Raw genomic sequence first — 113151 nt, forward strand, 5'->3', positions numbered from 1 at the left:
CAGGTGTTGCCCGTTGAGCGGCATACCATGCGGTGATGGCTTCTATCGCGTGGCGTGCTTCTAAAATGTCGTAACGGTAATTGGGGTCATCTTCCACCAGCGTTTTCAACGGCTGGACGATTCGTTGTTCTGACCACGCCTGAACTTCGTGGCGCACAAAAGTACCGCCACCGCGGCGACTAATTAGAATGCCTTCGCTAATCAGCTTTTGAATTGCTTCGCGAATTGATGACCGCGATACCCCCATTTCAGCCGCAAGCTGGCGTTCGGCGGGCAACCGCATGCCCGCCTCCAGTTTACGCTCACTAATTAATACTTTAACGCGCTCGACCAGGTGGTCGGCCAGGCGCGGTTGAGTGGTCATCAGGGAATCATCCAGGTTAAAACATAAGCCTGAAGTGTGGTGATGACACCGACCATACAGGTGAAAATCAGGCTGTGTTTGACGGTAAAACGGAACAAGTCCGATTCCCTACCCACCAGGCCAACAGCGGCACAGGCGATAGCGATAGACTGCGGCGAAATCATTTTGCCAGTGACGCCACCGGTAGTGTTGGCGGCAACCAGCAGCAAGTCAGACACACCAATTTGTTGCGCGGTCGTGGCTTGTAGCGCAGCGAACAAGGCGTTTGATGACGTATCGGAGCCGGTCAGGAACACACCTAACCAGCCAAGGAATGGTGAGAAGAAGGTAAAGGCATGGCCGGTGTGCGCCAGTGCGAGTGCGAGCGTTGCCGAAAGGCCTGAGTAGTTGGAGATAAACGCAAAGGCTAACACCATGCCGATGGAGTAAATCGGAAGCGCCAGTTCTTTAAGTGTTTCACCGAATGTCTCAATCGCTGCTTTTGGCTTCATGCGCAGGTAAACCATGGAAATGAGTGCCGCAACCAGAATCGCGGTGCCCGTTGCGGAGAACCAGTCAAATTTGTATACCGCTGCATAGGCCATGCTTTGTGCCACAACCGGTGGCATTTTGACGACCATTTTGTCGAGGAACGGCACGGAGATATTGAATACCCAGTCAGCCATTGCGCCGCCCGGCGCAAACAGTGCTTTGAACGGGGGAATACTCCACAAGGTGACGGTTGCCGTCAGAAAGATAAATGGCATCCAGGCGCGAATCACCTGGCCTGCGGTATAGTTTTTGCGGACGAGTGTCTGGTCAGTCACCGACGCGCCAATATCGCCAAAACGGAAAATGTGAACTGGCTTCCAGACGCGCAGAAACGTGGTCAAACACACCAGTGAAACCAGTGAGGAGATAATATCCGGCAGTTCTGGCCCCAGGAAATTTGAGCTAAGGTATTGCGCGATAGCAAACGAACCGCCCGCGACGATAACCGCAGGCCATGTCTCTTTAATGCCTCGCCACCCATCCATAATTGCCATGATCCAGAACAGCACAATCATGGTCAGGAACGGTAACTGGCGGCCGACCATCTGGCCGATTTCAAAGCTGTCGAGCCCGGTGACCTGGCCTGCGACGATAATAGGAATTCCCATTGCTCCAAACGCCACCGGAGCGGTGTTCACAATCAGGCAAAGACCTGCGGCATACAGCGGGTTAAAGCCGAGGCCAACCAGCAATGCGGCGGTAATCGCCACCGGAGCACCAAAACCTGCGGCCCCTTCAAGGAATGCACCGAAGCAGAAGCCAACAATCAGCATTTGCAGGCGTTGGTCAGGAGTAATGGAAAGAATCGACGAGCGGATAATGTCGAATTGCCCCGTTTTCACCGAGATTTTATAGACGAAAACGGCGGCGATAATAATCCAGGCAATCGGCCACAGCCCGTAGAAGAAACCGTACACCACAGACGATAACGCGCGGTCAAACGGCATACGGTAGAAAAATAATGCGACTAACAAGGCCAGGCCGACGGTAACTGTGGCGGCGGTGTAACCCTTCATACGCAGTTTAATCAATGCGAAGAAGAAGAAAATAATCGGAATAGCGGCGATGAGGCTCGATAGCCAGATGTTACCTGCGGGGTCGTAGACTTGTTGCCAGGCTTGCATGAAGGGACTCTCCAGAACGTGATGTGTTTATTATTATTATTCGCTTGATTGGTAGGACCAATATTGCGATGTAGGGTAAGTTTACGTAAAGGTTAATCTCTTGTTAATTTATGGCAATGTTACTGTTGCATTTTTTTGCCGTTATGCCCAAAGAGGTCACATTTTTGGTGGGATTGGTAGGACCAATATTGGCGGCGATAAACAGTAACAGGCTGACGCCCATTACCGGCAGGCAGTAGCCGAAAAGCAACGCGATTATCACCACACCTGCACGCCGCGCACCAGGCAGTACCAGCCATGCCTCACACAGGGTTTGTGCGGGGTTGCTCGCAGAAACCGCCGGACGTTTTAACCACCGCATGCGATAACCGAAAATCACCATCGCGCACAGACCCAAACCAAACGCTGCCAATAACAACTGGTTTGCCAGCCCGAAAAGTACGCCCATGTGGGCATCAATTCCCCAACGAGTGAGCTTGGCCACTAACGGGAAATCAGCAAACCGGGTGCGGTCAATCACCCGGAAAGTCGTAGGATTGACGGCTGCGGTATCGACGTGTGTCGGCCAGGCGCGGTCGATTTCAGTCACCGTCCAGGTTTTATCTGCCGGGCAAGAAAGGCGAATCTCTATTTTGTTTGATTCAATACCAGCTGCGCGTAGCGGCAAGTACGTTATCCCAGATATTGTCATCTGTTTGCGGCATCACCATGCCAGGCATCATGGCGTGGTGTTCTGCGTGTGGGTCGTGGTGCGGCTGCACGGTTTGTGCGACTAATGCAGTATTTACCTGTGGTGTCATCCAGCCCAGAGCGCCTCGTATCTTGTCGATATTTCCGCCTGCCCATTGCGACCAGGTGAGTCCGGTGGCATTACGCTATTCAATAAACAGATCACACCAACCATGAGCCATACAATCTACTTCTTAACGTCAATCCCCAACCGCTCTAACTCTTTCCGTCCAAGCGTCTTCAACCAGTTCCCAAGACTCATCCCCGCCGCTTTCGCTGCAACTTCAAACTGTGCTTTCAGCTCAGGTGCGATCCGGATCTGAAATGTTGGAGAAAGCCCGGTTCCCTTAGGGTTTTTGTCATATTTGAGCGTTGACATGCAGCAGCGCACTCCTCAGTATAATATCCGTATCGTACGTACACTTCGACGATATTTATTCTTGAGCAACGCCCCGGCAGTGGTGCAACACATACCGAGGCGTTTAACCAAAACGTTAAAGGAGTTAACGCAATGGCTGTTTCCGATAGTACCACAACCACCCGCCCTGAAATCATCTGTCCGGTGCCAGAATGTGAGCCATCTTTCGACACGCTTCTGAAAATGCCCCTCGGCACGGCGATGGATCTCTTCCAGATCCTCGACTGCTGCCAGAACCTTGTCGATGCGCTTATTGATACCAGTGATAACCAAAGTCGCATGGCGCTTTGCGGCAGATTGTATGCTGCGCTGATGGTTTTAGAGGTGCTGCTGAAGGCGCCGCTGCCGGGATATCTGATTGAGCGCTTAACGGTAGAAAAGGCGGAAGAAGAGGGCTGTCACCGCCCGCTCCCGACAGACTCTGAAACCCTGAGGGGATATTGCGCGGCATTAATCCTGCTGTTATTACAGCGTCAGCAGATGCCAGAGCAGGAAGAACAGATCGCCGGTTTGCTGTATGAGCTGATCGGCGTCCTGAATGAGGATTTAAAAGCGCCACGATTTGTCAGGACCGCCGACGGAATAACCATGATCAGCCGCGTTATAAAAGCTGAGGTTCATTAACTGAGAGCTGGGCGGATAAGTTTGCTTTATCCGCCTTAAATATATTCCGTCAACTGCGTAATGGGTCGCACTACGGACCTATTCAGGCGGTCAGCATCGCTTCCAGCTGTTCCTGTGCATCCAGCCACGCCATTTCACATTCTTCCAGGGCGGATTTCGCTTCGGCCTGCTGCTGCAGTGCCGCCGTCAGCTCCGTTTTGCGGCTCTGATCGTAAAGCGCGGTGTCCGCGAGACGGGTTTCCGCATCGGCAAGCGTGGCGTTGAGTTTTTCCATCTGCTTTTCCAGTTTGTCGATCTGTTTACGCAGCGGCTGCGTTTGCGTACGCAGTTCAGCTTCACGACGTTTCTGATCTTTTCTGGCCTGCGCGCTGTTGCCGCTCTCCTGTTTAGGTTCGGCTGTGGCGCTGGTCTGCTTCTGCTGATCGCTCAGCCACTGCTGATAATCTTCCAGATCGCCATCAAAAGCCTCAACTTTGCCGTCATGCACCAGATAAAGATCGTCGGTTGTGGATCGCAGCAGGTGACGATCGTGCGAGACCACCACTAAGGCACCCTCGAAATCGATCAGCGCTTCCGTCAGCGCCTGACGCATATCCAGATCCAGATGGTTGGTCGGCTCATCAAGCAGCAGCAGGTTAGGGCGCTGCCAGACGATTAACGCCAGCACCAGCCGCGCTTTTTCACCACCGGAGAAACGTTCGGTCTGCTCCGTCACTTTGTCGCCCTGGAAACCAAAACCGCCCAGATAGTCACGCAGCTGCTGCTCAAGAACCTTCGGCGCCAGGCGCACGAGGTGCTGCAACGGCGATTCATCTGCCCGCAGGAACTCCAGCTGATGCTGAGCGAAGTAACCCAGCTTGATCCCTTTTGCCAGGCCAATGTCACCTTTAAGCGGCGCCAGTTCGCCCGCCAGCAGCTTGATCAGCGTCGATTTCCCGGCGCCGTTACGGCCCAGCAGGCCGATGCGGGAACCAGGAACCAGATTAAGCTTGATGGAATCCAGAATGGTGCGCTCGCCGTAGCCTGCGCTGACCTTCTCCATATTCAGCAGCGGATTGGGCAGGCTTTCCGGCGCGCGGAAACTGAAGGTGAAGGGGTTGTCGACGTGGGCCGGGGCAATCAGCTCCATACGCTCAAGCATCTTGATTCTGCTTTGCGCCTGCTTGGCCTTGCTGGCCTTGGCCTTAAAGCGATCGATAAAGCTTTGCAGGTGAGCCACTTTCTGCTGCTGATTTTCAAACATCGACTGCTGCTGCGACAGCTTGGTGGCACGCTGAATTTCAAACGAGCTGTAGTTGCCGGTGTACTCGAAAATCGTCTGCTGTTCGATGTGCAGAATTTTGTCGACGACCGGATCAAGAAAGTCCCGGTCGTGAGAAATCAGAATCAGTGTGCCCTGATAGCTTTTCAGCCAGCGCTCAAGCCAGATAACGGCATCAAGATCCAGGTGGTTAGTCGGCTCATCCAGCAGCAGCAGATCAGAACGGCAAATCAGCGCCTGCGCCAGGTTAAGGCGCATCCGCCAGCCGCCGGAGAAATCGCTGACCGGCCGCTGAAGCTGATCCTGGGTAAAGCCCAGGCCGTTAAGCAGGCTTGCTGCGCGGGACTGCATGGTCCAGGCCTGAATCGCATCCAGCTTGCCGTGAAGGGTGGCGATGGCGTTGCCGTCATCGGCCTCGTTGGCCCGCGCCAGATCGGATTCGAGCTGGCGGAACTCGCGATCGCCGTCGATCACATAATCGATAGCTGGTTTGCTCAGGGCTGGCGTTTCCTGATTCACCCAGGCGAGCGACCAGTTACTGGGATAGGTGAAGCTGCCGGCATCGGCGCTTATCTCGTTCTTAAGCAGCGACAGCAGCGTGGATTTGCCGCAGCCGTTTTTCCCCACCAGCCCCACTTTCTGACCGGGATTGATCGTGGCCGTGGCGTTATCCAGCAGTACGCGGACACCGCGTCGAATTTGTAATGAGGAGAAGACAATCATAAGCGCCGTTGTATAAGAATATGTTAAATTAAACGTCAATTTTGTTTTCGGGATCCAGGATTCCGTTACGTCGGGCATGGTAGCGGAAATTCCCCGCTGTGACGACGATTTGGAGGGGATGATGTTGCAGCCACCCAAAGTTTTGCTGCTTTACGCTCATCCGGAATCACAAGACTCGATTGCCAATCGCGTTTTGCTACAGCCGGCTTGGGAACTGCCTCACGTAACGGTGCACGACCTTTACGCGCACTACCCGGATTTTTTTATCGATATTCACCACGAACAACGGCTGCTTCGTGAGCATGACATCATCATTTTCCAGCATCCGCTTTATACCTATAGCTGCCCGGCACTCCTGAAAGAGTGGCTGGACCGTGTGCTGTCGCGCGGTTTTGCCAGCGGGCCCGGCGGCAATATGCTGGAAGGTAAATACTGGCGTAGCGTTATCACCACCGGCGAGCCGGAGGCGGCGTACCATCAGGAAGGGCTGAACCGCTATCCGATGTCTGACATTATGCGTCCGTTTGAGCTGACCGCGCAGATGTGCAGAATGCACTGGCTGACGCCAATGATCATCTACTGGGCGCGACGCCAGACAGCAGACGAAATGAAAAAAATTGCACGCGCCTATGGCGACTGGCTCGCGTCGCCGTTGCCTAACGGAGGCCTCTGAATGGAAGGACAAACCCTCCTGACTGCGGGCGTGGTCTATCTTTTTGCCGCCGTGATTGCGGTGCCTATTGCTGCGAGGCTGGGTATCGGGGCTGTCCTTGGCTATTTGCTGGCCGGGATTGCCATTGGACCCTGGGGACTCGGATTCATCAGTGATGTGGATGAAATCCTGCACTTTTCCGAGCTGGGGGTCGTTTTCCTGATGTTTATTATCGGGCTGGAGTTAAAACCGTCCAAACTCTGGGCGCTGCGGCGTTCAATTTTTGGCGTCGGGGCAGCCCAGGTGATCTTCAGTGCCGGCATTCTGGGCATGCTGCTCTGGCTGACGGACTTCTCCTGGCAGGCGGCCACTATTGGCGGTATCGGGCTGGCGATGTCCTCTACCGCGATGGCGCTACAGCTGATGCGCGATAAAGGGATGAACCGTAACGAGTCAGGCCAACTGGGCTTTTCCGTTCTGCTATTTCAGGATCTCGCCGTTATTCCAGCGCTTGCGCTGGTTCCCCTGCTGGCAGGTAGCGACAGTGGCCATACCGACTGGATGAAGATCGGTATGAAAGTACTGGCCTTCGCCGGTATGTTGATCGGTGGCCGTTATCTCCTGCGTCCGATCTTCCGGTTTATTGCCGCTTCTGGTGTGCGGGAAGTTTTCACCGCCGCGGCGCTACTGCTGGTGCTGGGCTCGGCCCTGTTTATGGATGCGTTAGGACTGTCGATGGCGCTGGGGACCTTTATCGCCGGTATCCTGCTGGCGGAGAGTGAATATCGCCATGAGCTTGAAATAGCAATCGATCCGTTTAAAGGACTGCTGCTCGGTCTGTTTTTTATTTCGGTCGGTATGGCGCTGAATCTGGGCGTACTTTATACCCACATTCTGGCTATCCTCATTGGCGTTGTAACGCTGGTGGCGGTGAAGGCGGGTGTGCTCTATCTGCTTTCCCGTATTTACGGGCTGCGCAGTTCAGAGCGTCTACAATTTTCTGGCGTACTGAGCCAGGGCGGCGAGTTTGCGTTTGTGCTGTTTTCGGCAGCCTCATCAGCACGGCTGTTCAGCGGCGATCAGATGCCGCTGCTGCTGGTTACGGTCACGCTGTCGATGATGACCACGCCGCTGCTGATGCAGGGCATCGATAAAATCCTCGAACGCCGGTTTAATGAGGTTGACGACAGCGCGGAAAAACCGTTTGTGGCTGACGATAAACCGCAGGTGATTGTGGTGGGGTTTGGCCGCTTTGGTCAGGTCGTGGCGCGCTTGCTGATGGCGAATGAGAAAAGGATAACCGTCCTTGAACGGGATATCAGTGCGGTAAGCCTGATGCGCAAATATGGTTACAAAGTATACTATGGAGATGCCAAAGAGCTTGAGCTGCTGCGGGCAGCGGGCGCGGAGACGGCGCAGTCCATTGTTATAACCTGTAACGGCCCGGAAGATTCAATGGAGATTGTGCAACTGTGCCAGCATCACTTTCCCCATTTGCAAATCCTGGCACGGGCACGAGGGCGCGTTGAGGCGCATGAACTGCTTCAGGCTGGCGTAACACAGTTCTCGCGTGAGACTTTCTCCAGCGCGCTGGAGCTGGGACGTAAAAGCTTAATTTCGGTCGGTATGCATCCGCACCAGGCTTTCAGAGCGCAGCAGCATTTTCGCCGGCTGGATATGCGGATGCTGCGCGAGCTGATGCCAAACCATGCAGACAGCCAGCAGATTTCACGCGTGAAAGAAGCGCGTCGTGAGCTGGAGGAGATCTTCCATGCAGAAATGCAGCACGAAAAACGCCAGTTTGACGGCTGGGACGGATTTGAATAGGAGCCCGTATGCGTAAACGTTTTATTGCCGGTGCCACCTGCCCGAAGTGTCAGGCTAAAGATACCCTGGCGCTCTGGCAGGAAAATAATGTCGATGTGGTAGAATGCGTTAAATGCGGTCACCAGATGCGCGAAGCGGATAAACAGGTTCGTGAGCAGGTTCGCACAAATGAGCAAGTGATAGGAATTTTTCATCCCGAGTAGCGTTATGGCTCAGCTTTTTTTAAGCTGTAACCTGCAGCGGTATTGAAATTCGTTACAATAGGCGCAATCAAGAGTCTTACAGATTGGCGAAAGGCCAATAACACAGGGCTTAAAGCTCTCAACGGTTAGGAGTAATCATGAAAGTAGCAAAAGACCTGGTGGTCAGCCTGGCATACCAGGTACGTACAGAAGACGGTGTGTTGGTTGACGAGTCGCCGGTGAGCGCACCGTTAGACTATCTGCACGGTCATGGTTCCCTGATTTCCGGACTGGAAAAGGCGCTGGAAAACCATGAGGCGGGTGATAAGTTTGAAGTGCATATCGCCGCAAACGAAGCCTATGGTCAGTACGATGACAATCTGATTCAGCGCGTTCCGAAAGACGTCTTCATGGGCGTTGATGAGCTGCAGGTCGGTATGCGCTTCCTGGCGGAAACCGATCAGGGTCCCGTGCCGGTTGAAATCACCGAAGTAGAAGATGAGCATGTTGTGGTTGATGGCAACCATATGCTGGCGGGCCAGGATCTGAACTTCAACGTGGAAGTCGTCGCTATCCGTGCCGCAACGGAAGAAGAACTGGCGCATGGTCACGTTCACGGTGAGCACGATCATCATCATGACCACGATCACGACCATGATCACGGTAAAGGTGGTTGCGGTAACGGCGGCTGCGGCTGTCACTAAGCGTTTAGCGCTAAACTAAACAAGAGGGCGGGTTTTACCCGCCTTTTTTATTGGCTTCGCGCCGGCAATACCTCGCCACGTAACCCTTTCCCGCTTATCACCACAGCGCTGGCTTTAGTACTGCCGGGCCCTGGGGTGATACCTCACTAACTAAATTCCGGCGCAAAAACCTAGCTAATTTATCGTGGAACGCAGCTCCAGCCTGATGCAGTGCATGGCGCACCCTCCGGGCTGGCAGGTTAAACCTTGTCTGCATGTTTTTCTGGCTACCGGCGTATCAGTAGTGCGGTGGCGGGGTTTCTTCTGATTGTGAGGCGATCATTGAAGGTGCTGCTGACTTCAGCTTATCGGTCAGCAGACGCATCTGTTCACGCAGGCGCGCCATTTCAAGCTGATGTTGAATCACCGTCTGGTTAAGCTCCTCGATAGTGTGATCCTGAAAAGCCAGCCTGCTTTCCAGTATATCCAGCCGCTCTTCAAACAATGATTGTTGCATACGTTTTCCCCTTGTTACTTCACGGGCCGCTATTATGGCCGAATTGTCTGATTCTAACGGCAACAGGGTAGCTGAGACAGGGTTTTAACCTTATTTTCATCAGGTACAGTTGAAAAAGCCGCTTATCGCCTGCATCTCGGTTGTGAAACTTTCTTTCAGGTATGAGGTCGGAAGTTAACTTAGTTTTCATTGCGAGATTGTGTAGATTTCTCGCGCACAGTTATAGTACTGGTTCAGGTCAGTACACGATTCCCGAGGTGAGAGGCTTCGGTTTTGGAGAAATGGATGAAATCACTGTTTAAAGTCACACTGTTAGCCACCACCATGGCCGTAGCGCTAAACGCGCCGATGACGATGGCTGCCGAAACGACGGCGGCTCAACAGGCACCGAAGAACAGCGCGTTCCAGAATGATAACCAGCAGTCTGCTTATGCGCTGGGTGCATCTCTGGGCCGTTACATGGAAAACTCGCTGAAAGAACAGGAAAAACTGGGTATTGCGCTGGACAAACAGCAGCTGATCTCCGGCGTTCAGGATGCTTTCGCCGGGAAAAGTAAGCTTTCCGATCAGGAAATCGAGCAGACTCTGCAATCGTTTGAAACCCGCGTGAAGAGTGCGGCTCAGGCGAAAATGGAGAAAGACGCAAAAGAGAATACCGAAAAGGGTGACGCTTTTGCCGCCAAGTTTGCGAAAGAAAAAGGTGTGAAGAAAACCGAATCTGGCCTGCTTTATCAGGTTGAGAAAGAGGGAAGCGGCGCAGCGCCGAAAGACAGCGATACGGTAGTGGTGAACTACAAAGGTACGCTGATTGACGGCACGGAGTTTGATAACTCTTATACGCGTGGCGAGCCGCTCTCTTTCCGTCTGGATGGCGTGATTCCGGGCTGGACTGAAGGCCTGAAGCATGTGAAGAAAGGCGGTAAAATCAAGCTGGTGATCCCACCACAGCTGGCCTATGGTAAAAATGGCGTTCCGGGCATTCCGGCCAACTCAACGCTGGTGTTTGATGTGGAGCTGCTTGATATCAAAGCCGCCCCTAAAGCAGATGAAAACGCGGAGAAAGCCGCGCAGCCTTCTGCTGAAACCAAGACCCAGTAATACTCTGCGCCGCCGCCCTTATGCGGCGGCGCAACACCGCTTTATTCCCTTCGATTTCCTGCTTTTTCTGCGCGCTCCGGCATTTCATGACAAAGGTCAGGACAGGCGTTTCTGATATTTGGTAAACTCTCCGCTACGTAATTTTTTCAGAACGAGTCTGCCCTGGCGCCTAGCGACAGGCTCTTGTAAAGGGTGGTGTCTTAATGTCTGGTTCAATTTTTACCGGTGATGTCGCCGATCTGGCGTTGCTGGAGCAGCGGCCCTTTGAGCAAATCGATTACGATATCCTTAAATCCTATGAGGCTGTTGTTGATGGGCTGGCCATGCTGATTGGCTCCCATTGCGAAATCGTACTGCACTCGCTGGAGGATCTGAACTGCTCGGCAGTCAGAATTGCCAACGGGGAACATACCGGGCGTAAAATCGGCTCTCCCATCACCGATCTTGCGCTACGTATGCTGCACGATATGAGCGGGGCGGACAGTAACGTTTCAAGGGCGTATTTTACCCGGGCAAAAAGCGGCGTACTGATGAAGTCGGTGACGATCGCTATCCGCAACGGCAAGCAGCGGGTGATAGGGCTGCTATGTATTAATATGAATCTGGATGTGCCTTTCTCACAAATTATGTCCACTTTTATGCCGCCTGAAATTCAGGAAGTGGCCTCTTCCGTTAACTTCGCCTCCTCTGTTGAGGATTTGGTGATGCAGACGCTTGAGTTCACGATTGAAGAGGTGAGTGCGGATCGGAATGTCTCCAACAATGCCAAGAATCGCCAAATCGTGCTGAATCTTTATGAGAAAGGCATTTTCGATATCAAAGATGCGATTAACCAGGTCGCTGAGCGCCTGAACATCTCTAAACACACCGTCTACCTTTACATTCGACAGTTTAAAAACGGTGATTTTCAGGGGCAGGATCGCTGATGCGTTTTACCCTTTTGGTGACGGGGCCCGCTTACGGTACACAGCAAGCAAGCAGCGCTTATCAGTTCGCCACGGCGCTGCTTGCAGAAGGTCATAAACTGGAGAGCGTGTTTTTTTATCGCGAAGGCGTACTGAACGCCAGCCAGCTAAATTCTCCCGCCAACGATGAATTCGATCTTACCGCCGCCTGGCAGACACTGCAGAAAAAGTGGGGCGTTGCCCTGAACATTTGCGTGGCGGCAGCGCTTCGCCGCGGCGTGACGGATGAGCAGGAGGCCAGAAATCAGGGGTTGCCGACAGCCAACCTCGCTGAGGGCTTTCAGCTTACGGGACTGGGTGCTCTGGCGGAAGCGGCGCTGGGCTGTGAAAGACTGGTGCAGTTCTGATGAATCGTATCGCTTTTCTGTTTACTCAGGCACCGCATGGTAGCAGTGCCGGCCGCGAAGGATTGGATGCGGTATTAGCAACATCGGCCCTGAGCGATGAGATCGCCCTGTTTTTTGTCAGCGATGGCGTATTACAGCTCACAAGTGGACAGATGCCAGAAAAAATTCTTGCGAGAGATTATATCGCGACTTTTGGTGTGCTGCCGCTGTATGACATTGAGCGCTGTTATGTGTGCGCCGCTTCGCTTGCCGAGCGTGGAATATCACCCGATGCGGAAAGAGTGCTGGCTACAGAGGTGCTGGATCCAGAAGCATTGCGGACAGAGTTAGCACATTACGATCGGATTATCTCGTTCTGAGGCGACTATGCTACATATCCTGACTCATTCCCCTTTTAAATGTGATTTCAATGCGTTGCTAAGGCTGCTGGCGGGCGGGGATGACGTATTGCTTATCCAGGATGGCGTGCTGGCAGCGCTTGAAGAAAGCCGTGCCCTTGAGTCTTTGCTGCTCGCCCCCATATCTGTCTATGTCTTACAGGATGACGTCAGCGCGCGTGGCCTTTCTGCTCACATTTCAACCAGAGCGGTCGCCGTAAGCTATACTGATTTCGTCGGGCTGACAGTAAAACACCCCCAACAAATGACCTGGTAAGAAAGGATATCCTGGTTATTTCTTGACACCTTTTCTACTCAGCCCTAAAATTCCGCGTCCTCGTTATACCACGAGGCGATTTATCACGTGTTTACGAAGCAAAGCAAATCCCAGGAGCTATTTAATGGCAACAGTTAATCAGCTGGTTCGCAAACCACGCGTACGTAAAGTTGCAAAAAGCAACGTACCTGCGCTGGAAGCCTGCCCGCAGAAACGTGGTGTATGTACTCGTGTATATACTACTACCCCTAAAAAACCGAACTCAGCACTGCGTAAAGTGTGCCGTGTTCGCTTAACTAACGGTTTTGAAGTTACCTCCTACATCGGCGGTGAAGGTCATAACCTGCAGGAACACTCCGTGATCCTGATCCGTGGCGGTCGTGTAAAAGACTTGCCAGGTGTGCGTTACCACACCGTTCGTGGCGCGCTGGACTGCTCAGGTGTTAAAGACCGTAAGCAGGCTCGCTCCAAGTACGGCGTGAAGAAGCCAAAGGCTTAATGGTTCTCCGTTAAGTAAGGCCAAACGTTTTATCTTAAATGTCATAATAAACTCGTAGAGTTTTGGACAATCCTGAATTAACAACGGAGTATTTCCATGCCACGTCGTCGCGTAATTGGCCAGCGTAAAATCCTGCCAGATCCTAAGTTCGGATCAGAGCTGCTGGCTAAATTTGTAAACATCCTGATGGTAGATGGTAAAAAATCTACTGCTGAATCAATCGTCTATACCGCGCTTGAGACCCTGGCTCAGCGTTCAGGTAAAAACGAGCTGGAAGCCTTTGAAGTCGCCCTGGACAACGTCCGCCCAACCGTCGAAGTTAAGTCTCGTCGCGTTGGTGGTTCTACTTATCAGGTTCCAGTTGAAGTCCGCCCGGTTCGTCGTAATGCTCTGGCAATGCGTTGGATCGTTGAAGCTGCTCGTAAACGCGGTGATAAATCTATGGCTCTGCGCCTGGCGAACGAACTTTCTGACGCTGCTGACAACAAAGGTACAGCAGTTAAGAAACGTGAAGACGTTCACCGTATGGCCGAAGCCAACAAGGCGTTCGCTCACTACCGCTGGTAACAGCTCAGTAGTTGTTATTAACCCAGCGGGCGTTCCAATAAGCCCGCTGGGCTTTACTAACTTAGAACGTCCGAGAATCAGAGGAATCAAATGGCTCGTACAACACCCATTACACGCTACCGTAACATTGGTATCAGTGCACACATCGACGCCGGTAAAACCACGACTACCGAACGTATCCTGTTCTACACCGGTGTAAACCACAAAATCGGTGAAGTCCATGATGGCGCAGCCACCATGGACTGGATGGCGCAGGAGCAGGAACGTGGTATTACCATTACCTCCGCAGCGACTACCGCGTTCTGGTCAGGTATGGCTAAGCAGTTCGAGCCGCACCGCGTAAACATCATTGACACCCCTGGACACGTTGACTTCACGATTGAAGTAGAACGCTCCATGCGTGTTCTCGACGGCGCAGTAATGGTTTACTGTGCAGTTGGTGGTGTTCAGCCACAGTCTGAGACCGTATGGCGTCAGGCTAACAAATATAAAGTTCCACGCATCGCGTTCGTTAACAAAATGGACCGCATGGGTGCTAACTTCCTGAAAGTTGTCGGCCAGATTGAATCACGTCTGGGTGCAACTCCGGTCCCTCTGCAGCTGGCTATCGGCGCGGAAGAGCACTTCACCGGCGTTGTTGACCTGGTCAAGATGAAAGCGATCAACTGGAACGACGCTGACGCAGGCGTGACCTTCGATTACGAAGAGATCCCAGCTGATATGCAGGAGCTGGCCGAAGAATGGCGCCAGAAACTGATCGAAGCTGCAGCCGAAGGCTCTGACGAGCTGATGGAGAAGTTCTTTGGTGGCGAAGAGCTGACTGAAGAAGAGATCAAAACTTCTCTGCGTAAGCGCGTACTGAACAACGAAATCATCCTGGTTACCTGTGGTTCTGCATTTAAGAACAAAGGTGTTCAGGCGATGCTGGATGCGGTTATCGAATATCTGCCGTCCCCAACTGACGTTACCGCGATCAACGGTCTGCTGGATGATGGTAAAGATACCCCAGCTGTTCGTCACTCAGATGATGACGAGCCGTTTGCTGCGCTGGCGTTTAAAATCGCTACTGACCCGTTTGTTGGTAACCTGACGTTCTTCCGCGTCTATTCCGGCGTAGTTAACTCGGGTGACACCGTATACAATCCGGTTAAATCTGCTCGTGAGCGTCTGGGCCGTATCGTACAGATGCACGCCAACAAACGTGAAGAGATCAAAGAAGTTCGTGCAGGTGACATCGCTGCTGCTATCGGTCTGAAAGACGTAACTACGGGTGACACCCTGTGTGATCCGGATAACGTCATCATTCTGGAGCGTATGGAATTCCCTGAGCCGGTAATCTCCATCGCGGTTGAACCAAAAACCAAAGCTGACCAGGAAAAAATGGGTCTGGCTCTGGGCCGTCTGGCTAAAGAAGACCCGTCATTCCGCGTATGGACTGACGAAGAAACTAACCAGACGATTATCGCCGGTATGGGTGAGCTGCACCTCGACATCATCGTTGACCGCATGAAGCGTGAATTCAACGTTGAAGCGAACGTGGGCAAACCTCAGGTTGCTTACCGCGAAGCGATTCGTGCGAAAGTAACTGATATCGAAGGTAAGCACGCCAAGCAGTCTGGTGGTCGTGGACAGTACGGTCATGTTGTTATCGACATGTACCCACTGGAGCCGGGCGTTAACCCTAAAGGTTACGAGTTCGTCAACGACATCAAGGGCGGTGTGATTCCAACTGAATACATCCCTGCGGTTGACAAAGGTATCCAGGAGCAGCTGAAATCAGGTCCTCTGGCCGGTTATCCGGTAGTTGATCTGGGCGTTCGCCTGCACTTCGGTTCTTACCATGACGTTGACTCCTCGGAGCTGGCGTTTAAACTGGCTGCTTCTATCGCGTTCAAAGACGGATTTAAGAAAGCATCACCAGTTCTGCTTGAGCCGATCATGAAGGTTGAAGTGGAAACGCCTGAAGAGAACACTGGTGACGTTATCGGTGACCTTAGCCGTCGTCGTGGTATGCTCAAAGGACAGGAATCTAACGCTACTGGCGTTCAGATTCACGCTGAAGTTCCGCTGTCTGAAATGTTCGGATATGCAACTCAGCTGCGTTCTCTGACTAAAGGCCGTGCTTCATACTCCATGGAATTCCTGAAGTATGATGATGCGCCGAACAACGTCGCTCAGGCCGTTATTGAAGCTCGTAGCAAATAAGCTACAGTTTTAAAATATTGATCCTATGCTCTCACCAAAGGGTGAGAGCATTAAAGTAAGGAATATTGTCGTGGCTAAAGAAAAATTTGAACGTAACAAACCGCACGTCAACGTTGGTACTATCGGCCACGTTGACCACGGTAAAACTACCCTGACTGCTGCTATCACTTCCGTTCTGGCTAAAACCTACGGTGGTTCTGCTCGTGCATTCGATCAGATCGATAACGCGCCTGAAGAAAAAGCTCGTGGTATCACCATCAACACTTCTCACGTTGAATATGACACCCCGACCCGCCACTATGCGCACGTTGACTGCCCAGGCCACGCCGACTATGTGAAAAACATGATCACCGGTGCTGCCCAGATGGACGGCGCTATCCTGGTTGTTGCTGCGACTGACGGCCCTATGCCTCAGACCCGTGAGCACATCCTGCTGGGCCGCCAGGTAGGCGTTCCTTACATCATCGTGTTCCTGAACAAGTGCGACATGGTTGATGATGAAGAGCTGCTGGAACTGGTTGAGATGGAAGTACGTGACCTGCTGTCACAGTACGACTTCCCGGGCGACGATACCCCAATCGTTCACGGTTCTGCGCTGAAAGCGCTGGAAGGCGACGCAGAGTGGGAAGCAAAAATCATCGAACTGGCTGGCTTCCTGGATTCTTACATCCCAGAACCAGAGCGTGCGATCGACAAGCCGTTCCTGCTGCCAATCGAAGATGTGTTCTCCATCTCCGGTCGTGGTACCGTTGTTACCGGTCGTGTTGAGCGCGGTATCATCAAAGTTGGTGAAGAAGTTGAAATCGTTGGTATCAAAGATACTGCGAAATCTACCTGTACCGGCGTTGAGATGTTCCGTAAGCTGCTGGACGAAGGTCGTGCGGGCGAGAACTGCGGCGTTCTGCTGCGTGGTATCAAGCGTGAAGAGATCCAGCGTGGCCAGGTTCTGGCTAAGCCGGGTTCAATCAAGCCACACACTCAGTTCGAGTCTGAGGTTTACATCCTGTCCAAAGACGAAGGCGGCCGTCATACTCCGTTCTTCAAAGGCTACCGTCCACAGTTCTACTTCCGTACAACTGACGTGACCGGTACCATCGAACTGCCAGAAGGCGTTGAGATGGTAATGCCAGGCGACAACATCAAAATGGTTGTTACCCTGATCCACCCAATCGCAATGGATGACGGCCTGCGTTTCGCCATCCGTGAAGGTGGTCGTACCGTTGGTGCGGGCGTTGTTGCTAAAGTAATCGCATAAGTCGATAGCTTGTAATGACGATGTGAACATCGTCATAGCCTGAAAAAGAGCACTTAGGTGCTCTTTTTTTATGCCTGTAATGCACAACTAATCCGCTTATCACAATTGAAATAAAAACGATTCGCATTTACAATATGATCAGAATTTGTACTGGAGCGGTAACTATGTACGTCTGTTTGTGTAATGCGATAAGCGATAAAACCCTTCGTGAAGTTGTACGTCGATATCAACCTAAATCCATTCAGCATTTGCGCCAACTGGTGCCAATAGGCAAGCAGTGCGGCAAATGTATCCGCGCTTCACGTGAAATCATGGAAGAAGAGTTGCAACACGCGCCGCTGTATAAAGAGATCGCCTGATAATGTCCCTGGTTTTAACCAGACTTTTTTGACTTCCCCGATTCCGCATCTACGCTCTAATTATCTGGAAGCGGAGGATCAAAAATGAAGGGCGATGCCAAAGTTATAACTCATCTTAATAAACTGTTAGGAAATGAACTGGTTGCAATAAACCAGTATTTTCTCCATGCGCGTATGTTCAAAAACTGGGGGCTGATTCGTCTCAATGATATTGAATACCATGAATCCATTGATGAAATGAAACATGCGGACAAATATATTGAGCGGATCCTGTTTCTGGAAGGCATTCCAAATCTGCAAGATCTGGGAAGGCTCAGGATTGGTGAAGATGTCGAAGAGATATTGAGGTCAGATTTAGCGCTTGAGCTGGAAGGTGCGCGGGATCTGCGAGAGGCGATAGCCTATGCGGACAAAGTGCACGACTATGTCAGCCGCGACATGATGATAACTATCCTTGAGGATGAAGAGCATCATATCGACTTCCTGGAAACTGAACTGGAACTCATTACCAAAGTGGGTACACAGAACTATTTCCAGTCGCAAATAAAAGTGAATGAATAAAACAGAGTAAAACCGATGTCGTTGAGCAAAATAACGCCGCTGAACAATAACTTCAGCGGCGTTTTTCATTTTTAACCGACGCTGATGACATTACTGTACCGCCGGCTCTGCCGAACCCAGGACATAAAGAGGTTGCGTTGTGCGCTGATGTACGTATAATGCGCGGGCCTGTCAGAAATGACGGCCCGGCTCAATCTGAGCCGCAGGAGAGCGAGAGCTCACCTGACAATACTCCCAATCGGGGAGTTATGTGCAGACGATTACACTCCCCCATCAATCGTAATGGGTGCGGGTAGTAATTTTTTTCGTTTATAAATAATTGGAGCTCTGGTCTCATGCAGAACCAAAGAATCCGTATCCGTCTTAAAGCGTTTGATCATCGTCTTATCGATCAATCAACTGCGGAAATCGTTGAGACCGCCAAGCGCACTGGTGCGCAGGTTCGTGGTCCAATCCCGCTGCCGACCCGCAAAGAGCGCTTTACCGTTCTGATCTCCCCGCACGTTAACAAAGACGCGCGCGATCAGTATGAAATTCGCACTCACAAGCGTCTGGTTGACATCGTTGAGCCAACTGAAAAAACGGTTGATGCTCTGATGCGTCTGGATCTGGCTGCAGGTGTTGACGTGCAGATCAGCCTGGGTTAATCAGGTCATTGAGCGATTGAGAGGTTGAAACAATGATTGGTTTAGTCGGTAAGAAAGTGGGCATGACGCGTATCTTCACTGAAGATGGCGTATCTATCCCAGTAACCGTGATTGAAATTGAAGCAAACCGCGTGACTCAGGTTAAGAGCCTGGAAAACGACGGCTACACTGCTATCCAGGTAACGGCCGGTGCTAAAAAAGCAAACCGCGTCACCAAGCCTGAAGCAGGCCATTTTGCTAAAGCTGGCGTAGAAGCTGGCCGTGGTCTTTGGGAATTCCGTACTGAAGAAGGTACCGAGTTCACTGTAGGCCAGAGCATCAACGTTGATATTTTCGCTGAAGTGAAAAAAGTTGACGTTACTGGGACATCTAAAGGTAAAGGTTTTGCCGGTACTGTTAAGCGCTGGAACTTCCGTACTCAGGATGCTACCCACGGTAACTCCTTGTCTCACCGCGTTCCGGGTTCAATCGGTCAGAACCAGACTCCGGGCAAAGTGTTTAAAGGCAAGAAAATGGCAGGCCAGCTGGGTAATGAGCGCGTTACTGTTCAGAGCCTGGACGTAGTACGTGTTGACGCTGAGCGCAACCTGCTGCTGGTTAAAGGTGCGGTTCCCGGTGCTACCGGTAGCGACCTGATCGTTAAACCAGCTGTGAAGGCGTAAGGGGATAGCAATGGAATTAGTATTGAAAGACGCGCAAAGCGCGCTGACTGTTTCCGAAACTACCTTCGGTCGTGATTTCAACGAAGCGCTGGTACATCAGGTTGTTGTTGCTTATGCAGCAGGTGCCCGTCAAGGTACCCGTGCTCAGAAGACCCGCGCTGAAGTTACTGGTTCCGGCAAAAAGCCGTGGCGCCAGAAAGGTACCGGCCGTGCGCGTGCAGGTTCTGTAAAGAGCCCAATCTGGCGTTCCGGTGGTGTGACCTTTGCTGCGAAGCCTCAGGACCACAGTCAAAAAGTAAACAAAAAGATGTACCGCGGCGCGCTGAAAAGCATCCTGTCCGAACTGGTACGTCAAGATCGTCTGATCGTTGTCGAGCAGTTCTCTATTGAAGCACCTAAAACTAAGTTGCTGGTAGAGAAGCTGAAAGACATGGCTCTGGAAGATGTGCTGATCATCACTGGCGAACTGGAAGAGAACCTGTTCCTGGCCGCGCGCAACCTGTACAAGGTTGACGTACGTGATGCAGCAGGCATTGACCCAGTTAGCCTGATCGCCTTCGACAAAGTCGTTATGACTGCTGACGCAGTTAAGCAAGTTGAGGAGATGCTGGCATGATCCGTGAAGAACGTCTGCTGAAAGTACTGCGCGCGCCGCACGTATCTGAAAAAGCATCTGCTGCGATGGAAAAAACCAACACCATCGTTCTCAAAGTTGCTAAAGACGCGACCAAAGCAGAAATCAAAGCCGCTGTACAGAAGCTTTTCGAAGTGGAAGTTGAGGTTGTTAACACCCTGGTTGTTAAAGGGAAAGTTAAACGTCACGGACAGCGTATTGGTCGTCGTAACGACTGGAAAAAAGCTTACGTCACCCTGAAAGAAGGCCAGAATCTGGACTTCGTCGGCGGCGCTGAGTAAGTCGGAGGAGAAGAACAATGGCAGTTGTTAAATGTAAACCGACATCTCCGGGTCGTCGCCACGTAGTTAAAGTGGTAAACCCTGAGCTGCATAAGGGCAAACCTTTTGCCCCGCTGGTAGAAAAAAACAGCAAATCCGGTGGCCGTAACAACAATGGTCGCATCACTACCCGTCATATCGGTGGTGGTCACAAGCAGGCTTACCGTATTGTTGACTTCAAACGCAACAAAGATGGTATCCCAGCGACCGTTGAACGTCTTGAGTACGATCCGAACCGCTCCGCGAACATCGCGCTGGTTCTGTACAAAGACGGCGAGCGCCGTTACATCCTGGCCCCTAAAGGCCTGAAAGCTGGCGATCAGATTCAGTCTGGCGTTGATGCTGCGATCAAAGCGGGTAACACCCTGCCAATGCGTAACATCCCAGTGGGTTCCACCGTTCATAACGTAGAAATGAAACCAGGCAAAGGCGGTCAGATTGCTCGCTCAGCCGGTGCTTACGTGCAGATCGTTGCTCGTGAAGGTTCTTACGTTACCCTGCGTCTGCGTTCAGGTGAAATGCGTAAAGTCGAATCTGACTGCCGCGCTACCCTGGGTGAAGTCGGTAACGCTGAGCATATGCTTCGCGTTCTGGGTAAAGCCGGTGCAGCTCGTTGGCGCGGTGTTCGTCCTACCGTTCGCGGTACTGCGATGAACCCAGTCGATCACCCGCACGGTGGTGGTGAAGGTCGTAACTTTGGTAAGCACCCGGTATCCCCGTGGGGCGTTCAGACCAAAGGTAAGAAGACCCGTAGCAACAAGCGTACTGATAAATTTATCGTACGTCGCCGTAGCAAATAATTTTAGAGGATAAGCCATGCCACGTTCTCTCAAGAAAGGTCCTTTTATTGACCTGCACTTGCTGAAGAAGGTAGAGAAAGCGGTGGAAAGCGGAGACAAGAAGCCTTTGCGCACCTGGTCCCGTCGTTCAACGATCTTCCCTAACATGATCGGTTTGACCATCGCTGTCCATAATGGTCGTCAGCACGTTCCTGTCTTTGTTTCCGACGAAATGGTCGGTCACAAACTGGGTGAATTTGCACCGACTCGTACTTATCGCGGTCACACTGCTGATAAGAAAGCCAAGAAACGCTAACAGGAGGAAGAGATGGAAACTATCGCTAAACATCGCCACGCTCGTTCTTCTGCGCAGAAGGTTCGCCTGGTAGCTGATCTTGTACGCGGTAAGAAAGTGTCGCAGGCTCTGGACATTTTGACCTACACCAATAAGAAAGCGGCTGTACTGGTCAAAAAAGTTCTGGAATCTGCCATTGCTAACGCCGAACACAACGATGGCGCTGACATTGATGATCTGAAAGTCACGAAGATCTTCGTAGACGAAGGCCCAAGCATGAAGCGCATTATGCCTCGTGCAAAAGGTCGTGCAGATCGCATCCTGAAGCGCACCAGCCACATTACTGTGGTTGTGTCCGATCGCTGAGACTCTGGAGACTAGCAATGGGTCAGAAAGTACATCCTAATGGTATTCGCCTGGGTATTGTTAAACCCTGGAACTCTACCTGGTTCGCCAATACCAAAGAATTCGCTGACAACCTGGACAGCGACTTTAAAGTACGTCAGTTCCTGACTAAAGAACTGGCTAAAGCGTCTGTATCTCGTATCGTTATCGAGCGTCCAGCGAAGAGCATCCGTGTGACTATTCACACCGCTCGTCCTGGCATCGTGATCGGTAAGAAAGGCGAAGACGTAGAAAAACTGCGCAAGGTCGTAGCGGATATCGCTGGCGTTCCTGCACAGATCAATATTGCCGAAGTCCGTAAACCGGAACTGGACGCGAAATTGGTTGCTGACAGCATCACTTCACAGCTGGAGCGTCGTGTGATGTTCCGTCGTGCGATGAAGCGTGCTGTACAGAACGCAATGCGTCTGGGCGCCAAAGGGATTAAAGTTGAAGTTAGTGGCCGTCTGGGCGGTGCTGAAATCGCGCGTACCGAATGGTACCGTGAAGGCCGCGTGCCGTTGCACACCCTGCGTGCTGACATTGACTACAACACCTCTGAAGCGCACACCACTTATGGTGTCATCGGCGTTAAGGTATGGATCTTCAAAGGTGAGATCCTGGGTGGTATGGCTGCTGTTGAACAACCGGAACCGGCTGCTCAACCTAAAAAGCAGCAGCGTAAAGGCCGTAAGTAAGGAGAGTCGCTGATGTTACAACCAAAGCGTACAAAATTCCGTAAAGTGCACAAAGGCCGCAACCGTGGTCTGGCGCAGGGTACGGATGTTAGCTTCGGTACTTTCGGTCTGAAAGCTGTTGGCCGTGGTCGTCTGACTGCTCGTCAGATCGAAGCAGCACGTCGTGCTATGACCCGTGCAGTTAAGCGTCAAGGTAAAATTTGGATCCGTGTATTCCCGGACAAACCAATTACCGAGAAGCCGCTGGAAGTGCGTATGGGTAAAGGTAAAGGTAACGTAGAGTATTGGGTTGCCTTGATCCAGCCTGGTAAAGTCCTGTATGAAATGGACGGTGTTCCGGAAGAGCTGGCCCGTGAAGCATTCAAGCTGGCAGCAGCAAAACTGCCTATCAAAACCACCTTTGTAACTAAGACGGTGATGTAATGAAAGCAACAGAGCTGCGTGAAAAAAGCGTTGAAGAGCTGAACACTGAGCTGCTTAACCTGCTGCGTGAGCAGTTCAACCTGCGCATGCAGGCGGCATCCGGCCAGCTGCAACAGACTCATCTGTTGAAGAATGTGCGTCGTGATGTTGCACGCGTTAAGACTTTACTGACTGAGAAGGCGGGTGCGTAATGACCGATAAAATCCGTACTCTGCAAGGTCGTGTGACTAGCGACAAAATGGAGAAATCCATTGTTGTCGCTATCGAACGTTTTGTGAAACACCCTATCTACGGTAAGTTCATTAAGCGTACGACTAAACTGCACGTACATGACGAGAACAATGAATGTGGGATCGGCGACAAGGTTGAAATCCGTGAATGCCGTCCACTGTCCAAGACTAAGTCCTGGACCCTGGTTCGCGTTGTAGAGAAAGCTGTTCTGTAATAAGAACTCTTTCTTTTGAAAACCCCCGCTTGTCGGGGGTTTTTCTTTTCTGCCGTATCAACACTTACCCTAATCCCTAATCCCTAATCCCTAATCCCTAATCCCTAATCCCTAATCCCTAATCCCTAATCCCTAAAGTCGTTCAATTCTGAGCTGCACTTTTTATTAATTTTCACATGCTCTTGTAATGAGTGGCCCTGTTTTGTGATGGCGGTCTCTCTTTAAACCTGTCTGAAGTTTAAAATCTTCGGTGTTCAGAAACTGAACGGAGACAGGCAGGGCGCAATGACGTGACCCTGTTGTGCAAAAGAACATGGAAAGTAATTATGTCAAAGGATAACCCCGATCATACCCGCCGGATGCTACTGACATTGCCGCTACTGGCAGCGTCGTCGCACATTCTGGCCGCAGGTAATAGCATCCTGCCGACCATAGATAACGCCGGCAAGAGAACTGCATTTGAACCCGACCGGACACTGCTGCTAAAAAATGCGGATATGGTTGTCACAATGGATGCGAACAGGAGGGAGATCTCTCAGGGTAGCATTCTTATCAAAGGCAACACCATTGTTGCAGTGGGAAAAGCTGGGGAACTTCCTCAAACGGCTGATGAGATAATAAATCTGAAAGGCCATATCGCTATCCCGGGTTTAATCAACACGCATCATCATATGTACCAGAGTCTGACCCGGGTCATTCCGCCCGCCCAGGATGGCGAGTTATTCAAATGGATAACAAGCTTATATCCTGTCTGGGAAAAACTTACCCCAGAGATGATCCGCATTTCTACCCAGATGTCGATGGCTGAACTTATCCTTTCAGGATGTACAACCTCCAGCGACCATTTATATGTTTATCCAAATGGATGCCGACTGGATGACAGTATCGAAGCTGCTGCCGTAATGGGAATGCGGTTCCATCCCAGCCGCGGCAGTATGAGTTTAGGTAAGTCTCAGGGGGGGCTGCCACCAGATTCTGTAGTAGAAAAAGAGAGCGATATTCTGCGGGACACTCAGCGGGTTATTGAGCGCTATCATGACGACAGCCGTGGTTCAATGCTTCGCCTCGTCGTGGCACCTTGTTCACCTTTTTCGGTCACTCAGACCTTGATGAAAGAGTCAGCCAAACTGGCGAGGCATTATAAAGTCTCGATGCATACTCATCTGGCGGAAAATGAAAGCGACATTCGCTATAGCCGGGAAAAATTTAACTGCACACCGGCGCAATATGTGGAGGCGCTGGGCTGGGTTGGGCACGACGTCTGGCATGCCCACTGTGTAAAACTTGATGATTATGGCATTAAACTTTTTGCGCGCACCGGAACGGGAGTCGCCCACTGTCCATGCTCTAATATGCGCTTAGCTTCAGGGATAGCGCCCGTACGTAAGATGGTGGATGCCGGAGTGCATGTTGCGCTGGGTGTGGATGGTTCAGCGTCAAATGATACTTCAAATGTGATCAATGAAGTACGTCAGGCGATGCTGCTACAGCGTGTAGGTTTTGGACCGGATGCGATGACGGCCCGCCAGGCGCTTGAAATCGCTACGCTGGGTGGCGCGAAAGTGCTCAACCGGGACGATGTTGGCTCACTGACGCCTGGCATGATGGCGGACATCGCGGTCTTTGATCTTAGTAAACCCGGTATGGCGGGCGCTGTCCACGATCCTGTGGCCGCACTGGTATTCTGTAACCCAGGGCAGGTCGCTTATAGTGTCATCAATGGTCGCGTGCTTGTCAGGGAAGGGCAGATGAGTGAAGTAGATTTGCCTGTGATTATGGAGACCCATAACAAACTGGCGACCACGCTTTATTCTTGAGTAAGCAGCGGTTGATGAAGCTCTGATGCTGCCCGTTTGGCTGTTTTTTACCCTGCTTATGCCCCGGGAGCAGCGATAAGCTGAAGAAGTGTGCAGAATACCGTTTGCTACCGGGGGAACAATTCCTTAGAATGTCGCGTTCCTCATTTCAGAGGACCAAATATCGACTCGATATGAGTCGTTTATTTTTTCTACCCTTATGCGAGAAGCGGTGTTATAATGCTGCGCCCTCAATTATGGGGCTTTTAATCGACCTGAATCAGGTCCCGAAGTAGTAGTTGACATTAGCGGAGCACTAAAATGATCCAAGAACAGACTATGCTGAACGTCGCCGACAACTCCGGTGCACGTCGCGTAATGTGTATCAAGGTTCTGGGTGGCTCGCACCGTCGCTACGCAGGCGTAGGCGATATCATCAAAATTACCATCAAGGAAGCAATTCCTCGCGGTAAGGTTAAGAAAGGTGATGTGCTGAAAGCGGTAGTGGTGCGCACCAGGAAGGGTGTTCGTCGCCCGGACGGTTCTGTCATTCGCTTCGATGGTAATGCATGCGTTATTTTAAACAATAACAGCGAGCAGCCTATCGGAACGCGTATTTTTGGGCCGGTAACTCGTGAACTTCGTACTGAAAAGTTCATGAAAATTATCTCTCTGGCACCAGAAGTACTCTAAGGAGCGAAAAATGGCAGCTAAAATCCGTCGCGATGACGAAGTTATCGTGCTGACCGGCAAAGATAAAGGTAAGCGCGGTAAAGTTAAAAATGTCCTGTCTTCTGGCAAGGTCATTGTTGAAGGTATCAACCTGGTTAAGAAACATCAGAAGCCGGTTCCGGCCCTGAACCAACCAGGCGGCATCGTTGAAAAAGAAGCTGCTATTCAGGTTTCTAACGTTGCGCTTTACAACTCTGCCACCGGCAAGGCTGACCGTGTAGGCTTTAGGTTCGAAGACGGCAAAAAAGTCCGTTTCTTCAAATCTAACAGCGAAACTATCAAGTAATTTGGAGTAGTACGATGGCGAAACTGCATGATTACTACAAAGACGAAGTAGTTAAAAAACTCATGACTGAGTTTAACTACAATTCTGTCATGCAAGTCCCTCGGGTCGAGAAGATCACCCTGAACATGGGTGTTGGTGAAGCGATCGCTGATAAGAAACTGCTGGATAACGCAGCAGCTGACTTAGCAGCAATCTCCGGCCAAAAGCCGTTTATCACCAAAGCACGCAAATCTGTTGCAGGCTTCAAAATCCGTCAGGGCTATCCGATCGGCTGTAAAGTGACTCTGCGTGGCGAACGCATGTGGGAGTTCTTTGAGCGTCTGATCTCTATTGCTGTTCCACGTATCCGTGACTTCCGTGGCTTGTCCGCTAAGTCTTTTGACGGTCGTGGTAACTACAGCATGGGCGTTCGTGAGCAGATCATCTTCCCAGAAATCGACTATGACAAAGTCGATCGCGTTCGTGGTTTGGATATTACCATTACCACTACTGCGAAATCTGACGATGAAGGCCGTGCTCTGCTGGCTGCCTTTGACTTCCCGTTCCGCAAGTAAGGTAGGGTTACTTCATGGCTAAGCAATCGATGAAGGCACGCGAAGTAGTTCGCGTAAAACTGGCTGATAAATACCGCGCTAAACGCGAGGAATTGAAAGCTATCATCTCTAGTGTGAACGCATCTGACGAAGAACGTTGGAATGCTGTTCTGAAGTTGCAGACTCTGCCGCGTGATTCCAGCCCGTCCCGTCAGCGTAACCGCTGCCGCCAGACTGGTCGTCCACATGGTTATGTGGGCAAGTTCGGGTTGAGCCGTATCAAGCTGCGTGAAGCCGCCATGCGCGGTGAAGTGCCAGGCTTGAAAAAGGCTAGCTGGTAATTACCAATTGAATCACGGGAGTAAAGACAGATGAGCATGCAAGATCCGATCGCGGATATGCTGACCCGTATCCGTAACGGTCAAACCGCGAACAAAGTTGCGGTCACCATGCCTTCCTCCAAGCTGAAAGTGGCAATTGCCAACGTGCTGAAGGAAGAAGGATATATTGAAGAATTTAAAGTCGAAGGCGATACCAAGCCAGAACTGGAACTGACTCTTAAGTATTTCCAGGGCAAGGCTGTGGTAGAAAGCATTCAGCGTGTTAGCCGTCCAGGTCTGCGTATTTATAAGCGCAAAGACGAACTGCCAAAAGTTATGGCAGGACTGGGTATCGCTGTTGTTTCTACCTCTAAAGGTGTTATGACCGATCGTGCAGCGCGCCAGGCTGGTCTTGGTGGCGAAATTATCTGCTACGTAGCTTAACGGAGGAAAGAATGTCTCGTGTTGCTAAAGCACCTGTCGTCATTCCTGCCGGCGTAGAGGTAAAACTCAACGGTCAGGTTATTTCGATTAAAGGTAAAAACGGCGAGCTGACTCGTACCATTAACGATGCTGTAGAAGTTAAGCATGCTGACAACGCACTGACTTTCGCTCCGCGCGAAGGTTTTGTTGACGCTTGGGCACAGGCTGGTACTTCACGCGCATTGCTGAACGGTATGGTTATCGGTGTTACCGAAGGCTTCACTAAGAAGCTGCAGCTGGTTGGTGTAGGTTATCGTGCAGCCGTAAAAGGCAATGTGGTGAATTTAGCCCTGGGCTTTTCTCACCCTGTTGACCACGCGCTGCCTGCGGGTGTGACTGCTGAATGTCCGACTCAGACTGAAATCGTGCTGAAAAGCGCTGATAAGCAGCTGGTTGGTCAGGTAGCAGCCGATCTGCGCGCCTACCGTCGTCCTGAGCCTTATAAAGGCAAGGGTGTTCGTTACGCCGACGAAGTCGTGCGTACCAAAGAGGCTAAGAAGAAGTAAGGTAACACTATGGATAAGAAATCTGCTCGTATCCGTCGTGCGACCCGCGCACGCCGCAAGCTCAAAGAGCTGGGTGCAACTCGCCTGGTGGTACATCGTACCCCGCGTCATATTTACGCACAGGTAATTGCATCTAACGGTTCTGAAGTCCTGGTTGCTGCTTCTACAGTAGAAAAAGCAATCAGTGAGCAACTGAAGTACACCGGAAACAAAGACGCCGCCGCCGCTGTTGGTAAAGCAGTTGCTGAGCGCGCAATCGAAAAAGGCATCACTGGTGTTTCTTTCGACCGCTCTGGTTTCCAATATCATGGTCGTGTCCAGGCACTGGCAGATGCTGCCCGTGAAGCTGGCCTACAGTTCTAAGGTAGAGGTGTAAGATGGCACACATCGAAAAACAAGCTGGCGAACTGCAGGAAAAGCTGATCGCGGTAAATCGCGTATCGAAAACCGTTAAAGGTGGTCGTATTTTCTCCTTCACTGCACTGACAGTGGTAGGCGACGGTAACGGTCGCATCGGTTTTGGTTACGGTAAAGCGCGTGAAGTTCCAGCAGCGATCCAGAAAGCGATGGAAAAAGCTCGTCGCAATATGATTAACGTCGCGCTGAACAACGGCACCCTGCAGCACCCTGTTAAAGGTGTGCACACAGGTTCTCGTGTGTTCATGCAGCCGGCTTCTGAAGGTACCGGTATCATTGCCGGCGGTGCAATGCGCGCCGTTCTGGAAGTCGCTGGGGTTCATAACGTTCTGGCTAAAGCCTACGGTTCCACCAACCCGATTAACGTGGTTCGTGCAACTCTGGATGGTCTGGCAAACATGAGTTCCCCAGAAATGGTCGCTGCCAAGCGTGGTAAATCCGTTGAAGACATTCTGGGATAATTGACCATGGCTAAGACTATTAAAATTACTCAAACCCGCAGTGCGATCGGTCGTTTGCCGAAACACAAGGCAACGCTGCTTGGCCTGGGTCTGCGTCGTATTAACCACACCGTAGAGCGTGAAGACACGCCAGCTGTACGCGGTATGGTTAACGCGATTTCCTATATGGTTAAAGTGGAGGAGTAACAGATGCGTTTAAATACTCTGTCTCCGGCCGAAGGGTCTAAACACGCACCTAAGCGTCTGGGTCGTGGTATTGGTTCTGGCCTCGGTAAAACCGGTGGTCGTGGTCACAAAGGTCAGAACTCTCGTTCTGGCGGTGGCGTACGTCGCGGTTTCGAAGGTGGTCAGATGCCTCTGTACCGTCGTCTGCCGAAGTTCGGCTTCACCTCTCGCAAAGCAATGGTTACGGCAGAAGTTCGTCTGTCTGACCTGGCGAAAGTTGAAGGCGGCATCGTCGACCTGAACACGCTGAAAGCGGCCAACATTGTCGGTATTCAGATTGAATTTGCTAAGATTATCCTGTCTGGCGAAGTCTCTGCACCGGTAACGGTTCGCGGTCTGCGTGTCACTAAAGGCGCTCGTGCTGCAATCGAAGCTGCTGGCGGTAAAATTGAGGAATAAGTAGCAGATGGCTAAGCAACCGGGATTAGATTTTCAAAGTGCCAAGGGTGGTTTTGGCGAACTCAAGCGCAGACTGCTGTTTGTGATTGGTGCGCTGATTGTTTTCCGCATTGGCTCTTTTATTCCAATCCCTGGTATCGATGCCACTGTACTTGCCAAACTGCTTGAGCAACAGCGGGGCACCATCATTGAAATGTTTAACATGTTCTCTGGTGGTGCACTGAGTCGTGCTTCTATCTTTGCTCTGGGTATTATGCCGTATATTTCGGCCTCTATTATTATCCAGCTGCTGACGGTGGTTCATCCCGCCCTGGCAGAAATCAAGAAAGAAGGGGAGGCTGGCCGTCGTAAGATTAGCCAGTACACCCGTTACGGCACATTGGTTCTGGGTATTTTTCAGTCTATCGGTATTGCTACCGGTTTACCGAATATGCCAGGGATGCAGGGACTGGTTATTAACCCTGGCTTTGCATTCTACTTTACCGCTGTTGTTAGCCTGGTGACCGGGACAATGTTCCTGATGTGGCTGGGTGAACAGATCACTGAGCGAGGTATCGGCAACGGTATCTCAATCATAATCTTCGCTGGTATTGTTGCGGGTTTACCGCCGGCCATTGGCCATACCATCGAGCAAGCGCGGCAAGGCGACCTGCACTTCCTCCTGTTGCTGTTGGTTGCAGTTCTCGTATTTGCAGTGACCTTCTTCGTTGTTTTCGTTGAGCGTGGTCAACGCCGCATTGTGGTGAACTATGCGAAACGTCAGCAAGGCCGTCGTGTCTATGCTGCACAGAGCACACATTTACCGCTGAAAGTGAATATGGCAGGGGTTATCCCTGCAATCTTTGCCTCCAGCATCATTCTGTTCCCAGCGACCATCGCGTCATGGTTCGGGGGCGGTACCGGTTGGAACTGGCTGACAACTATTTCAATGTATTTGCAGCCCGGACAACCGCTTTATGTGCTACTCTATGCGACTGCAATCATCTTCTTCTGTTTCTTTTACACTGCGCTGGTTTTTAATCCGCGTGAAACAGCAGATAACCTGAAGAAGTCTGGTGCATTTGTACCAGGAATTCGTCCGGGAGAACAGACGGCGAAGTACATCGATAAAGTAATGACACGCCTGACCTTGGTTGGTGCGCTCTACATTACTTTCATCTGCCTGATCCCGGAGTTCATGCGTGATGCGATGAAAGTTCCATTCTACTTTGGCGGCACGTCGCTGCTGATTGTAGTCGTTGTCATCATGGACTTTATGGCTCAAGTGCAAACTCTGATGATGTCCAGTCAATATGAGTCTGCATTGAAGAAAGCAAACCTGAAAGGCTACGGCCGTTAATCAGGCGCTTGAGAAGTTACGGAGAGTAAAAATGAAAGTTCGTGCTTCCGTCAAGAAATTATGTCGTAACTGCAAAATCGTCCGTCGTGATGGTGTCGTACGTGTGATTTGCAGCGCCGAGCCTAAGCATAAACAGCGCCAAGGCTGATTATTCGCATATTTTTCTTGCAAAGTCGGGTTGAGCTGGCTAGATTAGCCAGCCAATCTTTTGTATGTCTATGCGTTTCCCATTTGAGTATCCTGAAAACGGGCTTTTCGGCATGGGACGCATATTTAATTAGTAGGAGTGCATAGTGGCCCGTATAGCAGGCATTAACATTCCTGATCATAAACATACTGTCATCGCCTTAACCGCGATCTTCGGTATCGGCAAAACCCGTTCCCAGGCTATCTGCGCTGCAACCGGTATTGCTGAAAATGTTAAGATCAGTGAGCTGTCTGAAGAGCAAATCGACATTCTGCGTGACGAAGTTGCAAAGTTTGTTGTTGAAGGCGATCTGCGTCGTGAAGTTACCCTGAGCATTAAGCGTCTTATGGACCTTGGTTGCTATCGTGGTTTACGTCATCGTCGTGGTCTACCGGTTCGCGGTCAGCGTACCAAGACCAACGCACGTACCCGCAAGGGTCCGCGTAAACCGATCAAGAAATAATCGGGGTGATTGAATAATGGCAAAGGCACCAGTTCGTGCACGTAAGCGTGTAAGAAAGCAAGTCTCTGATGGCGTGGCTCATGTCCATGCGTCTTTTAACAACACCATCGTGACTATTACCGATCGTCAGGGTAATGCGTTGGGTTGGGCAACAGCCGGTGGTTCCGGTTTCCGTGGTTCTCGTAAGTCTACGCCATTCGCTGCGCAGGTTGCTGCAGAGCGTTGCGCAGAGGCCGTGAAAGATTACGGTATTAAGAACCTGGAAGTTATGGTTAAGGGTCCAGGTCCAGGCCGCGAATCTACGATTCGTGCTCTGAACGCTGCTGGTTTTCGCATCACGAATATTACTGATGTGACTCCGATCCCTCACAACGGTTGTCGTCCGCCGAAAAAACGTCGCGTATAACGCCCGTTTTTTAGGAATGTTGGAGAAAGAAAATGGCAAGATATTTGGGTCCTAAGCTCAAGCTGAGCCGTCGCGAAGGTACAGACCTCTTCCTGAAGTCTGGCGTTCGCGCGATTGATACCAAGTGTAAGATTGAACAAGCTCCTGGTCAGCACGGTGCGCGTAAACCGCGTCTGTCTGATTACGGTGTGCAGTTACGTGAAAAGCAGAAAGTACGTCGTATGTACGGTGTGCTGGAGCGTCAGTTCCGTAACTATTACAAAGAAGCAGCACGTCTGAAAGGCAATACCGGTGAAAACCTGTTAGCTCTGCTGGAAGGTCGTCTGGATAACGTAGTTTATCGTATGGGCTTTGGTGCCACTCGTGCAGAAGCACGTCAGCTGGTTAGCCACAAATCTATCATGGTAAACGGCCGCGTTGTCAGCATCGCTTCTTATCAGGTAACTCCGAATGACGTTGTTAGCATCCGTGAGAAAGCCAAAAAGCAGTCTCGCGTGAAAGCCGCTCTGGAGCTGGCTGAACAGCGTGAAAAGCCAACCTGGCTGGAAGTTGATGCGACTAAGATGGAAGGTGTGTTCAAACGTATTCCTGAACGTACCGATCTGTCTGCGGACATTAACGAACACCTGATCGTCGAGCTTTACTCCAAGTAAAGCTTAGTACCAAAGAGAGGACACAATGCAGGGTTCTGTGACAGAGTTTCTAAAACCGCGCCTGGTAGATATCGAGCAAGTGAGTTCGACGCACGCCAAGGTGACCCTTGAGCCTTTAGAGCGTGGCTTTGGCCATACTCTTGGTAACGCACTGCGCCGTATTCTGCTTTCATCGATGCCGGGTTGCGCGGTGACCGAGGTTGAAATTGATGGTGTACTACATGAGTACAGCACCAAAGAGGGCGTACAGGAAGATATCCTGGAAATCCTGCTCAACCTGAAAGGGCTGGCGGTAAGAGTTCAGGGGAAAGATGAAGTTATTCTTACTCTGAATAAATCTGGCATTGGCCCTGTGACTGCAGCCGATATCACCCATGATGGTGATGTCGAAATCGTCAAGCCGCAGCACGTTATCTGCCATCTGACTGATGAAAACGCGTCTATTAGCATGCGTATCAAAATTCAGCGTGGTCGGGGTTATGTGCCGGCATCTGCCCGAATTCATTCGGAAGAAGATGAGCGCCCAATCGGTCGTCTGTTAGTCGACGCCTGCTACAGCCCTGTAGAGCGTATTGCCTACAATGTTGAAGCAGCGCGTGTTGAACAGCGTACTGATTTGGACAAGCTGGTCATCGAAATGGAAACCAACGGCACTATCGATCCTGAAGAAGCGATCCGCCGTGCGGCAACCATCCTGGCAGAACAACTTGAAGCTTTCGTTGACTTACGTGATGTTCGTCAGCCGGAAGTGAAAGAAGAGAAACCAGAATTCGATCCGATCCTGCTGCGCCCTGTTGACGATCTGGAATTGACTGTCCGCTCTGCTAACTGCCTTAAGGCAGAAGCTATCCACTACATCGGTGATCTGGTACAGCGTACTGAGGTTGAGCTGCTTAAAACGCCTAACCTTGGTAAAAAATCTCTTACCGAGATTAAAGATGTGCTGGCGTCACGTGGTCTGTCTCTGGGCATGCGCCTGGAAAACTGGCCACCAGCTAGCATTGCTGATGAATAACCCGATCACAGGTTAAGGTTTCACTGAGAAGGATAAGGTCATGCGCCATCGTAAGAGTGGTCGTCAACTGAACCGCAACAGCAGCCATCGTCAGGCTATGTTCCGCAACATGGCTGGCTCTTTGGTTCGTCACGAGATTATCAAGACGACCCTGCCAAAAGCGAAAGAGCTGCGTCGTGTAGTTGAGCCGCTGATTACTCTTGCCAAGACCGACAGCGTAGCTAATCGTCGTCTGGCATTCGCCCGTACTCGTGATAACGAGATCGTGGCAAAACTGTTTAACGAGCTGGGCCCGCGTTTCGCGAGCCGTGCCGGTGGTTACACTCGCATTCTGAAGTGTGGCTTCCGCGCTGGTGACAACGCTCCGATGGCTTACATCGAGCTGGTTGATCGTCCAGAAGCTCAAGCAGAAGCTGCAGCAGAGTAATCTGCTGTCATGTGGAAAAACCGGGCTTGCCCGGTTTTTTTATGCCCGTCATTCACCTCCCGATCCTTCCGCGTTATTCTTATCCTTTCTACTGAAATTCTGAGGTTGCTATGTGGTTAACAGATCAACTGGCAGAGCAGCACATTCTTGACGCTCAAAAAAAAGGCGAGCTGGAAAATCTGCCCGGCAGCGGTGAGCCGCTGAAACTCGATGATGACAGCCACGTGCCACCCGAACTTCGTTCTGCCTATCGTTTGCTAAAAAATTCTGGCTATCTGCCACCGGAGCTGGAGCTACGCCGTGAAGCCATGCACTTAACAGACCTGCTGGCAGGGATTGATTCTGCGGACAGTCAATATGAACAGCGTAATAAGCGACTGTTGCTGGTTAAGATGAAATTGCAGCAGGCAGGAATGAGTACCGACTTCCTGGAGGGCGACTATGGCACCGGACTTGATAACCATTTCAGAGGAGCAGAGTGATGTTCAAGATTGGACAGCTGGCTAAGCTTGCCGGCGTTACGCCTGACACGATCCGCTACTATGAAAAACAACAGATGATGGATCATGAGGTTCGCACCGAAGGAGGCTTTCGCCTTTACAGTGATAACGATCTGCAGCGACTCAAATTTATTCGCTACGGACGACAGCTGGGTTTCAGTCTGGAAGCGATTCGTGAACTGTTGTCGATCCGCGTAGATCCTGAACACCATACCTGTCAGGAATCTAAAAACATTGTACAAAATCGTCTGAGTGAAGTGAACGCTATGATCGCAGAACTTCAGCATATGCAGCGCTCATTGAAACGTCTTAATGATGCATGCTGCGGCACAGCGCACAGCAGCGTTTACTGCTCAATACTGGAAGCGCTGGAGCAGGGGGCTGTTGCCGATCTCCCCGATTGATTTTTCAGCGGTTCGGCCCTATATTCTTTGCCTACTCAACAGGAGATGTCCATGACTCGTTATCAGCACAAAAAAGGCGTAATCCGGAAGAATGCACTCGAAGCGCTATTGCATGATCCGCTGTTTAAAACCCGCATAGAGAGTAATCAGAAAGGAAAAGGAAGTTACAAGAGAAAAGAGAAACATGGCAAGAAGGATAACTGGGAGGCCAGTGGTAAAGAAAGCTTTACCACTGGCCTTCTGGCATTAAATGACATTCTTTGGAGAATGGCATCATCAGTTTATACAATCAGATGTTTGGCGGCGTATTCTGCTGTTTCAGTAGGTCGCGGATTTCGGTGAGAAGGGTTTCTTCAGCGCTGGGTTTTGGCGCTGGCTTTTCTACTTCCTTCTTCCTGTGAATCTTATTCATCATCTTGATTGCCAGGAAAATGGCGAAGGCAACGATGATAAAATCAAATACGTTCTGAATAAAAATACCATATTGCATGATGACTGCAGGTGTTTCGCCTACCGCTGGCTTAAGCTCCCAGGCAAACTGCTTAAAATCAATGCCGCCGATCAGTAAACCCAGCGGAGGCATAATGATATTGGCGACCAGTGAGGAAACTATTTTACCGAAGGCTGCACCGATAATGACACCTACGGCCAGATCCACCACGTTACCGCGCATTGCAAAAGCGCGAAATTCTTTAAATATACTCATTTATATCTCCTTTCCTTAGCCAAACGTTAAGTCTAACAAACGACTGGCTTTTTTCCATTCGCGTCCTGATAAATAGCCTTAGTGAGCACCGCAGTAATCGCCGCGTAGCCTGCTGAATGCAACTGGCTATCACAAGAAGAACGGACTTGGCTGGAAGAGCCGCTCCACGTCAGGAACGAATTTTTTATCAGTCAGGAACATAATCACGTGATCGCCCTGTTCAATTCGTAAATTGTCATTAGCGATCATAACGTCGTCGCCGCGCACGACGGCGCCGATGATAGTACCGGGCGGCAGTTTGATTTCATCGATCAGCCGGCCCACTACTCTTGATGTTGTCTCGTCACCGTGGGCAATCGCTTCGATGGCTTCTGCGACACCGCGACGCAGCGAGGAAACGCTGACAATGTCCGCTTTACGCACATGGCCCAGTAGCGCTGAAATGGTGGCTTGTTGTGGCGAAATAGCAATATCAATGACGCTGCCCTGCACGAGATCCACGTAGGCTTTGCGCTGAATCAGCACCATCACCTTTTTGGCGCCCATCCGTTTTGCCAGCATCGCCGACATGATATTGGCTTCATCGTCATTAGTAATGGCGATAAAGAGATCGATCTGATCGATATGCTCTTCTGCCAGCAGCTCCTGATCCGATGCATCACCATAGAACACGATGGTGTTTTGCAGCAGCTCCGCCAGTTCTGCGGCCCGCTGTTGATCGCGTTCGATCAGTTTTACGCTGTAATGTTTCTCGAGGCGCAGCGCCAGTCCGGAGCCTATATTACCGCCACCAACAATCATGATGCGCTTATACGGTTTTTCCAGACGCTGATATTCACTCATAACCGCACGTATGTGCTGAGTAGCCGCGATAAAGAATATCTCATCGCCTGCTTCTACGATGGTTGAGCCTTGTGGGCGGATTGGGCGATCTTGCCGGAATATAGCCACTACGCGTGTATCAATATGCGGCATATGGTCGCGCATGATAGATAACGCATTGCCCACCAGTGGGCCGCCATAATACGCTTTGACGACGGCGAGACTGACTTTGCCTTCAGCAAAATTAACCACCTGGAGTGCGCCCGGATACTCTATCAGCCGATAAATATTATCGATAACCAATTGTTCGGGTGCGATCAGGTGGTCGATAGGGACGGCTTCAGCATGGAAGAGCTTAGCCGCGTCACGAATATAATCGGGGGCGCGGATACGGGCTATACGGTTCGGCGTATTGAATAAGGAATAAGCGACCTGACAGGCGATCATATTCGTTTCATCCGAATTGGTGACCGCGACCAGCATATCGGCGTCTTCAGCACCCGCTTCACGCAGTACCCGGGGATGAGAGCCATGCCCCTGTACAACGCGAAGATCGAATTTATCCTGCAAATGGCGCAGGCGAATCGCGTCAGTATCCACAACCGTGATGTCGTTGTTTTCACCGACCAGGTTTTCGGCGAGCGTACCGCCCACCTGACCAGCGCCAAGAATAATTATTTTCATTGTGCTTTAGTCTGATTCAAGAGAATGGGGTAGGGCCGCGCTGTCAGTTGCACGACCCGTAGATTATTGCTTAATCAGTTTGGCATAAAAGAAGCCGTCCCCGCCCTGGGGATCGGGAAATACCTGCAGGCCGGGCTGCGCTTCGTCACCGGTTTCAATCAGCCGGGCATCTTCATGCCGCTTAAGAAAGGCCGCTACCTGCAAATGATTCTCTTCTGGCAAAATAGAACAGGTGGCATAGAGCATTGTGCCGCCAGATTTCAGGCGTGGCCATACCGCATCCAGAATTTGCTGTTGCAGGGCCGCAAGTTCAGCAATATCGCGGTCACGACGCAGCCATTTGATATCGGGATGGCGGCGAATAACGCCCGTCGCTGAACAAGGTGCATCAAGCAGAATACGATCGAACATCGTATTGCCACACCAGGCTTCCGGAGTCCGCCCATCGCCTACTTTCACCACGGCCTGCATGTTTAACCGCTGCAAATTCTCGGTGACGCGCGCCAGTCGCTGTGGATCAACATCCACGGCCATCACATTCGCCAGTGGTGCTGCTTCCAGAATATGGGTCGTTTTCCCGCCAGGTGCGGCACACAGATCGAGTATCGACTCCCCATTTTGAGGTTCCAGTAACGCAACGCAACCCTGGGCCGAAGCATCCTGAACCGTGACCCAGCCCTGTTCGAAACCGGGGAGCTGGGTCACGCCGCAGGGGGCATCCAGACGTAATGCATCAGTATGAACCGGATGTGGCTCCGCATTTTTACCGCTGTCCTGCAGCAGTCTGAGCCATTCGTCACGCGTATGATGCTGGCGATTTACCCGAAGCCACATAGGTGGTCGCTGATTGTTGGCCTCAGCGATCTGCTGCCATTGTTCAGGCCAGGCGCGCTTAAGACGTTCCAGCAGCCATTTGGGATGCAGATAGTGGCGATCGCCCTCGCTCATCGCTGCAGTAAGTTCATCCTGACGCCGCTGAAACTGGCGAAGCACGCCGTTTATCAGGCCTTTTAATTGCTGACGGCGAAGCGCGATTGCGCCTTCTACCGTTTCTGCCAGCGCGGCATGAGCCGGAATGCGGGTGAAAATCAGCTGATAGAGACCGACCATAATTAAAAAGTGGACGCTGCGCTGTTTACCCGTCATCGGACGCTCCATAAGCTGACCGATAACCCATTCCAGCTGGGGAAGCGTACGTAATACGCCGTAGCATATCTCCTGCAGCAGCGCGCCGTCTTTATCCGGCAACGATTTTTGCGCAGCAGGCAGCACATTGCTGAGTGACTGGCCCTGTTCGACCACTTTTTCGAGCGTCTGGGCAGCAAGGCTGCGCAAATTACTAGTTTTCTTCATAGGGGATCGCATTATAAAACCGGCCCGGTAGTTAACCGGGCCGTGGCATCAGGCAAGAACCTTGCCAGGGGAGAACCAGTCACGGCGGGAGTTAAGCAGGTCTTGAGCCGTCATGGCTTTCTTACCGGCCGGCTGCAACATTTCAATATTCAGCACGCCGTCTGCGGTCGCGACCTGAATACCCTGTTTATCCGCCTGCAGAATTTCACCTGGCTGCTTATCAACGTGCGGCAATACGGAGGCTGACCAGACTTTAACGGACAGATCCTCAATTGTGAAATAACTGACAGGCCAGGGATTAAAAGCCCGAATACAGCGTTCCAGTTGTGCGGCGGAGAGGGACCAGTCAAGCTTCGCCTCCTCTTTACTGAGCTTTTCCGCATAGCTCACTAAAGCCTCGTCCTGCACTTCGGGAACGGCGATGCCTTCTGCCAGCTGCTCAAGTGTGTTGAGCAGACCTTCCGGACCCAGCTCTGCCAGCTTGTTATATAACGTCGCACTGGTGTCTGTGGCCTCTATTGGGCAGGAAAGCTTGTACAGCATATCGCCCGTATCCAGCCCTTCATCCATCTGCATTATTGTTACGCCGGTTTCACTATCTCCCGCCCAGAGCGAACGCTGAATAGGTGCCGCTCCCCGCCATTTAGGCAGTAACGAACCGTGTACATTAATACAGCCCAGGCGAGGCATCGCGAGCACGGGCGCCGGAAGAATCAGTCCGTAAGCGACAACAACCATGACGTCAGCGTTAAGTGTGGCGACCAGTTGTTGGTTCTCTTCCGGACGAAGTGACTTCGGCTGAAATACCGGCAGGCCATGCTGTTCCGCAAGTTGTTTAACCGGGCTCGCCGTGACTTTGTTGCCACGGCCAGCGGGACGATCGGGCTGAGTAAAAACGCCAACCACGTTATGACGAGACGCCAGCAGCGCATCGAGATGACGTGCAGCAAAGTCAGGCGTACCAGCAAAGATAATGTTTAAAGAGTCGGACACGATCTTCCCTTCCTTAACGTCTTATCAGTCACGGGCATTCTGACGATAGAGTTTTTCCAGTTTCTGACGAATACGCTGACGTTTCATTGGCGACAGGTAATCAATAAAGAGTTTGCCGACGAGATGGTCCATTTCATGCTGGATACAAATGGCCAGCAGGCCGTCCGCCTCAAGCTCATAGGTGTTACCTTCACGGTCCAGCGCACGGACTTTCACTTTTTCCGCACGGGGAACCAGTGCCCGCTGTTCGGGAATAGAAAGGCAACCTTCCTCAATACCGGTTTCGCCGCTTTTATCCAGCATTTCCGGGTTGATCAGAACCAGACGCTCATTTCTGTTTTCTGAAACATCAATAACGATGATCCGCTGGTGAATATCGACCTGGGTTGCGGCCAGGCCGATGCCTTCTTCGGCGTACATCGTTTCAAACATATCATCCACGATGCGCTGAATATCAGCGGTGACTTCTTTAACGGGCTTCGCAACGATGCGCAGGCGCTCGTCAGGAAAATGTAATACCTGCAAAACTGACATAACTTTCCAGATCTGTGTTCAAGGGATTAGACGTTTATCTCTCTTATTGTAGACATTTCGCGATCTGATTGACAGCATTCCCGGCAGGTTAGCGGTGTGAATAACTTTACCCGGAAAAGGATGACGACAATGGAACCTATGGAGATTTGGCTACGGCTTTCCGGCGTGAAGGGATTAAAAAGGGGGCAGCGTGGTTCGGCCGCAGACTTCCTGTTAGAGCAGTCCCAGTTGGGAAAGCAAGAGCTTGCTCAGGCGGGGCTTACAGAAGAACAGCAGTACGCTTTCCTCCATTATTCTTCCCAGGCGATTGCAGAGACTTTTGCCTGGCTGGAAAATCCTGAACACCATTTTATCACCAGCGGTCACCGCTGTTATCCTGAACAACTCAGGCAAATTGCCAATTATCCCTGCTATCTGTTTGTACAGGGCGACCCTGATATTTTGTCCACGCCGCAAATTGCGGTTGTCGGCAGCCGGCACTGCTCCGTTTATGGACGTCAATGGGGGCATTATTTTGCGCAAATACTGTCACAAAATGGTCTGACTATCACCAGCGGGCTGGCGCTGGGCATCGACGGTATTGCCCATCGTGCCGCGCTCGAGGCCAGTGGTAAAACGCTGGCTGTTTTAGGTAGTGGCCTGCACCATATTTATCCCCGACGGCATCTCGGACTGGCGAAAGAGATCGTCTCCAGCGGCGGTGCGATCATTTCTGAGTTCCCGCTGGAAGCACGGCCACACGCGCACAACTTCCCCCGGCGTAACCGGATTATCAGCGGGCTGAGTTCAGGCGTGCTGGTTGTTGAAGCTACGCTCAGGAGTGGCTCATTGATTACGGCGCGTCTGGCGCTTGAGCAAAACAGGGACGTCTATGCCATTCCGGGAGCAATTGGTAATGCTGGTAGTGAAGGACCTCACTGGCTTATTCAGCAGGGGGCATTATTAACCGCGCATCCTGATGCCATCCTTGAACAGTTGCAAAGTGACCTCGCCTGGCTTCCCTCTGTGACAGAGGCATCAATATATTCTCCGGAGGAGGACAATACGCCATTGCCATTTGCTGATGTGTTGGCTAACGTAGGAGATGAGGTTACACCTGTTGACGTCGTCGCTGAACGTGCCGGCCAACCTGTGCCAGCCATCGTAGCTAAGCTGCTTGAGTTGGAGTTAGCAGGATGGATCGCAGCTGTACCCGGCGGCTATGTCCGATTGAGGAGGGCAAGCCATGTTCGACGTACTCATGTACTTATTTGAAACGTATATCCACAACGAACCGGAAGCGCGCGTTGATCAGGATAAATTGACCGATGACTTAAGTGATGCCGGTTTTCATCGGGAAGATATTTATAATGCGTTGAACTGGTTGGAAAAGCTGGCAGATTATCAGGAGGGGCTCGTCGCTCCGATTTTGTTAGCTACCGATCCGCTGTCTATGCGTATTTATACCGATGAAGAGAGTCAGCGCTTAGATGCTAACTGCCGCGGTTTTATTTTGTTCCTGGAGCAGATTCAGGTGCTGAATCTGGAAACGCGGGAAATGGTCATTGAACGAATTATGGCGCTGGATACGCTAGAGTTCGATCTTGAAGATCTCAAATGGGTCGTACTGATGGTGCTGTTTAACATCCCGGGATGTGAAAATGCCTATCAGCAAATGGAAGAGCTTCTTTTTGACGTCAATGAAGGAGTAGTGCACTGAAGCGATCCTTCGTGTAACAGATGCTATGAATAAAACAGCGCTTTTCGCTGTGCGAAAAAATGAACCCTGCCCCCAGTGTGGGGCAGAATTGGTTATTCGCTCCGGGAAGCATGGCGCCTTTCTTGGATGCTCGCACTTTCCCGACTGTGATTACATCCGGCCTCTGAAAAGTCAGACGGATGGTCACGTAGTTAAGGTCCTTGAAGGGCAGTACTGCCCGCAGTGCCGCTCAGAGTTGGTTCTCCGTCAGGGCCGTTACGGCATGTTTATTGCCTGTAGCGGCTACCCTGAATGTGAGCATACCGAGCTGATTGATAAACCCGATGAAACCACGCTTTCCTGCCCGCAATGCCAGACTGGTAAGCTGGTCCAACGTCGTTCGCGCTACGGTAAAGCCTTTCATGCATGCGATCGTTATCCGGACTGTCAGTTTGTGGTAAATGCCACGCCGGTCGAGGGCGAGTGTCAATTTTGTCATTTCCCACTTTTAATTGAGAAAAAAACGGCACGCGGGGCTAAGCGTTATTGCGCCAGTAAAGCCTGCGGGAAGCCCGTAACAGCAGGAAACAGCAGTGAGTGATAATGTATTAACCGGGTTAGCCGCCAACTGTCTGGCTCAGCTACAGCAGGGAGCCGTAATAGCCTATCCCACCGAAGCGGTATATGGGCTGGGGTGTGATCCTGATAGCGCGCCTGCGGTCATGCAGCTTTTGAAGCTGAAGCAAAGGCCTGTTGAAAAAGGACTGATCCTTATTGCGGCTGACTATACGCAATTGCAGCCTTATATTGATGATGCTGCGCTTTCCGGCGAGCAAAAAGAAAGAATGTTTTCCCGATGGCCTGGCCCTGTCACCTGGGTGGTTCCGGCAAAGAAAACCACGCCGGACTGGCTGACGGGGCGCTTCGACTCGCTGGCGATACGGGTCAGCGATCATCCCGGTGTTCAGCAGCTCTGTCGCGCTTTCAATAAACCACTGGTATCAACCAGTGCCAACCTTAGCGGGTTCCCTCCCTGCAGGACGGCGCAGGAAGTTGAGGCACAATTCGGCGCTGATTTTCCTGTTATGCCAGGAACAACGGGAGGGCGGCTTAATCCGTCTGAAATACGTGATGTATTAACTGGCGAGCTAATTCGTCAGGGATAACGGAACTCTATGCAAAATTTCACCGTCTTTGGCAATCCGGTCAGTCACAGTAAGTCACCACGTATTCATCAGCTTTTTGCGGAGCAGACCGGCATTGCCCATCACTATGGGCGTATTTGTGCGCCTGTTGATGCTTTCGCACAAGCAGTCGATGAGTTTATTGCTCAGGGCGGGAAGGGAGCAAACGTCACCTTACCCTTTAAAGAGCAGGCTTATGAGCTTGCCAGCGAACTGAGTGAGCGGGCCTCAATGGCGGGAGCGGTCAACACGCTTAAATTGCTGGGCGAGGGCCGACTCTATGGTGATAATACTGATGGCATCGGCTTATTGAGTGACCTTGAAAGATTACAGCTGATTAAACCAGCGGATCGCCTACTTTTAGTCGGCGCTGGTGGTGCGGCTCGCGGTGTTATCCTTCCTCTGCTCTCTTTCGGCTGTTCGCTGACAATAACCAACCGGACAATGTCCAGGGCGGAGGCACTGGCGGAAATATTTCAGCATGCGGGAAAGATCGAAGCATTCAGAATGGATGAACTCGGGAATAAGCGGTTTGATCTGATCATCAATGCCACCTCCAGCGGTGTGGATGGGAGGATCCCGGATCTGCCTGTTTCGCTGATCGGTGAAGAAACCCGCTGCTATGACATGTTTTATCAGGCCGGCTTAACCCCTTTTCTTACCTGGTGCCGTAAACAGGGAGCGATTAACCTGGCAGATGGTCTTGGTATGCTGGTGGGGCAGGCGGCACATGCCTTTCATCTCTGGCATGGCATCCTCCCGGATTGTGGGCCAGTCATCGCCACGCTTAAAGCCGAATTGCAGAGATGAATCAGGCTATCCAGTTTCCCGATCGTGAATGGTGGGATGAAAAAGCTCAGGCAGTTTGCTTTCCCGCTCTGGTCAATGGATTTCAGCTCACCTGTGCATTGCGCGGCGAAGCGCTTGCTCGCCGCTTTGGTGAGTCTCCAGATCCACTGACCACTTTTCGCCATCATCGCTGGGATATAGAAGATGAAGCCGAGCAGGCGATAAAAGAAGGAAAGGAAGATGATCAGGGTTGGGTCTGGCTATGCTGAGCCAGATAATCCTCTTTCCAGCCGACATAGTTATTTGAGGAATAAAGTAGACCTGCAAACTCTTCTTCCGTCAGTGGGCGGATTTGTTTAACCGGACTGCCCAGATAGAGAAAGCCGCTTTGCAGACGTTTGCCAGGCGGCACTAAGCTCCCTGCGCCGATCATGACATCATTCTCTATTATCGCGCCATCCAGCAGAATCGATCCCATCCCTACCAGCACCCGATCGCCGATCGTACAGCCGTGAAGCATCGCTTTATGGCCGACAGTAACGTCTTCACCCACGATCAGCGGATATCCTTCGGAGTTGGCGGCAGACTTATGTGTTACATGCAGTACGCTTCCATCCTGAATATTGCTTCGTTTGCCTATCACGACTCTGTTAACGTCTCCCCGGATGGCAACGAGTGGCCAGATACTAACATCATCATTCAATACCACATCCCCAATCACCACGCTGGAAGGATCAACCATCACACGTTGTCCCAGACGGGGGAAAAGATCTTTAAACGGCCTTAATTGCTCTGACATAACTACCTCTATACAGTCTGAAGTTCCTGAGCCTACTGCTCAGGGGATTAAGCAAGCAATGATGACAGCTGATATTGCCTCATTTATGTGCGGATCGTCTGAGATCTCAGCGTTAAGATTGAAAATGCAGCAACCAAACACAAAGATCAAAAAAAGGGTTGTGCTCGCCGAACGGATCCCTATAATGCGCAACCACTGAGACGGCACAACGGCTTACAGGCCGGCGGCTCAGGAGGTTCAGGAAGCTGAGCCGCCGGAGAAAAACTTCTGAAAAAGAGGTTGACTCTGAAGGAGGAAAGCGTATTATACGCCACCTCGCAGTAAGTCGCCAAGGCGCTTACCGCAACGCTCTTTAACAATTTATCAGACAATCTGTGTGGGCACTCGCAGGATTGATATCAGCGTCTCCGGACGCAAAAAATATCAAGTCTTAAGAGTGAACACATAATGAAATTCATTATGAGTGTTTTACACTTGAGCATCGCTTAACGTGTTTAAGCAAATCAAGCTTTTAATTGAAGAGTTTGATCATGGCTCAGATTGAACGCTGGCGGCAGGCCTAACACATGCAAGTCGGACGGTAGCACAGAGGAGCTTGCTCCTTGGGTGACGAGTGGCGGACGGGTGAGTAATGTCTGGGAAACTGCCCGATAGAGGGGGATAACTACTGGAAACGGTAGCTAATACCGCATAACCTCGCAAGAGCAAAGTGGGGGACCTTCGGGCCTCACGCTATCGGATGTGCCCAGATGGGATTAGCTAGTAGGTGGGGTAATGGCTCACCTAGGCAACGATCCCTAGCTGGTCTGAGAGGATGACCAGCCACACTGGAACTGAGACACGGTCCAGACTCCTACGGGAGGCAGCAGTGGGGAATATTGCACAATGGGCGCAAGCCTGATGCAGCCATGCCGCGTGTATGAAGAAGGCCTTCGGGTTGTAAAGTACTTTCAGCGGGGAGGAAGGCGGTGAGGTTAATAACCTTACCGATTGACGTTACCCGCAGAAGAAGCACCGGCTAACTCCGTGCCAGCAGCCGCGGTAATACGGAGGGTGCAAGCGTTAATCGGAATTACTGGGCGTAAAGCGCACGCAGGCGGTCTGTCAAGTCAGATGTGAAATCCCCGGGCTTAACCTGGGAACTGCATTTGAAACTGGCAGGCTAGAGTCTTGTAGAGGGGGGTAGAATTCCAGGTGTAGCGGTGAAATGCGTAGAGATCTGGAGGAATACCGGTGGCGAAGGCGGCCCCCTGGACAAAGACTGACGCTCAGGTGCGAAAGCGTGGGGAGCAAACAGGATTAGATACCCTGGTAGTCCACGCCGTAAACGATGTCGACTTGGAGGCTGTTCCCCTGAGGAGTGGCTTCCGGAGCTAACGCGTTAAGTCGACCGCCTGGGGAGTACGGCCGCAAGGTTAAAACTCAAATGAATTGACGGGGGCCCGCACAAGCGGTGGAGCATGTGGTTTAATTCGATGCAACGCGAAGAACCTTACCTACTCTTGACATCCACGGAATTTAGCAGAGATGCTTTAGTGCCTTCGGGAACCGTGAGACAGGTGCTGCATGGCTGTCGTCAGCTCGTGTTGTGAAATGTTGGGTTAAGTCCCGCAACGAGCGCAACCCTTATCCTTTGTTGCCAGCGATTCGGTCGGGAACTCAAAGGAGACTGCCGGTGATAAACCGGAGGAAGGTGGGGATGACGTCAAGTCATCATGGCCCTTACGAGTAGGGCTACACACGTGCTACAATGGCGCATACAAAGAGAAGCGACCTCGCGAGAGCAAGCGGACCTCACAAAGTGCGTCGTAGTCCGGATCGGAGTCTGCAACTCGACTCCGTGAAGTCGGAATCGCTAGTAATCGTGGATCAGAATGCCACGGTGAATACGTTCCCGGGCCTTGTACACACCGCCCGTCACACCATGGGAGTGGGTTGCAAAAGAAGTAGGTAGCTTAACCTTCGGGAGGGCGCTTACCACTTTGTGATTCATGACTGGGGTGAAGTCGTAACAAGGTAACCGTAGGGGAACCTGCGGTTGGATCACCTCCTTACCTGAAGATACTTTCCCGCGTAGTGTCCACAACAGATTGTCTGATAGAAAAGTAACGAGCAAAAGTACTACTGAGTCCCCATCGTCTAGAGGCCCAGGACACTGCCCTTTCACGGCTGTAACAGGGGTTCGAATCCCCTTGGGGACGCCATACCTGATAATGAGTGAAAGACATTATCAACAGTATCTCAAAACTGACTCAAGAGTCACGTTTGAGATATTTGCTCTTTAACAATCCGGAACAAGCTGAAAATTGAAACGACATGTCGTTTTCATTCTCCGTAATAAGAATGAAATTAACGATATGGTCGAGTCTCTCAAATGCTTACAGCACACAGTATCCTGCGGGACGCTTGTGGGTTGTGAGGTTAAGTGACTAAGCGTACACGGTGGATGCCCTGGCAGTCAGAGGCGATGAAGGGCGTGCTAATCTGCGATAAGCGTCGGTAAGGTGATATGAACCGCAACAACCGACGATACCCGAATGGGGAAACCCGGTGCATTTATGCATCATCGCAACATGAATACATAGTGTTGCGAGGCGAACCTGGGGAACTGAAACATCTAAGTACCCAGAGGAAAAGAAATCAACCGAGATTCCCCCAGTAGCGGCGAGCGAACGGGGAACAGCCCAGAACCTGAATCAGTTTGTGCATCAGTGGAAGCGTCTGGAAAGTCGCAGGGTACAGGGTGATACTCCCGTACACGAAGATGTGCTTACTGTGAGTTCGATGAGTAGGGCGGGACACGTGATATCCTGTCTGAATATGGGGGGACCATCCTCCAAGGCTAAATACTCCTGACTGACCGATAGTGAACCAGTACCGTGAGGGAAAGGCGAAAAGAACCCCGGCGAGGGGAGTGAAACAGAACCTGAAACCGTGTACGTACAAGCAGTGGGAGCCTCTTTTATGGGGTGACTGCGTACCTTTTGTATAATGGGTCAGCGACTTATATTCTGTAGCAAGGTTAACCGTATAGGGGAGCCGCAGGGAAACCGAGTCTTAACTGGGCGTTAAGTTGCAGGGTATAGACCCGAAACCCGGTGATCTAGCCATGGGCAGGTTGAAGGTTGGGTAACACTAACTGGAGGACCGAACCGACTAATGTTGAAAAATTAGCGGATGACTTGTGGCTGGGGGTGAAAGGCCAATCAAACCGGGAGATAGCTGGTTCTCCCCGAAAGCTATTTAGGTAGCGCCTCGTGAACTCATCTCCGGGGGTAGAGCACTGTTTCGGCTAGGGGGCCATCCCGGCTTACCAACCCGATGCAAACTGCGAATACCGGAGAATGTTATCACGGGAGACACACGGCGGGTGCTAACGTCCGTCGTGAAGAGGGAAACAACCCAGACCGCCAGCTAAGGTCCCAAAGTCATGGTTAAGTGGGAAACGATGTGGGAAGGCACAGACAGCCAGGATGTTGGCTTAGAAGCAGCCATCATTTAAAGAAAGCGTAATAGCTCACTGGTCGAGTCGGCCTGCGCGGAAGATGTAACGGGGCTAAACCATGCACCGAAGCTGCGGCAGCGACACTTATGTGTTGTTGGGTAGGGGAGCGTTCTGTAAGCCGTCGAAGGTGGACTGTGAGGTCTGCTGGAGGTATCAGAAGTGCGAATGCTGACATGAGTAACGATAAAGCGGGTGAAAAGCCCGCTCGCCGGAAGACCAAGGGTTCCTGTCCAACGTTAATCGGGGCAGGGTGAGTCGACCCCTAAGGCGAGGCCGAAAGGCGTAGTCGATGGGAAACAGGTTAATATTCCTGTACTTGGTGTTACTGCGAAGGGGGGACGGAGAAGGCTATGTTGGCCGGGCGACGGTTGTCCCGGTTTAAGCGTGTAGGCTTGTGTTCCAGGCAAATCCGGAACACTTAAGGCTGAGGCGTGATGACGAGTCACCACGGTGATGAAGCAACAAATGCCCTGCTTCCAGGAAAAGCCTCTAAGCATCAGGTAACACGAAATCGTACCCCAAACCGACACAGGTGGTCAGGTAGAGAATACCAAGGCGCTTGAGAGAACTCGGGTGAAGGAACTAGGCAAAATGGTGCCGTAACTTCGGGAGAAGGCACGCTGGCGCGTAGGTGAAGGGACTTGCTCCCGGAGCTGAAGCCAGTCGAAGATACCAGCTGGCTGCAACTGTTTATTAAAAACACAGCACTGTGCAAACACGAAAGTGGACGTATACGGTGTGACGCCTGCCCGGTGCCGGAAGGTTAATTGATGGGGTTATCGCAAGAGAAGCTCCTGATCGAAGCCCCGGTAAACGGCGGCCGTAACTATAACGGTCCTAAGGTAGCGAAATTCCTTGTCGGGTAAGTTCCGACCTGCACGAATGGCGTAATGATGGCCAGGCTGTCTCCACCCGAGACTCAGTGAAATTGAACTCGCTGTGAAGATGCAGTGTACCCGCGGCAAGACGGAAAGACCCCGTGAACCTTTACTACAGCTTGACACTGAACATTGAGCCTTGATGTGTAGGATAGGTGGGAGGCTTTGAAGCGTGGACGCCAGTCTGCGTGGAGCCAACCTTGAAATACCACCCTTTAACGTTTGATGTTCTAACCTGGCGCCGTAATCCGGCGTGGGGACAGTGTCTGGTGGGTAGTTTGACTGGGGCGGTCTCCTCCTAAAGAGTAACGGAGGAGCACGAAGGTCAGCTAATCACGGTCGGACATCGTGAGGTTAGTGCAATGGCATAAGCTGGCTTGACTGCGAGAGTGACGGCTCGAGCAGGTGCGAAAGCAGGTCATAGTGATCCGGTGGTTCTGAATGGAAGGGCCATCGCTCAACGGATAAAAGGTACTCCGGGGATAACAGGCTGATACCGCCCAAGAGTTCATATCGACGGCGGTGTTTGGCACCTCGATGTCGGCTCATCACATCCTGGGGCTGAAGTAGGTCCCAAGGGTACGGCTGTTCGCCGTTTAAAGTGGTACGCGAGCTGGGTTTAGAACGTCGTGAGACAGTTCGGTCCCTATCTGCCGTGGGCGCTGGAAGATTGAGAGGGGTTGCTCCTAGTACGAGAGGACCGGAGTGAACGCACCACTGGTGTTCGGGTTGTCATGCCAATGGCATTGCCCGGTAGCTAAGTGCGGAAGAGATAAGCGCTGAAAGCATCTAAGCGCGAAACTTGCCTCGAGATGAATCTTCCCTGAGACTATAAGTCTCCTGAAGGGACGTTGAAGACGACGACGTTGATAGGCCGGGTGTGTAAGCGCAGCGATGCGTTGAGCTAACCGGTACTAATGACCCGTGAGGCTTAACCTTACAACACCAGAAGCGTTCTGGTGAGCGTTATGAGAGACGCAACAATTTTCAGCCTGTACCGGATAGAGAATTAGCGGAAACGAAAGATTTTGCGCTGAGGCAAGGCGGCAAGCGCCGGAAAGGAAGGAGCATACTCAGGTATGTGACTGACTTTGCAAGCGCAGGCAACGCGGCATCAGTGAAAAAGATTCGTTTCGTGCACCAAGATTTGCCTGGCGGCTGTAGCGCGGTGGTCCCACCTGACCCCATGCCGAACTCAGAAGTGAAACGCCGTAGCGCCGATGGTAGTGTGGGGTCTCCCCATGCGAGAGTAGGGAACTGCCAGGCATCAAATTATAAGCAGTAAACTGGTATTGCGGGGCAGTTCGCTGCTCTCAGAGAGTGGGACAGACAAGCCGTGAGGCGCGGTCTGAACGTTGCAACGCAACGGCCCGCAGGGTGAACGTAAGTTCATCAACTGCCAGGCATCAAATCGCGATAACCCTGACCTGACGGTCAGGGTTTTTTGCGTTTCAGGGCCGGGAAAAAGCGGCAGCGCCGGGTCTCCGGGATGACGCCGCCCCTGCGTTATTAGAGCTATTATCCCACTCTGCGGCTTGTCAGTGAATAACCTGTGACAGGAAGGCCCGCGTTCGTTCAGATTTCGGCGCGGAGAAAAATTCTTCAGGTGGCGCCTGTTCCACGATCTCACCACGATCCATAAAGATCACCCTGTCCGCAACCGTCCGCGCAAAGCCCATTTCGTGAGTTACACACAGCATCGTCATTCCATCTTCTGCCAGACCAATCATGGTATCCAGCACCTCTTTTACCATCTCGGGATCTAAAGCTGAGGTTGGTTCATCAAACAACATGATCTTAGGTTTCATGCAAAGAGAACGTGCGATAGCGACTCGCTGCTGCTGTCCGCCAGAAAGCTGGCCGGGAAACTTATGAGCATGCTCAGCGATACGCACGCGCTCCAGATAATGCATGGCTAATTCTTCCGCCTCTTTTTTCGGCGTTTTACGGACCCAAATAGGCGCGAGCGTGCAATTTTGCAGCACAGACAGGTGCGGAAAAAGATTGAAGTGCTGGAATACCATTCCTACTTCGGTACGTACACGTTCAATATTACGCAGGTCGTTATTCAGATGAATACCATCCACAATAATCCGCCCCTGTTGATGCTCTTCCAGATGATTGATGCAGCGAATGGTGGTTGATTTACCTGAGCCTGATGGGCCGCAAAGCACGATCCGCTCGCGAGGTTTAACGTGCAGATTAATATCCTTGAGCACGTGAAACTGGCCGAACCATTTGTTTACGTTTTCGAGCGTAATCATCATTGCGTCGTCTGATTGAGTCATTGTTTGTGTCATTTAAGGCCTCAGTGCGGCGTACGGCCGGTGTGAAAGCGCTTTTCCAGATACTGGCTGTAGCGCGACATGCTGAAACAAAAAATCCAGTAGACCATTGCAGCAAAGACATACCCTTCAGTAGACATGCCCAGCCAGTCAGGATCGACCGTTGCCTGTTGAACGCTACTAAAGAGGTCAAATAGCCCGATGATAATGACCAGGCTGGTATCCTTAAATAGCGCAATAATGGTGTTAACCAGGCCTGGGATCACTAGTTTTAAGGCCTGCGGCAAGATTATCAATCCCTGCATTCTCCAGTAGCCCAGCGCCAGCGATTCAGCCGCTTCATACTGGCCTCTGGGAAGGGCCTGGAGTCCACCGCGAACCACTTCCGCCACGTAGGCGGACTGAAACAGAATGACGCCGACTAACGCACGGATCAGCTTATCAATACTGCTGCCCTCCGCCATAAACAGCGGCAGCATCACCGAAGACATAAACAGGACGGTAATAAGCGGAACACCACGCCAGAACTCAATGAATATCACTGAGAGCGTTCGTACTACGGGCATGGTTGAACGTCGCCCCAGAGCCAGAAGGATACCCAGCGGTAAGGCGCCCGCTATTCCTACCGAAGCGATGATCAACGTTAAAGTCAGGCCGCCCCACTGCCGGGTTTCCACTCGCTCAAGCCCCAGGAAGCCGCCATACAATAATATCCAGACGATAACCGGATAAACGACAGCCCAGACCGCAATATACTGACCCCGACGAGGCATGCTTTTGATAAACATAGGAACAATCGAAAGCAGCCCGATAACCAATGCGAGATTGATGCGCCAGCGAAGCTCGTGCGGGTAAAGGCCATACATGAACTGCCCAAAGCGGGCATGAATAAAGACCCAGCAGGCGCCTTCTTTCGTACAGTCCGCCCGGGTAGTTCCGATCCAGTTCGCCTGGAAAAGCAGCCAGTTCAATGCGGGTGGGATCGTAGTCCAGATAACCCACAGGCAAAACAGCGTAAGTAGAGAGTTTGCCCAGCTGGAAAAAAGATTTTTCCTGGCCCAGATTACCGCACGAGAGAAAGCATTCAGCGGAACGGGCGGCGTTTCATGAGTGGCTAACGTCATAGCGTTTCCCTTCTTCCTCAGCGCTCAATCAGGCGGATTTTTCGGTTATAGATATTCATTAACAGCGAAATCACCAGGCTGATAATGAGATATACCCCCATCGTGATAGCAATCGTCTCAATCGCCTGCCCGGTCTGATTGAGCACCGTGCCAGCAAACAGTGAAACCATATCGGGGTAGCCAATCGCTGCCGCAAGCGAGGAATTTTTCACGATATTGAGATACTGACTGGTCAGCGGAGGAATGATCACCCGCATAGCCTGCGGAATGATGACCTGGCGTAGCGTTACCGGATTCGGCAGGCCCAGCGAACGCGCTGCCTCTTGCTGACCATGCGGGACAGACTGAATACCGGCGCGAATAACCTCAGCAATAAAGGAAGAGGTATAGACAGACAATGCAAGAGTCAGCGCGGCCAGTTCCGGGATAAGCGCAAATCCCCCGCGAAAGTTAAAGCCACGAAGTTCGGGGACGTTCCAGTGCATTGCTGAGCCAAAGCTCCCGTGCGCAATCAGAGGAAAAAGGATTAGCATGGCAAGCGCTGCCGGCCACGTAGGGCGCAACTGCCCCGTCTTCAGCTGAAGAGCACGGTTGTAGCGAAACAGGAGCAAGCTACCGCAAGCGGCCAGCAGCAGAGCGATGATAAACGGCCATGTACCGGCAGCGTATTCAGGCCAGGGAATATATAACCCCCGATTACTGACAAAAGCGATATCCAGCGCACTCAACGCCTGACGGGGGCCGGGCAGATTGCGCAGCACGGCAAAATACCAGAAAAATATCTGTAGCAACGGCGGGATGTTTCGGAAGATTTCAATGTAGACAGCGGAGATTTTCCGCAACAGCCAGTTGTCAGAGAGACGCGCGAGTCCGATAAAAAAACCGAGAAAAGAGGCGAATACAATACATAGTGCAGAAACCAGCAGCGTGTTGGTTAAGCCAACAAGAAAGACACGTGCGTAGGTATCACCTTCCGTATAGTCGATCAGATGCTGCACAATGCCAAAACCTGCGCTGCGCTCAAGAAAAGCAAAACCGGAAGTAATGCCGCGGTTAGACAGATTAGTCACGGTATTGTGAATCAGATAGCCCGCTACGCTCAGGACAGCAATAATCGCGATAATCTGAAACAGCCAGGCGCGCACCGCAGGGTTACTGAAGGAAAAATCCCTTTTTACGGTTGGGCGTTGAGACATGATAAACCCTCAGTGACGTTAATACTGACAAAGGCACCGGCCGGTACGGTGCCTTCAAACGATGGGGAAATTAACGTACTGGCGGGGCGTACTGAATGCCGCCTTTGTTCCAGAGGGCATTCTGACCACGTGCAATTTTCAACGGACTATCTTTGCCCACGTTGCGATCAAAAGTTTCCTGATAATTGCCGACCTGCTTAATAATGTTATAGGCCCATTTATTATTCAGTTTCAGATCCTTGCCGAAATCCCCTTCTGAACCCAGCAGATGAGCCATATCCGGCGTGGCGGGTTTTGCAGCCATCTGATCGACGTTTTTAGACGTGACGCCCATTTCTTCCGCATTCAGCATGGCAAAGAGTGACCACTTAACGATGGTAAACCAGTCATCATCACCCCGGCGCACGACCGGGCCCAGAGGTTCTTTAGAGATAACTTCTGGCAGGACAATAAATTCATCCGGTTTGCCAAGCTTGATGCGCAAGGCATAAAGCTGTGACTGATCGGAGGCCAGCGTATCGCAGCGGCCGGAGTCGAGCGCTTTAGCCGATTCATCCGAACGATCAAATGTCACAGGCGTGTAGTGCATATTATTCGATTTAAAATAGTCAGCAACATTCAGCTCGGTATCGGTACCGGCCTGGATACACACTGTTGCACCATCAAGTTCTTTAGCGCTTTTCAAGCCCGCTTTCTGATGAGTCAGGAAGCCGATGCCATCATAGTAATTTACCCCGGCAAACATAAAGCCCATGCCACCATCGCGGGAGGAAGTCCAGGTAGTATTGCGTGAAAGAATATCCACTTCACCCGATTGCAGAGCGGTGAAACGCTCTTTGGCGGTCAGCGGGGTATATTTCACCTTGGTCGCGTCGCCAAAAATCGCGGCTGCTACCGCCCGGCATACATCAACGTCGAGACCATTAAATTTGCCGCTGGCATCTGCATAAGAGAAACCAGGCAGACCATCGCTGATACCGCACTGAACAAAGCCTTTCTTATTAATGGCATCCAGCGTGGTGCCCGCGTGAGCCTGATTCGCCGCTGCAAACAGCGTTGCAGCGGCAACCAACATGGAGAGCATCGTTTTTTTCATAGAGCATCCTGTGTGGCGAAGTCGATTTTTATCGTTAACGTACGCTGTTGTGGGCTTTTATTGTTTAAGGGTAAAGCCATCCACGACTCTGCAAAGGTAATGCCAGTTTTGCAGCATCCTGAATTCACGGGAAAGGAATGCTAATACTCAGACGTTTTTGGAAAGATTCGTTAATATCGCGCACTACTCCGGCGCAAAACCAGAAGGGCTGGTCACATTTGGTGCAAAAAGATTCACAAAGTGAAAGCAATGTGAGCAAAAGCGCATATTTGTTATTGGAGTGTTATAGAGGCCAGCTCTGAGGGGGGATGAGCTGGCCGGAAAGCGAAGTAAAAGATCAGTAAAGTGAGGTTTTGCCTTCAGGGCGAGTTTTGAACCGGCGATGCAACCACATATACTGGTTCGGTGCCCGCATGATTTCCCGTTCAATAACCTTATTCATATAGGCTGCGGCCTGCTGTTCATCCTCAACCGGATACGCCTTCAGTTCAGGCTGAATAACTAATTCGTAACCGCTACCATCTTCATTACGGATCAGCACCACGGTAATCATCGCGGGCTTGGCCAGCCGGGCGATCATCCAGGTTCCGCTGGTTGTTGCTGCCTGTGGTACCGCAAACAGCGGCGCAAAAACACTACCTTTCGGACCATAATCCTGATCGGGCGCAAACCACACGGCTTCACCCTGTTTCAGGGCCTGCACCATACCACGCAGATCGCGGCGGTTAATCATCGCTTTGTTGGAACGCATACGGCCTTTCGTCTGCACCCATTCCATCAGTTTATTGTTATGTGGGCGGTACATCGCCATCATCGGCTGGCAGAGGCCCATCGCGCGGCCACCCAGCTCAAGCGACATAAAATGTACGCCGATAATCAGCGCGCCACGGCCATCCTGCTGAGCGGCCGTCAAATTATGCAGGCCATTAACCGTAAACCAGCGTCTGACGCGGCGATCTGACCAGAACCAGGCCATGCCGGTTTCGAGCAATCCCATGCCCAGTGACTCAAAGTTGCGCACAATACGCTGCTCGATCTGTTCAGCAGGCATATCGGGAAAGCAGAGCTCAAGGTTACGACGGGTGATGCGGATACGGCGCTTTAAGAAGCGCATCGACGTGCGCCCCATCCAGGTGCCCAGCTTCTGTATAAGCGGGAAGGGAAGCTGAACCAGCAAAAATAAAAGCCCCAGCCCGGCCCACGTAAACCAGTAACGAGGATGCAGTAAGCTGCGGTTAAAACGGGGTGAAGCCTTCATAATTCTCTCTTTATCATGCACAGGAAGCGTATCGCCTGAGAAGTAAGCTCATAGCGTTACAACAGATGAGACACCATTATTTGCGGTAAGTTGAGCCGGATGCGCTGAACTTTACATAATGCAGATAATTCTGGTCATGTTCGGGACGGCGAAAAGAGGCTGGCAGATGAACGCGCTTCATTTCATCGTGCCGGCATCGGGTGCAGGCATAAATATCAGAAGCTTAGTTAATGCTGTTACAGGTTAATGCCGTATTGTATATCTAAATACCTGACACCAATAGATGATTTACATTTTTTGTACATTTATTGTTCACCCCTGCACGTCAGGAGAAGGGACCGCTGTTTCATATCAAAAAGCCCTTTCACTCTTTCTGAGGCGTTAACCAGTAAGGATGATAAAAACAACAGCTGATAGCCGGTAATAAAAAAAACCCTCTGAAGATGGGAATCCGTAAATCTGCAGAGGGGATGCAAAGCATCATTCGGTACAGCGTGAATTATGCCGCCGGACGGTGCAGCCAAACCTGATAACAATCAATTTAAGGTCTTACTTAACAATAAGTTACTGTAATTTTAATAACATGTATTAAGTTTACAAATGCTTGTGGCACCTGACTGGTAATTGGCAGGAAGCGGAAAGCAGCACTCAAGTTAAAAAGAGGAAATGCGGTGTAGTCATGAACTTACTGTCAGACAGAGCATCACCGTGCATCCATCCTTTCAGAAGCGCAGCGCTGTTACGCCGTTTAAAAGCCGAATTTATAAGGAGAGAATAAGCGTAGGGAGTGAGGGGGACAATCTGGCTAACCGGTATTGGGGACTGAGGATAAGAAAAAGGCGCCTTATCCGCTGGAGAAGACGCCTTTATTCAGACAATCACTGAAAATCAGTTCATGCCGTATTTTTTCAGTTTCTTACGCAGCGTACCGCGGTTGATACCCATCATCAGGGCTGCACGGGTCTGGTTGCCACGGGTATATTGCATCACCATGTCCAACAGTGGCTGTTCTACTTCAGCCAAAACCAGCTCATACAGGTCATTAACATCCTGACCATTCAGTTGAGCAAAATAGTTCTTCAGTGCCTGTTTGACCGAGTCACGCAGGGGCTTTTGAGTCACCTGATCCTGGGAGTTAACGGTTGAAACGGTCAGTACGTCAGAATTTACGCGTTGTTCGAACATAGTTCTGTCAGCTCTTTATTTCTATTATGCAAGTTTTTCGAAGTATGCCTCCAACGCCTCCAGCTGTTCGCTGGCATCCTCAATGGCGTTGAATGTGCGCCGAAACTGGTCGTTTGGGGCATGCTCCTGGAGATACCAGGAGACGTGCTTCCGGGCAATACGGTATCCCTTGCGGTGACCATAAAAGTCGTGCAGTTCCCGTAGGTGCCCGATGAGCAAGCGCTTAACCTCAGCCAGTGGCATCGGTGCCAGCAGCTCCCCAGTGTCCAGATAATGCTGGATTTCCCGGAAGATCCACGGTCTTCCCTGAGCCGCACGTCCTATCATCAGGGCATCAGCCCCCGTATAGTCAAGTACGGCTCTGGCCTTATGCGGGTCAGTAATGTCTCCATTCGCGATAACGGGAATAGAGACATTCTGCTTAACTGTCCGAATGCTGTCGTATTCAGCGTCGCCGTTGAACAAGCACGCGCGGGTGCGTCCGTGAATGGTCAGGGCCTGAATGCCACAGCGCTCAGCCAATTGGGCAATTTCTACACAGTTGCGGTTATCCGCATCCCAGCCGGTGCGAATTTTCAGCGTGACGGGCACATCCACCGCATTGACCACCGCAGAAAGTATTGAACTCACCAGCGTCGGATATTGCAGCAGGGCAGAACCCGCCAGCTTACGATTCACTTTTTTGGCAGGGCATCCCATGTTGATATCGATGACCTGCGCGCCAGATGCTGCATTAATGCGCGCGGCAGCGGCCATCTCCTCAGGGTCACAGCCTGCGATTTGCACGGTACGGATACCAGGCTCGTCGCTATGTACCATACGCAGCCGGGATTTGTCGGTAGCCCAGACTTCAGGGTTAGACGACAGCATCTCGGATACGGTCATACCAGCGCCCATTGCATAACAAAGCGTCCGGAAAGGCCTGTCGGTAATTCCGGCCATGGGTGCTGCAATCAGTCGATTGCGAAGCTGGTGGTTTCCTATGCGCATGAAAAAAAAGTGACCATAGTGTGTCCGCAAGGCGGCGTATATTACGCATTTTTTTAGCAAGATGAAAGGACAAACTTTGAACAACTTCTGTCTGCAAAGCGGTAGCTAAGCTAAAGTACGGGCAGTGTTGAATAAATGTCTATGTAATACATGGTGTTGCAATAAAAAGGCGAAATCGTGCACAGGTTTTTTTCTTTTTTTGTGACCGATTTCGCCCTATAAAGAATGGAACTTTATGCAGAAAACGCGATAAGTGCCGCCAGGTTTACTGCCGGCAGGCGCATTCTGTCGCTTATTTTCCGCTCAATCAGACTAGTCAACGATAATGCGCCCATTCAGCGGCTGCACAGGACGATTATTGGCATGTTTTAACGCGTGCTGAAGCGTTGACAGCTGAGTGGCGGAGAGCGTCGCAGGATGCTTCATAATCAGCCAGCGAACCCCTTCGGTGCAGGGCGGCGTTGTTAGCGAACCGCTGAACCGATAGTAGTGCTTACTGACGGGAAATAGTGCCGTCATATCCACGCTCTGCTTCATGTCTTCCACGCGGTCCAGGCGGGCAGGCAAAGAGGCAAGTATCGGGGTCAGCGCTTTATTCTCTTCACCCAGCTCAAACATAACGGCCACGACCGCCAGTTCCCCCTCTTTATTAGCATGGACGAAATGGGCTTCCATCGGAAAAGCTTTGCCAAAAAGATGGTTTTCACTCGGCGCATGAAAATGAAACTGTTTGAGAACGAAAGTATCGTTATCCAGCTCGAAATCATCGGTATCTTTTACCGTCACCTGAATGGTATGCCCATTGTTAACAATGGTTTTGGTGTCGGTATGAAAGTTGAATTTGAGCTCAGGTAATTTCCCGTCAATCACCCGGTTAATATCTATCGGGGACTGATACTGACCCTTACTACAGGTTTGGAACTCTGGTGCAATTGCTCCCCAGTGCTCAGGCGCATTGTCACCTTCATAACTCCAGTGGATATCAGGAGCCGCCCAGGCGGGCAGCGTTGTGACAGCAACGAGCAGCAGGCCTAATTTCTTGATTCTCATAATCCTTTATGTCCTGAATTTACCGGGCTTCCGGATGGAAGCCGGTACCCTGTTTATAGGCCTGCTAATAGTAATGATATCATGCCGAAAAATCATCTACTCCTTCCCTGGCGCTGAGACAATCAGCGGCGAATGCCGGTGATCCGACACCACTCTTCTTTCTCAGCCACAGGGTCAAGAGCAAACTTCTCCTCGTAGGCTTCACACACGCTGGCGGCCTGGCTTGCCAGCACGCCCGATAAGCCCAGGTGACCGCCGGTTACAGGCAGGACGCCGATGAGCGGCGCCAGCTCACGCAGCGGGCCAGCCAGAATGTTGGCGACCACCACATCCGCGCTAAGATCCGCTGGCTGCTCATGGGGCAGAAAGAGTGACAGACGTTCAGACACGCCGTTGCGTTCGGCGTTAGCGCGGCTGGCCTGAATAGCCTGAGGATCAATATCGATGCCAATAGCGCTGGCGGCGCCCAGTTTCAGCGCGGCAATGGCCAGAATGCCGGAACCGCAACCGAAATCGATGACGGTTTTACCCGTCAGGTCCAGGCCATCAAGCCAGCTCAGGCAGAGCGCGGTGGTGGGGTGAGTACCGGTGCCGAACGCCAGGCCAGGATCGAGCATAACGTTGACCGCTTCCGGTTCCGGCACATCGCGCCAGCTTGGGCAGATCCAGAGACGCTGCCCGAAACGCATCGGGTGGAAATTGTCCATCCACTCGCGCTCCCAGTCTTTATCTTCGATCTGCTCAATTTTATGCGGGAAGCCGGCGCCGAGAAGAGGATGCGGTTCCAGACCCGCAATCACCTCATGCATATCCGTTTCGGCATCAAAGAGGGCGATCACATCGGTATCTCCCCACAGGCGCGTTTCGCCGGGCAGCGGTTCAAAAACCGGATTGTCATGGGTATCCTGAAACGTGACCGATACAGCCCCGTTCTCCATCAGCGCATCGCCCAGTTCTTCAGCCTGAGCGCCAGTGGTATTGATCTTCATTTGTATCCAGGGCATTGCAATTCTCTTTAATCAAACAGGGTGGAGGCTGACGCTGATTGTTCAGCGGAAGAGCCAAAACGGTTACCGATAATAAAGGCGATCAAACTGAGCGTCAGTGCCGGTACGATCGGATGGTATCCCCAGGGCTGAAGGGACAAGCTGGCCAGTAAGGTATAGCAGCCCGCGCCGGTAAACATGCTGCTCAGTGCGCCAGCGGCATTGGCCTTCTCCCAGTAAAGGCCCAGCACCAGCGGCCAGAGGAAAACGGCTTCCAGTCCGCCAAACGCCAGCAGGTTAAGCCAGATTATCATCTCCGGTGGCCGCCAGGCAGCCAGCAGCAGCAGCAGCCCCAGCACCAGGGTAATAATGCCGGACATCCTCTTCAGCAGCGGCTCGTTGTGCATCTGCTGGGGACGTACCCGCAAATAAAGATCCTTGACGATCGTGGCGGAAGACTGCAATAGCTGAGCGTTGATCGTCGACATGATAGCGGCCATCGGCGCGGCCAGAAAGATCCCGGCGGCGAGCGGAGGCAACACCTGGATCATCAGCGTGGGGATTACCCGATCAGGGATCGTCATATCGGGGATCACCGCCCGGCCCAGCGCGCCCGCGAGGTGCATCCCTAACGTCAGCAGCGTTACCACCAGCGTCCCGATGAGCATTCCCCCATGCACCGATTTGCTGTCTTTATAAGAGATGCAACGTACTGCCGTGTGCGGCAGGCCAATGACGCCAAAGCAGACAAGGATCGAGAAAGAGGCCAGAAACGTGGGTGAAATGATGTTATCCACGCCGCCTGGCGTGACCAGCTGCGGATCGATCTGCTGAAGCTTGTCGACAGCGCTGTGCATGCCGCCAGCGGCATGAATAATGGCAAACAGCAGTAGAAAGGTGCCGATAAGCATAACCAGACCCTGCATCGCATCGTTGAGTACGCTGGCGCGAAAACCGCCAAAAGCGGTATATAAGGCGATGCTCACGCCGAAAATCAGCAGTCCGGTCTCATAAGGAATATTGGCGGCGGTTTCCAGCAGTCGCGCGCCGCCAATGAACTGCACGGTCATGGCACCGATAAACGCAATCAACAGACTAAGGCTGGCAAACCAGACCAGCAGCGGGCTGCGATAGCGGGCGTAGAGCATATCGTTGAGCGTGACGGCGTTATAGCGTCTGGCCAGAATAGCGAATTTCTTGCCCAGAATGCCCAGCGAAAGCCAGACGGCAGGCACCTGTACCATCGCCAGCAGCACCCAGCCCAGTCCGTACTTATAGGCTGCGCCTGGCCCGCCGATAAACGAGCTGGCGCTGATATAGGTGGTAGCCAGAGTCATCGCGAGGACAAAGCCGCCCATGGAGCGGCTGCCGAGGAAATATTCGCTGAGGAAATTACCTGCCCGGCGTTTGCGCATTGCGTAAACGGAGATGGCCGCCACCAGCAGCAGATAGCCTGCCAGAGGCAGGATGATTTCAAGTTTCACGCTTGTCCTCCAGCGGGATATCGCGAAATACCAGCCGGATCATGAGCCAGCATAAAAAAATGAATAGCGCGGGCACCAGCAAACAGGCCATCTCAAACCAGTGAGGCAGGCCCGTCACGCCCTGGGTATTGTCAGAGAGCCAGGCCATCAGCGACCAGGCGCTAAGATAGGCGACTGCCAGCCAGAATGCCCAGCGCGCCTCACGATGAGCCTGAACAAAACGTTTGTCCATCTCCATTCCTCGCCCCAAAATTCATAAAGAAAAAGGCCGGTCAGACCGGCCTTTTTGGCAAAACATCAGGCAAATCAGGTTTCCTGAAGGCCGAGCTTTTTCTCCAGATAGTGGATGTTGGTGCCACCCTGCTGGAAGTTCTCGTCATTCATGATCTTCATCTGAAGCTCAACGTTAACCTTGATGCCATCGATGATCAGCTCAGCCAGCGCATTTCTCATACGGGCGATAGCCACGTCACGCGTCTCACCATAGGTAATCAGCTTGCCGATCATGGAGTCATAATAAGGCGGCACGGTGTAACCCGCGTAAATATGTGACTCCCAGCGCACGCCAAAACCACCAGGCGCATGGAAACGGGTGATTTTGCCAGGGCTTGGCAGGAAGGTGTTAGGATCTTCGGCGTTGATACGGCATTCAACCGCATGACCGCGAATTTCCACATCTTCCTGTTTGATTGACAGCGGCTGACCAGCAGCGATACGCAGCTGTTCTTTAATCAGATCCACGCCGGTAATCATCTCGGTCACCGGATGCTCAACCTGGATACGGGTGTTCATTTCGATAAAATAGAACTCACCGTTTTCGAACAGGAACTCGAAGGTGCCCGCACCACGATAGCCGATATCAATACAGGCTTTAGCGCAGCGCTCGCCGATAAAATGACGCATTTCAGACGTAATGCCTGGCGCTGGCGCTTCTTCCACCACTTTCTGATGACGGCGCTGCATCGAACAGTCGCGCTCAGCCAGATAGATGGCGTTGCCCTGACCGTCTGCCAGCACCTGAATTTCGATGTGGCGTGGATTTTCGAGGTACTTTTCCATATAGACCATATCGTTATTGAAAGCGGCTTTCGCTTCCGCACGGGTCATATTAATGGATTGTTCCAGATCCTTATCGTTGCGCACAACGCGCATGCCGCGACCGCCGCCGCCGCCGGAGGCTTTGATGATTACCGGATAACCGATACGCTCGGCAAAGGCACGGTTCTTTTCCATGTCATCTGTCAGCGAGCCATCAGAGCCGGGTACGGTTGGAACGCCGGTTTTTTTCATGGCGTTAATGGCGGAAACTTTATCCCCCATCAGACGGATGGTTTCCGCTTTCGGACCGATGAAGATAAAGCCTGAACGTTCAACCTGCTCGGCAAAATCCGCATTCTCGGACAGGAAGCCATAGCCAGGGTGAATGGCCACCGCGCCAGTGATCTCAGCCGCTGAGATCAGGGCGGGGATATTCAGATAACTTTTAACTGACTGGGCAGGACCAATACAGACGGTCTCATCGGCCAGCAGCACATGTTTCAGATCGCGATCGGCGCTTGAGTGTACGGCTACGGTTTTAATACCCAGCTCTTTACAGGCGCGCAGAATACGCAGCGCAATTTCGCCGCGGTTTGCTATTACAATTTTATCCAGCATGGTTCGCCCTCGTTATTCGATGACTACCAGCGGCTCGTCAAATTCAACGGGTTGGCCGCTTTCGACCAGAATCGCTTTGACTACGCCGGATTTATCCGCTTCGATCTGGTTCATCATTTTCATCGCTTCAACGATGCAAAGGGTATCACCCGCGTTAACTTTTTGACCCACTTCCACAAACGCTTTCGCATCCGGGCTTGGTGTGCGGTAGAAGGTACCGACCATAGGTGAACGTACGATATGACCACTGATCTCAGCACTGGCGGGTGAATCCATCGCCGGTGCCGACGCTGGCGCTACTGCGGCTGCCAGTGCTGGCTGCTGCTGCATCATTGGTGCGGCATAAGCCTGCTGCATCATCGGATAGCCGGTATTGACCGGTGCACGACTGATGCGAACTGACTCTTCGCCTTCAGAAATTTCCAGTTCAGCGATGCCTGATTCTTCAACCAGTTCGATCAGTTTTTTAATCTTACGAATATCCATAAATGTGGTTCCGTACTCTCGTTAATTAGATTGTGACAGGCGTTTTACGGCCGTCTGTAAAGCCCAGGTATAGCCGTCGTCGCCCAGTCCACAAATTACGCCAGCAGCAATATCAGAAAGATAAGAGTGATGACGAAACGGCTCGCGGGCATGCACGTTTGACAGATGCACTTCGATAAACGGAATGCTTACCGCAAGCAGGGCGTCACGAATTGCCACGCTGGTATGCGTGAAAGCGGCCGGATTGATGACGATATAATCCACATTGCCTTTTGCCTCATGAATGCGGTCAATAAGCACATGCTCCGCATTAGACTGAAGATGGCTCAGTTTCACGTTCAGCTCGTCAGCTTGCGATGTCAGGGTGCTGACGATATCCGCTAACGTTGTCTTACCGTACTTCTCTGGCTCGCGTGTGCCCAGCAGGTTCAGGTTAGGACCGTTTAAGAGCAGTATATGAAACTTATCAGCCATCTTGCTGCTATCTCCTGCGATAAATAAGGCATCGCACAAAATACATGGGCAAAAGCCATTTGTCACCTTTCACGGTGAATTTTGGCCCGGGCGCAGGTTTGAAGTCGGGCATTATAACCATTTCGGGGCAATTCGCAGCTAAATACTGGTCGTATCAGCGAAGTTAATCAATCACGTACGGAAGCCTGTCGCAATTTAAATGCTGGATATGCGAAACAGCACACAATCTGGCAACACTTTAGCGCAACCACTGACGGAATTTTTTATAGCGCCACACCAGCAGAAGCGCGGCAGCCAGCGCGTATAAAACCGGCTGTGGCGAGAGCGTCTTTACCGACCATAAGTAATGCACTGGTGCCAGTATGGCCACCAGATAAATGGCGTTATGCAGCGTCTGCCAGCGCTTGCCCAGCTTACGCTGCGCCTTCTGAAACGACGTGACGGCCAACGCCAGCAGGATGATCCAGCTGATAATGCCCAGCGTCAGATAAGGACGTGAGATCAGTTCCGATCCCAGCAGGCTGAGATTATTGATGCCTAACTCCAGGACGGAATAACTGACAAGATGGAGCGTAGCCCAGGCAAAACACCAGAGACCGGTCAGGCGGCGAACCCGAATCAGCAGGGGCTGTTTCCCGTAGCGCGCCACCGGCGTAATCAGCAGCGTACCCAGCAGGAACTTGAGCGCCATTCTGCCGGTAAAATGCTGAATATCCTTGGCCGGGTCGGCACTGAACCAGCCCTGATTTACCGACAGCAGCAGCCAGAGCAGGGGCAAAAAACCGGCAAGATGGAGCAGTACTTTCAGGCCGGTAATCTGCCTTGCTGACAGACGACCCATCAGAAGTTCTCCCTCAGGTCGAGACCGCGATAGAGCGAGGCGACCCGATCGGCGTAGCCATTAAACAACAGCGTGGGTTGACGTTTAACGTCAAGGATGCCGCCAGAGCCAATAAAACGCTCTGTAGCCTGTGACCAGCGGGGATGATCAACGTGCGGGTTTACATTGCCATAGAAGCCATATTCGTCAGCAGCCAGCTGATTCCAGGTCGTTGGCGGCATATCCTTCATCAGCGTAATTTTCACGATCGATTTGATGTTTTTAAAACCATATTTCCAGGGCACGGTCAGGCGGATAGGCGCACCATTCTGCGGCGGTAGCGCCTTGCCATAAACGCCAGTCGTCAGCAGCGTCAGCGGGTGCATCGCTTCATCCAGTCGCAGTCCTTCCACATAGGGATAATCAAGACCGCCACCGATAAACCGGTCTTTCTGGCCTGGCATCTGTTCAGGCGCATAGAGCGTCTGGAAAGCAACATAGCGGGCGTTGCTGGTGGGCTCCGCCGCCTTCAGAAGTTTGCCCAGTTCAAATCCAATCCAGGGAACGACCATCGACCAGGCTTCCACGCAACGCATCCGGTAAATGCGCTGCTCCAGCGGGAAACGGCGATAGATATCATCCATGCTCAGCGTGATCGGTTTCGCTACCTCGCCACCAATCTCAATTTTCCAGTCAGCGGTCTGCAGCGTACCGGCGTTAGCTGCCGGATCGGCTTTATCCAGGCCGAATTCATAAAAATTATTGTAACCGGTGACTTTATCTTCCGGCGTCAGCGGCAGATCGACCTGATACTGCGCAGGCTTACTGAAATCGAGCGGCTTACCCGCAGGGGCTTTAGGGCGATCGTTACCCTTGAACCAGGAAAGCACGTCGGCATGAGATGCGACAGGGAGCGAGAGCGCCGCCGCCCCAATCCCTAACGTCTGTAATAGTTGGCGGCGCTTTGCATTAAAAACGTGTTCAGGCGTCACATCATTTTCAGTCAGTTTATCGACGTGTTTCATCGGGCAAGCCTCCACAGGCGGATTTTTCTTCAGCTTTTAGCATGAACAAAGAGTCTGCATTCGGCGAGCAGATAGCGGAAAATGTGAAATTTCCTGGTAACCCCTTTTCCGGATGGAAAAGGGGAGAGGGTGGCGTTAGCGGATTTTGACCAGCGTCCGTCCGGTTATCTCATTATTGAGTAGCCTCATCGCACCGGCAGGGGCTTCCTGTAGCGTAATTTCGCGTGTGGCCTGCTGGTAAAAATCGGCAGGTAACGTCTTCACCAGCCTTTTCCAGGCTTCCACGCGGCGGGCGGTGGGTGCATTGACAGAATCTACGCCCTGAAGACGGACATTGCGCAGAATAAAAGGCATTACCGTGGTGGGAAGGGTAAAGCCGCCTGCAAGCCCGCAAGCCGCCACAACGCCGGCATAGTTCATCTGCGCCAGCACGTTGGCCAGCACTTTATCGCCCACGGTATCAATGGCGCCAGCCCAGCGCTGTTTTTCCAGCGGGCGGGCATCAGCGCTGAACGCTTCGCGGGAAAGGATCGCCCTGGCGCCTAACTGACGCAGATAATCATGGGTGGATTCCCGTCCGCTAACGGCAACAACCTGATAACCCAGGGCGCTGAGCAACGCCACCGCCGTACTGCCCACGCCGCCGCTGGCACCCGTAACAATAATTTCGCCCTCTTCGGGCGTAATGCCGCCTTCTTCAAGGGCCATCACGCAAAGCATGGCCGTCAGTCCCGCCGTGCCAATGATCATCGCTCTGCGGCCATCCAGCCCTTCAGGCATGGCGACCAGCCAGTCGCCTTTTACTCTGGCCTGTTCCGCCAGCCCGCCCCAGTGATTTTCTCCCACGCCCCAACCGGTAAGTATCACGGCCTGGCCGGTATGAAAACGGGGATCTTCGCTGTGATGCACCTTGCCAGCAAAATCGATGCCTGGCACCATCGGAAACTGACGAATGATTTTCCCTTTGCCGGTGATAGCGAGCGCATCTTTGTAATTCAGGCCTGACCAGTCAATATCCACTGTCACCTCACCGGCCGGAAGCGCCTCCGGAGAAAGGGTTTTCACTACGGCAACGGTTTTGCCTTCTGACTGTTCAAGTACAAGTGCCTGCATAAGAATCTCCTGAAATAAGCGTCTGAGAGAAGAAATAAAGTCTGCAACTACTGTACGCCCGACGAATCTCACTATTCTGATATCAGGCAAAAAAAAGCGGAACGGGATGTGGTATTTTCCACCGCTGGCCTTAAAAAGCCGGTCATTTTTCCACTTACGTGCTGTTTAACAGTACGACAGAGAACGTTAAAGGCGCTACATCAACGCGGTAAAATGGGCACAGGGATGCGACTAACCACCAAACTTTCTGCAATTATCACGCTTCTCAGCGCACTGGCTATGCTGCTTATGCTGGTGGGATGCGGACTGAGTTTTTTTTATCTTAGTAATGAACAAACCGAGGACCGCCTCAGGCTGATGTCTGAAGAGGTGGACAGGGCACTGGTTTCGCAAACGCCCGGCCAGATGATCCCCTGGATTCGGCAGATGATGGGGCCGCTGCAAATCGCCCGGGCAGAACTGCTTGAAGATGAGCAGGTTCATTTTCAAATCCGGCATTATCAGAAAGCCGTCGTGGACGAAAAAACGAACCGTTACCGACAAATTACGATGGCTCTGCCTACCCATCCACAATTCAAATTGCGAATTCTGTCGCTGGATCCGACCAAAACCTGGCTCAGCTCTTTTACCGGCGTATTTACCCTGGTGGTTATCGTTTCCGTCGTGGTGATCATGATGCTGGCATTGCTGTTAACCCATCGCTGGCTTTACCGGCAAATGCAGGGTATGGAGCGTCTGGAACAACGTGCTGGCGAGATATTAAAAGGTGAAAGGGGCAGAGTGAAGCAGGGCTCCGTGCATGAATGGCCGCCCAAAGTCAGCAGCGCCATTGATTTGCTGCTGGCAGACCTCAGTGAGGCGGGAGAGCAGCGTAACCGCATTGATACGCTAATCCGCACCTTCGCGGCACAGGACGCCAAAACCGGGCTGAACAACAGGATGTTTTTCGACAACCAGCTAACGACCATGCTGGAAGATACGGAGGCGGGAAGCTCTCACGGCATGGTGATGATGATTCGCCTGCCTGATTTCGACATGCTAAGAGAGAGCTGGGGCCACGGTCAGACCCGTGAGTATCTTTTTGCGATGGTGAATCTGCTTTCTACCTTTGTACTGCGCTACCCCGGTGCGTTACTGGCGCGTTATTTTCGCAGCGATTTTGCCGTGCTTTTACCTCATCGTAGCCTGAAAGATGCCGACAGCATCGCTTCCCAGCTGATCAAAGCCGTTGATGCTCTGCCGCCCACGCGGATGCTGGATCGGGAAGATATGATCCACATCGGTATCAGCGCCTGGCGGAGCGGGCAAACCACTCAGCAGGTGATGGAGAGCGTGGAGCGGGCTACCCGGCACGCTGCGCTTCAGGGCGGCAATAACTGGTCGGTGGCGGAAGTGCCTCAGCAGGATGTTGTGCGCGGTAGCGTTATGTGGCGCACGCTGCTTGAAAACACCCTTAGTCGGGGCGGGCCTCGTCTCTATCAAAAACCGGCGGTGAATAGCGAAGGTCGCGTGGATCACCGCGAGATGATGCCGCGGATTTTTGACGGTAACAAAGAGCTGCTGGCCGCGGAGTTTATGCCGTTAATCCAGCAGTTGGGGATGGCCGAAAGTTACGATCGACAACTGGTCACCCGTATCATCACGCTGTTGCCGCTCTGGCCGGAGGAAACGCTGGCAATCCCTCTGACCGTTGATTCTCTTTTACACCGGCCCTTTCAGCTCTGGCTACGTGATACGCTGCTGCAATGCACTAAATTGCAAAGAAAACACATATTATTTGAACTTGCAGAAGCAGATGTCTGTCAACACATCAGCCGTTTAAGCAGCGCCTTTCGTCTGATGCAGGGTTTTGGCTGCCGGATTGCGGTGATTGAGGCGGGGTTAACGGTTGTTAGTGCAGCCTATATTAAGCAGTTTGATGTGGAGTTGATAAAGCTTCATCCCGGACTGGTGCGCCATATCGATCGGCGCACGGAAAATCAGCTTTTTGTGCAAAGCCTGCTTGAGAGCTGCAAAAATACCGCCACGCGAATTTTTGCAGCTGGCGTACGTACGCGGGCCGAGTGGCAAACGCTGACCGAACTTGGCGTGAAAGGCGGTCAGGGCGATTTTTTTGCCCCCTCCGAACCGCTAAGCAGTAACGTGAAAAAATATTCACAAAGATATCGAGTTTAATCTGCCGTTAAGCAGGATTTGACGTAGAATGGCCGCGCGGCTGTGGTGCCGGCCAGAGGCGCCTCTTTACGTAAGAGGCCCCTTAAAATGTAAGATTTAATGTGCGTTATTTTCGCGTTTCCGCCCTGAAATGACGGTGCAGAGCCTGAAACCGGGCTTTCTGCCCACCGAAGATGGCAGGATGAAGGACACAGGCGTGAGATAGCGTGTTTTTTCACCGAAGTAGAACGTTTTTGCGCCTTGTCGCTGCTTCGCGTGGTTGGTAAAGTAAGCGGATTTTTAAATTCCGCCCCCAGCTTGCAGGATTATCCTTTAGTATGTTTAAAAAATTTCGTGGCATGTTTTCCAACGACTTGTCCATCGACCTGGGTACTGCCAATACCCTGATTTACGTAAAAGGACAGGGCATCGTTCTGAATGAGCCCTCTGTAGTCGCCATTCGTCAGGATCGTGCCGGCTCCCCAAAGAGCGTAGCGGCCGTGGGTCATGATGCAAAGCAGATGCTGGGACGAACCCCAGGTAACATCGCGGCCATTCGTCCGATGAAAGATGGCGTGATTGCCGATTTCTTCGTCACCGAAAAAATGCTTCAGCATTTTATCAAACAGGTTCACAGCAACAGCTTTATGCGGCCCAGCCCGCGTGTGCTGGTCTGCGTGCCGGTTGGCGCCACGCAGGTTGAACGCCGCGCCATCCGTGAATCAGCACAGGGCGCTGGCGCTCGCGAAGTGTTCCTGATTGAGGAACCGATGGCGGCCGCCATTGGCGCTGGCCTGCCCGTTTCCGAAGCGACAGGATCGATGGTCGTGGATATCGGCGGCGGAACAACGGAAGTGGCGGTGATCTCCCTGAACGGTGTGGTTTACTCCTCCTCTGTGCGTATCGGCGGTGACCGTTTCGATGAAGCCATCATTAATTATGTGCGCCGTAACTACGGTTCACTGATTGGTGAAGCGACGGCGGAACGCATCAAGCATGAGATTGGCTCTGCCTATCCGGGCGATGAAGTCCGTGAGATTGAAGTGCGCGGCCGTAACCTGGCGGAAGGCGTTCCCCGTGGCTTTACCCTGAATTCCAATGAAATCCTGGAAGCGCTGCAGGAGCCGCTGACCGGCATCGTCAGCGCGGTCATGGTCGCGCTTGAGCAGTGTCCACCAGAGCTGGCATCCGATATCTCCGAACGCGGTATGGTTCTGACCGGCGGTGGCGCTCTGCTGCGTAACCTCGATCGCCTGCTGATGGAAGAAACCGGTATTCCGGTTGTGGTCGCCGAAGATCCGCTGACCTGCGTGGCGCGTGGCGGCGGTAAAGCGTTGGAAATGATCGACATGCACGGCGGCGATTTGTTCAGCGAAGAATAATTTGCCCGAAGGAGCGCAGGTACGCTGCGCTCCTGTTGATGATGTCGAGGATAACGCCGAGTTTATGAAGCCAATCTTCAGCAGGGGGCCCTCCCTGCAGTTACGCTTGTTTTTAGCGGTTATAGTGGCAATAGGCGTCATCGTTGCCGATAGCCGAATGGGCGCTTTTACCAAAATTCGCACCTATATGGATACGGCGGTCAGCCCATTCTACTTTCTGGCCAACGGGCCACGTCAAATTCTGGACAGCGTTTCTGAAACGTTGGCCTCCCGCCAGCAGCTTGCGCTGGAAAATACCGCCCTCCACCGGGAACTGATGCTGAAAAACAGCGAGCTGCTGATGCTGGGACAGTTCAAGCAGGAGAATGCGCGCCTGCGCGAGTTGCTCGGTTCGCCGCTGCGTCAGGATGAGCAGAAAATGGTGACCCAGGTGATTTCAACCGGTACCGATCCTTATACCGAGCAGGTTGTGATTGATAAAGGCAGCCTCAGTGGCGTGTATGAAGGCCAGCCGGTAATAAGCGATAAAGGCGTGGTGGGTCAGGTGGTGGCGGTTGGCAAAATCACCAGCCGCGTTATGCTGATTTGTGACTCCTCCCATGCGCTGCCCATCCAGGTATTACGAAATGATATCCGCGTGATTGCCGCCGGTAACGGCTGCACGGAAGATTTGCAGCTGGAACACCTGCCGGGCAATACCGATATCCGCCCCGGCGACGTGTTAGTGACCTCCGGCCTCGGCGGTCGTTTCCCAGAAGGCTATCCGGTCGGCGTTGTCACTTCCGTCAAGCTGGATACACAGCGCGCCTACACAGTTATTCAGGCTCGCCCTACGGCAGGCCTGCAACGCTTGCGTTATCTGCTGCTGCTGTGGGGCGCCGATCGGAATGGCTCAATGCCAATGGCCCCCAACGAGGTACATCGTGTCGCCAATGAGCGTCTGATGCAGATGATGCCGCAGGTACTGCCAGCCGCCAGCGAACTGATGGGGCCGCCCGCACCGGCCTCACTCTCTGGCAGCGAAAGTGCGCCGGCAGCCGGTACGGCAGAGCGAAACGCACCAGCCTCATCGCCGCCTGGAGGTCAGCCTTGAGCAGCTATCGCAGCCACGGACGTTGGGTCATCTGGCTTTCATTTCTGGTCGCCCTGGTGTTGCAAATTATGCCCTGGCCGGAGCAGCTCTTTATGTTCCGGCCTTCCTGGCTGCTGCTGATACTGATTTACTGGACGCTCGCGTTACCTCATCGCGTGAATGTCGGCACGGGCTTTGTAATGGGATCTATAATGGATCTGATTTCTGGCTCGACGCTGGGCGTCCGTGCTCTCGCGCTTAGCATCATCGCTTACCTGGTGGCGTTTAAATTCCAGCTTTTCCGCAATCTGGCGCTCTGGCAGCAGGCGTTGATGGTGATGGTGCTCTCCCTGGCCATGGACGTTATTGTGTTCTGGGCAGAATTTTTAGTGATTGACGTTTCATTCCGTCCTGAAATTTTCTGGAGTAGCGTCATAGACGGTATTCTCTGGCCCTGGCTCTTCTTGCTGATGAGAAAAATACGCCGCCAGTTTGCCGTACAATAAGGATGATTATGGTATCCCTTTATCTGGCCTCTGGTTCTCCCCGCCGCCGCGAGCTGCTGACGCAGCTTGGCCTGCACTTCGAACGTTTATCCACGCAGATTGAAGAACAGAAGCAGCCTGACGAAGAAGCGGAAGCCTACGTCCGGCGCCTTGCGCGCGAAAAAGCGCAGGCCGGCGTGGCGGTAGCGGAGTGCGATTTACCGGTGCTGGGCGCCGATACCATCGTCGTGCTAAATGACGAAGTGCTGGAAAAGCCCGCCAGCGAGGCGGCGGCAGCGGCGATGCTGGCGAAACTTTCCGGACAAACCCACCGGGTAATGACCGCCGTTGCGCTGGCCGATCGCCATCAGCAGCTGGACTGCCTGACCATAACCGAAGTGACATTTCGCACGCTTACCGCTGAGGATATTGCCGCTTATATTGCCAGTGGTGAACCGATGGACAAAGCGGGCGGTTACGGTATTCAGGGCCTGGGCGGCAATTTTGTCCGCAAAATCAATGGAAGTTATCATGCCGTGGTCGGTCTGCCGCTGGTGGAAACCGCTGAGCTGCTCAGCCACTTCGAATCACTGCGTGAGGTGAGAAATCAACATGACGGCTGAACTGCTGGTGAATATCACTCCTTCGGAAACGCGCGTGGCCTATATCGTCGGCGGTATACTCCAGGAGATCCACATTGAGCGCGAAGCGCGGCGGGGAATTGTGGGCAATATCTACAAAGGCCGCGTCAGCCGCGTACTGCCGGGAATGCAGGCCGCATTTGTTGATATCGGTCTGGAAAAAGCCGCATTCCTGCACGCCTCAGATATCATGCCTCACACCGAGTGTGTCGCCGGAGATGAAAAGAAAAACTTTATCGTCCGGGATATCTCAGAGCTGGTCCGTCAGGGGCAGGATCTGATGGTGCAGGTGGTGAAAGATCCGCTGGGCACCAAGGGCGCACGCCTGACGACGGATATCACTCTGCCGTCGCGCTATCTGGTATTTATGCCCGGCGCATCGCATGTTGGCGTTTCGCAGCGTATAGAAAGTGAAGCAGAGCGTGAGCGCCTGAAGAAAGTGGTCTCATCTTATTGCGATGAACTGGGCGGCTATATTATCCGCACGGCTGCGGAAGGAGTGGGTGAGGTGGAGCTGGCGTCCGATGCGGCCTTCCTCAAACGGCTCTGGACGAAAGTTATCGAGCGTAAAAAGCGTAACCAGACGCGCTGTCGTCTTTACGGGGAAGTAGCGCTGTCGCAGCGTATACTGCGTGATTTTGCCGGCGCATCGCTTGATCGGGTCAGAATCGACTCACGCCAGAGCTTTGAACAGCTTTTAGAATTCACCGCTGAATATATTCCGGAAATGACGGATAAGCTGGAGCTGTACACCGGCAAGCAGCCTATATTTGATCTCTTCGACGTGGAAAATGAGATCCAGCGTTCGCTCGATCGCAAGGTAGAACTGAAGTCCGGCGGCTACCTGATCATCGATCAGACGGAGGCGATGACCACAATCGATATCAATACGGGCGCCTTTGTCGGGCATCGCAACCTGGACGAAACCATCTTCAATACCAATATTGAAGCGACCCAGGCTATCGCCCGGCAGCTTCGGTTACGTAATCTGGGCGGCATTATTATTATCGATTTTATCGATATGAATAATGAGGATCACCGCCGCCGCGTGCTGCATTCACTGGATCAGGCGCTGAGCAAAGATCGCGTGAAAACCAACATTAATGGCTTCTCTCAGCTTGGCCTGGTTGAGATGACGCGTAAGCGAACGCGGGAAAGTATTGAGCATGTGCTTTGCCACGATTGTCCGGTCTGTAAAGGCCGGGGAACGCTGAAAACGGTGGAAACTGTCTGCTATGAAATTATGCGCGAAATCGTCCGCGTCCATCACGCTTATGACTCAGATCGCTTTCTGGTTTATGTCTCTCCTGCCGTCGGTGAAGCGCTGAAGACCGATGAGTCGCATGCTCTGGCCGAAGTCGAAATATTTGTCGGTAAGCAGGTGAAGGTGCAAATTGAACCGCTCTATACTCAGGAGCAGTTCGATGTGGTGATGATGTAGTTTGGCACGCAACCACCGCCCCCGGCGGATGACAAGGAGAGGGAAGTGAGGCAACTGCCCAGGTTTCTGCTGCTGGCTGGCGCGATAGCGGTGGTCATTATTGCGCTACTGGTCAGCGGGCTGCGTCTGATAATGCCGCATATGAATAGCTGGCGCGAACCTATACTTCAGCAGATTTCCGCCTCGTCTGGCGTTCCGGTACAGGCCAGCGCGCTCAACGGACGCTGGGAGAATTTCGGCCCGGTGCTTGATATCACCGAGCTGGCCGTCGATCTGAAGGAGAAAGGCGCGCTAAAAGTCGGTCGCATTTCACTGGCGCTCGACCTCTGGCAGTCGCTGCTTCACTGGCGCTGGCAGTTCCGCGATCTCACTTTCTACCAGCTTGATCTGTTGATGAATACGCCGCTCACTTCAGGCGAAGGCAATAAATTAGAGCTTAAACCCGGTCAGTTCAGTGACCTTTTTCTCCGGCAATTCGATCACTTCGATCTGCGCAACAGCCAGATCCGCTTTCTGACGCCTTCCGGCCAGCGCAGCCTTCTCGATATCCCGCAGCTGACCTGGCTGAACGAGAAAGCCCGTCACCGGGCAGAAGGTGTGGTCAGTCTTTCCAGCCTGACGGGCCAGCATGGCGAGGTTCAGGTACGCCTGGACTTGAGTGACAGCAATGGCTATCTCGATACTGGCCGCGTCTGGATGCAGGCGGAGGATGTGGATGTGCGTCCCTGGCTGGGAGAGTGGATGCGTGACAATACCAGCCTTGAACGCGCTCGTTTCAGCCTTGCGGCCTGGATGAGCCTGCAGGACGGCGAGATCCACGAGGGCGATATCCTGCTTAAAAAAGGTGGCGCGAGCTGGCAGGGAGATCGGCAGCCGCACACGCTTACCGTCGATAACGTCGCCGCGCATATCAGCCGTTTCCAGCAGGGTTGGCGTATCCACCTGCCGCAAACCAACCTGGTCACCGACGGGAAGGCCTGGCCAGATGGTCAGTTTTCCCTGCTGTGGCTGCCCCATAAAGGGAAGCAGGAGAACGACGAGGTGCGCGTTCGCGCCACTAATCTGGAGATTGCACGCCTCGATCCGCTGATCCCGCTCTTTGCCAAACTGAGTCCAAAACTGCTGGAAAACTGGCGTGCGCTCCAGCCAGAAGGCCGGCTGCAATCGCTGGCGGTAGATATTCCGCCCGGTCAGCCGGCGCTCAGTCGCTTTCAGGCGCGCTGGAAGGATATAAGCTGGAAGCACTGGCAAGTGCTGCCAGGGATGCAGCACTTCAGCGGATCGCTGACCGGCGGTGTTGCTAATGGCCGGCTTGATTTCAACCTCCGTGATGCCAGCTTGCCTTACGGCAGCATGTTTCGCGCACCGCTGGAAATCCAGCAGGCCAGCGGCGCGATCCACTGGCAAAATGCGCAGGGCCACCTCAATCTGAGCGGTGAGCAACTGGAGGTTCAGGCCCGCTCTTTACATGCAAAGGGTGACTTCAACTGGGCGCAAACTGAAGGTCAGGCGCCGCGGCTCGATATTCTGGCGGGTATTAATCTCACCGATGCGGCCGACGCCTGGCGATACTTTCCCGAACCCCTGATGGGAACCTCGCTGGTGGATTACCTGAGTGGCGCGATTAAAGGTGGTGAGGTCAATAATGCCACGCTGCTTTTTGCCGGTAACCCACAGCTTTTCCCGTTTACCCATAATGATGGCATGTTCCAGGTCTGGGTGCCTTTGAAGCAGGCAACCTACCAGTTTCAGCCCGGCTGGCCGGCGATTGAAGATTTCGATATCGATCTGAATTTTATTAACGATGGCCTCTGGATGAAAACGGAAGATGCGAAGCTCGGCAAGGTGCAGGGCAGAAACATTTCGGTGACAATCCCTGACTACCTGCAGGAAAAGCTGATTGTCGATGGTGAGGTCAGTGGCGCGGGCCACGAAGTGGGCGCTTATTTCAACCAGACCCCCCTGAAATCCTCGCTCGGCGCGGCGCTCGAACAGCTGCAAATTGGCGGTGATGTAAGTGGTCACTTGCATCTTGATATCCCGCTGGATGGGGAACAGGTTCATGCGACCGGTGACGTTAATCTTGATAACAACGCTCTTTTTATCAAGCCGCTGGACAGCACCATAAAAAATCTCAATGGTCGCTTCACTTATGACAATGGCGATCTGCAAAGCGGACCGCTGAGCGCCAGCTGGTTCGGCCAGCCGATTGACGTCAGCTTTAACACCCGTGAAGAGGCGAAAAACTACCAGATTGGCGTTGATGTTAAGGGAAACTGGCGGCCGGGAGAAATGCCCGTTATTCCTGCAGCGGTTCGGGCTAAGCTGGACGGCAACGCCAACTGGCAAAGCCACGTTATGATTGCGCTTCCTCATAATGGCGGGGCAAATTATCAGGTTGAACTGGGCGGGGAACTGAAGAATGTAAGTAGTCGCTTACCGTCACCCTTAGCAAAAGCGCCAGGGACATCAATGCCGCTTCAGGCGTCGGTAAAAGGGGATCTGAATGCCTTCACGCTGAGCGGCGCACTGGCGGACACCCACCGTTTCAACAGCCGGTGGCTGCTGGGTAAGCAGCTCAGAATCGATCGCGGCATCTGGGAAAACGATACGAAGCAGATGCCCTCTTTGCCAGACTATCACGGGATGATACTCAATCTGCCACCGATAGACGGAGAAGCTCTGCTGGGTTTATTCAGCCAGGGAGCAGGAAACGGCGGCAGCGGGCTGGAAACCGGTAAAGCTTTTCTTCCTGGCGCGCTCCAGGTCCGTACGCCAGCGTTGTCGCTGGGCGGGCAGCAGTGGCGTAATCTGGACGCGACGCTTAGCGAGGGAATCTCAGGCGAGACGACTATTACGCTGAAAGGGAAAGAGATTGACGGCACACTGCGTATGCCTGAGCGTCAGCCATGGAATGCCCATCTTAACTATCTCTATTACAATCCTCAGTGGGCAGCGGCTAAGGGCACCTCGCCTTTACCCACTGGTGATACCAGCATCGACTTTAGCGGCTGGCCTGCGCTAAACCTGGCCTGCGATGAGTGCTGGATCCGTGGGCAGAAGCTTGGCCGGATAAACGCCGATCTCACGCATACCAGCGATACGCTGACGCTGGCAAACGGCCTGATAGATACGGGCAGCGCACGCCTGACGCTTAACGGCGAGTGGGTGAACCGCCCGGACGCGCCGCGTACGGCGCTAAAAGGGGTGCTGAGCGGGAAAAAAATCAGCGATGCGACTGCCTGGTTCGGTCTTTCAACGCCGCTGCGCGACGCCGCGTTCCATGTTGATTACGATCTTCACTGGCAGTCCGCGCCCTGGCAGCCTTCGGAGGAGACGCTCAGTGGCGTCCTGAAAACCCGCTTCGGCAACGGGCATATCGCCGATGTTAACACCGGTCGGGCGGGTCAGCTGTTACGCCTGGTGAGCTTCGATGCGCTACTTCGCAAACTGCGGCTCGATTTCAGCGACACCTTTGGTCAGGGTTTTTACTTCGATTCGATTACCGGCACGGCCTGGATTGAAAAAGGCGTTATGCGCACGGATAACCTGCTGGTGGATGGCCTTGAGGCGGACATTGCCATGCAGGGAAAGATCAATCTGGTAAAACGTCAGATCGATATGGAGGCGACTGTTGCACCAGAGCTATCTGCCACGGTCGGCGTGGCGGCGGCGTTTGTGGTTAACCCGGTAGTGGGTGCTGCCGTCTTTGCCGCCAGCAAGGTACTGGGTCCGGTGTGGAATAAAATCTCGCTGCTGCGCTACCGCATTTCCGGGCCGCTTGACCAGCCCCGGATTGACGAAGTGCTGCGCGAGCCTCGCGAAAAGCGCGAGAAGTGAATTTGACGTGACCGGGGAATTGCCTCAGGCTATAGAAATGCGACGCCAGCTGCGACTGGCTCCTCCAAACAGAGCGAGAATTCATGAGTCTGAATCTGGTAAGTGAGCAGTTACTGACTGCTAATAATATTCATCAGCAGGATCTCTTCTCCCTGCTCGGTCAGCTGTCCGAACGTAAGCTGGATTACGCCGATCTCTATTTCCAGTCCAGCTTCCACGAATCATGGGTACTGGAAGACCGCATAATTAAAGATGGTTCCTGGAACATCGATCAGGGCGTGGGCGTGCGTGCCATTAGCGGAGAAAAAACCGGTTTCGCTTACGCTGACCAGATTACCCTCACTGCTCTGACCCAGAGCGCTACCGCCGCCCGGAGCATCGTCCGTGAGATGGGGAATGGGCAATCCCATACGCTGGGTGCCGTGGTCAATCGTCCGCTTTATCCGGCGATTGACCCGCTGCAAAGCCTGACCCGTGAAGCGAAAATCGACTTGCTGCATCGTGTCGATAAGGCGGCGCGCGCTGCGGATAAACGCGTGCAGGAAGTCAGCGCCAGCCTGAGCGGCGTCTATGAACTGATTCTGGTGGCGGCGACCGATGGTACGCTGGCAACCGATGTTCGCCCGCTGGTCCGTCTCTCTGTCAGCGTACAGGTGGAGGAAAACGGCAAGCGTGAGCGGGGCGCCAGCGGCGGTGGCGGGCGTTTCGGTTATGAGTTTTTCCTGGCGGATGAGTCGGGCGAAATGCGCGCGGAAGCCTGGGCGCGTGAAGCCGTGCGTATGGCGCTGGTCAATCTCAGCGCGGTTGCGGCGCCGGCCGGGACGCTTCCCGTAGTGCTGGGCGCGGGCTGGCCTGGCGTGCTGCTGCATGAAGCGGTAGGACACGGTCTGGAAGGTGACTTCAACCGCCGGGGTACCTCGGTCTTCAGCGGACAGATGGGACAGCTGGTGGCGTCAGAACTCTGTACCGTGGTGGACGATGGCACGCTGGAAGGCCTTCGCGGTTCGCTGGCGGTAGATGATGAAGGTGTGCCGGGTCAGTATAACGTGCTGATCGAGAAGGGTATCCTGAAGGGCTATATGCAGGACAAGCTCAATGCCCGCCTGATGGGCGTCAAGCCTACCGGAAACGGCCGTCGTGAATCTTATGCGCATTTGCCGATGCCGCGTATGACCAACACCTATATGCTCGGCGGCCAGTCGACGCCGCAGGAAATCATTGAAAGCGTTGAATATGGCCTTTACGCGCCGAACTTTGGCGGTGGGCAGGTGGATATCACCTCTGGAAAATTTGTCTTCTCAACGTCAGAAGCCTATCTGATTGAGAACGGCAAAGTCACTAAACCGGTGAAAGGCGCCACGCTGATTGGTTCCGGTATTGAGGCGATGCAGCAGATTTCGATGGTCGGTAACGACCTGGCGCTGGATAAAGGCGTCGGCGTCTGCGGTAAAGAGGGGCAGAGCCTGCCGGTCGGTGTGGGTCAGCCCACGCTGAAGCTGGATAAGCTGACCGTCGGCGGCACGGCCTGATGTAATCCCACTTCCCGCCAGCGGTTAAAAACCGTTACTGCAAGCAAGCGCGAAATTTCCCGCGCTTGCTTTACATCTCCTTCGGATTACCAGCGCACTGGCACAACACCATTTCTGACAGATGTCCGCTATTCCTGACGAAACTCCTTATAAATTTCCGCCACCCGGTCAAAATAGTCCGTCAGGTAGTTAAGACAGACCTGCACTTTCAGCGGCAGTTTATCTTTCTGGGTATATACCGCATAAACCGGACGCGGATCGGACTGATAGCGGGTAAACAGGATCTCGACCTTGCCCGCGTTAATTTCGTCGATAACCCACATCAGCGGAAGATAGGCGATACCGGCTCCGGCAACCAGCCAGCGGATCAGCGTCTGTGAATCATTGGTGGCGAAGCGACCCTGCGGTGACAGCCGGATAGCGATGCCTTCCGGCGCGGTCAGCTCAAAATCGTTATCGGGCCTTACGCTATATTGCAGCCAGCTGAATTTGCTGATATCTGAAGGTTTTTCCGGCGTACCATGCTGCGTCAGATAGCTTTTTGCTGCGCAGACGACCATCGGCATTGAACCCAGCCGGCGGGAAAACAAGCTGGAGTCCTGTAAGGATCCTACCCTGATGATCAGATCCAGGCCGTCAGCGATCAGATCCGGCGCCGGGCTGCCGGTAACCAGGTTAACCGTCAGGCCCGGATACTCTTTCAGCATCTCCGCCGTCATGGTTGCCAGCACGTTCTGCGCCATGGTGGAAGAGCTGCCGATGCGCAGCGTGCCGATCGGCGTATTGTTAAATGCATAGAGCTGTTCATGCACTTGCTGAGCTTCAGACATCATCCGCCGGCAGCCCTGAAAATAAATTTTTCCTGCTTCGGTCAGGCCGATGCTGCGCGTGCTGCGGTTAAGCAGTTTTACCTGAAGTTCATCTTCCAGTCTGGCTACGGTCTGGCTGACGGCGGAGACGCTCATGCCCATACGCTGAGCCGCTGCGGTAAAAGAACCCAGTTCCACCACCCGCGCGAAAACGGACATGCCTTTAAGTCTTTCCATTATTAAGCCTGGCTTAAAAGTGATTTAGATCACGTTTGGGTGTAAAGATATAGTCAACCACGTTACTATAGCACCGCCGGGTTACCTTTCCGTAACCCCACTCGCCTGAGAGTCCGTACCTGAATACGCTATTATTCATTGTACGCTTCAAATGATTATCTGACTGTTCAGGCGTCAACCCGCCATCATCAGCCTATAACACCGCCATCGCCGAGAGCAGGAAGGCGGCTTTTTGGTGGCAAAAGGTGAGTCCGGTAAGACTGACAAGGATAAGAGATGAGTGTGCTTCCGGTTATAGTAATATTTGGGCTTTCTTTTCCGCCCATTTTCTTTGAAATCATTGTGTCGTTGATGCTGTTCTGGCTGGTGCGCAGACTGATTACGCCGACCGGCATCTATGACCTGGTCTGGCATCCTGCCCTTTTTAATACAGCCCTGTACTGCTGCCTGTTCTATCTGGTTTCCCGATTGTTCGTTTGAGGTCATAGTGAAAGCGCTAACTAGAAAAATTTCCCGGTACGCCATAACGCTTATTCTGGTCATGGTTGCTGTCATCGTTATTTTCCGCGCCTGGGTGTTTTATACCGAATCACCCTGGACGCGCGATGCCAAATTTACGGCTGATGTTGTGGCTATTGCGCCAGACGTGAGCGGATTGATCACCGACGTGCGCGTTCATGACAATCAGCTGGTCAAAAAAGACCAGGTGCTGTTTGTGGTCGATCAGCCGCGCTATCAGCAGGCGCTGGCGCAGGCTGAAGCCGACGTGGCCTATTATCAGGCGCTGGTGACTGAAAAACGGCGTGAAGCCTCACGCCGCAACCGGCTGGGCGCTTCCGTCATGTCCCGCGAAGCCGTTGAACAGGCGAACAATGATTACCAGACATCTGAGCATCAGCTGGCGAAAGCTGTGGCAACGCGCGATACCGCAAAGCTTGATCTGGAACGTACGCAGGTCAAAGCGCCTGCGGATGGCTGGGTGACCAACCTTAACGTCTACCGCGGAGAGTTTATTACCCGTGGCGCGACCGCGGTGGCATTGGTACAGCAGCATACCTTTTATGTTCTGGCCTATATGGAAGAAACCAAGCTTGATGGCATACGTCCGGGCTACCGTGCAGAAATTACGCCATTGGGCAGCAACCGCGTATTGCACGGCACCGTTGACAGCATTGCAGCGGGCATCACCAACAGTAGCAGTACCATTGACAGCAAAGGCATGGCCACTATCGATTCCAATCTCGAATGGGTTCGTCTGGCACAGCGCGTTCCCGTGCGTATCCGCCTTGATGAACAACAGGGTAATCTCTATCCGTCTGGCACCACCGCGACGGTAGTGGTGACGGGAGAGAAGGATCGCCAGATCAAAGACATGTCGCCGATGATGAAGTTGATGCATCGCCTGCGTGAGTTCGGCTAAGCAGAGGCGCGTTATGCAGTGGTATCGTCTGCGATTTCCAATCAAGCTCACCGTGGCGATTTTGCTGGCGCTGCTGATTGGCTTTCACTTCAATCTTGAAACGCCCCGCTGGGCGGTGATGACGGCCTGTATTGTGGCGGGCGGCACGGCGTTTGCGGCGGGTGGAGACCCTTTCTCCGGGGCGTTGCGCCACCGCGGTATGCTGCGCATTATTGGCACCTTTATTGGCTGTATCGCCGCGCTCGCGATTATCATCGCCACCATTCGTGCGCCGGTCGTGATGCTGCTGCTTTGCTGCCTGTGGGCGGGCTTTTGCGTCTGGCTCTCCTCGCTTATCAGGGTGGAGAACTCCTATGCGTTGGGGCTGGCGGGCTACACGGCGCTGATCATTGTGGTCAGCGTGAATGCGCAGGGCTCCCTGCTGGTGGCACCGCAATTTGCCGTTGAGCGGTGCAGCGAAATTATTATTGGCATCGTCAGTGCCATTCTGGCCGATATGCTGTTTTCACCGCGCACGATCAAAAAAGATATCGACCGTGAGATCGAAAGCCTGCTGGTGGATCACTACAAGCTGATGCAGCTTTGCGTCGCCCATGGTGATAAAGAGGAAGTGGATAAAGCATGGACCAGTCTGGTCCGCCGGACAACGGCACTGAACGGGATGCGTACCCATCTGATGATGGAGTCTGGCCGCTGGCAGAAAGCCGAGCGCCGGATGCGCGCGCTGAACACGCTTTCGTTGACGCTGATCACTCAGGCCACTGAAACATTTCTTATTCAAAACACCCGTAAAGATTATGTCCCTCCTCAGTTTCATCTTTTCTTTGAAAAGCCCGTCGAAAATATTGGGGATATTCATAAGCGGATGAAGATTATGCGCCGCGTGATCACCGCAAGCGGCAGTAAAAATACGCCGTTGACCATCACAAACTGGGTGGGTGCCGCCTCACGTTATCTTCTGCTGATGAAGGGCATTCACACGAATAGCAGCATTAGCCGGCTGGAAGAAGAGGTGCTTAACGACGAGCCGGTAGTGAAAATGCGCTCCGCTGAAACGCAGCATGCGCTGGTAAATGGCATCCGCACCTTTGTGGCGACCGCCATCGGCTCGCTGTTCTGGCTCTGGACAGGCTGGACCTCAGGCAGCGGCGCGATGGTGATGCTGGCCGTTATTACCGCGCTGGCGATGCGTATGCCGAATCCGCTGATGATGGCCAAAGACTTCCTTTACGGCATGATTGTCGCCATCCCGCTGGGATCGCTCTACTTTATGTTCATTATGCCTGCAACGCAGCAAAGCATGCTGCTGCTCTGTATTTCACTTGGCGTCATGGCGTTTATCAGTGGGCTGCTGATCCAGCGCCGGCAGATAGGCTCCGTCGGCGCGCTGGTGGGCACCATCAATGTGCTGACGCTGGATAACCCCATGACGTTCCACGTCAACGTGTTCCTGGATAATGTGCTGGGTCAGGCGATAGGCGCATTTCTGGCGCTGATGGTGATTTTGCTTATCCGCGATACATCAAAAGCGCGCATTGGCCGTACGCTGCTGAACCGTTTTATGTATGCGGCAGTTTCTGCCATGACCACGAATCAGGCAAGGCGGCGCGAAAATCATCTTCCGGCGCTCTATCAGCAGCTGTTTATGCTGCTGAATATGTTTCCCGGCGATATCAATAAATACCGCATCGCGCTGACGCTGATCATCGGCCACCAGCGCCTGCGCAATGCCGATATTCCCGTCAACAGTGACCTTTCCGCGTTCCATAAACAGCTTCGCCATACCGCCGACAGGGTGATTTCCGCAGGCAGTGATGCGAAACGGCTTAAATACTTTAAACGTCTGTTAACCGAGCTTGATATCTACCAGGAAAAGCTCCGCCAGTATGAAGCGCCGCTTAGCGTAACCGAACCGGTAGAACGTCTGGCGGTTATGCTGAGAAAATATCAGAACACCCTCGTCCAAATCTGAGTTAATGCTGATACCTGCACCTGCACCTGCACCTGCACCTGCACCTGCAGGTGTCAGCACTTTCCCATTTTCGTTTCTCCTCATCGGGTTCATACAGAGAAAAGTGCGCCATCTATACTTATCTCTCAGGATGACTCACCAAACAGGAGAAAAAAATGAAGCAGACCAACCTCCAGGAGCACGAACTTTTCCAGACGGGCTATTTTGCGGGCGGTGAATGGCGCGACTGCGATACGACTTTCGACGTACTTAATCCGGCTACCGGAGAGGTTATTGCGCAAGTTGCCCGGGCGGGCAAACGCGAAACGGAACAGGCAATCGCCGCGGCGGCGCAGGCTTTCCCTGCCTGGCGGGCGAAAACGGCAAAAGAGCGCAGTGAAATCCTTTACCGCTGGTATCAGCTGATTATCGACAACAAGGCCTGGCTTGGGACATTAATGACGGCGGAACAGGGCAAGCCGGTCAGCGAAGCTGAAGGCGAAGTGGAGTACGCCGCCAGCTTTATTCAGTGGTTTGCCGAAGAGGCCAAACGGGCGAACGGCGAAATTATTCCACCTGCAAAGGCGGGCTCCCGCATTCTTGCGGCACGCGAACCTGTAGGCGTGGTCGCGGCCATTACGCCCTGGAACTTCCCTATGGCGATGCTGACCCGCAAGCTGGGGCCTGCGCTGGCCGCAGGCTGTACGGGCATTATCAAACCTGCCAATAATACGCCGCTCTCCGCCTTTTCCCTGCTGGCACTGGCGAAAAAAGCAGGCGTTCCTGATGGTGTGCTGAATGCGGTTGCTGGGGATACCCAGGCGATCAGCGATGCCATTATGGCCAGTAAAGCCGTCCGGAAAATCTCTTTCACCGGTTCAACCCAGGTAGGAAAATTGCTGATGCGCAACGCCGCCGACACCATGAAGAAAGTGTCAATGGAACTGGGCGGCAATGCACCTTACATCGTGTTTGAGGATGCGGATATTGATGCTGCCGTTAAAGGTGCCATCGCCAACAAATTCCGCAATGCCGGGCAGGTCTGCGTCAGTGTTAACCGCTTCTATATTCATAATGCGGTTTACGAACGCTTCATCACCCAACTGGGTGAAGAGGTCGCTAAGCTGAAAGTCGGTAACGGCATGGAGGATGGCGTGGTGGTTGGGCCGCTGATCGAAGCCGCCGCCGTTGAGAAAGTCGAGGAGCATGTGAAGGATGCCGTGGCTAAAGGGGGACGGATAGTGACGGGCGGCGCTCGTCATGCCCTGGGCGGTAACTTCTGGCAGCCAACCGTTATCGCCGAAGCCAGTGAAAAGATGCAGCTGGCCGGCGAAGAGACTTTCGGGCCTGTCGCCGCCTGTTTCCGTTTTGATGATGAAGAGGAGGTTATCCGTCGTGCCAATGATACCGAGTTCGGCTTAGCCGCCTATTTCTATACGCAAAATTTACAGCGTGTATTCCGCGTGGCGGCGGCGCTGGAAAGCGGCATGATCGGTATTAATGAGTGTGCGGTTTCGACCGAGCTCGCGCCCTTTGGCGGCGTGAAAGAATCCGGGCTGGGGCGAGAAGGATCGGTGCTGGGACTGGAAGAATATATGGAAGTAAAAGCCCTGCATATTGGGGGATTGTGACTGAAAGGGCGGCCTGCGGGCTGCCCGGCGTTTGACTTGCGGAGCGGCCAGGATGAGAACCGGGCGTTCTGATTTTGATGCCGTCACCGGTCAGGCACATTTTTATCGCCGGGTCAGCGAGCGTTTTGCCCTGGCGGGTGGAAAAGTAGCCGATTCAGATATGTTGTGGGAGGCGGTAATGGCGGTGCCGATGCCACTCGAAATTGCATTCGTTCATTTAGGCAGCGGGCAAAAAAGGCGCTACGGCGCGCTGATGCTGTTGTTTGATGAAGTGGAAGAAGTGCCGGAAGGCCAGTTTCGTTTAAACATCCGTTAACGAACGAAAAAAAGGCCCCGGCAAGCGAGGCCAAAAGGTTCGTCATACTGACGAGGAATGACCGGGATAGCTAAGCGGTCAACGGCCAGCTATCGTCAGTACTTTTGACAAGATACCCCTGGCTGGCCTCTTGCCTGCCGGAACTTCACCTCAACATTCCGTTTTTCTACTACGGAGACGGAATGCCAGTAACATAACAAACGTTACTTATAAAGTTCAGCGGTCGCGTGATAGTTGCCGTTGGTGTAAGCCTCTATAACGCGGTAATAACTGGCGCCTTTTGCATCGGCTTTCTGGGACAGCTGCTGGCGGATATCCATTGGCACCGCGTCGATGCCGCTTACGCTGATAGTCCCTACAGACTGCAGATGCTGATTAGCAGCCTGCTCATTAGTAATTAATTCAGCTGCGCTGGCGCCAAAAGTCAGGGCGGCTGTCAGGCTCATGACAGCAATAGCGATAGTGGTTTTCATTGTGATACTCCAGAAGTTTTCACGGTAACCAAAGGGTTATGCAACGGTTTTTATTCTTGGTGTTACCGTGTGGTTTTACGCATTCGATCTGTTTGCCGACGTGCGGCGTTATTTATAAAGCTTAGCGGTCGCGTGATAGTTACCGTTGTTATAGGCTTCGACAATATGGTAAGCGGTAGCGCCCTGCGCATCAGCTTTCTGATCCAACGCATTGTGGATATCCATTGGTGAACCCGCGATGCCGCTAACGGTAATAGTGCCCACAGGCTGCATGCTTTGCGCGCGCTCTGCGCTGATGGAATCGGCAGCAAAAGCGCCAAATGAAAGGGTGGAAAGCAGGCTTATCGCGGCAACGGTTGTTTTGATGTTCATGGTTTTTTTCCTCGTCTCTGTTTTTATCGTTTAATTAGTGTGACCTGCGTCACGAAAAGAAGTATAGATCTAATAACGGTAAAAATTAATAGTCTGCTAATAATAAAATATCGCGGTAAAAGCCAAAATAGGGTTTTTTAATAACGCAAGGTTATAAAAAACGCCTGGAATTTGTTCTGACGATGTTAAATACACGTAAAAACAGCAGGATATGTTGATTTATCCATTTGTGCTTTTATTTATGGTTGATCGTGCTGCTTGCTGAGGTGTGGGATGTGGATATTGCTTTCACACGATCCTGAAGCAGTTGAATATGCTGTTAAGAGGAGGAAGCCTGGAAAGTATGAAGCAGGTCGATTTCAGGCGCAGATTGCTGATGAAATTAATGTGGGGGGAACCGGGAACGAGAGGCATCCCTCGCGCGCCATTAAGAATATAGGGCGGTCTGTCAGGCGGGTTGCTTTTGGCATTTTTACAGGCAGGAATTGTTGCCGGAGCCGGCATTTTCAGTAGTCTCAAGCCGACGAATGCCGGCTTCTGTCAGAATTAAGGCGTTTACCCTACCACTGAAGTTATGAGTATTACTTACAGCTCTTGTTCAAACAGCTGAAGAATGGCTTCGTGGAGCTGATGGACGGTAAATGAGCGTGCAGGAGCCATAAATATGGTGTCATCCCCCGCGATGGTGCCGAGGATCCCTTCTGATTTTCCTAACGAGTCCAGCAGGCGTGCGATCAGCTGCGCTGCACCGGGACTGGTGCGAATCACAATCAGCGAATCGTTATGATCGATATCCAGCACCAGATTTTTTAGCGGGCTGGTGGTTGTCGGCACGCCCAGTTCGGCGGGAAGGCAATAAACCATTTCCATCTTGGCATTGCGGGTGCGCACGGCCCCAAACTTGGTCAGCATGCGGGAAACTTTGGACTGATTGATATTATCGAAGCCATCCTCCTGCAGCGCAGCGACAATCTCGCCCTGTGAGCTGAACTTCTCTTCTTTTAGTAAGGCCTTAAATGCCTTGATCAAATCGTCTTGTTTGGATGTATTACGCATAAGTGTCCGCGATAAAAGTCAACGAGTAAAGAGCGGCCCCGGCGGGATATTACATTATTATGCATTTAAATGAATTTTTATGCAAACAGGTAGTGAGGTCTGCTGCGATCCAGGGCGCTGGGAAACGCAGTCTGGCAAAGATGTTGTAAAAATACAATCCTGCAGCAGGCGCGCATGCCCACGGGTTGGTAAATGATTTGTTATGAAAATGATGTTGTTATGATAAGTGTTAAGGGTGTAATGTAATCCCGGATTATGTTGTCTGCATGCTGTTACGAGCGGTCCCTACCCAGGCGTAATGCGGTCACCCCCCTCAGCTTCGCCGGTTTAAACGTTTTAGCGCGCATATCGGGATAAAGGCTATCGCTTTGACCGCACAGGTCGTCTATGTTCGTATCAGATGGATTCATGGTACTCATTGCTCAAAATAATAAGGAGTTTAGGATGAAAGTCGCAGTTCTCGGCGCAGCTGGCGGTATTGGCCAGGCTCTCGCACTTCTGCTTAAAACCCAGCTTCCCGCAGGTTCAGAACTCTCTCTGTATGATATTGCCCCGGTAACGCCAGGCGTTGCGGTAGACCTCAGCCACATCCCTACAGCGGTCTCAATTAAAGGTTTCAGCGGCGAAGACGCCACGCCAGCGCTGGAAGGCGCGGATGTCGTGTTGATTTCAGCCGGTGTTGCCCGCAAGCCAGGCATGGATCGTTCCGATCTGTTCAATGTTAACGCCGGTATTGTGCGCAATCTGATTGAACAGGTTGCCAGCACTTGTCCAAAAGCGCTGATCGGTATTATTACCAACCCGGTTAACACTACCGTGGCCATTGCCGCTGAAGTGCTGAAAAAAGCGGGCGTTTACGACAAAAACAAACTGTTTGGCGTCACGACGCTGGATATCATCCGCTCCAACACCTTTGTTGCCGAGCTGAAAGGTAAAAATCCGGCAGAGCTGAATGTTCCGGTTGTTGGCGGACACTCTGGCGTGACTATTCTGCCTTTGCTGTCGCAGATCTCAGGCGTCAGCTTTACCGAACAGGAGATAAGCGATCTCACCAAACGTATTCAGAACGCGGGTACAGAAGTGGTGGAAGCCAAGGCGGGTGGCGGATCGGCCACGCTGTCAATGGGTCAGGCTGCGGCGCGCTTTGGCCTGTCGCTGGTCCGTGCCCTGAACGGTGAAAGCGATGTGGTGGAGTGTGCCTATGTGGAAGGGGATGGCGAATATGCCCGCTTCTTCTCTCAGCCGCTGCTGCTGGGTAAAGAGGGCGTTGCCGAGCGTCGCCCGATCGGTACGCTCAGTGCATTTGAGCAGCAGTCGCTGGACGGCATGCTGGAAACGCTGAAAAAAGATATTACGCTGGGCGAAGAGTTCGTTAAGTAACCCCGCGCAGGGCCAGCATCGCTGGCCCTCGTTCATCCAGGCCGTCAGGCTTAGCTTCCCGGATATTCCAGCACGGTAATCGACAGCGTCATCTTCTTGTCGTTACGGATGATCGTCACTTCTATCTCTGTGCCAGGCCGTATTTCCGCCACCTGATCCATCGTCTCCAGTGCGGAAACGGCAGGTTTATGGTTAACGCTGGTAATCACATCATTGACCTGTAATCCCGCCTTCGCGGCCGGGCCGCCCTGGGCTACGTTGGTCACGACAATTCCCTGAATATGGTCGAGGCTGGTGTTCTGACCATGGATTTGCGGGACTTCCCGACCGCTGATGCCAATAAAGCCGCGAATCACCCGGCCATCCCGGATCAGCTTATCCATGATTTTTGCCGCCAGCGCGGTGGGAATGGCAAAACCGATGCCTTCCGGCGTTTCGCCATCGTTACTTTTGTCAAAGGAGAGGGTATTGATGCCCATCAGTTCACCGAGGGAGTTAATGAGCGCACCGCCTGAATTGCCTTTATTGATTGATGCATCGGTCTGCAGGAAATTCTGATAGCGTGATGGACTGAGGCCCACACGCCCGGTTGCGCTGATAATGCCCTGCGTCACCGTCTGGCCGATATTGTACGGATTGCCAATGGCCATCACTAAATCGCCAATATGGGCGCTACGTTTCGGGTTAATAGCGATCACCGGCAGGCTGGATGCGGTAATTTTTAGCACCGCCAGGTCAGTCAGGTTATCCGACCCAACGAGCATAGCTTCGAATATACGCCCGTCCTGAAGCGCCACAATAATCTGGTCGGCATCGTTAATGACATGTTTATTGGTCAGGATATAACCGCGGCTGTCCATAATGACACCGGAGCCGAGCGTACGGATTTCCAGATTATCCGCTGAGGCGTTGGCGCTGCGGTTATAAACATTAACCACGGCAGGTGCCGCCCGGCGGACGGCAGCGTTATAGCTGATGGGCGTGGCATCAGCGCTATCGTTATCCCGGCTGGCGATAAAATCACCACCAACTCTCAGCGCCGGCAGGGCGACCAGCAAAATGCCTGCCACGACCAGACCGAGTAACGCCGAACGCAATAGTTTAGGAAACATGGCTTTACACGATGAGTGAATGAACGTGGGGCAGAATAGCACGAGTTAAGCGGACACGCAGGTGTCCGCATCATGATTTAGCGCAGCAGCAGATAAAGGTTTTGGTTGTCGCGAATGATATTGAGCGCCAGTAGGGGCGGTTTAGACTCAAGCAGCTTACGCAATCCGGCCAGGTTCTCCACCTTCGTACGGTTAACGCCGACGATCACATCATCCTTTTGCAGCCCGGACAATTCTGCCGGCGACGATTTCGCCACGGCTTCAACCTTCACGCCTTTGCTGCCATCCTTCGCCGCGCCATCGCCGAGCGTAGCGCCCTGCAATGCTGGCGTCAGCTGCTCGGCGCTGACGGTGGTCTGGCTGCTGGCATCCAGCGTCACGGTCAGCGTTACCGGCTTGCCCTCACGGATCAGCTCAACTTTCACCGGCGTACCCGGCGGCGTGGTGCCAATTTTTACCCGCAGCGCGGCGAAGCTTTCCACCGGTTTATCATCCAGACGGGTGATGATGTCACCAGATTTTATCCCCGCTTTTGCCGCCGCTGATCCTGGCAGTACTTCATTAACAAAGGCACCACGGCGGATATCCACGCTGAAAGCTTTAGCCATATCGGCGGTCATCTCCGTCCCTTTGATACCCAACTGGCCGCGCTTCACTTCGCCAAACTCAATCAGCTGTTGCGCCAGGTTCATCGCCATATTACTGGGGATAGCGAAGCCGATGCCAATGTTACCGCCCGCAGAAGCCAGAATAGCGGTATTAAGGCCGATCAGTTCACCGTTCAGATTGACGAGCGCACCGCCGGAGTTGCCGCGATTTATGGCGGCGTCAGTCTGAATGAAGTTTTCAAGCCCTTCCAGATTCAGGCCACTGCGGCCCAGCGCCGAGATAATGCCGGATGTGGCCGTCTGGCCGAGGCCGAACGGATTGCCGATGGCGACAGCAAAATCACCGACTTTCAGCCGGTCTGAATCAGCAATTTTTACCTGAGTCAGGCCGCTGGCATCGCTGATCTGGACCAGCGCAATATCGGTCTGTTCGTCGTGACCGATCATTTTGGCATCGAATTCACGGCCATCGCTCAACTGGATGCTGATTTTATCTGCACCATTGACCACGTGATTATTGGTCAGCACATAGCCTTTTTCCGCATTGATCACTACGCCGGACGCCAGGCCTTCGAAGGGCTGTGCCTGCGCTTCTTGTTCCTGACCGTCCTGACCAAAGAAGCGCTTAAGTGGCTCAGGGATCGCCTGGGTCTCTGCCTGGGTGCCTTCCACGTGCACGCTCACGACTGCCGGTAATACCTGCTCCAGCATAGGGGCCAGGCTTGGCAAAGGTGAGCCCTGAATTTGTGCCGGAAGCGTCGCCATGGCCTGCGGGGCAACGGTCAGATTCATGCCAATACTCAGTGCTAATGCGCTTAACAGTAAGGATTTCTTCTTCATCGCTACGACGCTCTCGTTAATAAATGTAGGGGGATAATGCTGTGGATAATGATGGACTTTGACAGAGAAAAGGGCGCCTGGCGCCCTTATATTCTATTTTTGGCTGGTGTTTCGCTCACCGCGCAGCAGGCCAGAAGCGCTGTCAGGATAGTCACGCGGCATCTGTACCGGTACCTGATCGTTATCCGCTTCAGACTCGGTCAACTGGTAAGCAAACGGGTTCTTTTCACCCGGCAGATTCGGCAGCAGGTCATTGGAACCTTTCGCCATATGCTGATACAGCTGACGGTAATCGCGGGCCATATTATCCAGCAGTTCGGCGCTCTGTGCGAAATGGCTGGTCAGCTCTTCACGATAATCAGCCAGCTCGGCTTTAGTTTTTTCCAGTTCGTACTGCTGGCTGCGCTGCTCGCGGAGCTTTTTGTTGCCGAAACGCATTGCTACCGCGCCGATAATCAATCCAACTACCAACCCAATAAGCGCGTATTCCCAGGTCATAATAACTCCCGTGTTGTCTTCGTTGTTCCGTAGGATCGTCTGGCCAATGCCAGTTCACTGCAGTCACTATAACCGCTAATGTTATGGAAGTGGAATCCTGAGGCGGCATCGCTTAGTGTAGAACGGCCTTTTTTTCGACGATAACGCCCAGGCCCTGTCAAATTTTTCAGAAAAAGTGAATAAACGATGCAAACAAAGTCTCCGCTGGCACTGTACCGGCAGGCGCTGGAAAACGGGCAGTATCAGCCTGATGATATTCAGCTTGAAGCCATAACCCGTCTTGATGGGATTTATCAGGCTCTGAGCCGCGCAGAGGCGCCTTCTGCCACTCCAAATAAAGGCCTGTTTGGCAAGATTAGCCATCTGGTCGGCAAGGGCAAAAACGCGCCTCAGCCGCCCGTACAGGGACTCTATATGTGGGGCGGCGTTGGCCGCGGCAAGACCTGGCTGATGGATTTGTTTTTTCAGGCAATTCCTGGGGAGCGTAAACAGCGGCTTCACTTTCATCGCTTTATGCTGAGGGTGCATCAGGAACTGACGGCGCTGCAAGGGCAGAGCGATCCACTGAATATCGTGGCAGACCGCTTTAAGAGCGAAACGGATCTGCTCTGTTTTGATGAGTTTTTTGTCTCTGATATCACCGATGCGATGCTGCTGGGCACGCTGATGGAGGCGCTTTTTGCTCGGGGGATCACGCTGGTCGCCACCTCAAATATTCCGCCGGATGAGTTGTACCGTAACGGCTTACAGCGCGCGCGTTTTTTACCTGCCATTGAAATGATTAAAAAGCACTGTGACGTGATGAACGTAGATGCCGGGATCGACTACCGTCTGCGGACGCTAACCTCAGTGCATTTATGGATGACGCCGCTCGGCGACGCGACCACGCAGGCAATGGATCGCATGTTTGTCGCGCTGGCTGGTAAGCCCCCTGCGGCGCAACCAGTACTGGAAATTAACCATCGTTCGCTGCCCACGCAGGGCGCGGAAGAGGGCGTGCTGGCGATGGATTTCGGCGTACTCTGCGGCGAAGGGCGGAGCCAGCATGACTATATTGAGTTGTCCCGTCGCTTCCACAGCGTGCTGCTGTTTAACGTGCCGGTGATGATTTATAAAACGGAAGACCAGGCGAGGCGCTTTCTGGCGCTGGTCGACGAATTTTATGAGCGGCGGGTCAAGCTGGTGGTGTCCGCTGAAACCTCGCTTTTTGAGATTTATCAGGGCACCCGGCTGAAGTTTGAATATCAGCGCTGCCTTTCCCGCCTGCAGGAGATGCAGAGCGAAGAGTACCTTAAACTGCCTCATCTGCCGTGAAGCGGGACCGCCGGTAATTTTATTGCAAAAAGGGGTCGCGCTTTAAGGGCGACTTCTCTATAATCTTGCGACCCCACGTTACAACAAAGGTTTTTTTCCCAAAACTCTTTGTGTTCCAGTAACTCTATCCGAAGGGGTGGGCTTGCTGGTCGAGATGGTCGTGTGAGCCTCAACCGTTTATTCAAGCGTTTGGGATTTCACCAACGTGTAACTTAATTTGGGTAAGCTTTTAGATGAAAACTTTTACAGCTAAGCCAGAAACCGTCCAACGTGACTGGTATGTTGTCGACGCAACAGGCAAAACTTTAGGTCGTTTAGCGACTGAACTGGCTCGTCGTCTGCGCGGTAAGCATAAAGCGGAATATACTCCGCACGTCGATACCGGTGATTATATTATCGTTCTGAACGCTGAGAAAGTTGCCGTAACCGGTAACAAGCGTAACGATAAGATTTATTACCATCACACCGGCCACATCGGTGGTATCAAGCAAGCGACCTTCGAAGAGATGATTGCTCGCCGTCCTGAGCGTGTGATTGAAATCGCGGTTAAAGGCATGCTGCCAAAGGGCCCGCTGGGCCGTGCTATGTACCGTAAACTGAAAGTTTACGCGGGCACCGAGCACAACCATGCGGCACAGCAACCGCAAGTTCTTGACATTTAATCGGGATTACAGGCAATGGCTGAGAATCAAAACTACGGCACTGGTCGCCGCAAAAGCTCTTCCGCACGCGTCTTTATTAAGCCGGGTAGCGGTAACATCGTTATCAACCAGCGTTCTCTGGAACAGTACTTCGGTCGTGAAACTGCCCGCATGGTAGTTCGTCAGCCGCTGGAACTGCTGGACATGGTTGGTAAATTCGATCTCTACATCACCGTTAAAGGTGGTGGTATCTCCGGTCAGGCTGGTGCGATCCGTCACGGTATCACTCGCGCTCTGATGGAGTACGACGAGTCACTGCGTGGCGAACTGCGTAAAGCAGGCTTCGTTACCCGTGATGCGCGTGAAGTTGAACGTAAGAAAGTCGGCCTGCGTAAAGCACGTCGTCGTCCTCAGTTCTCCAAGCGTTAATTGTTTCTGCTTCGGCAGAGTCGATTACCGAAAACCCGGTGCCTGCACCGGGTTTTTTCTTTTCTGGTGCTGGTAAAATCGTGGCGTATCGCCAGGTTGTTGATCTTTTTCCCGTCAAATGCACCTTGCCGCCCCCACAAACTGTCGAAAATCTGGTAAACTGTCAGTCACTTTGCGCCCATTAGCAGGGCATTGATGCATGAAATCCTGACGGGATGCCGGTTCGGTCTCAGCGCGTGCTAAGGGTCATTTATTTAGCTGGTCAGCCGCCCTGTGGCGGGCCCGCGTAGTGTTTTCTGGATAAACTTGGAGGTTTACATGGCTGTCGCTGCCAACAAACGTTCGGTAATGACGCTGTTTTCTGGTCCGACTGACATTTTTAGCCACCAGGTGCGTATCGTCCTGGCGGAGAAGGGTGTCAGCGTTGAGATCGAGCAGGTAGAAATGGATAGCCTGCCCCAGGATCTGATTGACCTCAATCCGTATCGTACCGTGCCAACGCTGGTCGATCGGGAACTGACGTTGTATGAGTCACGCATCATTATGGAATATCTTGATGAACGCTTTCCACATCCACCGCTGATGCCGGTTTATCCGGTTGCGCGTGGTGAAAGCCGTCTGATGATGCACCGCGTTGAGCAGGACTGGTACAGCCTGATGCACAAGGTTGAAAACGGCACGGCGCAGGAAGCGGAAACGGCGCGTAAGCAGCTGCGTGAAGAACTGCTGGCCATAGCGCCGCTTTTCGCGCGTACGCCGTTCTTTATGAGCGACGAGTTCAGCCTGGTAGACTGCTACCTGGCGCCGCTGCTGTGGCGTCTGCCGCAGATGGGCATTGAACTGGCGGGTGCGGGTTCTAAAGAGCTGAAAGGTTATATGACGCGCGTCTTCGAGCGGGACTCCTTCCTCGCTTCCCTGACTGAAGCAGAACGTGAAATGCGCCTGCATACGCGGGGCTGATTATCATGGAAATGACGCATCTTACTCCTCGCCGTCCTTACCTGCTGCGGGCGTTCTATGACTGGTTGCTGGACAATCAGCTGACGCCTCATCTGGTGGTCGATATTAATTTGCCTGGCGTGATGGTGCCTCTGGAGTATGCCCGTGATGGACAGATCGTTTTAAATATCGCGCCGCGCGCCGTCGGAAACCTCTCACTGGGCAATGACGAAGTGAGCTTCAATGCCCGCTTCGGCGGCGTTCCTCGTCAGGTAACCGTGCCGCTGGCCGCCGTGCTGGCGATCTACGCCCGGGAAAACGGTGCGGGTACGATGTTTGAACCTGAACCGATCTACGAAGATGCCGGGGAATTCAATCCGGAATCTGAAGAGGCCGGTTCAGCGGAAACGCTGATGTCGGTAATTGATGGCGATCGCCCCGATGACAGCGTACCTGATGATGAAAATCCCGACGACGAGCCGCCACCGCGCGGAGGCCGTCCGTCGCTTCGCGTTGTGAAGTAAGTTTCACCGCTATGCCGAAAAAAGACTCCTTATGGGAGTCTTTTTTTTTGCCCGGAGTCAGGCTTTCTTCTTCGCCAGCAGCGTGGCGAAGCGCAGTTTAATGGGGTTGCCCTGAGCATCGACTTTATGCAGCGCGCCGGGGTTTTCGTTATATTTGACGATCTCCCAGCCGGTATAGTTGTCCAGCAGTTCGCCAGGACGGAACGTAAAGGGGAAAGGTAAAGGGCAGGGATAATCGGGCGTGTTCATTGCCGCCACAATCAGGTTATATCCTCCTGGCCGCGTGGCATCCTGCATCTGTTTGATTAACGCGGGGATAGTGTCAGGCTGCAAAAACATCATCACCACGGTGGAAAGAATAAAATCATACTGTCCAGCGAGGGTGACTCCGTTAAGATCCTTTTGGACCAGCGTGATGTTTTCCCGCTTTTCTGCGGTGATAATTCCCTGAAGCTGGTTCAGGCTTTCGGTGCTTTTATCCCAGCCTTCAACACTAAACCCTTTCTGGTCCAGGTAAAGAACATTGCGGCCATTGCCGCAGCCAAGATCAAGTACCCGGCCTGGCGGAATTTTCCCTGCGGCTTCAATCACCTCCGAATGGGGAGGCGTTAACTGATATTTCTGGCTGTAGTACTGTTCCGCCGTGCAGTAAAAGGCCAGCTGGCATTCAACATCCTCACTGACGCTGTCGATACGGTGCCACTGCTGTGGCGCAATGCGTGGCGGCTGATTGTCAGGCGTAAAGGTAAAGGTTTCGGTTATCTCGCCTGCTGCCGTCATCAGGGAGAAATTGAGCGTGCCGCGCAAAACAGTCAGCTGCGCCCAGCTTCCTTCGCGGGTGTTATGCTGCTGTTGAAAAGCGGCAGGCAGCGTCTCTTTGTGCCAGACAGGCAGCGTTTTGTAGCAAATAAGTTCTGACATTTTTCCTCCGGAATTCATTTCGGTAGCTGTTTCAGCAGCGCAAAAGCCTGTTTCATCTCACCTTCACTGACGACGAAGGCTTCAAGCGCGCCCGTCGGATTTATGCCCCTGGCAACTATCCCCTGCGGTCCGAAACTCATCTGCCAGAGCAGATCCGGCGCGGTGGTATTACCGGCCAGATGAAGGATCAAATCGGGGGTTTTCACCTTGATCAACATGGCGGGAAGACGCAGCGTTTCGGTGCTGCCGGTCAGGTTTTTCGCCAGCGTCAGCGCTGCCATCTGGGCCGGCTGGAGATAGGGCATCAGTTGGCCACTGATTTCGGCGCAGTCACCCAGCGAAAAGATATCGGGATGGGATGTGCTCAGCGTATCATCCACAACGATGCCGCGCCGTGTATGCAGCCCAGCCTCCCGCGCCAGCGCAATGTTAGGGCGCAAACCCACGGCACAGATCGCTGCATCGCATTCAATCTGCTGCCCGTTGCTCAGGGTTGCCTGTAAGGCATCATTCTCTAAGGTCAGGGCGGCGAGCTCATTATGCAGACGCACATCCACGCCGGCCTTCAGCAGGCAGTGCTGCAGCCTGGCGCTGACTTCAGCCGGCATCAGCGAGGCGAGCAGGCTGGCAGCCCGCTCAACCAGAGTGACCGTTTTTCCGGCATGATTAAGATCCATTGCCAGCTCGGTGCCTATCAGGCCGCCACCCAGTAGCAGCACGCGGCGGGCGTTATGCAGCTTGTCCTGCGCTGTGCGGAACGCCTGCTGACTGTTGAGCGTGATCATCAGCTCGCTGCCGGGAAAAGCGGGTACCAGCGCCTCAGCGCCCGTTGCCAGCACCAGTTTGCCGTAGGTAAAGTCGCCCTCGCTGGTCGCGAGACGGTGGCTGGCTGCATCGATGGCGGTTACCCGGGTGTTTCTGTTCAGCAGTATATTATTCTGCTCAGCAAAGGTCTCAGCACGCTCGCGCGTCAGCGCATCGGCGGTCAGCCGCTGGCTGAAAACATGGCTCAGTTCCGGTTTGTTATATTCATCGCAGCTGTCCGCCGCGATTAACCGGATCGTGACTGCTTTATCGCGCAAGCGCAGATGTTTTACCAGCTGTCGGGCAGCAAAGCCGGAGCCAACAATAACAATATCGGTTGACATCATTCAGCCCTCATAAGGATCGAAAACGGATTTACCCAGGCCGCATTCCGGACAGAGAAAATCGTCAGGGACATCAGACCATGTTGTACCAGGCGCGACGTCCTGTAAGGGTTCGCCCAGTGAGGGATCGTATATCCATTGGCAGACGGAGCACTGCATACAGCCGCCGGAGACCTCTGTGGATGAGGTCGTCGCGCTAAGCGCATCCGTTTCTGTTAACGCCTCAGTTGGCGCTACAGGCACCACAACCGGCTTCGCTGACTCTGCTGCAACTGGTTCGGCCTGAATGACGGGCGCTTCTATCGGTGAAAGCGCCCACTGCCGCGCCAGGTAGCGTCCATGTTCGCGACAGATTTCCAGCGCCTCACCATCTGGCCGCCACTTCGCCTTTAAAGCAATGGCGGTATCAAAACCGGCATCCATCAACCGTGTCTGAATACGATCAACCGCGCCGCCCGTCCAGCCGTAGCTGCCGAAGGCTGAGGCTTTTTTGTTGCGAAAACGCAGACCGGCCAGCTCTTCCAGCATGCCAGCAATTTTTGGCATCATGACGTTATTCATGGTGGAGGAGCCGACCAGGATGCCCTTGGAGCGGAACACCTGCGTCAGGATTTCGTTTTTATCGTGGCGCGCGACGTTAAAAATTTTCACCGCGACGCGGGGATCAACTTCATGGATGCCCTGAGCAATGGCATCCGCCATCATGCGCGTATTATTCGACATAGTGTCATAGAGCAGTGTGATGCGATCTTCCTGATAATCGGCAGCCCAGTTCAGATAGTGCTGAACGATTTGCGTTGGATTATCCCGCCAGACCACACCGTGCGAAGTGGCGATCATACTGACCGGTAAATTAAAGCCGAGGATCTCGTTGATCTTAGGCGTTACCAGACGGCTGAAAGGCGTCAGAATATTGGCGTAATAACGCTGACATTCTTCAAAAAGTTCCTGCTGATCCACTTCATCATTGAACAGATGCTCGTCGCAGTAGTGCTGGCCAAAAGCATCGTTACTGAACAGCACAGCATCGCCGGTCAGATAGGTCATCATGCTGTCCGGCCAGTGAAGCATCGGCGTTTCAACGAAAATCAGCTGTTTGCCGTTGCCGACAGCCAGCGTATCCCCGGTTTTGACAATATGAAAATTCCATTCGGGATGATGATGATGTCCGTTGATCGAGTCGATCGCGTTTTCTGTACAGTAGATTGGCGTGCCGGGAATATGGGACATCAGCTCGGTCAGCGCGCCCGCGTGATCTTCCTCAGCATGATTAATGACGATGTAATCAATTTTGGAAAGCTCGATCTCCTGCGCCAGGTTGGTGACAAACTCCCGGCTGAACTTATGGTCAACCGTATCAATCAGGACATTCTTCTCTTCCTGAATCAGATAGCTGTTATAGCTGCTGCCCTTCAGCGTTTTGTATTCGGTACCGTGGAAATCACGGACTTCCCAGTCGCGTTGTCCAACCCAGGTGATATGACTTTTAACGTGGATACTCATGCTATTGGCCTCAAGACTGATTGTCGTTACGCTGTTATTGCATCCTCCGTGCCAACTTTTATCTGTTTGATTTATAACTTTATTTTTTAAGTCATTGTATAATAGACAGCGATGAACTATTGTCTTTTTAACAATCGCAATGTGAAAAAGACACCATGACCCTCTCTGCCAACAGCCTTGCCGATATCGCGGTCAACATTCAAAACAGCCTCGCGCGGCCAGACAGATTCAGCCGCATGATCGGCAGTCTCCATCAGCTTCTCGCCTGCGATGCCACGGCGCTTTTATGTTATGAAGCTCACCAGTTCCGGCCTGTGGCGACGGCAGGCCTCGCGCCGGATGTAATGGGACGGCGCTTCCAGCTGGAGGCGCATCCGCGCCTGGAAGCCATTGCCCGGGCGGGTGACGTAGTGCGTTTCCCGGCGGATAGCAAACTCCCGGATCCCTATGACGGATTGATACCGGAACATCAGGAACTGCACGTCCACGCCTGCGTGGGCCTGCCGCTATTTTCAGGCCAGTCGCTGATCGGGGCGCTGACGCTGGATGGTATGAATGCCACGCAGTTTGACGCTTACAGCGATGAAGAGCTGCGGATCGTGGCTGCACTGGTTTCCGGTGCGCTCAGTAACGCTTTACTGCTGGAACAGCTGGAAAGACCAGGGATGGGAAACGTCCCTCTGACCGCAGATGAGGAGAGAGAAACCGGCAGCGATGAGATGATCGGATCCTCGTCCGTGATGGCGCAGCTGAAAAAAGAAATTGGGATCGTCGCAGCGACCGATCTCAATGTCCTGATCACCGGCGAAACGGGCGTCGGCAAGGAGCTGGTCGCGCGTGCATTACATCAGCAGTCAGCTCGCAGCGCGCACCCACTGATCTATCTTAACTGCGCGGCCCTGCCGGAAACCGTGGCGGAAAGCGAGCTGTTCGGTCACGTCAAAGGGGCGTTTACCGGAGCGATACATGACCGTACCGGCAAGTTTGAAATGGCGAATAACGGAACGCTTTTTCTGGATGAAATTGGTGAGCTGCCGCTTTCACTCCAGGCGAAACTGCTGCGCGTGCTGCAATATGGCGATCTTCAGCGCGTGGGCGAAGATCGCCCGCTGAAAGTGGATGTGCGTATCCTGGCGGCAACGAATCAGGATCTGCGCCAGGCCTCACTGGAAGGACGCTTCCGCACCGATCTTTTTCACCGCCTGAGCGTTTTCCCTCTGCATGTGCCGCCGCTGCGGGAACGCGGCAACGATATTGTGCTGCTGGCTGGCTACTTCTGTGAAAAATGCCGTAAAAAATTTGGGCTCCGGCATCTTGCGCTCAGCGCGGCGGCGCGTTCAGTGCTGAGCAAGGCGGCATGGCCGGGGAATATCCGCGAGCTGGAACACAGTATTTATCGCGCCACTATTATCGCTCAGGCAGAGGCTGGGAGTGATGAGGTGATTTTATTGCCTTCGCATTTTTTTCCGGCTCAGGCTGCGACGGCTTCAGAAGCGCCGGCAGCAGAAGTCGCTGCAACGCCTCAGAGCCTGCGTGACGCAACGGATGAGTTTCAGCGTCGCTACATCCGTCAGGCTTTACAGGCCAGTCAGGGGAAATGGGCTGCCTGTGCAAGGATGCTGGAAATGGATCCCGGCAACCTGCACCGGCTTGCTGGCAGGCTGGGGCTGAAATAGGAAAAAAAAGCCCGCCTTGTGCGGCGGGCCTGAAAAGCATTGGGGAGCGGCGTTACACTTCCAGCCAGTCCATAATGCCTTCAGCAGCTTTACGGCCTTCAGCAATGGCGGTGACTACCAGGTCAGAACCGCGCACCACATCGCCACCGGCGAAGATTTTCGGGTTGCTGGTCTGGAAAGGTTTCTCGCTGCCTTCCGGGGCGATGATGCGGCCCTGAGCATCCAGCTCAACGCTGTGCTGTTCCAGCCACGACATCTGATGCGGGCGGAAGCCGAAGGCCATCACCACCGCGTCTGCCGGAACAACGTGCTCGGAGCCGGCGACGATCTCAGCACGGCGGCGACCGTTAGCATCCGGCTGTACCATTTCGGTACGCGCCATTTTGACGCCGCTGACCCGACCATTACCGTTAATTTCAATGCCCAGCGGCTGCACGTTGAACTGGAATTCCACCCCTTCTTCACGGGCGTTTTTCACTTCGCGACGTGAACCTGGCATGTTCTCTTCATCACGACGGTAGGCGCAGGTAACGTGCGTTGCGCCCTGACGAATGGAAGTGCGTACGCAGTCCATAGCGGTATCACCGCCCCCGAGCACTACCACGCGTTTCGCGTTCATGCTGATATAAGGCTCTTCGGGGGAATCCGGGAAGCCCATAGTCTGTTTGGTATTGGCAATCAGGAACGGCAGCGCATCGTAGACGCCTGGCGCTTCCTCATTTTCAAGCCCGCCCTTCATCGACTGATAGGTGCCGACGCCGAGGAAAACCGCGTCAAACTGCGTCAGCAGGTCGCTCATCTGGATATCGCGGCCCACTTCCGTATTCAGATTGAACTCCACGCCCATGCCGCTGAAAATTTCGCGGCGTTTGGTCATGACCGATTTTTCCAGCTTGAACGCGGGAATGCCAAACGTCAGCAGGCCGCCGATTTCCGGATGGCGATCGTATACCACCGCCTTTACGCCGTTACGGGTCAGGACATCGGCACAGGCCAGGCCAGCCGGGCCAGCACCGATAATCGCCACCCGCTTGCCGGTAGGCTTAACGCCATCCAGGTTGGGCTTCCAGCCCATTTCCAGCGCTTTATCGTTGATATAGCGCTCTATGTTGCCGATTGTCACTGCTCCAAACTCATCGTTTAGCGTACAGGAACCTTCGCACAGGCGATCCTGAGGACATACCCGGCCGCAAACTTCCGGCAGACTGTTGGTCTGGTGCGACAGCTCCGCCGCTTCAATGATGCGCCCTTCGTTCGCCAGCTTCAGCCAGTCCGGAATGTAGTTATGTACCGGACACTTCCACTCGCAGTAAGGGTTACCGCAGGAAAGACAGCGATCGGCCTGCGCCTGCGCCTGGCTTTCAGAGAACGGCTCGTAAATCTCCACAAATTCAATTTTGCGGATCTTAAGCGGCTTCTTCGGCGGATCGACGCGCTGCAAGTCGATAAATTGATAAACGTTTTGACTCATCGTGACCTCTTACTGCGCCTGCACCCGCAGCTCGGCTGCGGAACGACTACGGTGACCCAACAATGCCTTCACATCGCTGGATTTCGGTTTAACCAGCGAGAACCGGGTGGACCAGGCTGGCCAGTTCGCCAGGATCTCTTCACCGCGTGAAGAACCGGTATGGTGGACGTGTTCGGTAATCAGGCCACGAAGATGCTCTTCGTGTATCGCCAGATCGTCCACGCTCAGGACTTCCACCAGCTCTGAGTTAACGCGCTTACGGAACTCGCCATCTTCATCCAGCACGTAGGCGAAGCCGCCGGTCATGCCTGCGCCGAAGTTAACGCCGGTACGGCCCAGCACACAAACGATGCCGCCCGTCATATACTCACAGCCGTTATCACCAATGCCTTCAACCACGGTAATCGCTCCGGAGTTACGCACGGCGAAACGCTCACCGGCACGGCCTGCGGCAAACAGCTTGCCGCCGGTGGCACCATACAGGCAGGTGTTGCCGATAATGGTGGCTTCATGGCTGCGAAAAGCGGAACCGACTGGCGGACGCACGGCCAGCAAACCGCCTGCCATGCCTTTGCCCACATAGTCGTTGGCATCGCCGGTCAGGGTCAGCTCCACGCCGCCCGCGTTCCAGACGCCGAAGCTTTGTCCGGCCGTCCCGCTGAAATGCGCCCGAATCGGATCGGAAGCCAGTCCCTGATCGCCGTGCTTCAGCGCGATGGCGCCGGACAGCGTCGCGCCGACAGAGCGGTCAGTGTTACGGATATCAAACCAGAACGTTTTACTCTGCTTTGCTTCCACAAAAGGCATCGCCTGGTCATACAGCGCTTTGTTCAGCAGTCCGTTGTCGAAAGGCGGGTTGCTTTCCGTACAGTAGACGGTTTTGCCCGGCATCGGTTCCGCCGTTTCCAGCAGCGCTGAGAGATCCAGACTTTGCTGTTTAGCCGTGAAACCGTCCAGCTCGTTTAACAGATCGGTACGGCCAATCAGATCCACAAGGCGTTTAACGCCCAGCTCAGCCATAATTTCACGCGTTTCACGAGCGATAAACTCAAAATAGTTCGTCACGCGGTAGGGCAGGCCGTGGTAGTGGTTTTTACGCAGCTTCTCATCCTGAGTTGCCACGCCTGTTGCGCAGTTGTTCAGGTGACAGATACGCAGATATTTACAGCCCAGTGCGACCATCGGGCCGGTGCCGAAGCCGAAGCTTTCCGCACCAAGGATCGCCGCCTTGATAATGTCGCGGCCGGTTTTCAGGCCGCCATCCACTTGCAGACGGATCTTATGGCGCAGTCCGTTCGCCACCAGCGCCTGCTGGGTTTCCACCAGGCCCAGCTCCCACGGACAGCCCGCATATTTTACCGAGCTCAGCGGGCTGGCGCCGGTGCCGCCATCATAGCCGGCGATGGTGATCAGATCGGCATAGGCTTTAGCCACACCGGTTGCGATGGTGCCGACACCTGGCTCGGAAACCAGCTTCACCGAAATCATCGCTTTTGGATTCACCTGCTTCAGATCGAAAATCAGCTGTGCCAGATCTTCGATAGAGTAGATATCGTGGTGTGGCGGTGGGGAAATCAGGGTAACGCCAGGCACGGAATAGCGCAGCCTGGCGATATAAGGCGTCACTTTATCGCCCGGCAGCTGACCGCCTTCGCCCGGTTTCGCACCCTGCGCAACCTTAATCTGAATAACGTCTGCGTTGACCAGATAAGCTGGCGTCACGCCAAAGCGGCCCGAAGCAACCTGCTTGATGCGGGAGACTTTATTCGTGCCGTAACGCGCCGGATCTTCTCCACCTTCACCAGAGTTCGAGTAACCACCGAGGCCATTCATCGCTTCTGCCAGCGACTCATGCGCTTCCGGGCTGAGTGCGCCGATGGACATCGCGGCGGTATCGAAACGCTTATACAGTTCGCTGGCGGGTTCCACGTCATCAATGTTGATGGCGGTGCTGTTGGCTGAGGTTATCGCCAGCAGATCGCGCAGTGCCGCAACGGGACGTTCGTTCACCAGCTTCGCGTAGTGCTGGTAATCCGCATACTCGCCGCTTTGTACCGCTTTTTGCAGCGTGCCGACCACATCCGGGTTGTAGGCGTGATATTCGCCGCCGTGGACATATTTAAACAGTCCACCCTGATCGAGCGGCTTACGCTGCAGCCAGGCACGTTTTGCCAGATTCAGCAGATCCTGCTGGAAGTCGCTAAAGTTTGCGCCGCCAATCCGGCTGACGACGCCCTGGAAGCAGAGGCCGGAGACGTCACGGTGCAGACCTACGGCTTCAAACAGCTTCGAACAGCGGTAGGAGGCAATGGTCGATATGCCCATCTTGGACATAATTTTGTAGAGCCCCTTATTGATGCCGTTACGGTAGTTCAGCATCAGGGTGCGGTAATCTTTCTGGATCACGCCGCTATCGGCCATTTTGGCCAGTGACTCATAGGCCAGATAGGGGTAGATCGCCGTGGCGCCAAAGCCGAGCAATACGGCGAAATGATGCGGATCGCGGGCGCTGGCGGTTTCAACGATGATGTTGGCGTCGCAGCGCAGGCTTTTATCGACCAGGCGAGTTTGTATGGCGCCGACCACCATAGGCGCCGGGACGGGCAGCCGTTTTTCGCTGATGCCGCGGTCAGAAAGCACCAGCAGGACGGTGCCTTCTTTGACCAGTGCTTCAGCGCGATCGCACAGCGCCAGAATGGTCTCTTCCAGCGAACTTTCGGCTGGATCAAAGGTACAGTCCAGCGTATCTGCGCGATAAAACTCAGCATCCTGGGAGGTCAGCTGTTTAAAATCTGAATAGAGCAGAATAGGCGATTTAAAGCTCAGACGATGCGCCTGACCTTCCGCCTCGCAGAAGACGTTCATTTCACGACCGATGCTGGTGGCCAGCGACATCACGTGCGCTTCACGCAGGGGATCGATCGGCGGGTTTGTTACCTGAGCGAACTGCTGACGGAAATAGTCATAAATGATGCGGGGACGGCTGGAAAGCACGGCGAACGGCGTATCATCGCCCATTGAGCCCACAGCTTCCTGACCGTTTTCACCCAGCACGCGAATAATGGCATCCAGTTCTTCGCTGCTGTAGCCAAACTGCTTCTGGAACGTCGCCAGCAGATCGTCAGCCATTTCGCGGCTGCCGACCTGATCGTCAGGCAGGCTCTCAAAGGGCACCAGGCGGCGGACGTTCTTCTCCATCCATTCTTTATAAGGATGGCGACTTTTCAGGTCGTTATCGGTTTCTGCCGAGTGGAGAATGCGGCCTGCACGGGTGTCAATCACCATCAGTTCGCCAGGCCCAACGCGGCCTTTTTCAACCACTTCATCCGGCTGATAATCCCAGATACCGACTTCGGAGGCACAGGTGATCAGCTTATCTGTGGTAATAACGTAGCGTGCCGGACGCAGGCCGTTACGGTCCAGGTTACAGGCGGCATAGCGGCCATCGGACATAACGATCCCTGCCGGGCCATCCCACGGCTCCATATGCATGGAGTTGAAGTCAAAGAAGTCGCGCAGCTCCGGATCCATATCCGGATTGTTTTGCCAGGCTGGCGGCACAAGCAGACGCATTGCACGGATCAGATCCATCCCGCCGCTGAGGAAGAGCTCCAGCATATTATCCATTGAGCTGGAGTCAGAGCCGGTTTCATTCACGAAGGGGGCGGCATCCTGCAGATCGGGGATCAGCGGCGTTCTGAATTTATAGGCGCGCGCTCTGGCCCACTGACGGTTTCCGGTGATGGTATTGATTTCGCCGTTGTGCGCCATGTAGCGGAAAGGCTGCGCCAGCGGCCAGCGCGGTACGGTATTGGTTGAAAAGCGCTGATGGAATAGGCAAATAGCAGATTCCAGGCGCAAATCGGCCAGATCAAGGTAGAAGCGCGGCAGATCTGCCGGCATACAGAGACCTTTATAGATATTGACCTGATTGGAGAGGCTGCAAACGTAGAACTCTTTATCGGCGATGCGCTTCTCAATGCGGCGACGCGCCATATAAAGGCGGCGCTCCATATCGCGCGGGCGCCAGCCCGCAGGCGCGTTGATGAACAGCTGCTCGATGCGCGGCATGGAAGAGAGCGCAATTTCACCCAGCACGTCCCGGTTAACAGGGACTTCACGCCAGCCTACGACGGAGAGCGTCTCGCGTAAGACTTCCTCTTCCACGATACGACGGCTTTCACGCGCCAGTTCGCCATCCTGATTAAGAAATAGCATGCCAACGGCATAATTTTTCGCCAGGCGCCAGCCGCAATCGGCCGCCACCACCCGGAAAAACCGGTCGGGTTTCTGTAAAAGCAGGCCGCAGCCGTCGCCGGTCTTGCCGTCAGCAAGGATCGCGCCACGGTGCTGCATACGGGCCAGGGCGTGGATAGCGGTTCGCACCACCTTGTGGCTAGGTTCGCCTTCTATGTGGGCGATCAGGCCGAAACCACAGTTATCCTTTTCAAGGGATTTATCGTACAACATATCAGTGAACCTCCCCAGGCTCTGCGGGATTCCCTGCGCCGACGACGGGCAGACGTAGAAAGGGCACGGCGACAGGTTTTTACGAGCCAGGCTCACCTTTAATGTCGCCCCTCTATCTCTATCCGTTAGCGTCGGTGTCACAAGCGTTGAGGACTTGCTTCAGAGGGAATCACAATAACTGCATAAGTATGACGGTCAGACGACCCGTCGAGAAAGCTTCCAGCGGATTTCCAACTTATCGGGAAAGCGTACTCAGGTCAACCAGGCCACTTGCCGCCGCTTTTTCATGGTATTTGTAGTGTAACTGGTTGATATTTAATATTATTATGCGTTTTTTTCTTCCGTTCGTTTGCTGAGGATATCAGGAAGAAGTGTGAGCTGACTCACTATAGTGCAGGCGTCAAATCTCTGCACCGTGCTGGTGCCACGGGGATTGCCAGCATGATATGCTGGTTAAGTGGCCTTAATTACTGAAATACACTGTTTTTCAGGCGCGGTTATTTTTGAATTAAATCGTGTTTGCTCATTAGAAACTTTAATCACCGTGCTAATGATTTATCAGGCGATTAATGTGAATTAATATTCACTCAGGGATGAGGCCGCATTTGTATTAAAAACGTCATCACGCTGAAATATCTCACTGTGGCTGGGTAATGGGAGCGGTTCTCATTGCGTAGCTTATGCAGTCGTTTGTGGCAAGTTTCTGGCGCGCCTGCACGGAAAAAATGTGATGAATCACCGGGTCTGTGCGGTTGCTGCCACAACCGAGCCGCCTGGCGACGTAAATCATCCTTGTCAGCCGTTATGTTCCGTTGCACCAGCCGGGTGCGTCAGAACTGATCCCGTCTATATTCGCCTGTTCCGCTTTTACGCTATGATGCGGCAATCGGTCTGGAAGGAATCCCTTATGAAACAAATTCGTTTGCTGGCGCAGTACTACGTTGATCTGATGGTAAAGCTGGGGCTGGTCCGCTTCTCGCTGTTGCTCGCTTCCGCACTGGTCGTACTGGCAATGATCGTCCAGATGGCCGTCACCATGGTGCTACATGGCCACGTGGAAAGCATTGATATCGTCCGCTCGGTTTTCTTCGGCCTGCTGATCACGCCCTGGGCCGTCTATTTTTTATCGGTGGTGGTGGAGCAACTGGAGGAATCCAGGCAGCGGCTTTCCAGACTGGTGGATAAGCTTGAAGAGATGCGCCACCGGGATTTAGAACTCAATCAGCAAATGAAGGAAAATATTACCCAGCTTAATCAGGAGATTGCCGATCGTATCAAAGCGGAAGAAGCGCGCCTGCAGATTGTTGATAAGTTGAAAGAAGAGATGGCCAGACGTGAAGAGGCGCAGATTGAACTTGAGCAGCAATCCTCCTTCCTGCGCTCGTTTCTGGATGCATCTCCCGATCTGGTCTTTTACCGCAATATCGACGAGCAGTTTTCCGGCTGTAACCGCGCCATGGAACTGCTGACAGGCAAAAGCGAAAAGCAGCTTATCGGCCTGACGCCACGCGATGTATACGATGAGGACGCATCAACCAAGGTGCTGGAGACCGACGAAAAAGTTTTCCGTCACAACGTCTCTCTGACCTACGAACAGTGGCTGCAATATCCCGACGGGCGCAAAGCCTGCTTCGAAATCCGCAAGGTGCCTTATTATGACCGGGTAGGGAAGCGAAGCGGACTGATGGGCTTTGGACGTGATATAACCGAGCGTAAGCGCTATCAGGACGCCTTAGAGAGCGCCAGCAGGGAAAAGACCACCTTTATCTCAACGATTAGCCATGAGCTTCGTACGCCGCTTAACGGCATCGTTGGCCTGAGCCGCATTCTGCTGGATACGGAACTCAATCCGGAGCAGCTTAAATACCTGAAAACGATCCATGTCTCAGCCATTACGCTCGGTAATATTTTTAACGATGTGATTGAAATGGATAAAATCGAGCGGCGTAAGGTTCAGCTTGATAATCAACCCATCGATTTTACTGGCTTCCTGGCCGACCTGGAAAACCTCTCTGGCCTGCTGGTACAGCCGAAAGGGCTGCAATTTATTCTGCAGCCGGAACTGCCGCTGCCTCATAAAATTATTACCGACGGAACACGCTTGCGTCAGATTTTATGGAATCTGATCGGAAACGCGGTCAAGTTTACGCAGCAGGGCAGTATTGTGGTGCGTGTCGCCTGTCAGGGCGAGGACTGCCTGCGTTTTGAAGTCGAAGACTCCGGTATGGGCATTCCTGAGGATGAGCAGGATAAAATTTTCGCCATGTATTATCAGGTGAAGGATCAGCGCGGCGGTAAACCCGCAACAGGTACCGGCATCGGGCTTGCGGTTTCACGCCGTCTGGCGCAGAGCATGGGGGGCGATATCACCGTGCGCAGTTCGCCGGGTGCCGGCTCTTGCTTTACGCTGACGGTTAATGCTCCCCGTGTGGTTGAGCAAGTCGAAGATGAGCAGCCTGCTGACGATATGCCGCTGCCTGCGCTGCATGTGCTGCTGGTTGAGGATATTGAACTGAACGTGGTGGTGGCGCGATCGGTGCTTGAAAAACTGGGTAACAGCGTTGAGGTCGCCATGACGGGGGAAGCCGCGTTGAGCATGTTTGACCCTGATGAATTTGATTTGGTGCTGCTGGATATTCAGTTACCGGATATGACCGGTCTGGACGTGGCCCGTGAAATTCGTCGTCGCTATCAGGGCCATCATCTTCCGCCGCTGGTCGCATTGACGGCTAACGTCCTGAAGGACAAAAAAGAGTATCTGGATGCGGGGATGGACGATGTGCTGAGCAAACCGCTCGCCGTACCGGCGCTGACGGCGATAATCAAAAAATACTGGGATTATCAGCAAGACGATACTGAGACTCCGCAGGCGCGCGCGCTGGACGATAAGAAGCTGGCGTTGCTGGATGTCACCATGCTGGAACAGTACATCGAGCTGGTCGGCCCACAGTTGATTGAGCAAAGCCTGGCGATGTTTGAACAGATGATGCCTGGCTATCTGGATGTGCTGGACTCCAACATGATGGCGCGCGATCAGAAAGGGATTGCTGAAGAGGGGCATAAAATCAAAGGCGCAGCAGGTTCGGTCGGCCTCGTGCATTTACAACAGATCGCCAAACAGATACAGAGCCCGGAACTGCCGGCATGGTGGGACAACGTTCAGGAATGGATTGACGAGCTGAAACAGGAATGGCGCCACGATGTGGACGTATTACGCAAATGGGTTACGGACGCTGGAAAAAAATGACCCCGACCGAAGCCGGGGTGCGCGAATACTGCGCCAACACCAGGGAAAAGGGTAACCTGCGCTATTCTGATAAGAAGAGTGTAAAAGCACAGGCGCGGTATTGGTGAAACGCTCAGGAACTACATTAGCAAATCCTGCATCACATGTTACCAAATTCATTAAAATGTGTGAAGTAGAGCAGCGTTCCCAGACAGAAAACATTAATTTGATGATACAGTCAAGTTTGTCGTGAATTTTAGTGCACTGTTGACGGTTATTTGACCTTTTGTGGCGGATTTGACGGTAATAAGATTAACATCTCGTCAGCACCCTCACTTTTGAACGCTAGCAACGGTGCTAAGAAAAAAAGCGGTAACCGAAACGGGATTTAACTGGCTGTAACGCTTATTTTTTTATGAGATTGATGTCTCTGTCTTACGGCAACATTCAGGCGTCGCTTTTCCAGTTTCCTGAGGAGGTTCTGTCGTTTTGTCAAAATTTTTTTGTGCGTATTTATGCTTTTTCGATATAAAGACAAAAGGACATGGGTGACGGGAACTGTTGTTCAGGGCAATTCATAAACGGCAATTATGTGCATTTTCACAAATGCATTTATGAAAAATGCATAAGGTATATGAATCATTTTCTTTTAACACCGTTGACCGTTTTTTGCGAAGATTAAAGCAGGTGTTAAGTTTCGAATTTTCATGGAACCGATTCCTGATGCGCGGAAGTGATTGAAGCATGAGGCGCATTTTATTTCCTGCCCGACAAATTCGCTCTAAATTTAGCCGGTCATGTTTTATCTGACGCTAGCAACCTTTTATCTGGAAAACAGGTTTGATCACAGTTTTTATGAGAAATGATAAGACAGAAATGGAAAAGTCGTTATGAGTCGGCGTAAGAACAGCTTGTTAAAGCGCCTCCGGTTTTGGCTGCTTTGCTTTTTTTCAGCCCTGATCGGTGTGGGAATAGCCGCTATTTTACTCTTCTCTTTTTTGCCGCTTCCCTTTTCTGCCGTTATGGCTGAACGTCAGCTGGGCGCCTGGTTCACCGGTGATTTCAGCTACGTTGCCCATTCTGACTGGGTGAAGCGTGAAGCCATAGCAGACTGGATGCCGCTTGCCGTCATCGCCGCCGAAGATCAAAAGTTCCCCTCCCACTGGGGCTTTGATGTTCAGGCGATTCAGTCGGTGCTGGACAGTGATGCCGGGCGAATGCGGGGCGCGTCGACCATCAGCCAGCAAACGGCAAAGAATGTCTTTCTCTGGGACGGGCGTAGCTGGCTGCGTAAAGGGCTTGAGGCAGGTTTTACGCTTGGCATCGAAACCGTCTGGACGAAACGCCGTATTATCACGGTATATCTTAACGTGGCGGAGTTCGGGGAAGGGATATTTGGGGTGGAAGCGGCTTCACAACGTTTTTTTCATAAGCCCGCCAGCAGGCTGACGATGTCTGAGGCTGCGCTACTGGCCGCAGTGCTACCCAATCCGATTCGCTTTCGCGTCGACGCGCCTTCAGCCTATGTCCGGCAGCGCCAGCAGTGGATCCTGCGCCAGATGAGGCAGCTCGGTGGAGAAGGTTTTATTCATCAGCACCAGCTGTAGTCGCTCAGGATGTTGCCGGGCGCTCGCGCGTCCGGCGATCACTCTTCATCAAAACCAGCTTCAAAAAGCTCAATCACCGCCAGTAGCGCCTTTTCTTCTTCCGGGCCGCTTGCCTCTATTTCAATATGGCCGCCTTTGGCGGAATCCAGCATCAGCAGGGCGATCACACTGCTTGCCTCTGCTTCCGTGCCGCTTTCATTGCGCAGAAGGACTTCAGCATCAAAGCTCTGCACCAGCTCAAAAAGCTTCATCGCTGGCCGGGCGTGCATGCCTAGCTTATTTTTAATTTCTACGGTTTGCCTGACGGTCATGTTTTACGTTTTTCCAGCGTGCGGTGACGTGACTGAACATTTTTACCGCGCGAACGGAAATAGTCGGCCAGCTGTTCAGCAATATAGACCGAGCGATGCTTGCCGCCGGTACAACCAATGGCGACGGTAAGATAGCTGCGATTGTTCGTTTCGAGCATCGGCAGCCAGAGCTCAAGGTAGCTTCGCGTCTGGTAGATAAAATTATGCACCTCAGTATGCCGATCCAGAAAGGCGGCAACAGGACGATCGAGTCCCGTCATCGGACGCAGTTTGGGGTCCCAGTGCGGGTTAGGCAAAAAGCGGACATCAAAAACATAATCGGCATCAATGGGAATGCCGTGTTTGAAGCCGAAGGATTCAAAGACCATCGTCAGCTCGCGTTCGCGTTTACCTAACAGGCGCGTACGCAGCATTTCTGCGAGCTCGTGCACAGACATCTCTGACGTATCGACAATCAGGTCGGCCCGGGAGCGCAGCGGCTCAAGCAGATCGCTCTCTTCATCAATGGCGCTTTCCAGTGAAAGATTCTTGCTGGAAAGCGGATGCAAACGACGCGTATCGCTGTAGCGACGGATTAGCGTGTTCCG

General features: G+C 53.0%; 120 protein-coding genes, 1 tRNA gene and 3 rRNA genes (2 of these 124 only partly in view). 80 read left to right on the forward strand and 44 right to left on the reverse strand.

Annotation, left to right across the window (positions count from 1 at the left end; translation table 11 throughout):
* From lldR to EA20_RS0109235, 5 genes are all read right to left on the reverse strand, one after another.
* Window positions 1-364, reverse strand: the 5' portion of a protein-coding gene (lldR, locus tag EA20_RS0109220; RefSeq protein WP_024966556.1) for a transcriptional regulator LldR. The gene continues 422 nt to the left of window position 1, outside the view; only the first 364 of its 786 coding nucleotides appear in the window; it begins with the start codon at window positions 362-364; the stop codon falls past the left edge of the window.
* Window positions 364-2019 (reverse strand): L-lactate permease, encoded by a 1656-nt coding sequence (lldP, locus tag EA20_RS0109225; protein WP_024966557.1) that lies wholly within the window; start codon window positions 2017-2019, stop codon window positions 364-366. The genes lldR and lldP overlap by 1 nt, the downstream gene beginning before the upstream one ends.
* A 103-nt stretch (window positions 2020-2122) precedes the next feature.
* Window positions 2123-2686: a PepSY domain-containing protein gene (locus EA20_RS19635; protein WP_024966558.1), complete on the reverse strand. Its 564-nt coding sequence runs from the start codon at window positions 2684-2686 to the stop codon at window positions 2123-2125.
* Entirely contained in the window at window positions 2661-2819 is a 159-nt protein-coding gene (locus EA20_RS21290; RefSeq protein WP_369699784.1) for a hypothetical protein, read from the reverse strand. Before EA20_RS21290 ends, EA20_RS19635 begins: the two co-directional genes overlap by 26 nt.
* A 116-nt stretch (window positions 2820-2935) precedes the next feature.
* Window positions 2936-3127 carry a toxin-antitoxin system HicB family antitoxin gene (locus EA20_RS0109235; RefSeq protein WP_024966559.1) on the reverse strand — a complete coding sequence of 64 codons (192 nt, stop codon included), beginning with the start codon at window positions 3125-3127 and terminating at the stop codon, window positions 2936-2938.
* A gap of 132 nt (window positions 3128-3259) precedes the next feature.
* Between EA20_RS0109235 and EA20_RS0109240 the strand changes: the two genes are divergently transcribed.
* Complete coding sequence (locus tag EA20_RS0109240) at window positions 3260-3790, forward strand: hypothetical protein (RefSeq protein ID WP_024966560.1); 531 nt, start codon at window positions 3260-3262, stop codon at window positions 3788-3790.
* A gap of 82 nt (window positions 3791-3872) precedes the next feature.
* Here the strand turns inward: EA20_RS0109240 and EA20_RS0109245 are convergent, their stop codons facing one another.
* A complete protein-coding gene (locus EA20_RS0109245; RefSeq protein ID WP_024966561.1) occupies window positions 3873-5774 on the reverse strand; it encodes an ABC transporter ATP-binding protein in 1902 nt (633 codons plus the stop codon).
* 121 nt (window positions 5775-5895) lie between these two features.
* Between EA20_RS0109245 and kefG the strand changes: the two genes are divergently transcribed.
* The 4 genes from kefG to slyD all read left to right on the forward strand — a co-directional run bounded on the left by kefG (window position 5896) and on the right by slyD (window position 9139).
* Window positions 5896-6447, forward strand: a complete 552-nt coding sequence (gene kefG / locus EA20_RS0109250; RefSeq protein WP_024966562.1) for a glutathione-regulated potassium-efflux system ancillary protein KefG — start codon at window positions 5896-5898, stop codon at window positions 6445-6447.
* The gene (gene kefB, locus EA20_RS0109255; RefSeq protein ID WP_024966563.1) at window positions 6448-8253 is read left to right on the forward strand and encodes a glutathione-regulated potassium-efflux system protein KefB; all 1806 of its coding nucleotides are present in this window, start codon (window positions 6448-6450) and stop codon (window positions 8251-8253) included.
* A gap of 8 nt (window positions 8254-8261) precedes the next feature.
* Window positions 8262-8456: a YheV family putative zinc ribbon protein gene (locus EA20_RS0109260; RefSeq protein WP_024966564.1), complete on the forward strand. Its 195-nt coding sequence runs from the start codon at window positions 8262-8264 to the stop codon at window positions 8454-8456.
* A gap of 137 nt (window positions 8457-8593) precedes the next feature.
* Window positions 8594-9139, forward strand: a complete 546-nt coding sequence (gene slyD, locus EA20_RS0109265) for a peptidylprolyl isomerase (protein ID WP_024966565.1) — start codon at window positions 8594-8596, stop codon at window positions 9137-9139.
* 277 nt (window positions 9140-9416) lie between these two features.
* Here slyD and EA20_RS0109270 read toward each other — a convergent pair whose 3' ends face one another.
* Window positions 9417-9635: a protein SlyX gene (locus EA20_RS0109270; protein ID WP_024966566.1), complete on the reverse strand. Its 219-nt coding sequence runs from the start codon at window positions 9633-9635 to the stop codon at window positions 9417-9419.
* 285 nt (window positions 9636-9920) lie between these two features.
* Here EA20_RS0109270 and fkpA point away from each other — a divergent pair, with 285 nt between their 5' ends.
* The 43 genes from fkpA to EA20_RS20190 all read left to right on the forward strand — a co-directional run bounded on the left by fkpA (window position 9921) and on the right by EA20_RS20190 (window position 35326).
* Entirely contained in the window at window positions 9921-10733 is an 813-nt protein-coding gene (gene fkpA / locus EA20_RS0109275) for an FKBP-type peptidyl-prolyl cis-trans isomerase (RefSeq protein WP_024966567.1), read from the forward strand.
* A 203-nt stretch (window positions 10734-10936) separates the two neighbouring features.
* Window positions 10937-11659 (forward strand): transcriptional regulator, encoded by a 723-nt coding sequence (locus EA20_RS0109280; protein WP_024966568.1) that lies wholly within the window; start codon window positions 10937-10939, stop codon window positions 11657-11659.
* The gene (gene tusD / locus EA20_RS0109285) at window positions 11659-12045 is read left to right on the forward strand and encodes a sulfurtransferase complex subunit TusD (RefSeq protein WP_024966569.1); all 387 of its coding nucleotides are present in this window, start codon (window positions 11659-11661) and stop codon (window positions 12043-12045) included. Before EA20_RS0109280 ends, tusD begins: the two co-directional genes overlap by 1 nt.
* Window positions 12045-12404 (forward strand): sulfurtransferase complex subunit TusC, encoded by a 360-nt coding sequence (tusC, locus tag EA20_RS0109290; RefSeq protein WP_024966570.1) that lies wholly within the window; start codon window positions 12045-12047, stop codon window positions 12402-12404. Before tusD ends, tusC begins: the two co-directional genes overlap by 1 nt.
* A gap of 7 nt (window positions 12405-12411) precedes the next feature.
* A complete protein-coding gene (gene tusB / locus EA20_RS0109295) occupies window positions 12412-12699 on the forward strand; it encodes a sulfurtransferase complex subunit TusB (protein WP_024966571.1) in 288 nt (95 codons plus the stop codon).
* A 124-nt stretch (window positions 12700-12823) separates the two neighbouring features.
* The gene (rpsL, locus tag EA20_RS0109300) at window positions 12824-13198 is read left to right on the forward strand and encodes a 30S ribosomal protein S12 (RefSeq protein ID WP_003852912.1); all 375 of its coding nucleotides are present in this window, start codon (window positions 12824-12826) and stop codon (window positions 13196-13198) included.
* A 96-nt stretch (window positions 13199-13294) separates the two neighbouring features.
* On the forward strand, window positions 13295-13765 hold the full coding sequence (gene rpsG / locus EA20_RS0109305) for a 30S ribosomal protein S7 (protein ID WP_017350059.1): 471 nt from the start codon (window positions 13295-13297) through the stop codon (window positions 13763-13765).
* A gap of 90 nt (window positions 13766-13855) precedes the next feature.
* The gene (gene fusA, locus EA20_RS0109310; protein ID WP_024966572.1) at window positions 13856-15970 is read left to right on the forward strand and encodes an elongation factor G; all 2115 of its coding nucleotides are present in this window, start codon (window positions 13856-13858) and stop codon (window positions 15968-15970) included.
* Window positions 15971-16040: 70 nt separating this feature from the next.
* Entirely contained in the window at window positions 16041-17225 is a 1185-nt protein-coding gene (gene tuf, locus EA20_RS0109315) for an elongation factor Tu (RefSeq protein ID WP_024966573.1), read from the forward strand.
* A 164-nt stretch (window positions 17226-17389) separates the two neighbouring features.
* Window positions 17390-17584 carry a bacterioferritin-associated ferredoxin gene (bfd, locus tag EA20_RS0109320; protein WP_024966574.1) on the forward strand — a complete coding sequence of 65 codons (195 nt, stop codon included), beginning with the start codon at window positions 17390-17392 and terminating at the stop codon, window positions 17582-17584.
* Between the two features lie 84 nt (window positions 17585-17668).
* Window positions 17669-18145, forward strand: coding sequence for a bacterioferritin (gene bfr, locus EA20_RS0109325; RefSeq protein ID WP_024966575.1), 477 nt, complete (start codon window positions 17669-17671; stop codon window positions 18143-18145).
* Window positions 18146-18480: 335 nt separating this feature from the next.
* Entirely contained in the window at window positions 18481-18792 is a 312-nt protein-coding gene (gene rpsJ, locus EA20_RS0109330; RefSeq protein ID WP_001181005.1) for a 30S ribosomal protein S10, read from the forward strand.
* A gap of 32 nt (window positions 18793-18824) precedes the next feature.
* Window positions 18825-19454: a 50S ribosomal protein L3 gene (rplC, locus tag EA20_RS0109335; protein WP_024966576.1), complete on the forward strand. Its 630-nt coding sequence runs from the start codon at window positions 18825-18827 to the stop codon at window positions 19452-19454.
* 10 nt (window positions 19455-19464) lie between these two features.
* The gene (gene rplD, locus EA20_RS0109340; RefSeq protein WP_024966577.1) at window positions 19465-20070 is read left to right on the forward strand and encodes a 50S ribosomal protein L4; all 606 of its coding nucleotides are present in this window, start codon (window positions 19465-19467) and stop codon (window positions 20068-20070) included.
* The gene (rplW, locus tag EA20_RS0109345; protein WP_024966578.1) at window positions 20067-20369 is read left to right on the forward strand and encodes a 50S ribosomal protein L23; all 303 of its coding nucleotides are present in this window, start codon (window positions 20067-20069) and stop codon (window positions 20367-20369) included. The genes rplD and rplW overlap by 4 nt, the downstream gene beginning before the upstream one ends.
* A 17-nt stretch (window positions 20370-20386) precedes the next feature.
* Window positions 20387-21208 carry a 50S ribosomal protein L2 gene (rplB, locus tag EA20_RS0109350; RefSeq protein ID WP_024966579.1) on the forward strand — a complete coding sequence of 274 codons (822 nt, stop codon included), beginning with the start codon at window positions 20387-20389 and terminating at the stop codon, window positions 21206-21208.
* A 16-nt stretch (window positions 21209-21224) separates the two neighbouring features.
* Window positions 21225-21503, forward strand: a complete 279-nt coding sequence (gene rpsS, locus EA20_RS0109355; RefSeq protein ID WP_013204132.1) for a 30S ribosomal protein S19 — start codon at window positions 21225-21227, stop codon at window positions 21501-21503.
* A gap of 12 nt (window positions 21504-21515) precedes the next feature.
* On the forward strand, window positions 21516-21848 hold the full coding sequence (gene rplV, locus EA20_RS0109360; RefSeq protein ID WP_000447532.1) for a 50S ribosomal protein L22: 333 nt from the start codon (window positions 21516-21518) through the stop codon (window positions 21846-21848).
* 17 nt (window positions 21849-21865) lie between these two features.
* On the forward strand, window positions 21866-22564 hold the full coding sequence (gene rpsC, locus EA20_RS0109365; protein WP_002919766.1) for a 30S ribosomal protein S3: 699 nt from the start codon (window positions 21866-21868) through the stop codon (window positions 22562-22564).
* A gap of 12 nt (window positions 22565-22576) precedes the next feature.
* Window positions 22577-22987, forward strand: coding sequence for a 50S ribosomal protein L16 (rplP, locus tag EA20_RS0109370; RefSeq protein ID WP_002438716.1), 411 nt, complete (start codon window positions 22577-22579; stop codon window positions 22985-22987).
* Window positions 22987-23178, forward strand: coding sequence for a 50S ribosomal protein L29 (gene rpmC / locus EA20_RS0109375; protein WP_024966580.1), 192 nt, complete (start codon window positions 22987-22989; stop codon window positions 23176-23178). Before rplP ends, rpmC begins: the two co-directional genes overlap by 1 nt.
* Window positions 23178-23432: a 30S ribosomal protein S17 gene (gene rpsQ / locus EA20_RS0109380; RefSeq protein ID WP_024966581.1), complete on the forward strand. Its 255-nt coding sequence runs from the start codon at window positions 23178-23180 to the stop codon at window positions 23430-23432. The genes rpmC and rpsQ overlap by 1 nt, the downstream gene beginning before the upstream one ends.
* Window positions 23433-23758: 326 nt before the next feature.
* Window positions 23759-25249, forward strand: a complete 1491-nt coding sequence (locus tag EA20_RS0109385) for an 8-oxoguanine deaminase (protein ID WP_024966582.1) — start codon at window positions 23759-23761, stop codon at window positions 25247-25249.
* Between the two features lie 300 nt (window positions 25250-25549).
* Window positions 25550-25921 carry a 50S ribosomal protein L14 gene (rplN, locus tag EA20_RS0109390; protein WP_004160583.1) on the forward strand — a complete coding sequence of 124 codons (372 nt, stop codon included), beginning with the start codon at window positions 25550-25552 and terminating at the stop codon, window positions 25919-25921.
* 10 nt (window positions 25922-25931) lie between these two features.
* The gene (gene rplX, locus EA20_RS0109395; RefSeq protein ID WP_024966583.1) at window positions 25932-26246 is read left to right on the forward strand and encodes a 50S ribosomal protein L24; all 315 of its coding nucleotides are present in this window, start codon (window positions 25932-25934) and stop codon (window positions 26244-26246) included.
* Window positions 26247-26260: 14 nt separating this feature from the next.
* Window positions 26261-26800: a 50S ribosomal protein L5 gene (gene rplE, locus EA20_RS0109400; protein WP_024966584.1), complete on the forward strand. Its 540-nt coding sequence runs from the start codon at window positions 26261-26263 to the stop codon at window positions 26798-26800.
* A 14-nt stretch (window positions 26801-26814) separates the two neighbouring features.
* Window positions 26815-27120 (forward strand): 30S ribosomal protein S14, encoded by a 306-nt coding sequence (rpsN, locus tag EA20_RS0109405; RefSeq protein ID WP_024966585.1) that lies wholly within the window; start codon window positions 26815-26817, stop codon window positions 27118-27120.
* Between the two features lie 30 nt (window positions 27121-27150).
* On the forward strand, window positions 27151-27543 hold the full coding sequence (rpsH, locus tag EA20_RS0109410) for a 30S ribosomal protein S8 (RefSeq protein ID WP_024966586.1): 393 nt from the start codon (window positions 27151-27153) through the stop codon (window positions 27541-27543).
* A gap of 11 nt (window positions 27544-27554) precedes the next feature.
* A complete protein-coding gene (gene rplF / locus EA20_RS0109415; RefSeq protein ID WP_024966587.1) occupies window positions 27555-28088 on the forward strand; it encodes a 50S ribosomal protein L6 in 534 nt (177 codons plus the stop codon).
* A gap of 9 nt (window positions 28089-28097) precedes the next feature.
* A complete protein-coding gene (rplR, locus tag EA20_RS0109420) occupies window positions 28098-28451 on the forward strand; it encodes a 50S ribosomal protein L18 (protein WP_024966588.1) in 354 nt (117 codons plus the stop codon).
* Window positions 28452-28465: 14 nt separating this feature from the next.
* On the forward strand, window positions 28466-28966 hold the full coding sequence (rpsE, locus tag EA20_RS0109425) for a 30S ribosomal protein S5 (RefSeq protein ID WP_024966589.1): 501 nt from the start codon (window positions 28466-28468) through the stop codon (window positions 28964-28966).
* Window positions 28967-28972: 6 nt separating this feature from the next.
* Complete coding sequence (gene rpmD / locus EA20_RS0109430) at window positions 28973-29152, forward strand: 50S ribosomal protein L30 (protein ID WP_024966590.1); 180 nt, start codon at window positions 28973-28975, stop codon at window positions 29150-29152.
* Between the two features lie 3 nt (window positions 29153-29155).
* The gene (gene rplO, locus EA20_RS0109435) at window positions 29156-29590 is read left to right on the forward strand and encodes a 50S ribosomal protein L15 (RefSeq protein WP_024966591.1); all 435 of its coding nucleotides are present in this window, start codon (window positions 29156-29158) and stop codon (window positions 29588-29590) included.
* A 7-nt stretch (window positions 29591-29597) separates the two neighbouring features.
* Window positions 29598-30929, forward strand: a complete 1332-nt coding sequence (secY, locus tag EA20_RS0109440) for a preprotein translocase subunit SecY (RefSeq protein WP_024966592.1) — start codon at window positions 29598-29600, stop codon at window positions 30927-30929.
* A 31-nt stretch (window positions 30930-30960) separates the two neighbouring features.
* Window positions 30961-31077, forward strand: a complete 117-nt coding sequence (rpmJ, locus tag EA20_RS20185) for a 50S ribosomal protein L36 (RefSeq protein ID WP_020322760.1) — start codon at window positions 30961-30963, stop codon at window positions 31075-31077.
* A gap of 145 nt (window positions 31078-31222) precedes the next feature.
* Window positions 31223-31579: a 30S ribosomal protein S13 gene (gene rpsM / locus EA20_RS0109445; protein WP_024966593.1), complete on the forward strand. Its 357-nt coding sequence runs from the start codon at window positions 31223-31225 to the stop codon at window positions 31577-31579.
* 16 nt (window positions 31580-31595) lie between these two features.
* Window positions 31596-31985, forward strand: coding sequence for a 30S ribosomal protein S11 (gene rpsK / locus EA20_RS0109450; RefSeq protein ID WP_004160563.1), 390 nt, complete (start codon window positions 31596-31598; stop codon window positions 31983-31985).
* Between the two features lie 32 nt (window positions 31986-32017).
* Window positions 32018-32638: a 30S ribosomal protein S4 gene (gene rpsD, locus EA20_RS0109455; protein WP_024966594.1), complete on the forward strand. Its 621-nt coding sequence runs from the start codon at window positions 32018-32020 to the stop codon at window positions 32636-32638.
* 25 nt (window positions 32639-32663) lie between these two features.
* Window positions 32664-33653 (forward strand): DNA-directed RNA polymerase subunit alpha, encoded by a 990-nt coding sequence (rpoA, locus tag EA20_RS0109460; protein WP_024966595.1) that lies wholly within the window; start codon window positions 32664-32666, stop codon window positions 33651-33653.
* Between the two features lie 40 nt (window positions 33654-33693).
* Complete coding sequence (rplQ, locus tag EA20_RS0109465) at window positions 33694-34080, forward strand: 50S ribosomal protein L17 (protein ID WP_003850180.1); 387 nt, start codon at window positions 33694-33696, stop codon at window positions 34078-34080.
* A gap of 110 nt (window positions 34081-34190) precedes the next feature.
* The gene (locus EA20_RS0109470; protein ID WP_024966596.1) at window positions 34191-34562 is read left to right on the forward strand and encodes a DUF1992 domain-containing protein; all 372 of its coding nucleotides are present in this window, start codon (window positions 34191-34193) and stop codon (window positions 34560-34562) included.
* Entirely contained in the window at window positions 34562-34984 is a 423-nt protein-coding gene (gene zntR, locus EA20_RS0109475) for a Zn(2+)-responsive transcriptional regulator (RefSeq protein WP_024966597.1), read from the forward strand. Before EA20_RS0109470 ends, zntR begins: the two co-directional genes overlap by 1 nt.
* Window positions 34985-35035: 51 nt before the next feature.
* Window positions 35036-35326: an alternative ribosome-rescue factor A gene (locus EA20_RS20190; RefSeq protein ID WP_081772563.1), complete on the forward strand. Its 291-nt coding sequence runs from the start codon at window positions 35036-35038 to the stop codon at window positions 35324-35326.
* On the opposite strand, the gene mscL is transcribed toward EA20_RS20190, so the two are convergent.
* From mscL to def, 5 genes are all read right to left on the reverse strand, one after another.
* Window positions 35274-35690: a large-conductance mechanosensitive channel protein MscL gene (gene mscL, locus EA20_RS0109480; RefSeq protein WP_024966598.1), complete on the reverse strand. Its 417-nt coding sequence runs from the start codon at window positions 35688-35690 to the stop codon at window positions 35274-35276. The genes EA20_RS20190 and mscL overlap by 53 nt on opposite strands.
* A 129-nt stretch (window positions 35691-35819) precedes the next feature.
* The gene (gene trkA / locus EA20_RS0109485; protein WP_024966599.1) at window positions 35820-37196 is read right to left on the reverse strand and encodes a Trk system potassium transporter TrkA; all 1377 of its coding nucleotides are present in this window, start codon (window positions 37194-37196) and stop codon (window positions 35820-35822) included.
* Window positions 37197-37259: 63 nt separating this feature from the next.
* Window positions 37260-38549 (reverse strand): 16S rRNA (cytosine(967)-C(5))-methyltransferase RsmB, encoded by a 1290-nt coding sequence (gene rsmB, locus EA20_RS0109490; RefSeq protein WP_024966600.1) that lies wholly within the window; start codon window positions 38547-38549, stop codon window positions 37260-37262.
* Between the two features lie 48 nt (window positions 38550-38597).
* The gene (fmt, locus tag EA20_RS0109495; protein ID WP_024966601.1) at window positions 38598-39542 is read right to left on the reverse strand and encodes a methionyl-tRNA formyltransferase; all 945 of its coding nucleotides are present in this window, start codon (window positions 39540-39542) and stop codon (window positions 38598-38600) included.
* A 24-nt stretch (window positions 39543-39566) separates the two neighbouring features.
* Entirely contained in the window at window positions 39567-40076 is a 510-nt protein-coding gene (gene def, locus EA20_RS0109500) for a peptide deformylase (RefSeq protein ID WP_024966602.1), read from the reverse strand.
* A 129-nt stretch (window positions 40077-40205) separates the two neighbouring features.
* On the opposite strand from def, the gene dprA reads away from it, so the two are divergent.
* The 6 genes from dprA to EA20_RS0109530 are packed head-to-tail and all read left to right on the forward strand — an operon-like array spanning window position 40206 to window position 43996.
* The gene (dprA, locus tag EA20_RS0109505; RefSeq protein WP_024966603.1) at window positions 40206-41330 is read left to right on the forward strand and encodes a DNA-protecting protein DprA; all 1125 of its coding nucleotides are present in this window, start codon (window positions 40206-40208) and stop codon (window positions 41328-41330) included.
* Window positions 41302-41775, forward strand: a complete 474-nt coding sequence (smg, locus tag EA20_RS0109510; RefSeq protein WP_024966604.1) for a DUF494 family protein Smg — start codon at window positions 41302-41304, stop codon at window positions 41773-41775. The genes dprA and smg overlap by 29 nt, the downstream gene beginning before the upstream one ends.
* A 25-nt stretch (window positions 41776-41800) precedes the next feature.
* Window positions 41801-42355, forward strand: coding sequence for a type I DNA topoisomerase (locus EA20_RS0109515; RefSeq protein WP_024966605.1), 555 nt, complete (start codon window positions 41801-41803; stop codon window positions 42353-42355).
* On the forward strand, window positions 42348-42920 hold the full coding sequence (tsaC, locus tag EA20_RS0109520; protein WP_024966606.1) for an L-threonylcarbamoyladenylate synthase type 1 TsaC: 573 nt from the start codon (window positions 42348-42350) through the stop codon (window positions 42918-42920). The genes EA20_RS0109515 and tsaC overlap by 8 nt, the downstream gene beginning before the upstream one ends.
* Window positions 42921-42929: 9 nt before the next feature.
* The gene (gene aroE, locus EA20_RS0109525) at window positions 42930-43748 is read left to right on the forward strand and encodes a shikimate dehydrogenase (RefSeq protein WP_024966607.1); all 819 of its coding nucleotides are present in this window, start codon (window positions 42930-42932) and stop codon (window positions 43746-43748) included.
* Entirely contained in the window at window positions 43745-43996 is a 252-nt protein-coding gene (locus tag EA20_RS0109530) for a DUF1488 domain-containing protein (protein WP_024966608.1), read from the forward strand. Before aroE ends, EA20_RS0109530 begins: the two co-directional genes overlap by 4 nt.
* On the opposite strand, the gene EA20_RS0109535 is transcribed toward EA20_RS0109530, so the two are convergent.
* Window positions 43972-44526 (reverse strand): gamma carbonic anhydrase family protein, encoded by a 555-nt coding sequence (locus tag EA20_RS0109535; RefSeq protein WP_024966609.1) that lies wholly within the window; start codon window positions 44524-44526, stop codon window positions 43972-43974. The genes EA20_RS0109530 and EA20_RS0109535 overlap by 25 nt on opposite strands.
* A gap of 512 nt (window positions 44527-45038) precedes the next feature.
* Between EA20_RS0109535 and EA20_RS0109540 the strand changes: the two genes are divergently transcribed.
* From EA20_RS0109540 to rrf, 4 genes are all read left to right on the forward strand, one after another.
* Window positions 45039-46580, forward strand: a 16S ribosomal RNA gene (locus tag EA20_RS0109540).
* Window positions 46581-46654: 74 nt separating this feature from the next.
* A tRNA-Glu gene (locus EA20_RS0109545) sits at window positions 46655-46730 on the forward strand.
* Between the two features lie 215 nt (window positions 46731-46945).
* A 23S ribosomal RNA gene (locus tag EA20_RS0109550) occupies window positions 46946-49848 on the forward strand.
* A gap of 211 nt (window positions 49849-50059) precedes the next feature.
* A 5S ribosomal RNA gene (gene rrf / locus EA20_RS0109555) occupies window positions 50060-50175 on the forward strand.
* The 16S, 23S and 5S rRNA genes sit together here with 1 tRNA gene alongside, the layout of an rRNA operon.
* A gap of 272 nt (window positions 50176-50447) precedes the next feature.
* Here the strand turns inward: rrf and EA20_RS0109560 are convergent.
* The 17 genes from EA20_RS0109560 to EA20_RS0109645 form a co-directional block, all read right to left on the reverse strand.
* Window positions 50448-51209, reverse strand: a complete 762-nt coding sequence (locus tag EA20_RS0109560) for an amino acid ABC transporter ATP-binding protein (RefSeq protein ID WP_024966610.1) — start codon at window positions 51207-51209, stop codon at window positions 50448-50450.
* Between the two features lie 8 nt (window positions 51210-51217).
* Window positions 51218-52318, reverse strand: coding sequence for an amino acid ABC transporter permease (locus tag EA20_RS0109565; protein WP_024966611.1), 1101 nt, complete (start codon window positions 52316-52318; stop codon window positions 51218-51220).
* Window positions 52319-52335: 17 nt separating this feature from the next.
* Window positions 52336-53514, reverse strand: a complete 1179-nt coding sequence (locus tag EA20_RS0109570) for an amino acid ABC transporter permease (RefSeq protein ID WP_024966612.1) — start codon at window positions 53512-53514, stop codon at window positions 52336-52338.
* 70 nt (window positions 53515-53584) lie between these two features.
* Entirely contained in the window at window positions 53585-54610 is a 1026-nt protein-coding gene (locus tag EA20_RS0109575; RefSeq protein ID WP_024966613.1) for an amino acid ABC transporter substrate-binding protein, read from the reverse strand.
* A 337-nt stretch (window positions 54611-54947) separates the two neighbouring features.
* Window positions 54948-55868 carry a kdo(2)-lipid IV(A) palmitoleoyltransferase gene (lpxP, locus tag EA20_RS0109580; RefSeq protein ID WP_024966614.1) on the reverse strand — a complete coding sequence of 307 codons (921 nt, stop codon included), beginning with the start codon at window positions 55866-55868 and terminating at the stop codon, window positions 54948-54950.
* Window positions 55869-56756: 888 nt separating this feature from the next.
* Window positions 56757-57053: a DNA-binding transcriptional regulator Fis gene (gene fis / locus EA20_RS0109590; RefSeq protein WP_000462905.1), complete on the reverse strand. Its 297-nt coding sequence runs from the start codon at window positions 57051-57053 to the stop codon at window positions 56757-56759.
* A 24-nt stretch (window positions 57054-57077) separates the two neighbouring features.
* Window positions 57078-58043 carry a tRNA dihydrouridine synthase DusB gene (dusB, locus tag EA20_RS0109595; protein ID WP_024966615.1) on the reverse strand — a complete coding sequence of 322 codons (966 nt, stop codon included), beginning with the start codon at window positions 58041-58043 and terminating at the stop codon, window positions 57078-57080.
* Window positions 58044-58355: 312 nt separating this feature from the next.
* The gene (locus tag EA20_RS0109600) at window positions 58356-59093 is read right to left on the reverse strand and encodes a carbonic anhydrase (RefSeq protein ID WP_038381566.1); all 738 of its coding nucleotides are present in this window, start codon (window positions 59091-59093) and stop codon (window positions 58356-58358) included.
* Between the two features lie 122 nt (window positions 59094-59215).
* The gene (gene prmA, locus EA20_RS0109605) at window positions 59216-60097 is read right to left on the reverse strand and encodes a 50S ribosomal protein L11 methyltransferase (RefSeq protein WP_024966617.1); all 882 of its coding nucleotides are present in this window, start codon (window positions 60095-60097) and stop codon (window positions 59216-59218) included.
* Window positions 60098-60108: 11 nt separating this feature from the next.
* On the reverse strand, window positions 60109-61563 hold the full coding sequence (gene panF / locus EA20_RS0109610) for a sodium/pantothenate symporter (protein WP_024966618.1): 1455 nt from the start codon (window positions 61561-61563) through the stop codon (window positions 60109-60111).
* Window positions 61553-61795: a YhdT family protein gene (locus EA20_RS0109615; RefSeq protein WP_024966619.1), complete on the reverse strand. Its 243-nt coding sequence runs from the start codon at window positions 61793-61795 to the stop codon at window positions 61553-61555. The genes panF and EA20_RS0109615 overlap by 11 nt, the downstream gene beginning before the upstream one ends.
* A 74-nt stretch (window positions 61796-61869) precedes the next feature.
* Window positions 61870-63219, reverse strand: coding sequence for an acetyl-CoA carboxylase biotin carboxylase subunit (gene accC / locus EA20_RS0109620; RefSeq protein WP_024966620.1), 1350 nt, complete (start codon window positions 63217-63219; stop codon window positions 61870-61872).
* A 12-nt stretch (window positions 63220-63231) separates the two neighbouring features.
* A complete protein-coding gene (gene accB / locus EA20_RS0109625; protein WP_024966621.1) occupies window positions 63232-63705 on the reverse strand; it encodes an acetyl-CoA carboxylase biotin carboxyl carrier protein in 474 nt (157 codons plus the stop codon).
* A gap of 21 nt (window positions 63706-63726) precedes the next feature.
* Complete coding sequence (aroQ, locus tag EA20_RS0109630) at window positions 63727-64179, reverse strand: type II 3-dehydroquinate dehydratase (protein WP_024966622.1); 453 nt, start codon at window positions 64177-64179, stop codon at window positions 63727-63729.
* 238 nt (window positions 64180-64417) lie between these two features.
* Entirely contained in the window at window positions 64418-65020 is a 603-nt protein-coding gene (gene msrQ, locus EA20_RS0109635; RefSeq protein WP_024966623.1) for a protein-methionine-sulfoxide reductase heme-binding subunit MsrQ, read from the reverse strand.
* Window positions 65020-66024 carry a protein-methionine-sulfoxide reductase catalytic subunit MsrP gene (gene msrP / locus EA20_RS0109640; RefSeq protein ID WP_024966624.1) on the reverse strand — a complete coding sequence of 335 codons (1005 nt, stop codon included), beginning with the start codon at window positions 66022-66024 and terminating at the stop codon, window positions 65020-65022. The genes msrQ and msrP overlap by 1 nt, the downstream gene beginning before the upstream one ends.
* A gap of 135 nt (window positions 66025-66159) precedes the next feature.
* Window positions 66160-67137 carry an oxidoreductase gene (locus EA20_RS0109645; protein ID WP_024966625.1) on the reverse strand — a complete coding sequence of 326 codons (978 nt, stop codon included), beginning with the start codon at window positions 67135-67137 and terminating at the stop codon, window positions 66160-66162.
* 225 nt (window positions 67138-67362) lie between these two features.
* Here EA20_RS0109645 and csrD point away from each other — a divergent pair, with 225 nt between their 5' ends.
* The 8 genes from csrD (at window position 67363) to tldD (ending at window position 79681) form a co-directional block, all read left to right on the forward strand.
* A complete protein-coding gene (gene csrD, locus EA20_RS0109650; protein ID WP_024966626.1) occupies window positions 67363-69312 on the forward strand; it encodes an RNase E specificity factor CsrD in 1950 nt (649 codons plus the stop codon).
* A 317-nt stretch (window positions 69313-69629) separates the two neighbouring features.
* A complete protein-coding gene (gene mreB / locus EA20_RS0109655; RefSeq protein WP_003855260.1) occupies window positions 69630-70673 on the forward strand; it encodes a rod shape-determining protein MreB in 1044 nt (347 codons plus the stop codon).
* Between the two features lie 64 nt (window positions 70674-70737).
* Complete coding sequence (mreC, locus tag EA20_RS0109660; RefSeq protein WP_024966627.1) at window positions 70738-71766, forward strand: rod shape-determining protein MreC; 1029 nt, start codon at window positions 70738-70740, stop codon at window positions 71764-71766.
* Entirely contained in the window at window positions 71763-72251 is a 489-nt protein-coding gene (gene mreD / locus EA20_RS0109665; RefSeq protein WP_024966628.1) for a rod shape-determining protein MreD, read from the forward strand. The genes mreC and mreD overlap by 4 nt, the downstream gene beginning before the upstream one ends.
* An 8-nt stretch (window positions 72252-72259) precedes the next feature.
* A complete protein-coding gene (locus EA20_RS0109670) occupies window positions 72260-72853 on the forward strand; it encodes a nucleoside triphosphate pyrophosphatase (protein ID WP_024966629.1) in 594 nt (197 codons plus the stop codon).
* A complete protein-coding gene (gene rng, locus EA20_RS0109675) occupies window positions 72843-74312 on the forward strand; it encodes a ribonuclease G (RefSeq protein ID WP_024966630.1) in 1470 nt (489 codons plus the stop codon). The genes EA20_RS0109670 and rng overlap by 11 nt, the downstream gene beginning before the upstream one ends.
* 45 nt (window positions 74313-74357) lie before the next feature.
* Window positions 74358-78152, forward strand: a complete 3795-nt coding sequence (yhdP, locus tag EA20_RS0109680) for an AsmA2 domain-containing protein YhdP (RefSeq protein ID WP_024966631.1) — start codon at window positions 74358-74360, stop codon at window positions 78150-78152.
* An 83-nt stretch (window positions 78153-78235) separates the two neighbouring features.
* Window positions 78236-79681: a metalloprotease TldD gene (tldD, locus tag EA20_RS0109685; RefSeq protein ID WP_024966632.1), complete on the forward strand. Its 1446-nt coding sequence runs from the start codon at window positions 78236-78238 to the stop codon at window positions 79679-79681.
* 128 nt (window positions 79682-79809) lie between these two features.
* Here tldD and aaeR read toward each other — a convergent pair whose 3' ends face one another.
* Window positions 79810-80727, reverse strand: a complete 918-nt coding sequence (aaeR, locus tag EA20_RS0109690; RefSeq protein WP_024966633.1) for an HTH-type transcriptional activator AaeR — start codon at window positions 80725-80727, stop codon at window positions 79810-79812.
* Window positions 80728-81003: 276 nt separating this feature from the next.
* On the opposite strand from aaeR, the gene aaeX reads away from it, so the two are divergent.
* The 5 genes from aaeX (at window position 81004) to EA20_RS0109715 (ending at window position 86045) form a co-directional block, all read left to right on the forward strand.
* Complete coding sequence (gene aaeX / locus EA20_RS0109695) at window positions 81004-81207, forward strand: p-hydroxybenzoic acid efflux pump operon protein AaeX (protein ID WP_024966634.1); 204 nt, start codon at window positions 81004-81006, stop codon at window positions 81205-81207.
* Window positions 81208-81214: 7 nt separating this feature from the next.
* Window positions 81215-82147 (forward strand): p-hydroxybenzoic acid efflux pump subunit AaeA, encoded by a 933-nt coding sequence (gene aaeA / locus EA20_RS0109700; RefSeq protein WP_024966635.1) that lies wholly within the window; start codon window positions 81215-81217, stop codon window positions 82145-82147.
* Between the two features lie 13 nt (window positions 82148-82160).
* The gene (gene aaeB, locus EA20_RS0109705) at window positions 82161-84119 is read left to right on the forward strand and encodes a p-hydroxybenzoic acid efflux pump subunit AaeB (protein ID WP_024966636.1); all 1959 of its coding nucleotides are present in this window, start codon (window positions 82161-82163) and stop codon (window positions 84117-84119) included.
* Between the two features lie 155 nt (window positions 84120-84274).
* A complete protein-coding gene (locus EA20_RS0109710; RefSeq protein WP_024966637.1) occupies window positions 84275-85729 on the forward strand; it encodes an NAD-dependent succinate-semialdehyde dehydrogenase in 1455 nt (484 codons plus the stop codon).
* A 52-nt stretch (window positions 85730-85781) separates the two neighbouring features.
* Entirely contained in the window at window positions 85782-86045 is a 264-nt protein-coding gene (locus EA20_RS0109715; protein WP_024966638.1) for a hypothetical protein, read from the forward strand.
* A 203-nt stretch (window positions 86046-86248) separates the two neighbouring features.
* Here EA20_RS0109715 and yhcN (EA20_RS0109720) read toward each other — a convergent pair whose 3' ends face one another.
* The 3 genes from yhcN (EA20_RS0109720) to argR form a co-directional block, all read right to left on the reverse strand.
* On the reverse strand, window positions 86249-86518 hold the full coding sequence (gene yhcN, locus EA20_RS0109720) for a peroxide/acid stress response protein YhcN (RefSeq protein ID WP_024966639.1): 270 nt from the start codon (window positions 86516-86518) through the stop codon (window positions 86249-86251).
* 108 nt (window positions 86519-86626) lie between these two features.
* On the reverse strand, window positions 86627-86890 hold the full coding sequence (gene yhcN / locus EA20_RS0109725; RefSeq protein ID WP_024966640.1) for a peroxide/acid stress response protein YhcN: 264 nt from the start codon (window positions 86888-86890) through the stop codon (window positions 86627-86629).
* 585 nt (window positions 86891-87475) lie between these two features.
* Window positions 87476-87946 (reverse strand): transcriptional regulator ArgR, encoded by a 471-nt coding sequence (argR, locus tag EA20_RS0109730; protein ID WP_024966641.1) that lies wholly within the window; start codon window positions 87944-87946, stop codon window positions 87476-87478.
* A gap of 444 nt (window positions 87947-88390) precedes the next feature.
* On the opposite strand from argR, the gene mdh reads away from it, so the two are divergent.
* Window positions 88391-89326, forward strand: coding sequence for a malate dehydrogenase (gene mdh / locus EA20_RS0109735; protein WP_024966642.1), 936 nt, complete (start codon window positions 88391-88393; stop codon window positions 89324-89326).
* A gap of 50 nt (window positions 89327-89376) precedes the next feature.
* On the opposite strand, the gene degS is transcribed toward mdh, so the two are convergent.
* From degS to zapG, 3 genes are all read right to left on the reverse strand, one after another.
* The gene (degS, locus tag EA20_RS0109740; RefSeq protein ID WP_024966643.1) at window positions 89377-90438 is read right to left on the reverse strand and encodes an outer membrane-stress sensor serine endopeptidase DegS; all 1062 of its coding nucleotides are present in this window, start codon (window positions 90436-90438) and stop codon (window positions 89377-89379) included.
* Between the two features lie 77 nt (window positions 90439-90515).
* A complete protein-coding gene (gene degQ, locus EA20_RS0109745) occupies window positions 90516-91886 on the reverse strand; it encodes a serine endoprotease DegQ (RefSeq protein ID WP_024966644.1) in 1371 nt (456 codons plus the stop codon).
* A 93-nt stretch (window positions 91887-91979) separates the two neighbouring features.
* The gene (gene zapG / locus EA20_RS0109750; protein WP_024966645.1) at window positions 91980-92384 is read right to left on the reverse strand and encodes a Z-ring associated protein ZapG; all 405 of its coding nucleotides are present in this window, start codon (window positions 92382-92384) and stop codon (window positions 91980-91982) included.
* Window positions 92385-92570: 186 nt separating this feature from the next.
* Here zapG and zapE point away from each other — a divergent pair, with 186 nt between their 5' ends.
* The 5 genes from zapE to sspB all read left to right on the forward strand — a co-directional run bounded on the left by zapE (window position 92571) and on the right by sspB (window position 96231).
* Window positions 92571-93698, forward strand: coding sequence for a cell division protein ZapE (zapE, locus tag EA20_RS0109755; RefSeq protein WP_024966646.1), 1128 nt, complete (start codon window positions 92571-92573; stop codon window positions 93696-93698).
* Window positions 93699-93931: 233 nt separating this feature from the next.
* Window positions 93932-94360 carry a 50S ribosomal protein L13 gene (gene rplM / locus EA20_RS0109760; protein ID WP_024966647.1) on the forward strand — a complete coding sequence of 143 codons (429 nt, stop codon included), beginning with the start codon at window positions 93932-93934 and terminating at the stop codon, window positions 94358-94360.
* Window positions 94361-94375: 15 nt separating this feature from the next.
* A complete protein-coding gene (rpsI, locus tag EA20_RS0109765) occupies window positions 94376-94768 on the forward strand; it encodes a 30S ribosomal protein S9 (protein ID WP_024966648.1) in 393 nt (130 codons plus the stop codon).
* Window positions 94769-95086: 318 nt separating this feature from the next.
* Window positions 95087-95728, forward strand: a complete 642-nt coding sequence (sspA, locus tag EA20_RS0109770) for a stringent starvation protein SspA (protein WP_024966649.1) — start codon at window positions 95087-95089, stop codon at window positions 95726-95728.
* 5 nt (window positions 95729-95733) lie between these two features.
* Complete coding sequence (gene sspB / locus EA20_RS0109775; RefSeq protein ID WP_024966650.1) at window positions 95734-96231, forward strand: ClpXP protease specificity-enhancing factor; 498 nt, start codon at window positions 95734-95736, stop codon at window positions 96229-96231.
* A gap of 57 nt (window positions 96232-96288) precedes the next feature.
* Here sspB and tehB read toward each other — a convergent pair whose 3' ends face one another.
* Genes tehB through norV form a run of 3 tightly spaced genes read right to left on the reverse strand, consistent with a single transcriptional unit; the run spans window position 96289 to window position 99803 of the window.
* Window positions 96289-97152, reverse strand: coding sequence for an SAM-dependent methyltransferase TehB (gene tehB / locus EA20_RS0109780; protein ID WP_024966651.1), 864 nt, complete (start codon window positions 97150-97152; stop codon window positions 96289-96291).
* A gap of 14 nt (window positions 97153-97166) precedes the next feature.
* Window positions 97167-98300, reverse strand: coding sequence for an NADH:flavorubredoxin reductase NorW (gene norW / locus EA20_RS0109785; RefSeq protein ID WP_024966652.1), 1134 nt, complete (start codon window positions 98298-98300; stop codon window positions 97167-97169).
* A gap of 3 nt (window positions 98301-98303) precedes the next feature.
* On the reverse strand, window positions 98304-99803 hold the full coding sequence (gene norV / locus EA20_RS0109790; protein ID WP_024966653.1) for an anaerobic nitric oxide reductase flavorubredoxin: 1500 nt from the start codon (window positions 99801-99803) through the stop codon (window positions 98304-98306).
* Window positions 99804-99958: 155 nt separating this feature from the next.
* Here norV and norR point away from each other — a divergent pair, with 155 nt between their 5' ends.
* A complete protein-coding gene (norR, locus tag EA20_RS0109795) occupies window positions 99959-101479 on the forward strand; it encodes a nitric oxide reductase transcriptional regulator NorR (RefSeq protein ID WP_024966654.1) in 1521 nt (506 codons plus the stop codon).
* 52 nt (window positions 101480-101531) lie between these two features.
* Here the strand turns inward: norR and EA20_RS0109800 are convergent, their stop codons facing one another.
* Window positions 101532-102950, reverse strand: coding sequence for a glutamate synthase small subunit (locus EA20_RS0109800; protein WP_024966655.1), 1419 nt, complete (start codon window positions 102948-102950; stop codon window positions 101532-101534).
* Between the two features lie 9 nt (window positions 102951-102959).
* Window positions 102960-107420 (reverse strand): glutamate synthase large subunit, encoded by a 4461-nt coding sequence (gene gltB, locus EA20_RS0109805; protein ID WP_081772564.1) that lies wholly within the window; start codon window positions 107418-107420, stop codon window positions 102960-102962.
* 907 nt (window positions 107421-108327) lie between these two features.
* Here gltB and arcB point away from each other — a divergent pair.
* Window positions 108328-110667 (forward strand): aerobic respiration two-component sensor histidine kinase ArcB, encoded by a 2340-nt coding sequence (gene arcB / locus EA20_RS0109810; RefSeq protein WP_024966657.1) that lies wholly within the window; start codon window positions 108328-108330, stop codon window positions 110665-110667.
* Window positions 110668-111536: 869 nt separating this feature from the next.
* The gene (gene mtgA / locus EA20_RS0109820; protein WP_024966658.1) at window positions 111537-112253 is read left to right on the forward strand and encodes a monofunctional biosynthetic peptidoglycan transglycosylase; all 717 of its coding nucleotides are present in this window, start codon (window positions 111537-111539) and stop codon (window positions 112251-112253) included.
* A 38-nt stretch (window positions 112254-112291) separates the two neighbouring features.
* Here mtgA and npr read toward each other — a convergent pair whose 3' ends face one another.
* Together npr and rapZ are read right to left on the reverse strand one after the other, a co-directional pair.
* The gene (gene npr / locus EA20_RS0109825) at window positions 112292-112564 is read right to left on the reverse strand and encodes a PTS phosphocarrier protein NPr (RefSeq protein ID WP_024966659.1); all 273 of its coding nucleotides are present in this window, start codon (window positions 112562-112564) and stop codon (window positions 112292-112294) included.
* Window positions 112561-113151 carry the 3' portion of an RNase adapter RapZ gene (gene rapZ / locus EA20_RS0109830; protein ID WP_024966660.1) on the reverse strand. Its footprint extends 264 nt past the window's final position, so 591 of the gene's 855 nt are visible here — the last part of the coding sequence; its start codon lies beyond the right edge, outside the window; the stop codon is at window positions 112561-112563. Before rapZ ends, npr begins: the two co-directional genes overlap by 4 nt.

The organism is Pantoea sp. IMH (assembly GCF_000599885.1).
In the GTDB taxonomy this organism is placed as follows: Bacteria; Pseudomonadota; Gammaproteobacteria; order Enterobacterales; family Enterobacteriaceae; genus Erwinia.

Bases quoted from the DNA above. Each gene is read 5' to 3' on its own strand.
- csrD (WP_024966626.1), top strand. From the start codon at position 67,363: ATGCGACTAACCACCAAACTTTCTGCAATTATCACGCTTCTCAGCGCA.
- rpsN (WP_024966585.1), top strand. From the start codon at position 26,815: ATGGCTAAGCAATCGATGAAGGCACGCGAAGTAGTTCGCGTAAAACTG.
- EA20_RS0109560 (WP_024966610.1), bottom strand. From the start codon at position 51,209: ATGACACAAACAATGACTCAATCAGACGACGCAATGATGATTACGCTC.
- tusC (WP_024966570.1), top strand. From the start codon at position 12,045: ATGAATCGTATCGCTTTTCTGTTTACTCAGGCACCGCATGGTAGCAGT.
- EA20_RS0109515 (WP_024966605.1), top strand. From the start codon at position 41,801: ATGAATAAAACAGCGCTTTTCGCTGTGCGAAAAAATGAACCCTGCCCC.
- rplN (WP_004160583.1), top strand. From the start codon at position 25,550: ATGATCCAAGAACAGACTATGCTGAACGTCGCCGACAACTCCGGTGCA.
- rplD (WP_024966577.1), top strand. From the start codon at position 19,465: ATGGAATTAGTATTGAAAGACGCGCAAAGCGCGCTGACTGTTTCCGAA.
- rpsS (WP_013204132.1), top strand. From the start codon at position 21,225: ATGCCACGTTCTCTCAAGAAAGGTCCTTTTATTGACCTGCACTTGCTG.
- rpsH (WP_024966586.1), top strand. From the start codon at position 27,151: ATGAGCATGCAAGATCCGATCGCGGATATGCTGACCCGTATCCGTAAC.
- mreB (WP_003855260.1), top strand. From the start codon at position 69,630: ATGTTTAAAAAATTTCGTGGCATGTTTTCCAACGACTTGTCCATCGAC.
- accB (WP_024966621.1), bottom strand. From the start codon at position 63,705: ATGGATATTCGTAAGATTAAAAAACTGATCGAACTGGTTGAAGAATCA.
- rplV (WP_000447532.1), top strand. From the start codon at position 21,516: ATGGAAACTATCGCTAAACATCGCCACGCTCGTTCTTCTGCGCAGAAG.
- norW (WP_024966652.1), bottom strand. From the start codon at position 98,300: ATGTCAACCGATATTGTTATTGTTGGCTCCGGCTTTGCTGCCCGACAG.
- aaeX (WP_024966634.1), top strand. From the start codon at position 81,004: ATGAGTGTGCTTCCGGTTATAGTAATATTTGGGCTTTCTTTTCCGCCC.
- lldP (WP_024966557.1), bottom strand. From the start codon at position 2,019: ATGCAAGCCTGGCAACAAGTCTACGACCCCGCAGGTAACATCTGGCTA.
- fkpA (WP_024966567.1), top strand. From the start codon at position 9,921: ATGAAATCACTGTTTAAAGTCACACTGTTAGCCACCACCATGGCCGTA.
- tehB (WP_024966651.1), bottom strand. From the start codon at position 97,152: ATGTCAGAACTTATTTGCTACAAAACGCTGCCTGTCTGGCACAAAGAG.
- mscL (WP_024966598.1), bottom strand. From the start codon at position 35,690: ATGAGTATATTTAAAGAATTTCGCGCTTTTGCAATGCGCGGTAACGTG.
- accC (WP_024966620.1), bottom strand. From the start codon at position 63,219: ATGCTGGATAAAATTGTAATAGCAAACCGCGGCGAAATTGCGCTGCGT.
- EA20_RS0109600 (WP_038381566.1), bottom strand. From the start codon at position 59,093: ATGAGAATCAAGAAATTAGGCCTGCTGCTCGTTGCTGTCACAACGCTG.
- EA20_RS0109615 (WP_024966619.1), bottom strand. From the start codon at position 61,795: ATGGACAAACGTTTTGTTCAGGCTCATCGTGAGGCGCGCTGGGCATTC.
- EA20_RS0109240 (WP_024966560.1), top strand. From the start codon at position 3,260: ATGGCTGTTTCCGATAGTACCACAACCACCCGCCCTGAAATCATCTGT.
- EA20_RS0109710 (WP_024966637.1), top strand. From the start codon at position 84,275: ATGAAGCAGACCAACCTCCAGGAGCACGAACTTTTCCAGACGGGCTAT.
- rpsL (WP_003852912.1), top strand. From the start codon at position 12,824: ATGGCAACAGTTAATCAGCTGGTTCGCAAACCACGCGTACGTAAAGTT.
- zapG (WP_024966645.1), bottom strand. From the start codon at position 92,384: ATGACCTGGGAATACGCGCTTATTGGGTTGGTAGTTGGATTGATTATC.
- norR (WP_024966654.1), top strand. From the start codon at position 99,959: ATGACCCTCTCTGCCAACAGCCTTGCCGATATCGCGGTCAACATTCAA.
- rng (WP_024966630.1), top strand. From the start codon at position 72,843: ATGACGGCTGAACTGCTGGTGAATATCACTCCTTCGGAAACGCGCGTG.
- EA20_RS0109645 (WP_024966625.1), bottom strand. From the start codon at position 67,137: ATGCAGGCACTTGTACTTGAACAGTCAGAAGGCAAAACCGTTGCCGTA.
- dusB (WP_024966615.1), bottom strand. From the start codon at position 58,043: ATGCGCATAGGAAACCACCAGCTTCGCAATCGACTGATTGCAGCACCC.
- gltB (WP_081772564.1), bottom strand. From the start codon at position 107,420: ATGTTGTACGATAAATCCCTTGAAAAGGATAACTGTGGTTTCGGCCTG.
- rplC (WP_024966576.1), top strand. From the start codon at position 18,825: ATGATTGGTTTAGTCGGTAAGAAAGTGGGCATGACGCGTATCTTCACT.
- rplF (WP_024966587.1), top strand. From the start codon at position 27,555: ATGTCTCGTGTTGCTAAAGCACCTGTCGTCATTCCTGCCGGCGTAGAG.
- rplQ (WP_003850180.1), top strand. From the start codon at position 33,694: ATGCGCCATCGTAAGAGTGGTCGTCAACTGAACCGCAACAGCAGCCAT.
- bfd (WP_024966574.1), top strand. From the start codon at position 17,390: ATGTACGTCTGTTTGTGTAATGCGATAAGCGATAAAACCCTTCGTGAA.
- rpsD (WP_024966594.1), top strand. From the start codon at position 32,018: ATGGCAAGATATTTGGGTCCTAAGCTCAAGCTGAGCCGTCGCGAAGGT.
- kefB (WP_024966563.1), top strand. From the start codon at position 6,448: ATGGAAGGACAAACCCTCCTGACTGCGGGCGTGGTCTATCTTTTTGCC.
- yhcN (WP_024966639.1), bottom strand. From the start codon at position 86,518: ATGAAAACCACTATCGCTATTGCTGTCATGAGCCTGACAGCCGCCCTG.
- kefG (WP_024966562.1), top strand. From the start codon at position 5,896: ATGTTGCAGCCACCCAAAGTTTTGCTGCTTTACGCTCATCCGGAATCA.
- fis (WP_000462905.1), bottom strand. From the start codon at position 57,053: ATGTTCGAACAACGCGTAAATTCTGACGTACTGACCGTTTCAACCGTT.
- rsmB (WP_024966600.1), bottom strand. From the start codon at position 38,549: ATGAAGAAAACTAGTAATTTGCGCAGCCTTGCTGCCCAGACGCTCGAA.
- argR (WP_024966641.1), bottom strand. From the start codon at position 87,946: ATGCGTAATACATCCAAACAAGACGATTTGATCAAGGCATTTAAGGCC.
- degS (WP_024966643.1), bottom strand. From the start codon at position 90,438: ATGTTTCCTAAACTATTGCGTTCGGCGTTACTCGGTCTGGTCGTGGCA.
- rplW (WP_024966578.1), top strand. From the start codon at position 20,067: ATGATCCGTGAAGAACGTCTGCTGAAAGTACTGCGCGCGCCGCACGTA.
- rplB (WP_024966579.1), top strand. From the start codon at position 20,387: ATGGCAGTTGTTAAATGTAAACCGACATCTCCGGGTCGTCGCCACGTA.
- mtgA (WP_024966658.1), top strand. From the start codon at position 111,537: ATGAGTCGGCGTAAGAACAGCTTGTTAAAGCGCCTCCGGTTTTGGCTG.
- rplP (WP_002438716.1), top strand. From the start codon at position 22,577: ATGTTACAACCAAAGCGTACAAAATTCCGTAAAGTGCACAAAGGCCGC.
- tusB (WP_024966571.1), top strand. From the start codon at position 12,412: ATGCTACATATCCTGACTCATTCCCCTTTTAAATGTGATTTCAATGCG.
- rplM (WP_024966647.1), top strand. From the start codon at position 93,932: ATGAAAACTTTTACAGCTAAGCCAGAAACCGTCCAACGTGACTGGTAT.
- aroQ (WP_024966622.1), bottom strand. From the start codon at position 64,179: ATGGCTGATAAGTTTCATATACTGCTCTTAAACGGTCCTAACCTGAAC.
- rpsC (WP_002919766.1), top strand. From the start codon at position 21,866: ATGGGTCAGAAAGTACATCCTAATGGTATTCGCCTGGGTATTGTTAAA.
- bfr (WP_024966575.1), top strand. From the start codon at position 17,669: ATGAAGGGCGATGCCAAAGTTATAACTCATCTTAATAAACTGTTAGGA.
- trkA (WP_024966599.1), bottom strand. From the start codon at position 37,196: ATGAAAATAATTATTCTTGGCGCTGGTCAGGTGGGCGGTACGCTCGCC.
- EA20_RS0109235 (WP_024966559.1), bottom strand. From the start codon at position 3,127: ATGTCAACGCTCAAATATGACAAAAACCCTAAGGGAACCGGGCTTTCT.
- yhcN (WP_024966640.1), bottom strand. From the start codon at position 86,890: ATGAACATCAAAACAACCGTTGCCGCGATAAGCCTGCTTTCCACCCTT.
- zapE (WP_024966646.1), top strand. From the start codon at position 92,571: ATGCAAACAAAGTCTCCGCTGGCACTGTACCGGCAGGCGCTGGAAAAC.
- rpoA (WP_024966595.1), top strand. From the start codon at position 32,664: ATGCAGGGTTCTGTGACAGAGTTTCTAAAACCGCGCCTGGTAGATATC.
- rpsG (WP_017350059.1), top strand. From the start codon at position 13,295: ATGCCACGTCGTCGCGTAATTGGCCAGCGTAAAATCCTGCCAGATCCT.
- rpmJ (WP_020322760.1), top strand. From the start codon at position 30,961: ATGAAAGTTCGTGCTTCCGTCAAGAAATTATGTCGTAACTGCAAAATC.
- npr (WP_024966659.1), bottom strand. From the start codon at position 112,564: ATGACCGTCAGGCAAACCGTAGAAATTAAAAATAAGCTAGGCATGCAC.
- mreC (WP_024966627.1), top strand. From the start codon at position 70,738: ATGAAGCCAATCTTCAGCAGGGGGCCCTCCCTGCAGTTACGCTTGTTT.
- EA20_RS0109280 (WP_024966568.1), top strand. From the start codon at position 10,937: ATGTCTGGTTCAATTTTTACCGGTGATGTCGCCGATCTGGCGTTGCTG.
- EA20_RS0109245 (WP_024966561.1), bottom strand. From the start codon at position 5,774: ATGATTGTCTTCTCCTCATTACAAATTCGACGCGGTGTCCGCGTACTG.
- EA20_RS0109530 (WP_024966608.1), top strand. From the start codon at position 43,745: ATGAATCAGGCTATCCAGTTTCCCGATCGTGAATGGTGGGATGAAAAA.
- norV (WP_024966653.1), bottom strand. From the start codon at position 99,803: ATGAGTATCCACGTTAAAAGTCATATCACCTGGGTTGGACAACGCGAC.
- EA20_RS0109385 (WP_024966582.1), top strand. From the start codon at position 23,759: ATGTCAAAGGATAACCCCGATCATACCCGCCGGATGCTACTGACATTG.
- EA20_RS0109570 (WP_024966612.1), bottom strand. From the start codon at position 53,514: ATGTCTCAACGCCCAACCGTAAAAAGGGATTTTTCCTTCAGTAACCCT.
- EA20_RS0109565 (WP_024966611.1), bottom strand. From the start codon at position 52,318: ATGACGTTAGCCACTCATGAAACGCCGCCCGTTCCGCTGAATGCTTTC.
- rplO (WP_024966591.1), top strand. From the start codon at position 29,156: ATGCGTTTAAATACTCTGTCTCCGGCCGAAGGGTCTAAACACGCACCT.
- fusA (WP_024966572.1), top strand. From the start codon at position 13,856: ATGGCTCGTACAACACCCATTACACGCTACCGTAACATTGGTATCAGT.
- arcB (WP_024966657.1), top strand. From the start codon at position 108,328: ATGAAACAAATTCGTTTGCTGGCGCAGTACTACGTTGATCTGATGGTA.
- rplE (WP_024966584.1), top strand. From the start codon at position 26,261: ATGGCGAAACTGCATGATTACTACAAAGACGAAGTAGTTAAAAAACTC.
- secY (WP_024966592.1), top strand. From the start codon at position 29,598: ATGGCTAAGCAACCGGGATTAGATTTTCAAAGTGCCAAGGGTGGTTTT.
- aroE (WP_024966607.1), top strand. From the start codon at position 42,930: ATGCAAAATTTCACCGTCTTTGGCAATCCGGTCAGTCACAGTAAGTCA.
- EA20_RS0109715 (WP_024966638.1), top strand. From the start codon at position 85,782: ATGAGAACCGGGCGTTCTGATTTTGATGCCGTCACCGGTCAGGCACAT.
- aaeR (WP_024966633.1), bottom strand. From the start codon at position 80,727: ATGGAAAGACTTAAAGGCATGTCCGTTTTCGCGCGGGTGGTGGAACTG.
- sspA (WP_024966649.1), top strand. From the start codon at position 95,087: ATGGCTGTCGCTGCCAACAAACGTTCGGTAATGACGCTGTTTTCTGGT.
- lpxP (WP_024966614.1), bottom strand. From the start codon at position 55,868: ATGAAGGCTTCACCCCGTTTTAACCGCAGCTTACTGCATCCTCGTTAC.
- rpsK (WP_004160563.1), top strand. From the start codon at position 31,596: ATGGCAAAGGCACCAGTTCGTGCACGTAAGCGTGTAAGAAAGCAAGTC.
- EA20_RS20190 (WP_081772563.1), top strand. From the start codon at position 35,036: ATGACTCGTTATCAGCACAAAAAAGGCGTAATCCGGAAGAATGCACTC.
- rpsQ (WP_024966581.1), top strand. From the start codon at position 23,178: ATGACCGATAAAATCCGTACTCTGCAAGGTCGTGTGACTAGCGACAAA.
- dprA (WP_024966603.1), top strand. From the start codon at position 40,206: ATGGAACCTATGGAGATTTGGCTACGGCTTTCCGGCGTGAAGGGATTA.
- EA20_RS0109270 (WP_024966566.1), bottom strand. From the start codon at position 9,635: ATGCAACAATCATTGTTTGAAGAGCGGCTGGATATACTGGAAAGCAGG.
- msrQ (WP_024966623.1), bottom strand. From the start codon at position 65,020: ATGGGTCGTCTGTCAGCAAGGCAGATTACCGGCCTGAAAGTACTGCTC.
- rpmD (WP_024966590.1), top strand. From the start codon at position 28,973: ATGGCTAAGACTATTAAAATTACTCAAACCCGCAGTGCGATCGGTCGT.
- EA20_RS0109260 (WP_024966564.1), top strand. From the start codon at position 8,262: ATGCGTAAACGTTTTATTGCCGGTGCCACCTGCCCGAAGTGTCAGGCT.
- EA20_RS0109575 (WP_024966613.1), bottom strand. From the start codon at position 54,610: ATGAAAAAAACGATGCTCTCCATGTTGGTTGCCGCTGCAACGCTGTTT.
- tusD (WP_024966569.1), top strand. From the start codon at position 11,659: ATGCGTTTTACCCTTTTGGTGACGGGGCCCGCTTACGGTACACAGCAA.
- rpsI (WP_024966648.1), top strand. From the start codon at position 94,376: ATGGCTGAGAATCAAAACTACGGCACTGGTCGCCGCAAAAGCTCTTCC.
- smg (WP_024966604.1), top strand. From the start codon at position 41,302: ATGTTCGACGTACTCATGTACTTATTTGAAACGTATATCCACAACGAA.
- def (WP_024966602.1), bottom strand. From the start codon at position 40,076: ATGTCAGTTTTGCAGGTATTACATTTTCCTGACGAGCGCCTGCGCATC.
- rpsE (WP_024966589.1), top strand. From the start codon at position 28,466: ATGGCACACATCGAAAAACAAGCTGGCGAACTGCAGGAAAAGCTGATC.
- EA20_RS0109535 (WP_024966609.1), bottom strand. From the start codon at position 44,526: ATGTCAGAGCAATTAAGGCCGTTTAAAGATCTTTTCCCCCGTCTGGGA.
- msrP (WP_024966624.1), bottom strand. From the start codon at position 66,024: ATGAAACACGTCGATAAACTGACTGAAAATGATGTGACGCCTGAACAC.
- zntR (WP_024966597.1), top strand. From the start codon at position 34,562: ATGTTCAAGATTGGACAGCTGGCTAAGCTTGCCGGCGTTACGCCTGAC.
- tldD (WP_024966632.1), top strand. From the start codon at position 78,236: ATGAGTCTGAATCTGGTAAGTGAGCAGTTACTGACTGCTAATAATATT.
- aaeB (WP_024966636.1), top strand. From the start codon at position 82,161: ATGCAGTGGTATCGTCTGCGATTTCCAATCAAGCTCACCGTGGCGATT.
- EA20_RS21290 (WP_369699784.1), bottom strand. From the start codon at position 2,819: ATGACACCACAGGTAAATACTGCATTAGTCGCACAAACCGTGCAGCCG.
- rplX (WP_024966583.1), top strand. From the start codon at position 25,932: ATGGCAGCTAAAATCCGTCGCGATGACGAAGTTATCGTGCTGACCGGC.
- EA20_RS0109470 (WP_024966596.1), top strand. From the start codon at position 34,191: ATGTGGTTAACAGATCAACTGGCAGAGCAGCACATTCTTGACGCTCAA.
- degQ (WP_024966644.1), bottom strand. From the start codon at position 91,886: ATGAAGAAGAAATCCTTACTGTTAAGCGCATTAGCACTGAGTATTGGC.
- slyD (WP_024966565.1), top strand. From the start codon at position 8,594: ATGAAAGTAGCAAAAGACCTGGTGGTCAGCCTGGCATACCAGGTACGT.
- mdh (WP_024966642.1), top strand. From the start codon at position 88,391: ATGAAAGTCGCAGTTCTCGGCGCAGCTGGCGGTATTGGCCAGGCTCTC.
- rpmC (WP_024966580.1), top strand. From the start codon at position 22,987: ATGAAAGCAACAGAGCTGCGTGAAAAAAGCGTTGAAGAGCTGAACACT.
- rpsJ (WP_001181005.1), top strand. From the start codon at position 18,481: ATGCAGAACCAAAGAATCCGTATCCGTCTTAAAGCGTTTGATCATCGT.
- EA20_RS0109800 (WP_024966655.1), bottom strand. From the start codon at position 102,950: ATGAGTCAAAACGTTTATCAATTTATCGACTTGCAGCGCGTCGATCCG.
- prmA (WP_024966617.1), bottom strand. From the start codon at position 60,097: ATGCCCTGGATACAAATGAAGATCAATACCACTGGCGCTCAGGCTGAA.
- EA20_RS0109670 (WP_024966629.1), top strand. From the start codon at position 72,260: ATGGTATCCCTTTATCTGGCCTCTGGTTCTCCCCGCCGCCGCGAGCTG.
- rplR (WP_024966588.1), top strand. From the start codon at position 28,098: ATGGATAAGAAATCTGCTCGTATCCGTCGTGCGACCCGCGCACGCCGC.
- sspB (WP_024966650.1), top strand. From the start codon at position 95,734: ATGGAAATGACGCATCTTACTCCTCGCCGTCCTTACCTGCTGCGGGCG.